The organism is Pseudoalteromonas sp., assembly GCF_018402495.1.
Taxonomy (GTDB): Bacteria; Pseudomonadota; Gammaproteobacteria; order Enterobacterales; family Alteromonadaceae; genus Pseudoalteromonas.
Genome location: NZ_JAGYIU010000003.1, coordinates 230,685 through 346,027 on the forward strand (window position 1 = coordinate 230,685; position 115,343 = coordinate 346,027).

Below are 115,343 nucleotides of genomic sequence, written 5' to 3' on the forward strand. Positions count from 1 at the left end.
CATCAGCTACGTCTTGGCTGATAATTAAGGTGTGCTTTGCCTGATTGTAATGAGCATGTTTAGTAAATGTAGCTCTAAAATCGCTAACCCCTTGATTACAAATAGCAAGGGTGTCTGAGCTTTGCTCATTGATATGTTCAAGCTCGCCAATAGTAATAGGGCAGACCTGTGACTCGCGAATACTACGAATATTTCCGAGCTTTGCTTCTACTGTGGGGCCTGCATCGAATAAATCAACGTAGCCTCGGTGTTCAAACCCTTCTTTTTCAAGCAACTTAAGTGCGGGTTTGGTTTTATCGTGGACATGGCCAATCACCGCCTGTGCTTTTTTACTCAGTAAATTGACATAGATAGGGTATTTAGGCATGAGTTCGCTAATAAACACTTTATCGCCTAACCCCACTAAATGGTCGGCTTGTGGAAATTCAATGCTAAAAAAATGTTCCTGCAACCATTGCCAAAATGGCGAGTGCCCTTGTTCATCGCTCACCCCACGCATTTCAGCAATGACGGTGTCGGCAAAACGCTCGCTGTGCTGTGCCATAAATAAAAAGCGTGAACGTGATAAAAATCGTCCTGTTAGGCCTTTTCGGCTATTTTCGCGTAAAAATAAAGTACATATTTCTGAGCAGCCAGTGTAGTCATTACACATACTCAAAATATCAACGGTATTGTATACGTTTAAAGTGGGTGAATGATGAACGGTTTTACCTAGGTGATAATGATATAAAGGCACAGATAAACCAACGGCCGCTTCTATAGCGGTAGTACCAATCACTTTACCGGTTTCACTGTCTTCTAAAACAAACAGATAGCTTTCGTCGATGGGCTTATCTACGTTTTTAGTAAAACTGTTTTGCGCACGATCAATTTTTTCTTTTAGTTGCCCATCATCGACAGGTAAAGAAGTAAAGCCATGGCCAGATTCAACCGCAATTTCTTTAAGTGCTGCAAAATCATTGACAGTAATAGGGCGTAATACTTGCATTAACTACTTGCTCCAATAACATAGAAAGTCCTGAGGTAGCTATTTAGCTATCACAAGACTTTGCTATGTTTTACTTAGTGATTAACCGTTTACTACATCGCTTACAGCTTTTTCAAAGCGCCCTAAGCCTTCCTTAATATCCTCAAATGGGATCACTAATGAAGGAGTAAAACGAATAACGTCCATACCGGCTACTAAGTTCATTAGGCCGTTATTTGCACTTGCTACTAAAAAATCACGCGCGCGGCCTTCAAATTTTTCATTTAATACTGCACCAATCAGTAAGCCTTTACCTCGGACTTCGCTAAATACGTGGTATTTGTCATTAATTGCATTTAAACCATCACGGAACATTTGTTCACGCTCTTTTACGCCATCTAACACAGCGGGAGTATTAACGGTATCAAATGCTGCTTCTGCAACAGCGCATGCGAGTGGGTTACCACCGTAGGTTGAACCATGCGTGCCAACTTTTAGATGTGCTGCAATTTCAGTGGTGGTGATCATCGCGCCAATTGGAAAACCACCACCTAATGCTTTTGCGGTAGTTAAAATATCAGGAATGACGTCTAAACCTTCGTATGCGTATAAGTGACCTGTGCGGCCAACGCCGGTTTGTACTTCATCAAAAATAAGCAGTGCATTGTGTTTAGTACACAGCTGGCGCACTTTTTGTACAAATTCATTAGTTGGTGGAATAATGCCGCCTTCACCTTGTAATGGCTCCATCATTACCGCACAGGTATCATCACCAATTAAGGCTTCAAAAGCGGCAATATCATTGTAGTCACAATGAACAATATCAGCAGGTTTTGGACCAAAACCGTCAGAATAAGCAGCTTGGCCACCCACTGTTACAGTGAAAAATGTACGACCATGAAAACCTTTATTGAAAGCAATAATTTTAGTTTTTTCAGCACCAAATTTATCCAGTGCAAAGCGACGTGCTAATTTTAATGCTGCTTCGTTTGCTTCAGCCCCCGAGTTTGCAAAGTAAACTTTTTCAGCAAACGTGGCATCAACCATTTTTTTAGCTAGACGAAGAGCTGGCTCATTAGTCATTACATTTGCTAAGTGCCAAATTTTCTCGCCTTGCTCCTTAAGTGCACCTACTAATGCAGGATGGCAATGCCCTAAACAATTAACCGCAATACCACCGGCAAAATCGATAAATTCGTTATTGTTCTGATCCCACACACGTGAGCCTTCACCGCGAACAGGAACAACAGCTGAAGGGTTGTAATTAGGGACCATTACGTCGTTAAATAAATCTCTGGTTACTTGCATTTTTACACCTAAATTATTCACATAAAAAATACGTTGCTGAAAAAATAACGATAAGGTCAGGATGATTCAGCAATACACTGTGTTTTACTTATTAAAAATGTCATTATCAAAGGTTATGAATGAAATTTGCAGTGCTATTTTGTTAAAAATGATTAGAATAATAGTCAAATTAACGAATTTAATTAGCATTATGATAACTCCCCAAGATGAAAAACTACTGTCAGTATTAAAAACGAACGCCCGCGCTAGCATTTCTGACCTAGCAAGGCATTTGAGTTTATCTCGTTCAACGGTGCAAAGCCGAATGCTAAAATTAGAGCAAAGTGGGATCATTAAGGGTTATAGCGTTGACTTTGGAGATGACTTTTTAAATAGCTTGGTCTCTGCACATGTTTCTATAAAGGTTAAACAAAAGCTAACCACTAAAACCAACGTGGAGTTAAAGCAAATAGATGCGATTTCTCAGTTGTATGCAATTAGTGGTGAGTTTGATTTAATTGCCATTGTTGAGGCTCAAAATCTTGAGCAGTTGAGCCATTTACTGGACGATATAGGTAATTTAGATGGGGTAGAGCGCACTCGTTCATCGGTTATTTTAGAAACCAAATTTAAGCGTTAAAATAAATATATTTGTTATAACCGAGCCAAACACGGTTTTTACACTAAAAAATTTGTTGTAGATCTTTATTAATCTGATGAACTCTGGTTAAGAGATTTACTGACATATTGGATCATAGTAATACCAATTGTACTAAATTAGTAAGCTATTATAGCGACAAGGAAATAAGTCGATAATAAGATAAAGTTATGATATGTAATTGTTCTAAAAGAATAATTTAACGCAGGTGGTGAGTTATTTAATACGCTAGAGTGATCATGTTTTTAATAAAACTGGTATAGTTAGTAGAGTCTGTTGACCTTTGCGGATTACATTTTGTTTAAACTAGGGGCGGTTTAATCGCCCCAAGAGGTCTGTAATCGAGTGGGCTCGATAACTGCTCCTGCGTTATTCTACTGGCTTACATCCCTGTAAGAATAAATAAAAACCGAGCAAAGCGTGTGCATCCTGCTCACGCCCCTTACCACCATACATAGTGGCAACAAAGAGTAAATCGCCCCTAGGTTTATTTAAAGTGATTATAGCTGAGCATGGCTTCGCTGTTGCTTGACTTGGTCGAGCTTTATAAAATATATATTACCGCCAATGCCCTTAAATTCCTCATCAGAAAAGGCTATAGTATTGTCATCATAAAACGTGATTGCTTCCTTTTGAGTCACAATGCCCAAGTCAATTCTAGATACATCACCAGAGAAAAACTGATCGCCTTTAAAGTTTTCAAACAGCCAAATACTGGTTGAATCTAATAACGCGAGTTTTTTTCTGTCTGGACTAAGCGCAGAAGATGTGATCCAGCACAGTTTTTCCATGGTGGTGCACGTTTTGAATGAATCTATTAGTCCGGCTAGTCCGGCATCAAAATTCGCTGCGTGATCACCTACCTTATACACATTAGTAATTTCATCGAATGGCTCGGTGCGATTTTTAGTAAACAAATATAAATGTCGACCCAATGCGACAAACGCCTCTAAATCTTAATTACGTTGATCGGGCTATATTGGGCTGCCGTCTAAATCAGGCTAGGTGAATTTTATTATTTCAGCTTCTGTTATATTAGTTTTGATATCTATGGGGTTTTCTATTTTGTAAATTGTTAACCATTTACGTTCATTTTTATTATTTCCAAAGTCGCCTAAAAAAAATGACCAAACTTATTTTGAGTCATGTCTTCCCAGTCTATTTTTTTGCATTAGTTTCAAGCGCCTCTTTTGCAATTGAATCATCTTTGTTGAGCCTGAAGAGCATAGGTTTGTCGCCACTGTCGTTAGTGGCCCAAAGCCGTTTATGTTTATCAAGCTCAATGCCTGAAATTTCTTTTGATTTTGAGTCTACAGAGACAACCTTTTTACTATATAGTGTATAAATTGAACTGCCCATAACAGCCCATAATAATGCTAAAGACAATCACAGAAGTAATAAGAATGCTTTTTTAACATGGTATTTAAGTGTTCATCGGGTTTTTCTTGAGGTGATAATTATTATTGCTGATGATGTTGTTAAGCTAAAGGTTTTATAGCAATAAAAATTAAGAAGTCTGTGTATTAGCTGTTATGGTGTAGTTGGTTTAAAAATTGCTAAGTTAAATAGCTGACTTAAAAACCAGTTTTAACGGTTTAATATTGCACCAATGCAGTGCGATAAAATAAATTATGCACTGTAATAATGCGTAAATAAAACTTTGATTAACTGTAAACCTGTTTTTATGTGAATGAATGGATTCCACATCGCCTCTTTAAGCTGTTTGGCCTGTGGCAAAAATGAATAACCCTTATGGTTTAGTTGGAGCCTATTATGTTGAATAAACGCTTTTTTAAAACAAAAAATGAAGCAGAAGTAACCTTTGAATTTTCTCACCCAGATGCAGATGATGTCTGTTTACTTGGAGAATTTAATGATTGGCAACCGGTGCCAATGAAGCACAACAAAAAGCTTGGCGTATTTAAATGCAAGCAACGTCTTCCCGTTGATAAAGAGTTTCATTTTCGCTATTTAATAAATGGTAAACAGTGGGATAACGATCATCAGGCTGATGGGTATATTGCTAATAATTTTGGTACAGAAAATAGTATAGTAAATACACAACGCATTAATTAAGGTCGCTGAATGGACGCACTATCGCAATTGTTTTATTTGCATGGTATTGGTTACGAATACACTAAGTATACGGGTGAACACGTTATATTTAGCGAAGACACCCGTAAATCTGCTTTGCACTGCTGTGGCGTTGACACACGTGATACGGCGCAAATAACCCAGTTAAATTATCAATTGGATGCGGCTACATGGTTAACACTCGCACCTGCTGTTAGCATAATAGATCAGGCTAGTAATGTGCTAAAGGTGCGTGTTAATGAAGCTGATACGCATCATAAAATTACATTAACTGTGGCAGCATTAAATATAAAGCTGCAATTTGAACACATTGCTCAGTATGCAGCATTAGGTGAGTACTTTGTAAATGGGTGTCGTTATATAGAAATAGCGCTACCACTGACGCATTTACCAACCGGCTATTATGATGCGTTATTAACGATGGGTGAGCAATCTGCTAAAACACAAATTTGGTCGACTCCCGAACAAGCCTATCAAATTGCCAATAAAAAACGTATTGGTTTGTCAATTCAGTTATATACATTAAAAAATAAAGCTGGGCTTGGAATTGGCGATTTTAGCGATTTACTTGAGCTGGCAACATTATGTGCACAGCAAAATATGGATTATATTTTACTTAATCCACTGCATCTACTGTTTGCAGATAACCCAGAGTGCGCCAGTCCTTACAACCCAAATAATCGTGCTTTACTCAATCCGCTGTATATAGCTATTAACTTATCGCCAGATAGTACTAACAACCCAGATTTAACAAACTTTTTATCTACTCTGACCTTGAGTGAACATACTGACCAAGATGTAACGTTTATTGATTATAAAACGGTTACTGAGGGTAAATATGCTGCTTTTAAGCTGCTTTTTGCGCATTTTCAACAACAGGGCAGTCAAGCACGACACAACGAATTTACTGCATTTTGTAAACAGTACAGTGATGTACTTGCTATGTTAGAAACCACAGAGCCCACATTTGAATATTACCTCCAGTGGCAAGCACACAGCCAACTTGCGCAATGCCAACAGTATTGTATTGAGCAAGGGATGGCGATTGGTTTAATCAATGATTTAGCGGTGGGCTGTGCTAATGAGGGCACTGAATTTAAATATCAGCAGGGATTATTTAGTCAAGATGCGACCCTTGGCGCACCACCAGATCCTTGGGCACCTAACGGCCAAAATTGGGGGCTGCCAGCAATAAACCCGCAGCGCCTTGCTGACAATAACTATCAGTTTTATCGTTCACTCATACGCGCCAATATGGATGCAGTAGGCGGGTTACGAATCGACCATGTAATGGCGATTAGGCGTTTGTGGTGGTGTTTCATAAACAATAATACCCAAGATGGCTGTTATGTGTACTACCCATTTGAGCATTTATTAGCAATTTTAAAAATTGAATCTCATCTTAATCAGGCCATAGTAATAGGCGAAGATTTAGGGGTTGTACCACCGGAGGTAAAAGAGGCACTGGTTGATAGTGGCATTTTCTCAAACAGCTTATTTTATTTTGAAAAACAACATAATGATGAATTTGTAAATAGCGATGACCTTAGCGATCAATGCCTGCTGATGATAGCCAATCATGATGTACCGCCATTTGTGGGCTGGTGGCAGCATAGCGATTTAAAAATTAAACAGCAGTATGGGCTGATTGATACTGATGAGTATCAGCAGTTAGTTCAGCAGCGAGAGCAAGAGCAACACCGGTTATTACGCTTTTTAAATCCACAAAACACTTCCTTTTCACTTAACACGGATGCTTTTGATGTTTATAGCGCTTTGGCTGTATGTTTAGCTAAATCTCCGTCTCGTTTATTTGCATTACAGCTTGATGATTTAGACAAGCAACACTACCCAGTCAATATTCCTGGCACCGATAAAGAGTATCCTAATTGGCGACGGACACTCACACATGCGTGCGACGATATTTTTAAAGATAATGCTTCTCTTTTGGCGGCAATACATTCAATAAGGAATGCGTAAATGGGCAGTACTAAAAATAGGGTATCAACGCAATTAGTTGATTATGACGCACAGGTAAACGCATTAACTGCAGGGCGATTTAAAGACCCGTTTAGTTTTTTAGGCGCGCACAACACCCAAAGTGGCACTGAAATACGCGTGTATTTGCCAGCGGCATTACGCGTCGAACTGTTAATTGATGGTCAAGTTATCAGCGCGTTACGCTATAAACACAGTGATTTATTTATCGCTGAGTTATCAAGCATGCCTCGCAGTGTTTACCAATGCCAGGTTAGTTATGAAAATAGCGATGTTACATTTTATGATGAATACAGCTTCAGCAGTACATTGGATGAACAGGCAATGTACTTGTTTAACGAAGGTAGCCTTGAGCATGCTTATACTCACCTAGGTGCGCAATTTACTACACAACAAGGGGTAGATGGTGTTCGTTTTTGTGTGTGGGCCCCTAATGCCGCCAGTGTATCGGTTATTGGTGAGTTTAATTTTTGGCAAGCGAATCGCCATTTTATGCGATTTCATCCGGCAAGTGGGGTATGGGAATTATTTATCCCGGCCTTAAGTGCAGACATGTGCTATAAATTTGCTATTACTACGCTCAGTGGTGAGGTTTTAGATAAAGCCGATCCTTTTGCATTTAAAATGCAGCAAGCACCGGGCACTGCCAGTATATTACAGTACAAACCAGCGCCTATTTTGCTAAGTGAACAAGCGATTATAAATCGCCAAAAGCGCAATCATATTGATGCGGCTATCAGTATTTATGAAGTGCACTTAGGCTCTTGGCAACGCGGTGAGCATAACCGTTACTTAAGCTACACTGAGCTTGCAGACAAACTTGTAAGTTACGTTAGTGAAATGGGGTTTACACATTTACAACTTATGCCTGTTAGTGAATACCCGTTTGATGGCTCTTGGGGTTATCAACCCGTTGGGTTGTTTGCACCTACGAGCCGCTTTGGTGATTACAATAGTTTTAAATACTTAGTTGAACAATGCCATAAAGCTAACATAGGCATATTACTTGATTGGGTGCCTGGGCACTTTCCTAGCGATCCGCATGGCTTACATTGCTTTGATGGCACCCACTTATACGAACACGCTGATATGCGTCAAGGTTTTCATCCTGATTGGAACACCTATATTTATAACTACGACCGCCCTGAAGTAAAAAGCTTTTTAATTTCTAATGCGATGTATTGGCTTAGCCAATTTGGCATAGATGGACTGCGTGTGGATGCGGTGGCGTCAATGCTTTACCTTGATTACAGTCGTAAAGAAGGACAGTGGGTAGCTAATTGTTATGGCGGTCGAGAAAACTTAGGGGCAATAGAGTGCCTAAAACAAGTGAACTTACGCAGTTATAAAAATAATCCCGGCATTATGATGGTGGCTGAGGAGTCAACGGCTTGGCCTGGGGTCACGCAAAGTGTTGAACACAATGGCTTAGGTTTTGGCTATAAATGGAATATGGGCTGGATGAATGACAGCTTAGATTATATGCAGCAAGATCCGTTATTTAGAAAATATCACCATCATAAAATGACATTTTCTATGGTGTATGCATTTAGTGAAAATTACATTTTACCGCTCAGTCATGATGAAGTGGTGCATGGCAAGGGATCACTACTAAACAAAATGCCCGGTGACGATTGGCAGCAGTTTGCAAACTTGCGTGCTTATTATGCGTTTATGTGGGCACATCCAGGCAAAAAATTACTGTTTATGGGAGCCGAAATAGCACAGCATAAAGAGTGGGATCATGATCATTCATTGGACTGGCACTTACTTGAGCATCAAAGCCATCAAGGGATTCAGCATACGGTTAAACGCCTTAATCAAGTGTATCAAGCGCATCCATCTTTATATGAGCTCGATAGCTGTGCAACGGGCTTTTCATGGATAGATAATAATAACAGCCAGCAGAGTATGTTTAGTTTTATTCGTTATGCTAAAAATGCTGACCACTTTATGGTTATTGTCGCTAACTTTACACCAACGGCTTATCAACACTACACCTTAGGTGTGCCAGCGAAGGGCACATATAAAGTGGTATTAAATACCGATGAGGTCTGCTTTTTTGGTTCAGGTTATCGTGTCACAGAGGATAAAAACCAGCTTATCCATTCAGTCGTTCAGCCAAGTCATGGGTTTGCTCACAGTATTACAGTTAATATTGGCGGCTTAACTACACTTTACTTAGAAAAGGTGAATGATGAGTAATTGCTTTGAGGTTACTCAGGGGGCGCCTTTGCCACTGGGTTCGAGTGTACAAAATCAAGGGGTTAATTTTGCCTTGTATGCCCCTAATGCAAGCCAAGCTTTTGTATGCTTATTTGATAAAAGCGGCCACACAGAAATATTAAAAATAGCCATGAATATTAATGAAGGCGGCGTATGGAGCATTCATATAGCCCCATTAAGCACAGGCGCATTGTATGGCTTTAGGGTTGATGGCGAATATATCCCAGAAAAAGGCATGTTATTTAATGAGCATAAATTACTGATTGATCCGTATGCAAAAGACTTGTTTAACGAATTTACTTGGAGCGAACGTCATTACGGGCAAATGCCCATTGGCACTAAAAGCGTGGTTAATAATGCGATAGATATGCCTAAATCAAAAGTGACTGCGCCGGTTGCTTATTCAAATAATAAGCCAAAGCATAGTTGGGCCAATACCGTTATTTATGAGTGCCATGTTAAAGGTGCTACCTGTCGCCATCCTGATATCCCTAAAGCGCTACAAGGGACATTTTTAGGTTTGAGTCATCCCAGTTTTATTGAGCATTTAAAAAGTTTAGGGGTAACGGCTATTGAGCTTTTGCCTGTGCATGCTTTTATAAGCGAACAGTTTTTAACCGCTAAAGGACTGCAAAATTATTGGGGCTATAATAGTCTTAATTTTTTTACTCCTCATAAAGACTATTTGGTTAATGACGATATAAACGAATTTAAACAAATGGTGAGCGAGTTACATCGCGCCAATATTGAAGTTATTTTGGATGTGGTATACAACCATACCGCGGAAGGGGGCAGTGATGGGCCTATTTTATCTCTGCGAGGGCTCGACAACCTAACATATTATCGCACCATTGAGGGGCAACCCCATGTTTATATTAATGATACAGGGTGTGGCAATACGTTAAATATCGATCACCCTAAAACCTTACAATTGGTACTCGACAGCTTACGTTACTGGGTTGAAGTTATGGGCGTTGATGGCTTTCGATTTGATTTAGCCACCATTTTAGCGCGTTCAAATACGGGCTTTAGTGCGTCTCACACCTTTTTACAAGCAATTGCCCAAGATCCTGTGTTAAATAAAGTTAAACTGATCAGTGAGCCGTGGGATATAGGCCCTGGTGGTTATCAGCTTGGTGCATTTCCTTCACCTTGGCGAGAGTGGAACGATCAATATCGTGATGTGATTAAACGCTTTTGGCAAAGTGAAAAAGGCATTATTAGTGATGTCGCAAAGCGTTTACATGGCTCGTTTGATATTTTTGAACACAGTAACCGAGGCCCGCTAAATAGCATTAACTTTATTACCAGCCATGATGGGTTTACGTTAGCCGACTTAGTCAGTTATGAGCAAAAACATAACCAGGCCAATGGTGAAAACAACCAAGATGGCCATAGCGCTAATTATTCGTTTAACTGCGGGGTTGAGGGATTTACCAGCGACCCAGAAGTAATGAGTTTGCGCTTACAACAACAAAAAAACTTTCTACTCACCTTATTACTCTCCAAAGGCGTGCCAATGATAGCCGCTGGCAGTGAGATGGCGCACTCGCAAGGCGGTAATAATAACGCTTATTGTCAAAATAATCGCACCAGCTGGCTTGCCTGGAAAGACTCACAACTGAATCATTCATTGATTCAGTTTATTGATGATGCGCTAAAAATCAGGCGTGGTCACAGTGCATTTAAACACAGTGTGTTTTTGGATGATATTGATGAGCGCTTCACCGTTAAGTGGTTTACCGAGCAAGGTAAAAAAATGGATGAAACACATTGGCATGAAGATACACGGCAGTTTTTAATGTATAGCTTACTTGATAAGCAAAATAAGCATGCGTTATTAATTATTCTTAATGCTAGTAAACAGCCTGTGGTCTGCCAATTACCACAATCGCCCATTATCGCGCCATGGACGTTAGTGTTATCAAGTGTAAATAACGCATCATCTGTTATTCAAGAAGATGCAACCGTGAATATTTCAGCACAAAGTAGTTGGGTTTTTAGTGCCAATTTAGAAGGCGATGATTATGACTAAGCAAGACGAGCAAGTTTGTGTAGTAAAAGGCTGGCAAGCAGGCCCAGTGATAGACGAAAGTACTTTAAGTGATGATTTAACACGACACTTTTATTACACCTTAGGGCGTGATGTGGTGGGCGAGTCACAGCTGTATTTGTATCATGCATTAGCACTGACGATCAGAGACCGATTAGTGGCACGCTGCAGGGAAACCAATCAACAAATAAAACAACAAAAACGCCGTAAAACAGCCTATTTATCGCTAGAGTTTTTAATGGGCAGAGCGCTGGGTAATGCAGTCTTAAATCTAGATTTAGAATCACAAGTTACAAAGGCACTGCAAGCTTACTGTACTGAGCTTGAAAGTGTGGAACAAGCTGAGCATGATGCCGGTTTAGGCAATGGCGGCTTAGGGCGACTAGCGGCTTGTTTTTTAGATAGCTGTGCCAGTTTAGCGCTGCCAGTGGTCGGTTACGGTATTCGTTATGAATACGGTATGTTTAATCAGTCAATAAAAGAGGGTAATCAGGTTGAGCAACCAGATAACTGGTTACGAGAAGGTCATCCTTGGGAATTAAGCGCACCGGAGCAAGCTAAACGAGTTAAGTTTTCTGGTTATGTACAAAGCTACACCGATAAATTTGGCCGTGAGCATCGCCAATGGATCAGTTCTCAAGATGTATTAGCAGTGCCTTATGATGTACCTATTCCGGGCTATAAAAATAATATTGTTAATACCCTTAGACTTTGGAAGTCTGAAGCAACGGACGAATTTAATTTAACAGAATTTAATGCCGGAAGTTATTCAGAAGCAGTAGCACAAAAAAATCTTGCTGAGCAAATAACCATGGTGTTGTACCCTAACGACAGCAGTGAAAATGGTAAAGAGTTGAGATTACGTCAACAATACTTTTTATCATCGGCAAGTATTCAAGATGTGCTTACACAATGGGTTGAACAATACGGTAATGATTTCACTGAATTTGCTCAGCATCATGTGTTTCAGCTTAACGATACCCACCCAAGTATTGCGGTTGCAGAGCTGATGCGAATTTTAGTTGATGACCATGAACTCGATTGGGAGCAGGCGTGGAGCATTACGACCAAAACTATGGCTTATACAAATCATACCTTACTGCCAGAGGCATTAGAGAAGTGGTCGGTATCGTTATTTGCAAAGTTATTACCGCGTATTTTAGAGATTATTTATGAAATTAATGCTCGCTTTTTAGCCGAGGTGGCTATGCACTGGCCAGGAGATGTTCAAAAACAGCGCGACTTATCATTAATTGAAGAAGGGGGCGAGCCGCAAATACGTATGGCCTTTTTAGCCATTGTCGGCAGCTATTCTGTTAATGGTGTGGCAGCGCTACACACGCAGTTATTAACCGCGGGTTTGTTTAAAGATTTTTACGCGCTATGGCCTGATAAATTTAACAACAAAACCAATGGTGTTACTCCACGGCGCTGGCTTGCATACTGCAATCCGAGTTTAAGCCAGATCATTAGCGAAAAAATAGGCAAAGACTGGATAGGTGATTTTGCACAAATTAGCCAATTACGTCGTTACTACGATGACCCGCAGTTTCATATAATGTGGCAGCAAGCAAAACAGCAAAACAAACAACGCTTAGTTGATTTAGTAAAACAAAGATGTGGCGTAGAGTTTGATATCAATATGCTATTTGATGTGCAGGTAAAACGTATTCACGAATATAAGCGCCAGTTACTTAACATTTTACACGTTATTCATTTATATGACCGCATACGCCGTGGCGACACACAAGCCATGGTGCCTCGTTGTGTTTTATTAGGCGGTAAAGCGGCTCCGGGTTATGTGATGGCGAAAAAAATTATTAAGCTCATTAATAATGTTGCACAAGTGATCAATAAAGACCCGCAGGTATCTGCTTTTTTAAGAGTCGCGTTTTTACCTAATTATAATGTCACCGCCATGGAAACCATTTGTCCTGCAACGGACTTATCGGAGCAAGTATCAACCGCGGGCAAAGAGGCCTCAGGTACTGGCAACATGAAGTTTATGATGAATGGTGCGCTAACAATAGGCACCCTAGATGGCGCTAATATTGAAATACGTGACGCTGTTGGGGCTGAGAACTTCTTCTTATTTGGCGCACAAGCCGAGCATATTGACGACATAAAAACGCATTATAACCCCAGTGAAATAATTGCGAATAACCCTGATTTGAATAGTGTGATGCACTTACTCGAAAGTGGCCATTTCAATCTATTTGAACCTGGCTTATTTGACGATGTGATTAATGGCATTAAAAGTAACAACGATCCTTGGTTAACCGCCCATGACTTTGCCAGCTATATAGCTGCGCAACGTGATGTTGATAAAGCCTATGCAGATCAAACATACTGGACTCAAATGAGTATTTTAAATACTGCCGCCAGTGGCTCATTTTCTAGTGACAGAACAATTAGTCAATATTGTGATGATATATGGCATTTAACTCCACTAGATACCACACACCAAACAGTAAAAACAAACACTGACACTAACAGCTGACACTAAACGAAGAGATTAATATGCCCAGTTATGCAAATCGTTATATAAGTAATTTAACCAGAGAAACCTACGCTTTAATATTAGCCGGAGGGCGTGGATCTCGTTTACATGAACTAACCGACTGGCGTGCTAAACCCGCCGTTTATTTTGGTGGTAAACATCGTATTATTGATTTTCCACTATCAAATTGCATTAACTCAGGTGTCAGACGTGTCGGAATTGCAACGCAATATAAATCACACTCACTGATTCGCCATGTAAATCGGGCGTGGGGGCATTTTAAAAAAGAATTAGGTGAGTCAGTTGAAATATTACCTGCGTCACAGCGCCATGGTGATGAATGGTATTGCGGCACTGCCGATGCGGTATTTCAAAATATGGATATTATTCGCCATGAGTTACCCAAATATGTGATGATTTTATCTGGCGACCATGTGTATCGTATGGATTATGGCGGACTGTTGGCAAAGCATTTAGAAAATGGCGCCGACATGACGGTATGCTGTTTAGAAGTGCCGGTTGAAGAAGCTGCGGGTACCTTTGGTGTGATGACGGTTGATGAAGAAAGTCGTGTACGTCGATTTGATGAAAAACCTGCCGAGCCCAGCTCAGTGCCTGGTAAACCAGGCACCTGTTTAGCATCAATGGGAAATTATGTATTTAATACTGAGTTTTTATTTGAGCAGCTACAAAAAGATGCGGAAACAGAGGGCTCAGGGCGTGATTTTGGCCATGATATAATTCCTGCCATTATTGAAGAGCATAATGTGTTTGCCTACCCGTTTAGAGATCCCGCACAAGTAGGACAACCCTATTGGCGCGATGTGGGAACTCTAGATTCGTTTTGGGAAGCAAATATGGAACTGGTTATGCCGGAGCCTCAACTGGATTTGTACGATCCTACTTGGCCAATATGGACTTACCAAGAGCAGCTTCCTCCCGCCAAATTTATTTTTGATGATGATGATCGCCGAGGGATGGCGGTTGACTCAACGGTGTCGGGTGGGTGTATTGTTTCCGGCTCTTTAGTGAGAAAATCATTATTATTTTCTAATGTACATATTCGTTCATATTGTACCATTGAGGAGTCGGTCATTTTACCTGGTGCTATTGTTAATCGAGGGTGTAAAATTAAGCGAGCAATTATTGATAGAAGCTGTGAGATCCCACCTGGGTTAGAAATTGGTTTTGATCGTAATACCGATGAAGCCAATGGATTTCGGGTATCAAAAAAAGGGATTGTATTGGTCACCCGCGATATGCTGATGAAGTTAGACAATAAGTCACATCGTTAATAAATAATAATTAAAAGAGCAAGGCGAAAGCCTTGCAGCAAACTATAAGAGTAAATTAATGCATGTATTAATGGTTGCTGCAGAGAATGATGCGTTACCTAATGCCAAAGTTGGTGGTGTTGCTGATGTTATTCGTGATGTACCAAAGGTGTTAGTGGCTCAGAGGCTGACGGTAGATGTGGTTATTCCTGATTATGGTTTTGAACTAGGTGAGCGCTGTTTTATTGGTGAAGTGAGTGTGGCATTTAAGTCAGAGACCCACGTTTTATCTTTGTTTGAAATTCCACAGAATCAAAAAGGGGTGAGGCAAATAGTCATAAGTCATCCTCTTTTTAGTCAATCATTGAGTGTGTATTGTAACGACAACGATAATAGACCATTTGCTACCGATGCAACCAAGTTTGCACTGTTTAATGCCGCTATTTGTGAAGCCCTGATACAGGGCGTATTAACACAACCCAACACTTTACATTTGCATGATTGGCACAGTGCCTGCGTGGCAGTGTTACTTAAATTTAATCCTCGTTATGGCAAGCTTGCTAAGCTGCGCTTGGTATATACGGTGCACAATTTAGCTTTGCAGGGAATTCGTCCTTTTAAAGGGGATGATTCAAGCTTAGAAGCATGGTTTCCCTCGTTAAGTTACGATGGGCAATTATTATGTGATCCTCGTTATCCCCACTGTTTTAACCCTATGCGCAGTGCGATTAATTTGGCTGACAAAGTACATGTGGTTTCACCGAGTTATAGCCAAGAAGTGCAAATAGCAAGTAATAACGCCCACGGATTCTTTGGTGGCGAAGGACTTGAGCGTGATTTACAACAAGCGGCTAAGCAAGGTAAATTGATTGGGATACTCAATGGCTGTGAGTACGCGATTCAAAACGAACATGAAGCAACCTATAGTCAGCTATTAGAACGAATAGAATCGACTTTGTTTGGCTGGATGGCAAAAAGCGCGCAATTAGACAGCAGCCACTACATTGCTCATCAACGTGTTTTACAATTTATGGCGTGCGATAAGCAAGGCCCTTTAGTGACAAGCGTTGGGCGCCTTACTGAACAAAAAGTATTGTTACTTTGCCAGCAACAAAGCAAAGACCTGACTATTGATTCAGTGTGTCAGATCATTAATCAATTTAATGGTCGTTTAATTGTGCTGGGCTCAGGCGATAGTAAACTTGAACACCTTTTTACCAGTGCCATGGCACGGAATAACAACTTTTTGTTTTTAAAAGGCTATGGGCAAGGTGTTGGCGATTTAATGTATCAATTCGGTGACTTATTTTTAATGCCGAGTTCTTTTGAGCCATGTGGAATAAGTCAAATGCTTGCAATGCGCGCAGGTCAGCCGTGTTTAGTGCATGGAATTGGAGGCTTAAAAGACACGGTTAAACATCAAGAAAACGGATTTAGTTTTAACGCTCAAACTTTAACAGAACAAAGCGATGCGTTATTAAACTGCTTAAAAAATGCATTGATGCTTAGGCAAAGCAAGCCAGAGCAATGGCAGAGTATACGCTCTTGTGCAAAACAAACGCGATTTAGCTGGTTAAATGTGGTGCAGCAATACATAACACAACTGTATACATAGAGTTACAAAAAGTTACAAAAAATTATTGAAGTTCAGTGACATCCGTTCCTATTTACGCTTTAATTACTTAGTCTGGTATAAATAACATTAAGTAGGTAAGGTGTCTGTATTTGTAGCAAGGCAAGCAATCCTTAATCGTAATCAAAATGTAGTCGCTTATGAACTACTGTTTCGCGATAGTCCTGAGAACTGCTTTCCTGGTGTGTCTGATGGTCAAGCAACGGCAAGGCTTATCATGGAAAACCAGCTGAACCTAGGTACTCGTCACATTACCTCGGGGAAAAAAGCGCTGATCAACATTGGTCCTGAGTCGTTAAAGCTTGATTTGTGTGATTTTTTACCTTGTAAGGATGTAGTTATTGAGTTACTTGAAACCATAGAGCCTAGCGATGATACTTATGAGTTATGTCGCAAGTTATTCCATAACAACTATAAATTAGCTCTTGATGATTTTGTTTATAAACCGCAATGGGAACGTTTTTTAAAACTGGTTAATTTAATTAAGTTTGATATTCGTCTTACGCCTCTTGCCGACATTCCACCTGTCGTAAATAAACTTAAAAAGTATAAAAATATTAAGTTGTTAGCTGAAAAAATAGAAACCGATGAAGAATATAAATTGGCCCATAAAATGGGGTTTGATTATTTTCAAGGTTATTACTTTGCTCGCCCGGTAATGATAGAGCAAAAAGATATTCATTATAACTATGGGCTAGTAATATCTATTTACGTAGAGGTCATGAAGGCAGACCCTGATGTTAAAGTGATTACGGGGTTGTTTGAGCTTGATGCGGCACTGGCTTATAAGTTACTTCGTTTATTAAATAGCGGTATATTTCCGCTGCAAAGCCAGATATCTTCATTAAAACAAGCGCTGGTCTATTTAGGTCAGGCGCGTTTAAAAAAGTTTGTTAGTCTAATCGTCACAGCGCATACCGTTCGTAATAAGCCCATAGAGCTCATGCAGATGTGCGTTATTCGTGCACGGTTTTGTGAACTAATAGCCGCTAAAGTTGCTAAGCAGATTCAAGGCGAAGCATTTTTAACGGGGCTTTTTTCACTGCTCGATGCTATTTTGGACAAGCCAATGGACTTGCTGGTTGATAAACTTCCATTTCCGGACGATATAAAAGCGGCGTTAACTGGTGAAAAAAATAACTTATATTATATCCTTGAAACAGTAAAAGCCTATGAAACAGGAAGTTGGTGGGCGCTTGAGAAAGCAGTATTACTGATAAATTTAGACAGCGCTTTTTTACCAAAACTGTATAAACAAGCAGTACAATGGGCGGATAGTTATAAAGACAATATTTAAGGGAATAGCTTTTGCGCAATTATAATATGGACTTTATTAGGGGTATAGCAGTGCTTGGCCTCGTATTTATTAACTGTTTTTCATTTGCTATTTTTGAGCTCAATTACACCCCACTCACAACACCCCCGCCTAGCGATCAGTTTCTAAACTTACTAAGCCTTATATTTGTTGAAGGACGGTTTCGCACTTTATTCACTTTACTGTTTGGTGCGGGTCTTTATATTCAGTATCAACAATACCAATATATTGAGCCACTAAAAAAACGATTACATTGGCTTATTGTGTTTGGCTTAATACATGGGTTTTTACTGTGGGCGGGCGACATCTTGTTTTTATATGGGGTGTCAGCATTACTGGTATTACGTTATTTAAGTTACACGAATGAAGAGCTTAAAAACAAAGCAGCGTTTTATATTTTTATCTATTTAATTGCGACAGCAATGTTTATGTTGGGGCTCAATGGGGAGCCACTTAACAGAGATTCCCCTGAATTTTTTGAGATATATAATACTTACTACCAAAGCATTAGCGCTCATTTTAGCCAAAACATAGCAATGAGCGCTTATATGTTAATGGCAGTGCCTACTTTATTATTGTGGGCAAGTGCTGGTTTTATGCTTATTGGTATTGTTGTATACAAATACGGGGTGTTTAGTAAAGGGGTTACCAGAGCAGCGCTTATTAAGCTTGTTGTGTTAAGTGTATTTCTGACGAGTATACGGTTAATCTTAGAGCCATATAACCAAGGTATTGGTTATGCCTTACAAGAGCCGGTGAATGAGCTCGCAGCTTTATGTGTTGCACTGCTTTATATTCATTTAATGGTTAAATTATGTAATAACAGTGCCCATATAGGTCTGTTAATTCAACAAGTCGGGCGGTTGGCTTTTACTTTATATATAAGCCAAACTATTATGCAGTTACTGTTATTTAAAGTGCTTTTCCCTCAGTGGGCGCTTAATTTTAATCGACTTGATTATTGGCTGCTCGCCATTAGCTTAGTGATTGTACAACTTATATTTACAGCTGTTTATTGTCGGTATTTTAAGCAAGGTCCGCTTGAATACCTATGGCGTAAATTAGCGAAAATTAACCGCGAAAAAATAGCTTGAGTAGTTTAAACTATGCGCCTTTATATTTAAGAAGAATTACCGATGACAGACTTAAAGCGTTTAAATAAATTTATTAGTGAAACCGGGTTCTGCTCTCGCCGCGAAGCCGATAAATATATTGAGCAAGGTCGTGTCACTGTCAACGGTGAGTTACCAGAAATGGGCGTAAAAGTTGCGCAATCAGATGTGGTGCTAGTAGATGGTAAACCATTAAAAGCGCCACCTAAGCGCGTATACATTGCTTATAACAAACCTGTGGGTATTACTTGCACCACAGAGCGTAAAATTCAAAGTAATATTGTTAAAGCCGTTAATTACCCTGAACGTATATTTCCGATTGGTCGTTTAGACAGACCCTCAGAAGGGCTGATTTTTTTAACCAATGAAGGCGATATTGTTAATAAAATTTTACGTGCTGGCAATAACCACGAAAAAGAATATGTGGTTACCGTAGATAAACCACTTAATCGTCAGTTTGTAAATAAAATGGCTAATGGTATTCCAATTTTAGATACAGTGACTAAAAAGTGTAAAGTCACTCAGACCGGTGCGCAGCAATTTAGCATTATTTTAACCCAAGGTTTAAACCGTCAAATTCGCCGTATGTGTGAGTATTTAGGCTACGAAGTGGTTACATTAAAACGTGTACGTATTATGAACGTAACCCTTAAAGGGTTGAAATTAGGGCAGTGGCGGCATTTAAGTGACGCAGAAATGGCGGTCATTAACGACTCAATTGCTGATTCTGGTAAAACGCAAGAGCATTCCTTGTATGACGATAATGCGCAGAGCAACAACACAGAACAAACCAAAAGCAACAACACTACATCTGCGCATAAGCGTGATTTTCAAGGTGAAAATCCACGTCACTCACATGGTCACGACCAACAAAAGCAGGTTAAAAAAAGTAGCCGCAATACCCCTTATCAAAAACGCTCTACTACTTATGTGGGTAAATCAAATACTCACAAAGCAAATACTGCCACAGGAAACAAAACCCGCAGCAGTGGCACGTTAAGCTTAAAAAAGTAATTAAGCTTGTGTAACAAAGCAAATAAAAACGCAGCCTTAGCTGCGTTTTTTGTTAGCCTACTGTTTAGGGTAATCAATCCTAAATACCACAGTGTATAAAACCGGCACCACAATTAGCGTAAGTATAGTAGCAAACCCTAAGCCAAACATAATGGTGACCGCCATCGACTGAAAAAATACGTCGAATAATAACGGGATCATGCCAAGTATTGTCGTGATAGCCGCCATGGCTACAGGGCGCACACGGCTTACGCCTGAGTCAAACACTGCTTGATATGGCGATTTACCTTCACTGAGCTCTAAGTTTATTTGATCCACCAGTACAATGCCATTTTTGATTAACATGCCGCTTAAACTTAATAAGCCCAGTAGCGCCATAAAGCTAAACGGCGCATTCATCACTAATAAGCCTGCACTTACACCAATAATAGCCAGCGGTACAGTTGCCCAAATAACCAAAGGCTTTTTCACTGAGTTAAACAAAAGTACGGTTACCACAAACATAGCTAAATAACCCAGTGGTAGTGAGCCAAAAATCGCCTTTTGTGCTTTACTTGATGATTCAAACTCTCCACCCCACTGTAACTCGTATCCTCTTGGTAATTCGATCGCTTCTATTTCAGCACGTACACGGGAAAATAATTTAGCTGGTGTTTCGTCGCCTATTACATCGTGATCAGCCATAACAGTAAGAGTTCGTTTTCTATCACGGCGCATTATTAAGCTGTCTTCCCATTCAATAACAAACTCATCTACCACTTGTGTTACTGGCACAAATACAGATAAAACGGGGCTAAATATTTGTAAGTCATTTAAACTTTCAACATTTAAGCGTTCTTCTGCAGGTGAGCGAGCAATAATAGGTAGTAGCTGTGTACCTTCTTTGTATACTCCCACTTTTTTACCTGACAGACTCGTTAATAGTAACTGATCAACATCTGACTTAGTTATCCCTAAGCGACGTCCTTTGCGTTCGTTAAATTGAGGGCGTATTAACTTTGCACGTTCACGCCAATCGTCTTTAATATTAAACGCACCGGCATCTTGGGCTAAAATATCTTTTGCTCGTTTGGCAAGTTGCCTCAAAATAACAGGATCTGCGCCAGAAAAACGCGCTTCGATTTTTGCATCGGTGGAAGGACCCACTTCCATTCTTTTTACTTTTAACTGTGCATCTAGCACGTTATTAAGTTCATAGTTGCGCACATTTTTGATCACGGTGGTAACGGCTTCTCGGTTTTTAACGCGAATTATGAGTTGTCCATAGGCCGCATATGACTTCTCTGGGGCATAAGTGAGCATAAACCGTGGTGCACCTTGGCCTACAGTGGTCGTTACCTCTTCAACGAGGGGATCTTTTTGTAAAAACGCTTCTAGCTTTGCAATTCCTTCTAGTGTGCTATGGATATCACTGCCTTGGGTATTCCAATAGTCGACATAAAACATAGGAGTACTTGAAGCTGGGAAAAATGACTGTTTTATAAATTTAAACCCATATACAGCGCTTACAAGCATCACTAGCATAACGAGTAATGTGGTTTTTCGAAAGTGCATACAGGTATGTAATAGCTTTTTATAAACGGTAAAAACAATACCTTGATAGGGGTCATCATCATCACTTTGCTGTTGTCCTTGCGTTTGTTTAAACATTAAATCAGCAAAAAAAGGTGTTAATGTTATTGCCGTTAACCAGCTAAGTAATAAAGAAATTAACAGTACCCAAAATAAACTACCGGCGAATTCACCTGTTGCATCAGCACTGAGGCCTACAGGTGCAAATGCCGTGATTGCAATAATCGTTGCGCCAAGTAGAGGCCATTTAGTTTGATTAACAATATTATTTGCCGCTTTTAATTTACTTTGCCCTCGCTTTAAATTAATTAAAATGCCTTCGGTTACGACTATAGCATTATCAACTAACATCCCCAGCGCTATTATTAGTGCCCCTAACGAGACGCGTTGCAAATCTATGGCAAAGAGCTTCATAAAAATAAAGGTACCAAGAACAGTTAATAATAAAATAATACCAATTAAAATACCGCTCTTAAGACCCATAAAGAGTAATAATACGACTATAACAATTGCTATAGCCTGCGCTAAACTAACAATAAAACCATCAACAGATTTATCTACCTCGGCTGGTTGGTTATACACGGTGTTAATTTTTATACCGTGGGGACGCTGATACTCTAAAGCAGCTAGGTGCGACTGTAAATTATGTCCAATGTCAACGACGTTCACTCCACCGCTAAATGAGATACCTAATAATAAAGCTTGTTGCTGATTATATCGTACGACATGTGTAGGCGTTTGCGCATATTCACGGTAAACACTAGCTACATCACCTAAGTAAATGAGTTCACTTGCACCGGGTTTTGAAATAAGTAAGTTTTCAAGTTCGCTTACATTATTAAATTCACCGGTAGGGTGTAAGCGAATTGACTCATCGCCAACACGAATTTTTCCGGCGTTTGACACTGTATTTTGTGCGCGTAGGAGTTGATAAATATGATCCGCAGGTATGCCTAATTGAGCTAGTTTACGTGTTGAAATTTCAACCATTACTTGTGCTTGTTGCTCTCCTGCAACAGTAACCTTACTCACTCCATCGACTAATACTAACTCACGTTTAAGAAAATCGACGTAGTCTTTAAGCTCATCATATGAGTAGCCATCACCTGTAACAGCATACATGACGCCATAAACATCAGCAAAATCATCGATAATATTACTAGGATAGACGCCTGAAGGTAGAGACGCTGTTTTATCGTTTATTTTACGGCGTAATTCATCCCAAATTTGTTGTAAGTCATGTTTACGGTAGCGGCTTTTCATTTCTACGGTTATTTGTGATTTACCGGCAGACGATATACTTGTGACATAATCAACATAGGGTAATTGCTGAATGGCATTTTCAAGTGGGTAGGTTACTTCTTCTTCAACTTGTTGTGGCGATGCACCAGGATACATAGTGATCACCATGGCCTTTTTTAGTGTAAACTCAGGGTCTTCGAGCTGCCCAAGCCCTAAATAAGCAATAATCCCTCCGACTAAAAGAAGTGTAGCGCACATCCAACTAACAACTTTTCGTTTGATCGCAAATTCCGCAAAACTCATATTACAAGCCTCGCTCTTTTTGCCATGGACGAACTTCCATTGCTTGCTCTAGAGTATGTACACCTGCGGCAACTATTGTGTCACCATGATTTAGTCCATTTAATATTTCAATCGTATCTTGATGAAGGCGACCTACAGTAACTGCTTGCTTTGATACGGTTGAGCTTTGTTTGTCATAAAGCCAAACATAGCTGTTATTATTAATGTTATTTGTTGGCTCGGAAAATACAGCTTTAACAGGTACTAAAACAAAAGGAGAGTGTGAATCTGTTATTTGACTGATATCAATATCAACACGAGCTGTCATGCCTGCGAGTAAATTAAAATCAGTGGGTATAGGTAATGAAAAAACAACTTTATAACTGAGCGTTGCTGGATCGGCTTGAGTATCAAACTCCTTAATTGTCAGAGTATATGATTTACTATCGTATCCATCAAATATCACTGTTGGCTGATAGTCTGTATCTTTATTTATGCGAGCAATCAGCCTTTCAGGAACATTGATAACAACATCCATAAAGTCACGTGTTTCTAAACGCAAAACGTTTTGTTTGGCTTGAATGCTTTCAAAGTTTTTTACAAATACTTTAGCCACGGTGCCAGTAAATGGGGCGCGAAGCTCGCTATATTCTAAATTAGTTTTTGCAATTTTAAACGCTGATTCGGCCACTTGTTCATTGGCAACGGCTTGATCAAGCTCGGATTGACTGGTGATGTTTTTGTCGAATAGTTTTTTAATGCGTTTAAGTTGTGACTTAGCCAGTTCATAACGTGCTTTACGCTCGTTATATTGTAATTGAAAATCTTCTGGGTCTAATTTAGCTAACAGCTGTCCTTTTTTAACTTCCTCGCCAGCTAATACCGGAAACTCAACCAACTCACCATTAACTCTAAAAGCAAGGTAAGAGCCTTGGTTTGCAACGACCTCAGCGGGGAAACTACGTATGTTTGTTTGCGAGTCGTGTCCAATATTAAATAACTTAACAGGACGGATAGGTTCTTTTTTAACAATTTTTTCGGGCTCCGAGCAACCTATTAAACTAAGTAATGTCGCAGATAGTAAGCATAAGCGAAACAGTGACATGATATCTCCATGATAAAAAAGCTAAATTAGTCAATGCAGCATACGCTGCAAACATATAAAATAAAAATCATTAAATTTTAGAAACTCAATAAGTTTTCCTTATGATGTATTGGACTGGCTATGAAACTTAATCAATTACAAATTTTAGACGCTATCGTGCAAAGTGCTAGCCTAAGCGGAGCAGCATTAAAGTTACATAAAACGCAGCCAGCATTAACTCTGGCGATTAAAAACTTAGAGACGAAATTAGGTTTTGATCTGCTTGACCGTTCTAAATATCGATTACAACTTACTGAAAAAGGGCGTATTTTCCACCGTGAAGCGAAACAGCTTTTAAACGCGAACGAGCAGCTTACACAGCTTGCAACTGAGCTGGCATTAGGTAATGAAGCACAATTTAGAATTTGTTATGAACAAATTTGTCATGTGCAAAGTTACAACGAGATTATAAGTAATACTTTTAAGCATTTTGCTAGTACGGAGTTTCGTTTAACCAGTGGTAAACGCTTTATGTCTTTGGAGCAAGTTAATAACGGTCAAGCAGAGCTTGGTATAGGCCCTTGGTTTGATTTGTTTCATGCCACCGGCGATTTAGAAAGCTTACCGATAGGCAAGCTTGATATAGGTATTGTGGGCGCTAAAGAGTTTTTACCGCAGCAGCTTACCTATGATGAGCTACAGCATTATCCTTGTTTAGCGATGTTTGAAAGTGGCTTGAGTATAGACAGCGATAGGCTTTCTTATTCTAAAGGAGCTGCAGTGATGAAAATAGATGATATAGCTACTTTGAAGTCGTTTTTACTCTCAGGGGCAGGATGGGCAATGATGAGCTTGGGCCATTGTAAAAAAGAAATTGCTGCAGGTTCATTACAACAAATAATAGTAACTGATAGAGAGCATCAATTTAGTGCACAAATTCGTGCTTTTCGTCAACATGCTATGCACCATGGTCCTGTTGCCCGTAAAATTTGGCAGCAATTCAAATTACTCAGTCAGGAGTATTCAAACAATAATGGACGTTAATAAAGAAACGATTATGTATACTATTATTGCTAGCATACCTATGGGATGTGTTGCCAGTTATGGCCAAGTCGCAGCGCTTGCAGGCTATCCCAATAATGCATGACTCGTTGGTCGATTATTAAAAGAAATGCCAAAAGATTCGACCATCCTTTGGCATCGAGTGGTCAATAGCCAAGGTAAGATATCGTTTCCGGAAGGAAGTGATAAATATCAAGAACATCGACAAAAGCTGTTATTAGAATGTGTCAGTTTTAAGAAAAATAAAATGAATATTCGCGAGTATAGGTGGGAGTGATATGACCACTCTCGGCAGATAAGTACCCGTGTAGGTCGGATAAGCGAAGCGCCATTCGAAAAAGTAAAATACCTTGCCAATAATTCTCAGCATTTTATGTTGTCGAGCGGCTAGAGAGTGCCAGAAGCTGACGTTTCAAAGCATGAACATGAAACTCAGTTGGGTGGCGCCTTCGGCTTAACCAATCTACCGCTTGACGTAGGTCGGGATAAAGCGCGCAGCGCCGCTATCCGACACAAACGATGAATTGAACTAGAAATAACCCAACTTACCGCGTTGTTATTCGACTCAGCGAGAGCCGAGGGTCAGAGAGCCGAGGGTCAAATCTTGACTTCAGACATCATAACTTTTGACTGACCGGTTATCGCTCAAACCAGACCATTCTAAATGGCTTAACCAGCCTTATAAACATAATTACTGATCGAAATGTAATGACATATACACCCGCCTATAACAAAAAGATGCCAAATTGCATGGCTATACTGAGTGCTTTTGGCGCTGTAAAACAATGTACCCACGCTATAAAAAAAACCGCCAGTAAGCAGCCAGTAAAGTGCGTTGATAGGTAAGTTTGAGTAAAGTGGGTATATAATTGCCAGTGCAAACCACCCCATCAATAAATAGGTAGCGAGTGATACTTTTTTATTACCATTTTTAACAAGCAGTTTATAAGCAACGCCAGCTAAAGCCACTGTCCAAATAAATACCAAGGTAGCCCAGGACCAAACTCCAGACAAAGAGAGTAATAAAAAAGGGGTATATGTGCCAGCAATAAGCATATAAATAGCACAGTGGTCACACTTTTTGTAAAACGCTCTTAATTTAGGGCGAACACTGGCGTGATAAAGTGTAGAGAACAAAAATAAAATAAATAAGCTGCTGCCATAAACGACTGTGCTGGCGTAACCTTTCACAGTGTTAGCTTGTTTAAATAAATCCCAAATTACAAACGTAGCAAATAAAATACCTAAAGCATGGCTAACAACATTTAATAGCTCTTCTTTTTTTGAATAGGGCGCTTCAACAGACATAACAGATCTTACCACTTATAATTTGGTGATTAGTGTACAAGTGTGCGCTGAAATTATCAATTGAGAATTGATTGAATGACGCTGTCAGATTATGGATTAAGGTATGTTATAAAATACACTACTATTTGGTTATATTTTTTAAGTTATTAGTTAAATTAACTAATCCATATTTTTAAATCTTAACCTTTTTATTCTATATTGTTATAAAACAATGGCTTATTTATTTGCTTCTTTATGGCACAGCCCTTGATTGTATCTAGGTGTATTAACCAATAAACAAACAAGGAATAACATTGTGAAAACTTCAATTAACATGACACTGGCTAGTTTACTTTTATTAGGTTCATCTCAAGTACATGCAACAGAGGTCGATTTAGATATTACAGATATGTTGACTAAAACGGTGACGACTTATGTATCACAAGCAACCCATGAACTTGAACAGTCAGTAAAAGAAGCCGTTTCTTTTGATGCCCAAGCTATTTTAGATGGTTTACTACAAACCAACCCAGTTGTTGATAATAGTGGCATTGATGAAAAGCAACTTGTAGTGAAAACACAACAAAAGCAATAAAAATAGGGAATAAGTGATGAACAGCGAGTTCGAATTGTTAGCCCTGATGTTGGCGCCAGTGGCAAGTGTACTGAGTGTATATTACATCGCTTACATGATAAAAAATGTGGTAACTAGGTTTAATTAGCGAATGCACTTACACGGTAAAACAATCGATGTAACTAAAGCTGATCGACTACAATAGAGCGCACGTAAATAAAGGCAGAGTGTTTGAAAAAAGTAGACTTTATGAAACGTGCGATTTTCCCATTACCGATTTTTATATTACCTGAAGGCTATACGCGATTACGTATATTTGAGCCTCGTTATTTGACGATGGTTAAAAACGCATTAAAAACAAACAGTGGTTTTGTACTTTGCACCTTTGAACACGACACACCATTCAATATAAGCGCCCAAGGGTGTTTAATGGATATTATTGATTTTGATCAAGACGAAAGTGGTATGCTGTTGATTGATGTTTTTGCATCAAAGAGTGTGCGACTAGATAACGTGTACCAAGACGAACAGGAGTTACGCCATGGTGAGGTCTCTGCGTGCAATACACCTTATTGGTACAACAGCAGTAATCATGACATTGGTGAACATCAACTACTTCAAGTGGCACTAGAAGAAGTCTTTTCTTGTAACCCAGAGCTGCAGTCTCTTTATAAACATACCCAGTTTAATCAACTTACTTGGGTTGTTGCCAGATGGCTTGAGCTTCTCCCTATTTCTATCGAGAAAAAACAACAACTTGCATTTGAAACTAATTTTGATAACTTGCTGAATTTCCTCCATACTGTGATTAATAACGAATTTGCCTAAAATAATTTTGATCCGCTTATAATCTTAGCTCGTAATGTTACCTACAAAAGCTATAACGGGACATTTTACTATGGTAAGTCAACAACAGACATTACGTTGTGAACCTAACACAGGTAAGTATACTGCCATGCCAGAAACGCCAAGTACGGAACTCAGGGAAGCATTAGTTAATGTAGCCCAATCTCGCGATAAAAAATCTTTCGCGTACTTGTTTGAATATTTTGCACCAAAGATCAAACGCTTTGGCATTAAGCAGTTTGGTGTAGAAGCCCAAGCAATGGAGTTGGTGCAAGAAACGCTCACTTCAGTGTGGCGAAAAGCGCATTTGTACAACAGTGACAAAGGCGCAGCGACTACGTGGGTTTATACGGTAATGCGTAATGCGTCTTTTGATATGCTTCGAAAAATGAAAAGCAACAAAGAAGAAAATATCAGCGAAGACATCTGGCCGTTATTGAATGAATCAGAAGATACACATCACGAATACAGTGACCACCTTGAAGATAAACAAATTAAGCGCTATCTAGATAAACTGCCACAAGCACAAAGAGAAGTGGTACGCGGTGTTTACTTTCAAGATATGTCGCAAGAGCAGCTTGCTCAACAATTAAACATTCCAGTAGGCACGGTAAAATCACGATTACGTTTAGCCTTGCAGAAATTACGTAATGAAATGGGAGATCAGCATGATTAAACATCACCCGAGTGAATCACTACTGACACAATACTGTGCAGCAACACTTCCCGCGTCACTAAGTTTAGCCGTATCTATTCATGTAGATATGTGCCCAATATGCCAAGCTAAGGTTGAAAAACTCGAGGCAAGTAATGCAAAAGCAGTGTTTAGTGACAACATGAATGTTAACAACGATGAGCAAAGCGACGATATAGCGGACTCAGGGTTGCTTGAATTAATCACCTCAGACGATTCGATTGATGAAGTTTATGCCGTTGAACCTGTTACTATTGAAGTGAATGACTATAATTACAGCTTACCAAGAGCATTAACACGTATTTCTCATAGCAAATTTACACAAGTGGGTAAGCTTGCTCGTTCACGCATAGCGCTTGACGACGGGCATTTGCGCTCGAGTTTATTGCATATAGACGCAGGTGGCGAAATCCCTGAGCATACGCATACAGGTTTTGAAGTAACGCTACTTCTTGATGGTGAATTTACAGACGAAGAAGGCAGTTATGTACCGGGTGACTTTATTTGGCAAGATGGCCGTCATCAACATACTCCTTTAACAAAAGAGGGATGTTTGTGCTTTACTGTTGTTAGTAGTGCGCTACATTTCAATAAAGGACTTAGCAAGTTGCTCAATCCAATTGGTGGCTTGATTTATTAAGAGAATCTATGCAAACAGATACAATAAAAATAGGTATTAGCGCCTGCTTAGCAGGCGAAAAGGTAAGATTTGACAGCGGCCATAAAAAATCTAACTTTTGTATGGAAGAGCTGGCAAAACATGTTGAATACAAAATATATTGTCCTGAGGTCGCGGTTGGCTTACCTATACCGCGCCCGACAATTCGCCAAGTAAGAACGGCTGATACTATCAAAGTATGTCGTCCAGATGGTACAGGTGATGTTGGCCCTCAGCTAACAGAATACGGTAAAAAAATAGCCACAGAGCAAGCTGGTCATTTAAGCGGATTTGTTTTTTGTGCCAAAAGTCCAAGTTGTGGCATGGAGCGCGTTAAAATTTACAATGAAGCAGGAACCGGTAACACCTCTGAAGGGATTGGTTTTTTTGCTGAACAAATCATGAAACACAATCCATTATTGCCCTGTGAAGAAAACGGTCGCTTGAACGATGTTCATTTACGCGAAAACTTTGTCATGCGTGTTTATACATTACATAACTGGCAGCAGTTGGTAAAAGAACCCATTACAGTGCATCGATTAACCCAGTTTCACGCGCAATATAAATACTTGTTGATGGCCCATAACTATCAAGCTTACCGTGACTTAGGCCACTTGCTTGGTACTTTTTTAGGTGACGACGTTAATGCGTTAGCCGACGAATATATACTCGGATTAATGACGGCTTTAAAACGTCCAGCGTCAAGAAAAAACAACTCAAACACCTTAATGCACTTGCAAGGTTATTTCAAAAAAGATTTATCTAAAATTGAAAAACAAGAAATGCGCGAAGCTATTGATGAATATCGTCAAGGGTTGGTACCGCTTTATGTACCACTAACATTGCTTAAACATCATTTAAAGGTTCATCCTAATGAGTATTTAAGTAAGCAGATATACTTTAACCCTTATCCCAATGAACTCAAGCTACGTTATGGTTTGTAATGAAAACATTATTTTGGTTTAGGCGCGATTTGCGCCTTTTTTCTAATGAAGCGCTTATCGAGGCGTTAAATAATGGTGCTAAACACGCCATTTTTTTTGTGTGTGAAAAACAGTGGGCAGAGCATCACACAGCTCCAATACAAATTGACTTACTAAAACGCAGAGTCAGTTATATTCGTAATAAATTAGCTGAGTATGGTGTTAATTTACACGTGATAGAGGCTCCTTATTTCACAGACTGCCAAACTAAACTTCTCGATTTTTGTCAGCAGCATGATATTAAACATATTATAGCTAATAAAGAGTATGAGCTTAATGAATTTAATCGTGATAAAACGATTCAAGCGCAATGCGATCAACAGCAAATAACATTTACTTTATACGAAGGTGACATCATTGCACCTGTTGGCAGTGTACGCACACAAAACAATGAAATGTATAAAGTGTTTACGCCCTTTAAGCGGGCGTGGTTAAAACAGTATCAAGATACTCACTTTAGCTTGGCGCCGTGGCCATTATCTTCAAACCCTATTGATATTGAATCGTGTGAATTACTCAGCAGTGATGACAGTTCAAAAAAATGGCCGGTTGATGACGACACTTTAGCGAATGTGGTCGATAATTTTATCCATGATAAATTAGCAAGTTATGATGATGTTCGCGATATACCCAGTGTAAAAGGAACATCGGGTTTAAGCCCATATTTAGCATTAGGGGTTGTCAGCAGTAAGCAGTTAATGGTCAACATACAACAGCAGTATCCAGATATTTTGACTACCTCAAAAAGTAAAACTTTTACGTGGGTGAACGAGCTGATTTGGCGTGAATTTTATAAACACCTCATTGCTGAATATCCTAAATTATCGCGCGGTGCTAATTTTAACGAAAAGTACGATAGTGTTGTTTGGCGTGATAATGATGCTGAGTTTAAGCTTTGGTGCGAAGGCCGCACAGGCTATCCACTTGTTGATGCTGCCATGCAGCAGCTATTACAAACTGGGTGGATGCACAATCGTTTGCGAATGGTAGTAGCAAGTTTCTTAACTAAACATCTTTTAATTGACTGGCGTAAGGGCGAGCAGTTTTTTATGCAGCATCTTATTGATGGTGATTTAGCCTCTAATAATGGCGGCTGGCAATGGGCGGCAAGTACAGGCTGTGATGCACAGCCTTATTTTAGAGTGTTTAACCCTATTACTCAAAGTGAACGCTTTGATCCAAGTGGTCAATTTATTCGTAAATATCTGCCTGAATTAGAAAAAGTGCCAGACAAACACATTCATTTTCCTCATACCTATTTAGCAGCAACGGGGCAAAGTGAACACTGTTACTGGCCGGCAATTGTTGATCATAAAGCAGCACGAGCTAGGGCTTTAGATGCATTTAAGGTGTGATATGGATAACCAATTATCAGTCGATAAATTTGTAGAAATATATCAAAAGCTTGATAAAAATAACCTTGAGTTATTAACCGAAATTTATGCACAAAATATACAATTTATAGATCCGCTGCACGAAATTAATGGTCTAGAAGATTTAAGGCGTTATTTTTGTGGTTTATACAGTAATGTTAAGGATTGTCGATTTGACATAACCGATTCATTTACCAACGATAATAACGCATTTGTGTATTGGACAATGTATTACTCTCACCCAAAACTGAATGCCGGTAAAACCATCACAGTGCAAGGGCACAGCAAGTTGGTATTTGAAGGCGACAAGATTGTAAAACATCGAGATTATTTTAATGCTGGTGAGCTGTTATACAAGCATATCCCATTACTAGGTAATATCATTAATTTTATTGATAAAAGGGCTGGTTAACTATGATTACCCTTATTACAGGTGCAACGTCGGGTATTGGTGAGCAACTTGCTATAAAGTATGCCGAGCAGGGTGATACAGTCATTGCTTGTGGGCGTAATACTCAAAAACTTGCTGAACTTGGTAAACATAACAACATAGAAACCTGCCAATTTGACGCCACTAATTTACAAGATATAAAAGCAGCAACGTTAGGGTACACTCAATTTGACCGCGTAATTCTCAATGCTGGTAACTGTGAATACATTGACGATGCGCGGCATTTTGATAGCGCGCTATTTGAGCGCGTTATTAACGTTAATTTATTATCAATGGGTTACTGTTTAGAAGCACTGTTACCAAAAATAAGCCCCGGTGGGCAATTGGTAATGGTTAGTTCAAGTGTTACTTACTTACCATTGCCACGTTCAGAGGCTTATGGTGCGTCTAAGGCCGGTGTAAGTTATTTAGCAAAAAGCCTTGCGGTAGATTTGAGTGATGTTGATGTGACATTAGTACACCCAGGGTTTGTAAAAACGCCTTTGACTGACAAAAATGATTTTCCCATGCCAATGGCTGTCACTGCTGAAAAAGCGGCTAATTACATAATAAAAGGCGTTGCTAAAAGCCGCAAAGAAGTTCATTTTCCTTATCGTTTCACACTTATATTAAAAGCACTGCGAGTATTACCACTTCCGCTTTGGCTTAAAATTGCAAAAGGATTAACCCGTTGAAAAAAATAGCAATAATTGGGACTGGTGTTTCAGGTTTAACTTGCGGACACTTATTGCATAAGCATTACGATGTCACACTTTTTGAAAAAAACGACTACATTGGTGGTCACACAGCAACTGTTGATGTACAGCATAGTGGTATTAATTATGCTGTAGACACAGGTTTTATTGTATTTAATGATAGAACGTACCCTTATTTTGAAAAACTGCTTGAGCGTATTGGCATAAAGCGCAAACCAACGCAAATGAGTTTTAGTGTGCATAACGAAGCCACAGGTTTCGAGTATAATGGACATACATTTACGAGTTTATTTGCTCAGCGTCGAAATATAGTTAGGCCTAAATTTTGGCGCCTATTGTATGACATAGTACGCTTTAATAAATTATGTAAAGCTTTGCACGCAAAAGGTCACTACACAGAGCAATCACTAGGTCAATTATTACAACAACATCGTTTTAATGATTTCTTTAAATACCACTACATTTTACCCATGGGTGCTGCCATTTGGTCTACTAGCATTAAAGAAATGGAAAATGTAGGGGTTGAGTTTTTTGTAAAGTTTTTCTTTAACCATGGTTTATTAGACATCACAAATAGGCCGCAGTGGTATGTGATCCCAGGTGGATCACGTGAGTATATCAATCCCCTTATTGCGGGTTTTGCAGATAAAATTAAGCTAAATAGTCAGATTAAATCTGTAGAAAGAACAAATGATGGCGTTACTATCACTTTTAACAACAGTGAACAATCTCACTTTGACAAAGTTATTTTTGCGTGCCATTCCGACCAAGCTCTAGCGCTTCTTGGTGATCCTTGTGAGCAAGAAACTAAAGTATTGGGAGCGATCCCTTACACTGAAAACTCCGTGGTATTACATACCGATATATCGCTATTGCCAGATAGAAAAGCGGCATGGGCAAGTTGGAATTATTTGCTCAATAATAATACCGATAAAGCGGCGGTGGTTACGTATCAAATGAATATACTGCAAGGGATCAAATCAGATACACAGTTCTGCGTTACCTTGAACCACTTAGAGGGTATTAATCAGAGTAAAATTTTACGTGAATTTACTTACCATCATCCTGTTTTCAACCAATCGTCAATTGCCGCGCAACAGTTAAAGCATACTATTGACGGGCAAAACAACACTTACTTTTGCGGAGCGTATTGGTACAACGGCTTTCATGAAGATGGTGTGCGCAGCGCCGTTGATGTTGCAAAGCAACTTGGAGTAGAGTTTGACTAACGCAGTATATTTAGGCGATGTAAAGCATCGCCGCTTTGCTGTTAAACATCATGCATTTAATTATCCGCTTTACATGATGTGGGTTGACTTAAACAATATCCAAGGTCTCAATGGTGTACATAAGCAACTAGGTACGTCAGGTCTTAAGGCATTAAAGTTTAAGCAGTCAGATTATTTGCAAGGTTCACCAAATAGCCAAAATCAAACCTTGTTGGAACGTGCTCATGTGCAATTAGCTGCGCTAGGTATTGAGGAAAAGTTTAGTCATGTTTATATGCTAGGACAGTTGCGCTGCTTGGGGGTTTACTTTAGCCCGGTTAATTTTTACTTTTTTGGTCACCAAGACAATCAATTTAGTTATATGATTGCTGAGGTGAGTAATACCCCATGGAATGAGCGACATTATTACTTAGTGCCGCTACAAAAAAAAGTGAACTTTAAGAAAGTATTTTCCGTATCACCATTTATGAATTTGGATATGGACTATCATTGGACTGTACGACAAAAGCAAGACAATATACTGATACGCATAGAAAATAAGCGGGATGACGAATTACTTTTTGACGCATCACTAAGGTTACAGCGTCAACCATTGAACTCGGTTCAAATGGGTAAACTATTGAGACGTTTTCCAGCCATGACGTGGTCTATTTTCAAGGGCATTTACTATCAGGCATTTATATTGTTTGTTAAAAAAGTTCCATTTTTAGGACACGCCGGTAGATCGTAAAATTTTATTAATTTATGTTGTTTAACAAGTAATAACAATAATATAGGTAAGTGTATGGAAAAGGTATCGAGCTTACGCGTTCAAGAGCGCACTAGCTGGTTTACTAACGTGTATAAAAAGTTAGTATTTAAAGCGTTCTCGTCTATTGAAATTGGTCAAATAACACTGGTGGATAACAACCAGCAGTCTGTATTTGGCGACACGTCTTCAGCGCTAAAAGTAACGGTAACCGTTAACGACAGTGCTATGTATAAAGCATTCGCGCTCGCTGGTAGCATAGGTGCGGGTGAGTCTTATATTTTAGGTCAGTGGCAATGTGACAATTTAACGCGCTTAATAGAAATTTTTGCGATTAATCAAGATCAATTAGATGCATTTGAAAAGAAATTCGCTTTTTTTAGTAACATTGCTCATCGTATAAACCACATTAAAAATAAAAATTCTCACTCGGGTTCGAAGAAGAATATTGTTGCACACTACGACTTAGGCAATGATTTATACGAGTCTTTTTTAAGTGAAGAAATGCTTTATTCTAGCGCGGTATACCCAAGTAAAGATGCTACCCTTGAACAGGCACAACAATACAAACTACAGCGTATTTGTGAGCAAGTTGAGTTACAAAAAGGTGATACAGTTATCGAAATCGGCACTGGGTGGGGCGCATTTGCTATTTATGCAGCTACACATTATGACTGTCATGTTACCACCACCACAATCTCTGATGAACAGCACGATTATGTATCCAATAAAATAAAAGAGCTTGGGCTTGAAAACAAAATAACTTTGCTTAAACAAGATTACCGTTTATTAACTGGTAAATACGATAAGCTAGTATCAATTGAAATGATAGAAGCGGTAGGTCATGAGTACTTACCTAGTTTTTTCACTCAGTGCGGTCAGCTACTAAAAGATGACGGTGCTATGCTTATTCAAGCCATCACAATTAGCGATCAACGTTATCAGCATTACCTTAAAAACTCAGACTTTATACAGCAGTATATTTTCCCTGGTGGGTGTTTGCCTTCGCTTAATGAGATGAGTGAACAGATAAAAAACAATACAGACATGAATATCCACACTGTTAATGACATTGGCGCTCATTATGCACGCACACTTGCCGATTGGCGCGAGCGATTTATTGCAAGCTGGCCAAATTTAGACAGTAATAAATTTGATGATCGCTTTTATCGTTTGTGGTTATTTTATCTTGCTTATTGTGAGGGCGCATTTAGAACTCGCGCTACAAGTACTGTGCACTTAATGGCACGCAAACCCCGTTTTACGAGTAGTAATGATGAGATTGCACTCGCTTATTAATTTTGTACTGTTTCAAGTAGTGTGGTTTTTATGCCTACTGCTTGAACAGCACTCACTTGTCTATTCAACTGTAATCATTGCATTAATGTTTTATTTGTCAGCGCAAAAAAAACAAGATGCTTTATTGCTTCTTAAATGCTTACCGCTCGCGTTACTGTGTGAGTTTATTGCTGTTAAAGTAGGCCTTATTGAATTTAAAGTAGACCCATTCCCGTTTTGGTTGGTGTTTTTATGGGCTGCTTTATTGTTATGTATTAACACGTCAATGTCATTCTTAACCACCCTCAAACCTTGGCAAGTATTTATTGTTTGCTTGGCGTTTGCTCCTGGCAGTTATTGGGCAGGTTCACGATTTGAAGTTTTAGATTTAGGGTTGCCACTATGGCAATTTTGGCCGTTGTACGGTGCTTTATGGGCTGCAACGTTTACTCTTATTTTATTTATAAACGATAAAATTGGCGCGTTTATTAAACAATAAAACGATTTGGTTGTTGGAGCAAATTATGAAAACACTTTTAAAATTAGTCATTATTTACACTCTATTTGGTCATATTGTTCATGCAGATACCCAGTTTAACAAAGTGGGTGAGGCACGCATGGAATACCTTTTTTGGGACGTTTATGATGCTACACTTTTTACACCAACGGGTTCTTATAGTCCAAAGCAAACCCAAGTAAAATTCACTTTGACCTATCTACGGGATTTTGATGCCAAAGATATTGTTAAAGCTACTAATGAGCAATGGCAGCATTTAGGTAAATCACAGTTACCAAAGCGCTATGCTGATAAATTATTAGCAATATGGCCCGATATTAAAAAAGGGGAATCGTTAACCTTATTGACTGATCAGCAAGGGCACAGTGTTTTTTTTCATAATGATAATGAAATAGGTCGTATTGAGGATGCTACTTTTGCTGATGATTTTTTAGCTATTTGGTTAAGTGAAAATACCTCAGAACCATCAATTAGAAATCAACTATTAGGGATTTAAAATGATTAATTTAAAACGTGCCAAAGTAATAATGGTATTGCTAGTCAGTTTTTTTATTGTAAGCTGCTCAGCGCCGAGTGTAGAGCATTACAAAGGCTCAGAACCCAATTTTGATTTTAAACGCTTTTTTAGCGGTGATCTTAAAGCTTATGGTGTTGTACAAGACTTTAAGGGAGAGTTGACCCGCAAGCTTGTTGTTGATCTTAGTGCTACGTGGGATGGTAACCAAGGCGTTATAGAAGAAGATTTTGTTTATGATGATGGCGAAACACAAAAACGTATTTGGAAAATAACTTTAAACGACGATAATACATTAACGGGTACAGCTTCTGATGTATTAGGAACGGCTACAGGTAAAAGTAAAGGTAGTGTTTTTCATTGGAAATACAATGTTGAAATACCTTATGATGGCAATACCTTTGAAGTTCACTTTGATGATTGGATGTATCTAGTAACGGATACGCGCTTAATAAATCGCACCTCTATTGTTAAGTTTGGCGTGGAAGTAGGGGAAGTAACTTTGGTAATAGAAAAAATATAGCGATGCAGGGACGTGCAATATTGCACGAATAGCATGCTTAAATTAAGCTTTTGTTAACCCAACTCACTGTATTTTACAGATAATTATTATAATCTTACTATTTTTTTAGTATTTTAAGTAAAAAGTGTAATTTGCTGTTGCTAACTCTTTAAAAATGCATAAAGATAGGATTTGCGAAGGCAAAATAATAACGAATAGGAATCTAATAATGAACAAAGCACAACTAGTTGAAAAAATCTCTACTGACGCAGAAATCTCTAAAGCGGCTGCTGCTCGTGCACTTGATGCATTCACAGGTGCTGTAACTTCTTCATTAAAAGAAGGCAACTCTGTTGCATTAGTTGGTTTTGGTACTTTTTCAGTTAAAGAACGTGCTGCTCGCACGGGTCGTAACCCACAAACGGGTGCAGAAATCCAAATTTCAGCAGCGACTATTCCAAGCTTTAAGCCAGGTAAAGGACTAAAGGATCAAGTAAACCTATAAGGTTTAGGTTTATAAAAATAATAAAAGGGCTATTAAGCCCTTTTTTTTTGCCGTAAATTTAACGCTTATCTAGCTTTGAGTGCTTTATCTCCTCGACCAATGCCAACAGCGCCAGAGCGTACCACTTCTATAATGTCGGTTTCATGGCGTAAGGTATCTAAAAATGATTCTATTTTGTCGGTGCTACTTACCAATTGTAGGCTGTAACTTTGACGACCCATATCTAAAATAGCGCCTTGAAATACATCAACAACACGCGTTACAGCGGCTCGAGTTACTTCATCTTTAGCGAATACTTTTACCAATAGAAGCTCGCGCTCTATGTGGTTCATGTCAGTTAAATCAATTACCTTGAGTACATCAACCAGCTTGTTTACTTGCTTTGTTATTTGTTCAACAATTCTGTCATCGCCTTTAGTGGTTACCGTAATGCGAGAAAGTGATTCATCGTCTGTGGTACCCACTGTTAAGCTATCAATATTGTAGGCTCGTTGAGAAAATAGTCCAACTATACGTGATAACGCACCGGGCTCATTTTCTAATAATATAGATAATATACGACGCATTATGCCTTCACTCCTTTTCTTAACCACATCTCATCTATGCCGCCGAGCTTAATTTGCATCGGGTAAACATGTTCTTTTTCATCGACTAAAATATCTAAAAACACTAATCTATCGGTTATTGACATCGCTTTGTCTATAGCAGGTTGTAGCTCATCAAGGGTGTTTACTCTGATACCCACATGGCCATAGCTTTCAACTAACTTTACAAAATCGGGAAGTGATTCCATGTAAGATGAAGAATGTCTGCCACCATAAATCATATCTTGCCACTGCCTAACCATACCGAGTGAGCGGTTATTTAACGAGATCACTTTTACTGCTAAGTTGTATTGTAAACAGGTAGAAAGTTCTTGAATATTCATTTGAATTGAGCCATCACCCGTTACACATAAAGACTCTTTGTCAGGAAAGGCAAGTTTAACGCCCATCGCCGCTGGCAAACCAAAGCCCATGGTGCCTAACCCGCCTGAGTTGATCCACTGTCGAGGATGTTTAAATGGGTAATATTGGGCTGCAAACATCTGGTGTTGACCCACATCTGAACTGACATAGGCATCACCATTAGTTGCTTCATAAATTGCTTCTATGACGGCTTGAGGCTTAATTTTATCGCCATCAGTATTGTAGTTTAAGCACTTTTGTTCGCGCCAACTGATCACCTGTCGCCACCAGTCTTCTTGTGCACTACGATCAATTTTAATCGGGCTTTTATCTATAGCAGTTTGTAACTGTTCAAGTACCGTGGCTAAACAGCCAACAACCGGAATATGTGCTTTAATGGTTTTGGAAATTGAAGTCGGATCGACATCTACATGCACGATAGTGGCATTAGGGCAAAACTTTTGTACGTTATTGGTAACCCGATCATCAAATCGTGCACCAAGGGCTAAAATAACATCGGCATTAGCCATGGCTTTATTTGCTTCTAATGTACCATGCATGCCTAGCATACCGATAAAATTGGGGTGAATGCCTGAAATACCGCCTAGTCCCATTAAGGTGTTGGTAATAGGGGCATTGAGTGATTCGACTAAATGAGTGAGTTGCTCAGATGTATTTGAAAGCACAATACCGCCACCAGAATAAATCACTAGCTTTTTTGCTTCTAAAATAGCAGTAACGGCTTTACGAATTTGTTTAGAGTGCCCTTTAGTGTTTGGGCTGTAAGTTCTAAGCTCGGTTGCTGGCGGAAAGTTATATGCAAATGTTAGCGCTGGGTTAAGCATATCTTTAGGAAGTTCAACGACAACTGGTCCTGGGCGACCTGAGCTGGCAATATAAAAGGCTTTGGCAAGTATATTAGGAATTTCAATAGCGCTGCGACAGTTAAAGCTATGTTTTACGATAGGTCGAGAGCAGCCAACAATATCGGTTTCTTGAAATGCATCATCACCAATAAGGTTTGTTGGTACTTGGCCTGATAATACCACCATTGGAATTGAGTCCATATAGGCTGTCGCTATACCGGTCACGCAGTTAGTTGCACCAGGTCCAGAGGTGGCAAGGACCACACCCACTTCACCAGTTGCTCTTGCGTAACCATCGGCCATATGTGTCGCTGCCTGTTCGTGGCGCACTAAAATATGTTCTATATCGTCTTGCTGAAAGAGTGCATCATATAGGTCTAATACTGAGCCACCGGGGTAACCGAATATATACTTAACGTTTAACTCTTTTAATGACTTAACGACTAGTTCAGAGCCATTATATTGTTGTTTACTCATCCTCATTCCTCTGTTGACTACTTTATGCAAAAAAAAACCCCCGCGTAGTGCGAGGGTTTTAAAAAGCATGTTTCACCTTTTAATACATCCCCGCTAGGCTTATCACTAAGACCAGTACGAGTAAGACTAAAAGACGAAATTGTGTGTTCATGATGTTTTGCTCTTTAAAATAAAATGCTGTTTAAATTACAATGTTTGTATATGGTTATTTTTAAGGCTTTTGCGCGCTCATGTCAACCCAAAACTAAAGTTTTTGGATTAAAAATTCATTTTTATATATTTTTCAATCTTAAATTCTAATTGTTATGAAATATTCTCACTTTAAAAGCAGAAATTATGCATTTTTAATTTTAAGGAGTAGGGGGCTTAAATACACATTAATTACATTAAAGTGCTAAAAGGGGTTTTGAGTAGGCATAAAAAAAGCCAACAGATGTTGGCTTTATAATTCAATTATACTTGTTACAGACGGTCGATTACTGACTGAGTGAAGTCAGTTGTACCATGACTGCCGCCTAAATCGCGAGTAGTACGGTCGCCTGATTTAATTACATCAGCCACTGCGCTACGAATGCGCTCTGCCGTATCGCCCATATTTAAATGCTCTAGCATTTGAATAGACGCTAAAATAACTGACGTTGGGTTTGCTAGGTTTTTGCCAGCAATATCAGGTGCACTACCGTGAACAGCTTCAAAAATAGCCGCATCTTCACCAATGTTAGCACCAGGCGCCATGCCTAAACCACCAACTAAACCAGCACATAAATCAGATAAAATATCGCCGAATAGGTTAGTCGTTACAATTACGTCAAACTCTTCCGGTGTCATTACTAGTTTCATACAGGTTGCATCAACAATCATTTCAGTTGATTCAATCTCTGGGTAACGTTCAGCCACTTCACGAGCTACTTTTAAGAACAAACCCGATGTTGATTTTAAGATGTTCGCTTTATGAACTGCTGTTACTTTTTTACGACCTTCACGTACAGCAAGTTCGTATGCAAAAGTAACGATCTTTTCAGCACCTTCACGGGTGATCACAGACATTGCTTCAGCTTCGTTACCATCTGCACTCACTACTTGCCCTGCACCTGAGTACATACCTTGGGTATTTTCACGAACAGTAATGATATCAATATCATCGTAACGTGCTTTAGTACCTGTAAACGATTTAACTGGACGGACATTTGCGTATAAGCCGAACTGCTTACGAAGTGTTACATTAATTGATGTAAAGCCTTCGCCTACAGGGGTCGTTAATGGCCCTTTTAAGGTGATTTTATTTTTAGCAATCGTGTCAATCGTTTCTTGTGGGAGCAATTCACCTGTTTTTTCAAGTGCAGCGAGGCCAGCGTCAACAAATTCATAATCAAAATCGCATCCTGCGGCTTTTAGTATTTCAAGTGCTGAGTCGATAATGCTAGGGCCAATGCCGTCGCCTTTGATCACTGTTATGGTTTGTTTGGCCATGAACTTTTCCTTTAAAGAGTTGGATACACACATAAATAAAAAATACTCATAGAGTTTAGACTACTTACATGACAGGGGTGCTAAATTTAAGCCGGCATTTATACCAATTTATTGAACATTTTGCCAGTTTATACTGCAAATACAGGGTATAAGTTTGATGTATAGTGATAATAAGGCAGCTAAATACTATTGTGTAGCCCTAATTGTTGCAAGGATTGATTAAAATCTCCCTCGCTCTGCCAGCCATAATGAAAAAGTTGTTGATTTAAAGTTTGCTGTTGCCATGCTGTTAATGGTTGATTGGGTTTAAGCGCACATTGAGCAATTACTTTTAATGCGACCCATAATTTACTGGCATTATCGAGTTGCTTTTTTGGTAATGTTTCAGCATTTAATAAAGCGATAGTCCACGGATCGTCAGTAAGTAATTCGCCAAGCTCATTAGATAGATGGAGAGTGTCAATCTTCTTTATACCAAAAAAAGCGCAAAATGGCGTATCTAAGGGCTGGTTAAGTGTTTGATCAATTATAATTTTTCTTGAAATATCAGCACTGTAATTCGTTAATAGATGATATAAATATGCATATAAGCTTAAGCTAATGCGCTCACTTTGCAGGTTCTTATCATGGTTTACTAGTAACTCTAAAATGTTGACTAAACACTTCATGCGAGTACATAAAAAAGCATGCAAAGGATGTGCAATACTATTAACTAATTGCTCGAGAACCACGCCTTGAATGATTGCAGGCGCCTTATCGTAACCGACCATAGACAAGCTATGCCTTAAATCTTTTGCGCTTAGCTGCTCTTTATTGTAGTGTTTTACTGCGTGGCACACCGACTTTATAATATTAGGATAAGGAGTAAGTAAAGTATTTAACGCCTTGTAACTGTACTCGTGTTGAGTTTTTATTTGCTTTACTAATTCGTACAATGATGATTGAGTATAGTTACCTTCATGCACACTATGTAAGTATTGACTGTCCCAAACTTTAAGAGTTAAGCGATCATCATGACAATGCCATGCTTTGGCGTTATCTTTTAATGATGCTTTAATTCGGTACCACGCTATTTTAGTATGAGAATGATTAACAATGATATGTCGCCCAGCTGTATCTGTGGCTAGATAAATCATGGCTTGATCGGCATATTCAACTTGGCTACCAGGTATGTACTCGCCAACATGTGTTACTAGTGCCTTTAAAAGCGCCTGCGCAAACGCGTTGGGAGTTCTAAGGTAAAGATCTCCCACGGCTTTATAAAAATTAATATGTTGCTGTTTGGTATTACAGGTCACATTTATGGCTAAAATATTCGCTAAAGCAACCAATACACTGGCTCCGTCATAAAGCATAACTTTAGGTGTATTTAAAAGTGCTTGTTTGTATTTACTGAGTTTAGCCAAGATATGGGCAATTTGCTCTGCTGGTTGCTGCGCAGTCAATATCACTTTTGCAGCAAGTTTATGGCGTAATTGCCACATTTTAGTATCAGTAGTAGTAAATGCTTGTTGCTGGGCTAATTTATTAAGTTGATTAGCAACACAAAGGTGTTCTACTAATGAAGCGCTAATATAAAGCTCAGTTAAGTGTTTATCGTAAGATTGGCTGGTACTCAAGGCGCAGGTTAAAATACACTGGTTAACTACTAAGTTTGTTGCGTAACTATAGTGTGGTTTATATAGGGTTACCTGCGCTTGTAACGCCGCTGGATTTTGTTCGTATAGCTTTGCGTACTGCCCTGCAAGTTTACAAACAAGTGGATATAAAGTATGTCTCTGGCCTTTATTACTATGGGATGTCAAAAGCTGCTGAGTGCTCTCTAATAGCTTTTTTAGTTTTCCCGATAGTGTTGTTTGCATTAAATTGCGCCATCAATTTGTTTAAGGTACTCATCATATGCATTTAGCCCCCACATTATAAGTTGGCCATTTTTAAATAATAACCCTGTGCACTCATCCATTGTGGTAATGCCATCAGAGGTTCTATGTTGGGTACGATAAAATACAACCTGCCATACGTGTTCACCATCTCGCTTTGCATAGGTTAAATCAGGGCTGCCTAAATATTCGAGTACATCATTAAGTGTAAATGCATCTTCTAAGCGTAGCTTTTCGATATAGCGTTTATTAAATGCTTCTCTGTCTTGCCAAATCATTGCTTGCGGATCGTCTTTATAAAACATAATAACCGACGTGGCTATTAACGCATATAGACCTAACCCTAAAATTAAATACCTAAAAAATTTTTTGAACATTGCCTACCCAGACCAGAAAAACTGCCAATAGTATACGTATTGCAATTGTACAGTGCCATTAACTTGCGACTAATTAAGTCTTAACTGCTTTAAACTAAAGCCTAAATGAATATCTGTACGTAAACTTACCAATTGCTTAGAAATAACAAACATGTCTATATCATCGGCGAGTTTTTTTTGTAACCGCGGACTTAATGATTCATCGTCTAATGCATCTTCTAGCGTATTGTATTGATTAACTAATTGTTGTGCCGATTTAATACCAATTCCCTTAACACCAGGTATATCATTAGTTTTATCTCCCGCTAGCGCCCAAAAATCAATGAGTTTGTGCTGCTCTACCGCAAAGCGCTCTTTAATGTGCTGGCGTGTGAGGTGTTGTTTTTTAAAGTAATCGTATATTTCAATATGTGCACTTAAATGCGGTAAAAAACCTTTATCGGTAGATACAATAGTGTTATTTATCTGGTTGCTGGCTGCTTTATGGGCTAATGTCGCGATAATATCATCAGCTTCATCGTTCGTGGGTTCAAATACTACAATACCGGTGCTTTCAATAGCAGACTTAAAATGGGGTAAGGCTTCTTTTAATATTTGAGGCATAGGTGCACGCGAATGTTTGTAGTTTTTGTAAAAATGGTAACGCCAGCTTTTATCACCATCAAATACTGCAATTGCATGGGTTGCATTGGTCGTGGCTAAGAGCTTTTTGCAAGCATGTGCAACCCGTGTACAGCATGCTTTTAACATGTGTTCATCACTGTGATGGGATTGATTAGCATCAACAGCATAAATGCGCCTAATTAAGTTAAGCGCATCAATGAGAAGTAAATGAGGATTCAATTCTAAACTCACACTTTTATTGTATAGCAAGGGATATACTTACTGCCTGGAAGCTTCATTCTACCTTGTTCTACAAACGCTTGTAAAAGTGTGTCCATTGCTGTCATTAAACTAGGCTCACCACTGAGCACGTAAGGACCGTTTTGTTTAATTGCATTTAGACCTTCTTCTTTTACATTTCCTGCAACTATGCCTGAAAACGCGCGGCGTAAATTAGCTGCTAATTGTTGCTTAGGTTGATCAAGATGCAAATCCAGTGATGCCATGGCCTGATGAGATGGATAAAAGGGTTGTTGAAAGTCGCTGTCAATTTTTAATGTCCAGTTAAAGTAATACGCATCGCCTTGGCTTTTGCGATATTCGCGGACACTATTCATTGCTGATTTTAGCTTTTGACTTACTAATTGTGGGTTATCAATGATCACTTCAAATTTATTCAGTGCTTCATTCCCTAACGTCATTTGAATAAACTCACACAATTCTTCGAAGTAGGCTTTACTTTGTTTAGGACCTGTAAGAATAACAGGTAAACATTGTTTTTCATTTTCAGGGTGTAGCAAAATACCAAGTAAATATAATAATTCTTCTGCTGTGCCTGCGCCACCTGGGAAAATAATAATAGCATGCGCTGTACGCACAAACGCTTCAAGGCGCTTTTCGATATCGGGTAAAATAACTAGCTCATTAACAATAGGATTAGGTGGCTCTGCAGCAATGATGCTAGGCTCGGTTAAACCTAAATAACGATTGTTAGTAATACGTTGTTTTGCATGTCCAATAGTGGCGCCTTTCATTGGGCCTTTCATGGCACCTGGGCCGCAACCGGTACAAATATTTAAGCCTCGTAAGCCAAGCTCATACCCTACCTGCTTGGTATATTTATATTCTATTTCATTAATAGAGTGGCCACCCCAGCATACAATCATGTTGGGTTCGCTATTTACTTTAAGTGCATCGGCATTTCTAAGCATATCAAAAACCATGTGGGTAATGGCTTTAGTTTCTTTGAGGTTTTTTTCATACTTTTGACAAATAAACAAAATATCGCGAATAACTGAAAATATATGCTCATGAATACCCGTGACTATGTGGCCGTCAACGAAGGCTGTTTGAGGTGGATTTTCTAACTCAATTTTTATACCGCGCTCACGGCTTACCAAACGAATATCAAAATCTTTATATTTTTCATATATATCGTTACTCACATCTGTATGGCTGCCCACATTAAGTACAGCTAATACACAGTTCCTAAATAACTTGTAACGCTCGCTGGTTGAAGATTGCTCAAGTAGGTCTACTTCTAACTGAGATAATAAATCTAATACTCCCGTTGGGTTTAACTGTATTAGCATTGGCATTCTCCTTAAAACTTTTTGGGTAAATTTACTGCATAATTATGCCAAATACACAACTAACATTATTTATTAATACACAGACGATCCCGGCCTGAGTTTTTAGCGTCATATAAAGCTTCATCTGCTCTATCGAAAGCTTTTAGCGCTGTATCACCCTCCTTAAATTGAGTTGCGCCTAACGAAACAGTAATTTCAATTTGCTTGTCTTTAAATTTAAATGGAATCTTTTTAATCGACAGTCTTAACCTGTTGAGGTGTTCGCTCGCATTATCAACAGATGTATGCGGCATAAGTAACACAAACTCTTCGCCACCATAGCGAGCAATAAAGTCTGATTGCCTAATTGATTTTTGCAGTGCTTTGGCAATAACTTGTAATGTAATATCGCCTGCAGTGTGGCCAAATCGATCGTTAATCGATTTAAAATGGTCAACATCAACTACCACCAGGGTGATCTCAGAGGGGTGTTCATTAAATAAGTTTATTTCGTAGTTGTAACGTTCATCAAATGCAGCACGATTAGGTAGTTTTGTAAGGCTATCGAGTAAACTTTTCATTCTCTGTTCATTTAAGCGTTTTTTGTAATTACTAACTTTGCTTTCTAGGCTGTTAATTCTTTCATTTATTTGCGAAAAGTTAGCAATGAGAATTTGGCGATCTTTTTGTTCAAGTTGCTCTTTTTCTAAAATATCAGCACTCAATGACCGTAACTCGTTATCAACAAGCTGTTTTAACTCCGTGATTGAGGTGGCATTTTTTGTTTGTGTATTTAAGCTTTCTAGCTTTTCACCAATTCGCTGATTAATTAAATCAAACTCTACATTCATCGATTCAGAGTGTTCACTGGTCGATACTAATGAACGGTGCAGCTCTTCAAGTGTTTGGTTTAAAGAGGTTAAAAAACTTTGCGCTGACTCACGTTCAACTTGAATGCTCTCTACAATCAATGAAATAACATCTATTGCAGCATCAAGAAGCTGATCAACAGCTTCGTTTTTTGCTATGCGTTTTTTTATTAAGTATAGGGCGTCGTTCGCTTTTTCTTCAAGTATGAGCTCACTCACTAAGTTAAATAGCTTTTCAGTGAGCGTATTTAAATTGGGTGGCTCAAAGGTATTGGTGCTTTTGGCAACTAACGCTTGGTGATAAAAAGTGATCAGTTGGTTTAATATAGGAATAAACCCATGCACTGACTGTATATCTTGTAGTTCATTATCAAGTAAATAGCGCAACGTTCTGCGAGTTTCGTCTGGTAAACCTTTCGTTTGTTGTAGTTGTTTACCCGCATTTTGCACGCTGGATAAAAGATCACGTTGGTGTGTGAGTTGAATGGCTTCTTGATTTTTTAGCAGGGCTAAAATATCGTCCACCAAAGGAGAAAAGTATTCAAACTCCATTCCTTTGTTTAAAGCACTTCGGAACTTAGCCAAGCGGTTATCAAGCTCAATATCAAGCCCTTTACAGCATAATGACAATTTAGCTGCAAAGTTAGAAAGGGTGTCAACTTGATGTTTTCGCGCGCTTTCAATTACTCTTCTACTTTCGATTGCTTGCTTTAGTTTTTTTTCCACCGTATTGGAGCTCCCAGACACCTACACATCATTATCTTACTGCTTGTATTGTTTTAGTTTACAACAAAAACATATTAATAGTAGGGATGAGAGAAAAAACTTAATGTTTTTAATAACAAAATGCGAACGAAATAGGCCATATACCCTAGCACCCTCAAAATATGGGGGTCACTGGAATTAAAAAGCGACTTAAGACACGCATGAATTGGCAGCCTGTTTAAAATCAATAACACAGTCTAAATCGCTTTTAATTCACTTTTGAATAAGGTCTTGTTAATCTTGCTACAACAATATGTTATGAAAATGAGCCTTTATGAAAAAGCGACTTTTATTATCAATTTTAGCTGCCTGTTCAGCACCGGTATTTGCCGATGTTAATTATGCTTTAAACATTTCTCAGCCAGAGCATCATTTGGGTGATGTAAATGTAGAATTTCCTAAAACAGCGCAGTCTTATCTAGATGTAAAACTTCCTGCATGGCGCACTGGCCGATACGAAATTTTAAACCTTGCTAATGGGGTGCGTTACTTTAAAGCCAGCGATAATAAGGGGAATGCTTTAAAGTGGGAAAAAATTGAACACAGTACATGGCGCGTTCATTTAAACGAGCCAACCCAAGTAAACATAGATTATCAAGTATATGCTAATGAGCCAGGTAAACGCGCCCGCCATATTGACGACAGCCATGCCTTTGTTAATGCATCAGGCTTTTTTATGTTTAGCGAATCATTTCGCCAAGAGCCAGTAACGGTTGAATTAAATGTACCCAAAGGGTGGCGCTCTGTATCAGGAATGGAAAACTATAAAAATAAACATAGCTTTAAAGCCAGTGACTACGATGTGCTCGTAGACTCGCCAATAGAAACGGGCATTAATCAACATTATAGCTTTGTCGTTGATGGACGAAACTATGAGTTAGTCATTTGGGGGCAGGGTAACTACGATGTTGACCTTATGCTCAAAGATCTTAAAACGTTAGTTAGTACGGGTAATTTAATATGGGATAGTTACCCATATAAGCGTTATGTGTTTATAGTTCATGCAACGTCTGGTGCAAGTGGTGCAACAGAGCATATAAATTCCACTATTATTCAACGCCCACGTAATCGCTTTGGCTCTCGTGAAGATTATTTAGCGTTTATTAGCACCGCAGCGCATGAATTTATCCATACGTGGAATGTAAAAGCCTACCGGCCAAAAGGGCTTACACCCTATGATTACACAAATATCAATTATTCAAAACTACTGTGGATGGCTGAAGGTTCTACCAGCTATTTTGAAGATTATTTATTAGTGCGTTCGGGTATTCAAACCACGGATGAATTTTTTAACATATTAAGCAAAACTATTAATCGCCACTTGAGCATGACAGGGCGTGAAGTGCAAAGTGCCAGCGAAACCAGTTTCGATAAATGGATTAATCAAGGCGACGACCACGCGCGTAACTACTCTACTAGTATTTATCTTGAAGGAGCACTCATATCTATGGCATTAGATATTGATTTGCTCGAAAAAAGCCAAGGCAAAATAAGCTACAGAGATGTACATAGTGAACTGTATAAACAGCATAAATTACCAAAAGGCTTTACTGAGCAGGATGTGTTAGCTATTTTAAAACAACTAACAGGGCGTGATTACAGCGCGTGGTGGCAGGCAAATGTTAGCTCACCAGCTAACCTTGATTTTGATGCACTGCTATCAAAAGTAGGCTTAAGCTTTGAATTACCAGAAAAAGCCAAGGCCACACCAAGCTTAGATGCATTTACTAAAAATACAGGTGAGTTACTTACGCTTACCCATGTACGCCGCGATGGTGCGGCATGGAAAGGCGGCTTAACCACCGACGATAAACTCGTCGCTATTAATAAAAAGCATGTAGGTAAAGACTTAACAGCCAGCCTAGAAACCTTTAAAGCAAGGGGCAAGGTGACGGTTGAATTTATTCGCCGTGATACATTAATGTCGACAGAGCTTGTATTGTCTGAAGGTTTCGATAAACCAAAAAAAGTGGTTGCGAATAAAAATGCCACTGATGAGCAAAAGGCACTATTTAAAGCATGGATGGGTGTAGCGCATCCAAACGATGTGAAAAAAGACGACTAACATCGTTTTGTACTTTGTTTAAAAAGGAGTTTAGGGTCACAAACCCTGGGCTCCTTTTTTGTTTATTGGGCGCTATATTGTAACAATTTATCTCAGTGCAGTTGACCTGACTCATACTTAATGAGTAATCTGCTGATTCAATAATAAAAGGGATTCTTTAATGCGTTTAAAACCTCTTGCAGCCATATTTACGCTCGCAATTTCTTCTCATACACTCGCCGATGAAGGCATGTGGCAACCTCATCAACTGCCAGAGCTAGAATCAATTTTAAAAGCCAAAGGGCTTGAAATTAGTGTTGATTCAATTTCAAAATTAACCGAATTTCCAATGAATGCGGTTATTAGCTTAGGCGGCTGTACAGCGTCGTTTGTATCGCCTAAAGGCTTAGTTGTGAGCAACCATCACTGTATTTATGGTTCGGTGCAATATAATTCAACGCCTGAAAATAACATTTTAGAAAATGGATTTTTAGCAAAAACACCGGCTGAAGACTTACCAGCCGCGCCAGGTTCACGCATGTACGTAACTGAAACTGTTACCAATGTGACCGACAAAGTCATCAGCGGCACTAACGAGCTAAGCGCAAAAGCACGTTACGATGCGCTAGAGAAAAACCAAAAAGCCCTTGTGGCTGAGTGTGAAGCTGATGAAAGCTACCGCTGTAATGTGTATTCGTTTCATGGTGGTTTAGAGTTTTATTTAATAAAATCACTCGAAATCAAAGATGTACGTTTAGCCTATGCACCTGCCATGGGCGTAGGTAAATATGGTGGCGATATCGATAACTGGATGTGGCCGCGCCATACGGGTGATTTTGGTTTTTACCGCGCGTACGTTGGTAAAGACGGCAAACCGGCTCAGTACAGCGAAGACAACGTACCATATGTGCCAGAGTCTTACTTAAGTATAAGTGCTAAAGGTGTGCAAGAGGGCGATTTTGTTATGGTAACTGGCTACCCAGGGCGTACAAATCGTTACCGAATTGCCGCTGAGGTCGATTTTGTATTTAACGACAGTTACCCTAAAGCGCGACTGCACAATACTAAATACGTGTCATTGATTGAAGAAAACTCAGAAGATGGCAGCAAAGCGCGTATTGCTTACGAAAGCACCATAGCAGGTTACAACAACTACATTAAAAACTATGGTTCAATGATTGAAAGCTTTAAAAAAGGCACTATGTTTGAGCGTAAAAAACAGTTTGAACAAGAGCTTACAAGCTGGATAAACAGCGATAGTGAGCGTAAACAGCGCTACGGTAACGTACTTAATGAGTTATCTGCACTCGTTGCACAGTCGCAAGAGCACAGTGAACGCGACCGTATGGTTGGCTATGTTCACCGTTCACAAATGATCAGCACAGCACGTAGTTTATATCGTTTAGCTTATGAAAAGCAAAAGCCTAATAGCGAGCGCGAATCGGGTTACCAAGAGCGTGATTTACCGCGTATTAAATCGGGTTTAGAGCGTATGACTCGTCGTTTTGACGCAAACGTAGATAAAGCCATTTTGCTGCATTTTTTAGAGCAATATGCAGCATTGCCCAAAGCAGAGCGCTTTAGCGAAATTGATAAGGCTTTTGCTTTAGAAAATGGGTTTGATAAAGCTAAACAACGCGCATTACTTGATGAAATGTACGCAAACTCACGACTTGATAATGAAATTGTTCGTCATTCATTATTTGAGCAAACGTTTAGCCAATTAAACCAAAGCCAAGACCCATTCATGCAATATGCAAAAGCTATATTCACAGTGATGAAGGCACAGGAAGATAAATCAAAAGCGCTTGCGGGTAAACTACAAGCCGCTCGCCCAGAGTTAATGAGTGCGATTATTGCCTTTAATAAAGCGCAAAACAAACCGGTTTACGCCGATGCAAACAGCACATTACGTGTAACTTACGGCACGGTAGGCGGGTATTCTCCGCAAGATGGTTTAGTGGCCACGCCGTTTACCTCACTTGAAGGGTTACTGGCTAAAAACACCGATGTTGACCCATTTAATGCGCCTAAAAAGCTGCAAGAGCAAATTAAAGCCAAGCTTTATGGTGATTACACAGGTGGCATGAATACCGTACCGGTTAACTTTTTATCAAACGTAGATACAACTGGCGGTAACTCAGGTTCACCAACACTTAATGGTAAAGCTGAGCTGGTGGGTTTACTGTTCGACGGTGTGTACGAAAGCATTATTGGTGATTGGGATTACAACCCAGAGCTAAATCGCTCAATCCATGTAGATTCACGTTATATGCTGTGGGTTATGGATAAAGTAGACAACGCACAAAACTTATTAGACGAAATGAAAATCGTAAAATAAGAAGCAGTTGAAATAACAAAAAGGCGCTTACCTTAACCGGAAGCGCCTTTTTTTGTTGAAACATTTTCGGCGATTAATTTAACTTAGGTTACGGGCTACGAGGTTCGGGCTGCGGGGTGAGCTAATATTTGACTTTTCACTGGCGCGTTTAAGACTGTGTGATGGTTTTGGTTTCTCATTTTCTGCTCATTCACTTCTCTTTTTTAAATAAGCTCTTTTGTGATTTATGTACAAAGAGGGCGAGAAGGCGCTTGTAATGGTCTAATGAAATTGGAGAGGTTTATAGCGTAAAATAAGCTAAACCGAAAAGGTATCAACATGACCAGAAAATCAAAAGTTACACTCAGTGCACAGCAAAAACTTGAATATGCCAAATTAATGGTAGAAGAAGGCTATACCAATAAGCAAATTGAAGAAATCTCTGGCGCAGGAAAGTCAGCAGTATCACGTTGGAAGCAACAATATTTATCTGAGCTAGATGGTAAAAGCCCGGAGAATGTTCAAGCACTCACACCTGAGCAGCAACGTATCCAGTCGCTAGAGAAGCAGCTACAGCGGGCTTTAAGGGATAATGAAATATTAAAAAAAGCCACCGCTTTCTTCATTCGCGACAATCAAAACTTAAAGTAATAAAAGAATTGAAGAAAGCAAACGTAGATTACACTATCACTGAATTGTGTCGTATTTTAGAGGTCAGTATGAGTAGTTATTACTATGAGCCTGTCAAACCTGATGAGCAAGAGCAGGTGCTTTTAGATGTAATTGAATCGATAGTTGAGGACTCTGGTAATACGTATGGCAGGCGTAGAATGCACGCTGAACTGAATGCGCGTGACCACACAATAGGGGTATATAAAACGGCCGCACTGATGAAGAAGCTGAATATACAAGCCATTGTGCCGAAGAAAAAACATTATTACCCCAATTCAGGTGATGAGCATCACTATGCACAAAACCTTTTAAAACGACAATTCAACCCCGATACACATAACACACATTGGGTCGGTGATATTACTTACATAAGGAACCAGCAAGGATGGAGTTATTTGGCTTGCGTATTAGATTTATCAACGAAGGAAATAGTAGGTTATGCTTTATCAAAAAGCCCTAATGCTGAACTGGCTAAAACAGCATTAAATAATGCAATTAAGCGCCAACAGCCGGTTCTTAGTCAACTGATGTTTCATTCAGATCAAGGCTGTCAGTATTCAGCGGCCTCGTTTAGAGAGCGGTTATCACAACTGACTATAACGCAAAGTATGAGTCGCCGAGGTAATTGTTGGGATAATGCTGTTATGGAACGTTTTTTTAGAAGTTTAAAAACAGAGCGTTTAAATGGTCTTTCATTTATAAATCATAATTCAGTGATAAGTGAAGTAGATAATTACATTCAGTTTTATAATTACAAACGTAGGCATTCAGCGCTTGATTATATGACACCGCATCAGAAATATAATGAATTAAAAAATGCCGCTTAGAATCTCTCCTAAATTAGTTGACCATTACAGCTGCGCTTTTAGAATAAGAAAAAACAAAGCTATTTGATGGTTTTGGTTTCTCATTTGCTCCTCATTCACTTCTCTTTGTTAAATAAGGTCTTTTAGTGATTTATTTACAAAGAGGGCGAAGAGACGCTGCGCTTTTAGAGGAAGAGATAAAACAAGGCTGTTTTTAGCTAGTCACTATCATATAGTACAACGTTATCTTTGCTGAGTATGTAAGGTGACGATTTATAGTAAACAAAGAACCAGCCTAATATGGCTAATATTACGCCTAAACCATATTTGCTAAAAACTGGAATATACATTATCAATGTAAACACGACTGCCGAATACAATAAAAATATAGCCCAAAATAATTTTGAGCTGATAAGTTTCAATCTCGTCCTGCAACTGGCACATTTAAAGTAAAACGGAAATGCAGATAAAGAAAAGCTGAAAACATCTATTTTATGTTCACAGTTAGGGCATAGTATCATAAGCTTCCTTATATATTTAACGTATTACTAATGTGCTGTTGCAGCGTAGGCAGTACCATGCAGGCCACGTTGTTTGTCGCCGGAACGAAATTAAGTAACTTGTTAAATTGTATTTGGTTTCAACCTAATATCAGCACAGACTTCGGGTAAAATCTGTTCTGTGAGTCCTGTAGGAAGGCGCTCCAATTTGGGAAATGCCAATTGCCGCTGCAAAGGTTCTTCAGCAGCAGTGATTTTTTCAATCCAAGGCGTAAAAAATGAGACTCTGGAATACACTTCCATTACACCGTACTTCCCTATATCCCCACCTTCAACTCTAGAGCTAATACCAAGTAAGTAATGCGTCCCGTCAATAGTGGAATATGCCGGGCCGCCACTATCGCCTCCACCTGAAACCCCCTCTAATGGCAAAGCTGCATCATCTCTATCAAATTTAAATTTTAATAGTGGCCCTTGTGCTTGTTCGATTTTATTTTGAGCTTTTCGTAAAACTCCGCCATTTTCATAGTTATCGACTATTTGTCCGGTTAGCCCATTTCCAGTACCACCGACACCAATAAACCAAGTTATTTTTGCCAGCTCCTGCGTTGATTCATAAAGATTCGCCGGTTTTACATCGTTTATTGGATTTATTAATTTTATTAAAGCTATGTCGTGACTTTTACCGGGTTGATAATCTTTATGAACAAAAACGCTTTCAACTTTGTGGTAGCCATTATTTAAGCGGATGTAACTGCCAGAACTTATGCAGAACGTTGCATGAGCAGCAGTAACAATCCAATCAGGCTTAATTAATGTGCCATGAGCCCCATCTACATAAAGTGTTGCTAATGGTGCAAAATCTGTAGAGTCAGCAAGATATTTTTTGCCATCAACATCGTGACGAACAACAATTGCTGAAGCCGATAAGCTTGAAATTACTAATGAAATGAACAGTATTATACGCATGATTTCCCTATGCAATTTAACGCAAAGCTTTGGGGCGGCTGGAGCGCAGCGTAAGCCGTACCAGCGGCGCTAGCGGCGACAACAGCGCCTTGTTAGCCTTATTATTTAGAATATTCAATCAACTCTTCTACATACAAATAATCATCTTGTAACTGAGTTAGTTTGATAAACATTTTCAACTCTGGGGCATAAACATGAATATCTTCAGTATTTGCACTGTAACCACGGGTATTTGTAATTTTGCCTTTGTACTGAATGGTATAAGCCATAAAGGTTCCAGCCTCTACAGTTTCAGCTTTAAAAGAGAGCACTTGTGCATCTTGAATGGTGGAGCCTTTTGTACCGTCTTCGCTTTCCCAGTGCTCTTCTAATGTCCATTTTTTGCCAACCTGCAAAGGCCAATTGTAACGAGACTTTTTGCTATCAACTGGTTTAACAATATCTGTTAATGGCAATGTACCTGGTGCAGTAACCATAAATAGCTCGCCGTTTTGGCTTATTATTTTTTTTGTATCTATCCCATCAGCACGTATCTCCCCTGATGATGTTACACCTTTATATTTCCAGACCCATTTTTCCCCCTCTGTATAGTCAGCTAGTTTAGGTTGTTGTGCTACATCCAATCCCATAGCAGGGCTACAAAGACTAAGTAGTATCAAAGGAAAAAAAACTAAAAATTGACTTCGCATTACATAATTTCCTTTTAAAAAGACGTTTATCCAAGTGTTTTTATCGTGATACCCTTCGAACTTTAGCAGTTCTCACTGAGGCTAACGAGCCTTTAGAATTACTCGTTTTTAATTGATTTTTATTCATCTATTAACCATAGTCGAGTTCCTATTTTGATTCAATAGACAACTGACTGTAACGAAAATATAAACAGAGGATCTGCTGTTGCTTTAGTCGACGTTTTAGAAGGCATGACAGGTGTTTAAGTGGCTCATTTGGTGAGGTAGTAGCTTACCTTTATTAATACATCGTGTTTTGCAGCTTTTCCATATTATGAACTAAGTAATACAGTTGCCGCACAATGAAGTAGAGGCATTCACTGTCGTTTGGCCACTAAGGTCATTTTTTATGCCTTTATAGGCTGTAATATTGCGCTTTTTATCTTCAGAAATGAGGTTCAAAACAATCAAGCGCATGCCATTTTTTCAAGAAAAAACTGTCGTCGTGCAAGTGGGCTGTTCATTTTGATCTTAATTTTAATTAGCCACACGGTGGATTTAGAATACCGGCAGCCCCCCAGGATAAAAATGTGCTACTAGTTGTAGTGGCGTTTTTTATAAGTGATAGAACGCACCAAAGTACGCAGTTTAATGAAATTGGGTGTTAGCGAACGACTCGCCATAGCTTGTGGTATCACCAGTAAAGGCCTTTGTAGATGCTCAAAAACAAAAGGAATTAACATTGCGCTAGGCAATAACTACTTAGCTTTACAAGGTTTAGTGTCATTGAGATATATTTGGATCAATATTCATTACGGGAGATGAACCACCCATTGCACTTCCTGTTTATAAAAAGCGCATGATGGGTGGTGTGGGGGCTGGAGGTTAGAGACCTACGACTACCCGATTATGTGCGTACTAACGATGATCGCTGCTTAATTGCAACAAATCCCACTTATTTCCATAAAGATCCTGAAATACTACAACCGTTCCATACTCTTCAATTCGTGGCGATTCGTTGAAAACAATATCGTTCGCTTTCATCAACTCATAATCTCGCCAAAAGTCCTTCGTTTGTAGAAATAGGAAAACTCTACCGCCAGTTTGGTTACCGATAAACTGAGTTTGTTCATCTTTACTCGCTTGAGCTAACAGTAAATTTATCCCATTCGAATTGGGTGGTGAAACTTGAACCCATCGCTTACCGCCACCTAAATCGGTATCTTCAACTAGCGTAAACTGAAGCTTTTTAGTATAGAAATCAATGGCATCATCGTAGTTTTCGACCACAAGGGCGATATTGCCAATTTGCTGTTGGACGACTTTAGGCATAATTGCTTTCCAATAGTTTAAACACCTGATTCTATACTACTTTTGAATGTTTTCCGAAAGCACATAACATTTTAGTATTTATGCAACACGCAGTTTGTGCTGCATAATCGCTTGTTGGACTGAGGCGTTACCTGCTCGGTGTGTCAGAGTTGGTGTTGTTTATGCTATTGGCTTTTATATAAAAGAAGGGCTTTTTATGGCGTAAGCTAATTAATCAGCTTACCTATTATAATTTAGCTATCCCTGCGCTACTCAGCGTTTATTGCATATTCTCCCCAGCTTTGATCACCCAATGGCATTAACTTTGATCGCTTATTCTCATTAAGCTTTGATCACGAAAATTACTCGATAATGATCACTTTTGTGCTCTTAATAATTTTGCCGATCAAAGCTTAATGCCACTCGTCACCGAGTTCACGTTTTATCATTTTTGTAGGTATGTTAAACCGTTATCTAAATCATTTGATGAGGATAACAATAATGTCAACAAGACCTATATCTATGAGTAAATTACATGCTATTTTACGGCTGAAATATTCAGCAAAATTATCCCATCGAAAGATTGCCAGAAGCTTAAATATTTCACCTGGCACTGTGGCTAATTACGTTAAAAAGGCCAATGAGTTAGGCTTAAACCAATGGCCGTTACCTGAAGATAAACAACACGGTACGTTTCTTAATACAAAAATCAGGGACTTCTCACCCCGTCAAAAAAGATACCCAACACCTGACTGGCTCACCATCAATAAGGATTTAAAGCAGCACAAACATTTGACGTTGCAGTTAGTATTCGATGAATTGCGTGAGAAAGTCGGTGAGCCATATTACAGTTATAGCCACTTTTGCCGAGCCTATCGGGAATGGGTGGGCAAACAACGATTGTCGATACGTCAGCATCATAAAGGCGGTGAAAAATTGTTTGTGGATTATTGTGGCCCCACGCTGACCATCACGTGCCCTACAACACAGGAGACACGCACTGCTCAAGTGTTTGTTGCCGTGCTCGGCGCATCAAATTATACCTATGCTGAGGCAACGTATAGCCAGCAACTTGAAGATTGGGTGATGAGTCATGCCCGTTGCTTTACGTTTTTAGGCGGTGTGCCTGAGCTTGTTATTCCCGACAACTTAAAAAGCGCCGTTAGTAAACCCTGTCGCTACGAGCCTGATTTAAATCCGACGTACCACCAGTTAGCCGAGTACTTTAACGTGGCTGTCATTCCGGCTAGACCTTATAAACCCAAAGATAAATCGAAGGCTGAAGTCGGTGTACAAATTGTTGAGCGTTGGATCATGGCACGCTTGCGTAACCAAACCTTCTACAGCTTAGCGCACCTAAATCAAGAAATAGCAAAGCTACTTGATGTAATGAACAATAAGGTGATGAAGCAATATCAACAGTCACGTAAACAGCTCTTTGATATAGTGGATAAAAGCGCATTAAAGCCATTGCCTGAAAAGCCCTATCACTATACACAAATCAAAACGGTGCGAGTACACATTGATTATCATGTTGAAATAGAGAAACATTATTACAGTGTGCCGTATCAGTGGGTTAAGAAACAATTACGCGCACACATAACCAATCAGCTAGTACAGCTTTATCATGACGATACCTTAATCGCACAGCATCCGCGTTCACATCGTTTAGGTGGGCATACAACACAGTCTCATCATATGCCTCTGGCGCATCAAAAACAGCATGAGCAGTCACCGATAAATTTACGCTCATGGGCATTAAGTATCGGGGAGTATACCCATCAAGTTATTGAGTTACAGCTTAGTGGACGGCGTCACCCCGAGCACGCTTATCGCGCCTGTTTAGGGGTGTTAAGTTTAGCTAAAATCTATTCAAAAGAGCGGCTTGAGCAGGCCTGTTATCGCGCAATCGTGATGAATACGGCAACACTCAAATCAATTAAGCAGATGCTGAAAAAAGGATTAGATCAACAACCGTTACCCACACAGCAAACAGAGCCAGAAAAGCCAGTTACACATAGCAACATACGTGGCACAGATTATTACCATTAAGGAAACGAATCATGATAGACACCATTAACCAACAACTTCAACTACTTAAGTTATCGGGTATAAAGCAGGCACTCAAGCAGCAGCTTGAACAGCCTAACTTATATCAAGAACAAAGCTTTATAGAGCGCGTTAGTTTATTGCTAACACATGAAATTGACACGCGTGAGCAAAGAAAAATTGACCGGCTCGTGCGACAGGCTAAATTCCGCTTACCGGCTCAGTTAAATCAACTGATTTACTCGCCGACACGCAATATAGAAAAAGCACAGATACGCAACTTAAGCCAAAATAGCTGGCTGAACTTACATCAAAATATCTTAATCACTGGCGCAACAGGCTGTGGCAAAACATACCTCGCATGTGCTTTAGGGCATGAGCACTGCCTAAAAGGAAAAAGTGTTTACTATGTTCGATTAAAAGAACTACTTGAAAGCCTGTTTCTAGCACAAGCAGATGGTAGTTACCGAAAATTACTAGCGAAGTTAATAAAGTATGATCTACTGATCTTAGACGATTGGGGGCTTGAACCACTGAGTGCACAGCAACGAGGTGACTTACTCGAATTAATCGATTCACGGTATGGGTATAAATCACACATAATAATAAGTCAGCTCCCGCAGGAAAACTGGCATGAGATGATAGGAGAATCAACCCATGCTGACGCCATTTTAGATAGGCTAATTCATGGTTCGATTAAGTTGAACTTAAAAGGAGAATCGATACGAAAACAGTTAAATAAATTGACTGATGATGATCAGTTAAGCTAATTTAAAAACGGCTCTACAAAATGATAAATCAGGTGATCAAAGCTGATGAGAATCGGTGATCAAAGTCATGAGAATACGCATTTATTATGTGCCTATTAAACCTAATGTTTAACCGTTAAACAAGGACCTTTTTCTCACGCACAGCCGCTATTAGCCTGAGCAGTTAAACAGGTTAACCCATTATTTAATATGTAAAAATAGGGGTTCTAGCTTGTTTGCGTTATTTTAAATAGCTAACAACTTCGTGCTGTTACCGTTTTTAATTTAAATCTATTTCCTTCAACATTCTTTAGTATATTTCATGTGCATTTTGTAACCATTAAATGCTACGTTAGATGCAACTATATTGAAGGAATAAATTATGAAACTTGAGTCTTTAGCGTTGCACCATGGTTATGAATCTGAAGCCACCACTAAATCGGCGGCGGTGCCGATTTATAACACCTCTTCGTACACTTTTGATAATACACAGCATGGTGCTGATTTATTTGATTTAAAAGTCCCGGGAAATATTTATACCCGCATTATGAACCCAACCAATGCGGTGCTTGAACAGCGTATTGCAGCGATGGAAGGGGGCATTGGTGCACTGGCAGTGGCCTCGGGTATGGCGGCGATTACTTATGCAATTCAATGTTTATGTGAAGTGGGCACTAATATTGTAAGTACCAGCCAAGTGTATGGCGGCACTTATAACTTATTTGCCCATAGCCTGCCGCGCCAAGGTATTGAAGCACGAATGATTAAAGCCGATGATTTTGACGGTTTTGAAAACGCCATTGACGAAAATACCCGTGCGGTTTTTTGTGAGTCGATTGGTAACCCTGCTGGGAATATTGTTGATATTGCTCGCCTTGCGAAAATTGCCCACAGCAAAGGGGTGCCTTTAATTGTAGATAACACCGTAGCTACACCGTATTTATGTCGCCCATTTGAGTTGGGTGCCGATATTGTGGTGCATTCGCTCACTAAATACATTAACGGTCATGGAACCGCGATTGGCGGCATGATTGTTGATTCGGGCAAGTTTGACTGGAAAGCCAATGCCACCCGTTTTGCGATGATGAATGAGCCTGATCCGTCGTACCATAATGTAGTGTATACCGATGCGTTTGCTGAGGCGGCGTTTATTGGGCGTTGCCGCGTTGTACCACTTAGAAATACTGGTGCGGCACTTGCGCCTAAAAACGCCTCTGATATTTTAATTGGCCTTGAAACGTTAGGGCTAAGAATGGAGCGCCACTGCGAAAACGCGCAAAAAATTGCTGAATATTTAGAGAGTCACCCTAAGGTGCTTTGGGTTAATTACGCGGGACTAAAATCAAGCCCGTATAACGAAATGAGCCAAAAAATTACCAATGGTAAGGCGTCAGGTATTTTAAGTTTTGGTATTGCCGGTGGCCTTGAAGCCGGTACGCGGTTTATTGATGCCCTAAACATGATTTTACGTTTGGTAAATATCGGCGATGCTAAATCGCTGGCGTGTCATCCAGCATCTACCACGCACCGCCAATTAAATGATGAAGAACTGGCCAATGCGGGCGTTAGCCGCGATTTAATTCGTTTATCGGTGGGTATTGAAAACATTGACGACATTATTGCCGATATAAGCCAAGCGCTTGATAAGGCCTAAATTGTACAGTAAATACCTCAAACTTTTTTGAGGTATTTATTTTTGTAATCAAAAAGGAGTGCAGATACATGAAATTTTAAATTTTTCTCGGTTCGGTTAGAAAAAGTACCCCACCTAAGCCTGCGCGTTTAGGGGAGAGAGTAGCAAAAGCATGTGAGCGTTGTTTGCTTGAGCACTACTCTGAACACGAAATAGAGCTTATTGATCCGCTCGATTACGATTTAGACCCTGTGTTTAAACCGCACTTTGCCTATACGCAGGCTGAGGTACCTAAACAACTTGATGATTTAGCAGCAAAAATTAAAGCCAGCGATGGCTTTGTTATGGTGAGCCCTGAATATAATCATTCGATGAGCCCAGCACTCGCTAATTTGCTTAACCATTTTGGAAGCTCGTTATTTGGCTATAAACCCAGCGCAATTGTTACCTATTCTGCAGGGCAGTGGGGCGGCGTGCGCGCTGCTGTTGGCATGCGCAGTTTTTTAAGTGAACTGGGTTGTTTGCCGGTATCAGCAATGATACATGTACCAAAAGCACAGGATGTGTTTATTGAAAGTGGTGACGCAAATAATGCGGCAGAGCAAACATCATGGGATAGCTATTTTTCGCGCACCTTTAATCAATTAATTTGGTGGGCAGAAGGTGCAAGCAAACAACGTGAAGCGTTAGACCCTAAGCAATTAAGCAAAGACTTTAAACGCGACCCATCACAACGTGATGCGCCTTAATGGTTATAAATTTAAGCTAGTCTTTTTTTGCGTCTTCACGAGGGGAGGCCAATATAGCTTGCTTTTGCTCATCGGTTAAAATAATCCAGTCGAATATTTCGTCACTTGTGCGCCCGCACCCAGTACAGTAGCCATTCATTCTATAACATTCACCGATACAGTCTGTTTTTAAATGAGTGGATTGTTTACTGGGTGTTTGGCGCATACATTCTCTCGTAATTATTTAGTGGCGACGGGCTTTCCTACTTCTAACGAGGTAGACCAGGTTTTAATTTTTGATAAGGTTTTGCTGGTATAAACAGAAATAACCGGCGATTTATCATCAAGTACAAAGGTGGTGCGCAGAGAGGTTTCCGACTCTTTTTGTGTTTCTAACCAGTTGCTATTTTTTGTTAAACATTGGCGAGTGAGCTCAACGGCTTGTTTATGCATGGCAACGGCTTGTTGCTGGTCTTTGTAGTTTTCTTGACAGCGATAGGTCACGGTTTGATTGTTAAAGCTGGTTACTTGGCAGTTATCGCCAAATACGTTGTACTTTGCGCTCCACACATCTAAATAAGGTGTTTTTACTTTGGTGTCTTTTAACGCTTCAAAGCGATTGTCATAGGCGGCAATTAGCCCATCCATTTTTTCACAGGGCGTTAAGCTGTCTAATTTGGCTTTTTGCTCAGTGGTTAAACTGCTACAGCCAGATAAAATTAGGCCAGTTAATACCAGCGATATATAAGTTTTCATAATGCGCTATCCTTTTGTAATAGCTATTCCTTGGACGTTAACTAAAGAATACCTAAGGGAGAGAATAAATGCTATTGAGAGGCTGAATTAAAAAAGAAAAATTATGGCTTTTTATAACGATGTGCGCCACAAAATGGCGCACACAGTAATCGTTGTATTTACTTATGACGACCTTGTAGGCAAGCAACTGCATCGGTGAGCTCTAAACCTTGGCGCTGTAATAACACAATTAAGTGATACAACAAGTCGGCCGATTCATTAGTAAGCTCATTGTTGTCGTGTTTCATTGCCGCAAGCGCCACTTCAACGCCTTCTTCACCTACTTTTTGGCAGCTGCGGCTTAAGTCTTCAGCAAATAAAGATGCGGTGTAGCTTTTAGCTGGATCGTCATTTTTACGTGCAACAATCACATCTTCAAGTTGGGTTAAAAAGCTTAAGCTTGGTTTTGCAGCATTGCCAAAACAGCTTTGCGTGCCTAAATGGCATGTTGGCCCTTCTGGGTTTGCCAATACTAAAATTGAATCGTAGTCGCAATCTGTATGCACAGAGACCACGTTTAAGTAGTTTTCTGATGACTCGCCTTTGGTCCATAAACGCGATTTAGAACGCGAATAAAAAGTCACCTTATTACTTTCAAGCGTGACAGCAAGTGCTTCGCTATTCATAAACCCTTGCATTAAAATAACGCCAGAGCGTGCATCTTGAACAATGGCAGGGATCATCTCGCTTTTTGCGAAATCAACTTGAGTTAGGTTTTCTTGCGTTACTAGCATAATCTGGCTGCCACTTGGTTATCTATTAAAAATTGTTTTAGTTCGCCAATGTTAATCACGTTTTTATGAAAAACGCTGGCCGCGAGTGCACCATCTACTTTGCTTTGTTTAAATACATCAACAAAATCTTGCATTGTGCCTGCGCCCCCTGAGGCGATTAAAGGAATGTCGCATAGCTCGCGTATTTTGCTTAGTTGCTCGTTGTCGTAACCATTACGAACGCCATCTTGGTTCATACAGTTTAAAACAATTTCGCCAGCACCTAAGTCTTGCACGCGTTGAACCCACTCTTGAGTTTTATAACGAGTACGGCTTGAGGCATTAGGATCGCCTGTAAGCTGATACACTAAGTATTCACCGGTTGTTTCATCGTAAAAGCTATCAATACCGACAACCACACACTGCTTGCCAAACTCATCGTGTAACTCTTTTATAAGCTCAGGACGGGCAATGGCAGGGCTATTAATACTGATTTTGTCAGCGCCGCGTTCAAGTACGCGCGCTGCATCGGCTACCGATTTAATGCCACCCGCTACACAAAATGGAATGTCGATATGGCGGGCAATATTTTCTACCCAATTTACATCGAGTAATCGTTTTTCAACGCTTGCACTGATCTCGTAAAATACCAGTTCGTCGGCACCGGCTTCACTGTACGCTTTAGCAAGTGTTAAAACATCGCCGACTACCTCATGGCCCTTAAATTTAACGCCTTTAACGACTTGGCCGTCTTTTACGTCTAAACAAGGAATTATGCGTTTTGATAACATGCGCTTACCTCGTTTTTAAAATTCTGGATTGTAATATGGTTATTATTACGTTTGTTATTGGTATAACTCATTAGAAAACACATAGACTGCACTTGATATGTTATATTTTTAATAAAAATGAATAGTTAATTTAATGAATGAATCTAAATGCATTACTATGCAATGAATTCTTGGCTCCACTATATAATAAAACTTGCGCTATGTTAATGGTAAAAGCTAGAACTAAAAGTGATAATTCATTCCGGAAAAACGCGCAATCTTGAAACCGTATACTAAATTCATAAAACACTAAAAATTAGCGTGTTTCTTTAGAAAACCGATAGCAGTTTCGACCGGAATTTTTAGCCTCGTAAAGTGCTTGAAAAGTCTGTAATGTTGGCTGGAATTTTTTATAAATTGCATAGTCGCGATTTAATAATTGGCCATGACTTTTTACTAAGCATGGCCAATTTTTCGTTAGTTTTAATTAGTTGTTTGTTCGCCTTGTTTAACGTTCATAAATATCGCGTAGAGCACGGGGATCACAATTAAAGTCAATAGGGTGGCAAACAGTAACCCAAACACCAGTACCACTGACATCGATTGGAAAAACGCATCAAAGTATAGTGGTATTACCCCTAGTACGGTGGTGAGTGTGCCCATCATTACTGGTCTTACCCGACTATTTGCCGAATCGATAATGGCATTATAAGCAGGTTTTCCTTGGCGAATTTCCATATCCATCTGATCCACTAATACAATGGCATTTTTAATCAATAAACCAGAGAGCGACAGTAATCCTAATATACCCATAAACTCTAATGGGATTTGTGTAGTAACCAGCCCAAAAACAACACCAATTAAGGCTAATGGCACAACAAGCCAAATAATAATAGGTTGTTTTAATGCGTTAAATAACACAATAACAATGAGTACCATGGCTAAAAAACCCAGTGGAATAGTTGAGGCCAGCATTTCGTTAGACTCTTTCGATTGACCATATTCGCCATCCCATTCTAGGCGGTAGCCTTGTGGTAGTTCAATGGCTTCTATTTTAGGTTTTACTCTATTAAATAACTCAGAAGCAAGCTCACCTGGCAGTGGATCGGCTTGGGCTTTTATGGTCCATTCACGGTCTTCACGTTTTAATATGCCGTCGCGCCATACGGTTTTAAAGCCATTGGTGACTTGAGCAAGAGGCAGTGTTTCACCAGTGATATTGCTTTGCACTTGAATGTTACCAATGTCGTTTATGTCTACGCGTTCTTTTTGTGGCGCTCTGACGATAATAGGAATGAGCTCTTCGCCTTCACGATACTGCCCAACCACTTGCCCTGAAAAGTTTTGTTGCAGTGCTTCGGCAACGGCTTTACGCGTTACACCTGCGCGCTGTGCATTAATGGCAGAGTACTGTGGCTCAATCACACTAATGCGTTGTCGCCAAGTGTCTTTAATTGACAGCGCACCGCCATCTTCAATTAATACGGCTTTTGCTTTTGCTGCCAGCTCTCTTAGTACACTCGGATCGGGGCCTTTAAATGTGGCTTCTATTTTAGAGCCACCACCGGGGCCCATTACAAAGCGCCATACTTTGCCTTGCGCATCCACAAAGTTATTATCAATGTAGTTTTGTACTGTAGGTAAGAGTTGATCTAGTTTTTTATAGTCATCGACTTTAGCTAAAATTTGCCCATAAGAACTATTGGGTGATTCGCTGCCATAAATAAGCATGTAACGTAATCCACCACCGCCAATAAGCGTTTGTATGCCCTCAACGCCGTTTTGTTGTTTTACAAACGCTTCAAGTTTGAGCATGTCTTTTTTGGTTTTTTCAATATCGGTACCTTGCGGTAACCAAAAATCAACCACCATTTGCGGCGTGGTGGAAGCTGGGAAAAATCCTGATTTTACAAATTGAAAACCCCACATAGACACACTAAACATGGCAACCACAACAGTAACCGTTAACCAGCGATGATGAAGCGCCGACACCACAACCGATTGATACAACGCCATGAGTTTATTAGGTTTTGCTGAACCAGAGGTATCGGTATCTTGTTCTTTAAATAAGCAATAACAAAATAGAGGTGTTAGCGTAATGGCAAATAACCAGCTGTATAACAAAGAGATTAAAATAACCCAAAATAAATGACCGGTAAATTCAGCGGTATCACCCGGTGCGAGGCCAATAGGTGCAAAGGCAACAATGCCGACTAATGTGCCGCCAAGTAGTGGCCATTTAGTTTGTTTTACAACTTCACTGGCAATGTCTAACTTTTTACGCCCTTGTTGTGTGCCTACCAAAATTCCTTCTGTCACCACAATCGCATTATCAACCATCATACCGAGGGCAATAATAAGCGCACCTAAGGAAATACGGTGCATGGGTATACCGCTAAAATCCATGGTAGCAAGGGTTGCAAAAATAGTTAGCAGTAACACGGCACCAATAATAACCCCAGAGCGCAACCCCATAAATAGCAGCAACGTGACCATGACAATCACCAGCGCCACTAATACATTAACCACAAAGTTATCGACGGAGTCTTGTACCACTTTTCCTTGATGGTAAAACTCATGCACGCTGATGCCAAGCGGTCTGAGGTTTTCAGTTTGCTTTACTTTATCATCAACGCGATCAAACACTTTTACCACATTAGCGCCTAATACACTGGCAACCCCCAGTGATATGGCAGGCTTAGAGTTGTAGCGTACTAACTTGGTTGCTGGGCTTTGAAAACCGCGGTATACATTGGCAATATCTTTTAGGTAAATTGTTTTACCTTTAGCGCTGGCACTTACCAGTAGGTTTTTAATGGTATCAACGGAGTTTAATTCGCCGGTGGGATCAATAAAAATACGTTGATCGCCAATTTGGGTATTACCTGCACTCAATACGGCGTTTTGTTCATCCAAAATACCGTAAATGTTATTGATAGATACGCCTAAAGAGGCTAACTCTTCTCGGGCAATTTCTACAAATATCCCCTCTTGTTGTACGCCCGTCATGGCAACTTTCGCTACACCGTCTACTTGTAAAATGTCACTTTGTAGCGTTTTAGCATAGGCATGCAGTTCATCGGGGGAGTACCCTTCGGCAGTAATTAAATAACTCAAGCCATATACATCGCCAAAATCGTCATAAACTTGTGGTGTGCCAGTACCAGGGGGAAGTGTTGGGCGAGTATCGTTAATTTTGTTTCTGAGTTTAGTCCAAATAACTTGTAGCTCAGATTTGGTTGGCGAAAATTCTGATTTAATTTCTACTTTAATTTCAGATAAGCCCGTTGATGAGGTCGACGATATAGTATCGACTTCTTGTAACTCTTGAATGGAACGCTCAAGCGGCTCGGTCACTTCTTTAGCAACCTCAAGCGGGCTCGCGCCTGAATAAGAAACAAATACTTGCGCGGTGCGAATTATAAATTCGGGGTCTTCAAACCGAGCCATGTTTTTGTATGACGAAAAACCAAAGCCAAGCGTTAAAATGATGAGTATAGTGCTAATTAATTTATTATTTATTGTCCACTTTGCTAAATCCATTACTGCGCTCCTATGCTTTAGTCCAAGGACGTACTTTCATACCCTCAGTCACATAGTTTGCACCAGCACCTACAATCACATCACCAGCTTTTAAGCCTTCAGTAATAATCAGTTGTTCGCCAATACCTTGTTCAATAGTGACGAGTGTTTTTGAGACTTGCATTGTTTGAGTATCAACTGACCATACGAAATGCTGGCCGTTTTGTTCAAAAATAGCAAAGGTAGGGACAGCCAGTCGTGTTGCGTTTGAACTTGTTTGACGCTCTATTTTTAGGCTGGCATTCATGCCAGGTAATATATTAAGGTTATTGGGTACAGCAAACGAAAAGCGTACTTCATAGGTTTGACTGGCAGAATCAGCTTCTAAATTCGCACGTCTAAATGTCGCAGCAATAGGGGGAGTCGATACATCTTGTAAAATTACTGAGGCTACATTATTTTGCTTAGAATCTACCGTGGCCACAATAGACGCGGGAATATTTACAACCGCTTCCATTTCACCTTTACCAAATAGGGTAACTACATGTTGCCCAGCACTGATGTTTTCAAGCTGCTTTACTGGAACTTCTGCAACAATGGCATCGTAAGGCGCTATGATTTTACTGTCAGATAATGCCTTTTGCGCTGAGTCATACTGTGATTCGGCCACTTCTTTTTTAGATTTTAGTTGCTCACTATCTCGCTGTGAAATAACACCGTCTTTTGCAAGCTTTAAACCACGTTGATAATCATTGTTGGCGGTTTCAAACTGTACTTTGCTTGATTTAACTTCATTAACAAAGTTTCGTTGCTCTAATGCAGCTATTACGTCTCCTTTTTTTACGTTTTGCGCGGCAATAACGTTGAGCTTTTCTAGTTTACCACTGACCTGAAAGGCTAGTTTTGAGCTGTTTATTGTATCTATCGTGGCAGGGTAGGTGAGTGTTTTTGATTGAGATCCATCATCAATGGTTATTAACTTAACAGGACGAGGCTTGTTTTGTTTTTGAGTGCTGACTTCGCTATCTGAACAACCGGCTAACAAAAACAGTAGCGCAATACTAATAAAATTAAATTTAGTAAAACATGGTTTATTGATCATCTTGCTTACCTTAAATAAAAAGTGCGGTGTTAATCGTTGGCATTTTTGTGTGGTTCAAAATTATAAAATGCGTAAATGTGTTTATTTTCGAATTTACCTGTAATGCTGTTTATTAAGCTATAACTACTTACTGCTTGAAAAAGCAGCAGATAACTAGTGAGTAATAAATAATATTTTAATTTCAACAGTTTATTATTGCTGTACGGTTTTGTTTTAATTTGTGTGATTTTGTAGAACGTAATAAATCAGCACCCTAATGCTTGCTTTGTATCAACATTAGTATAATTAACAATCGGTTTTTTTAAAGCGCAGCTCATAAAGATTATATTTTTGGAATTTAAAATACTTAAAGTGCGGTTTATTAATTGAATTGAAATATTAATTGCTTGGGGTCGGTCTTGTGAGTGTCGTGTCGGTATAACTAAATAAAAGCTATCCGATCTAAAGCATATCTCAGTAATGGTTAGCCATTAATTTAAAGACGTAATTAAAACTATGAAAAATTCCAAACATAATCATCATGAAAATAATCATACGAGGTCTAATCCTACCATGAGTAAAAAAATCACCTTAATTGCAATAATCACTTTATTTGCACTGACGATTTTATATTTTACCGGCGCTTTTAACAGCGATGCGGTTACTGCGCAGCGTTTTGTTAATTTACAACAAGGTGAGCAAGCCCATGCGGGTTTTCGTCGTGCTCACGCTAAAGGTATTTGTTTAGCAGGGTCGTTTGAGTCTACCGGTGAGCTTGCTAAATATTCGCAAGCTAAGGTATTTGATTTAGGCGCCACCCCTTTTATTGGCCGTTTCTCTATTGCGGGCAATAATCCAACCGCACCTGATTTAAAAGCACCGGTGCGTAGTTTAGCGTTTTCTATAACTACCGATGATAACCAAGAATGGCGCGTAGCAATGAACACGCCTCCAGTTATGGCTGTAGCGACGCCAGATGCGTTCTTTAAACAGTTACAAGCGCTATCCCCTGATCCGGTAACTAAAAAACGCAGTCCTGAAAAAATTAAAGCCTTTTTTGCCGCACACCCTGAAAGTGCCGTATTTAATAACTGGAAAGCAAGTTATAAACCAACCAGCAGTTTTGCCACTGAGCAATACCACAGTATTAATGCCTTTTATTTGGTTGATGAAAATAATGAAAAGCACGCCGTACGTTGGATAGCTAAACCACAATTAAGTGATGAAAACATTCAACCACTTAATAATGATTCAGCCGATGCATTGCAGCTACAACTTAAAGATCAAGTTGCTCAAGCCCCCGTTAAATTCGACATGCTGTTTAGCTTTGCAACCGCTGAAGATGATGAAAACAACCCAACTGTTTTATGGCCACAATCACGCAAAACAATTAACGCAGGCACATTAGTTATCTCAAGCCTTCAGGCGCAAGAAGGAGGCGTGTGTGCTGATATGAACTTTGATCCCTTGGTACTTCCTACAGGGATAGAGCCAAGCGCCGATCCTATATTACGTGCCCGTGGCGCGGCTTATGCTGAGTCATTTCGTCGTCGTGCTAAAGAAGTACTTTTAAATAATTAATAACAGGAAATATCGAATGAAAACAATTAATAAATACTCAGCGTCGAGTATGCTTATTCACTGGGCGATGGCGTTAATCATACTTTCTATGTTATTTCTTGGTTTGTCGATGGTACAAAGTTTAGCGGTTTGGCAAATAGAGGCCATTGCGCTGCATAAGTCATTTGGTATTTTAGCGTTGGTGTTAGTTGCTATTAGATTAATCAATAAAGTCGTTACCACCAGTCCTGCATTACCACCGAGTGTGCCTAAGGCTCAAGCATTAGCCGCGCATTTAACCCAAGTTGGTTTATATGCATCTATGATTTTAATGCCGATTTCTGGTTGGTTAATGCAAAGCGCTGATGGCCGTCATGTGAGCTTTTTTGGTTTATTTACTTTGCCTAGCTTAGTTAGTAAAGATATTGAAACGTATGCTTTTTTCCGTGAAGCACATGGTTTAATTGCTTATGCATTTTTGTTGTTTATTTTTATGCATGTAAGCGCTGCGCTTTATCATGGTTTAATAAAGCAAGATGGCGTATTAGGCTCTATGTTACCTGGTAAGCATAAATAAACTGATAGTTTTATACAAAAAAGGCACAGATGCGCTCGCACCTGTGCCTTTTTTAGATCTATATTTTTAGCTTAATTTAAGCGCGTCTTCTACGCTAAAGGCACCATCTAATAAAGACTTACCTAAAATTACGCCGCCCACACCAAGTTCATTTAGCTTTTTAATATCATCTAACGAACTTACCCCACCCGACGCTTGTACTTTAATATCTGCATTATGATTAATTAAATCTTCATAAAGCGCAAAAGAGGGGCCGGTCATGGTGCCGTCCTTACTGATGTCCGTGCATAAAAAATCAATAATGCCCAGCTCTACATAAAAATCAATAAGTTCAAATAGCCCAAACTCAGATTCATTTAACCAACCATGGGTTGCTGGTGCCCAGCCGGACTCTGTTTTATTCACATCAAGGGCAATCACAAAGTGCTCAGCGCCAAATTGCTCAATCCACGCTTTAACCTGTTCACGCTTTTCAACTGCCATTGAACCAATAACCACTTGGTTTGCACCGGCCTTTAGCCAATCGCTCACATCTTGCTCTGAACGAATACCCCCACCCACTTGATAGGGCACATCCAGTGCTTTTGTGGCTGCTTGAATATGTTGCCACTGCTTTTTACTTGGATCGCGTGCTCCTTCTAAATCAACTAGGTGCAGTTTACCCGCGCCGCTGTCAGCGTATTCTTTTAGGCGAGCGCCAAGTTCAAAGGGGTAAAACTGTGCGGTATCATATTTACCTTGATACAAACGTACAATTTGATTTTGTAATACGTCTAATGCTGGAATAATCACTGTGTATCTCTTTTATTATTTATTAACAGTCGCTTATAACTGCCAATCTAGAAAGTTTTGTAATAAACGGGTGCCTACTTTAGCACTTCGCTCTGGGTGAAATTGCATACCGGCATAATTATCTTTAGCGACAATGGCTGAAAAAGTTTGCCCGTATTCACTACTGACTAAAGTGGCATCGTTAACGGTGTGCGCAAAGCTGTGCACATAATAAACCTGATCGTCTTTATGTAGCCCTTTGGTTAGTGGGTGCGCTTGTTGGATAGATAAATTATTCCACCCCATATGCGGTGACGTTAAACTACCTACATCCAGTGCTTTTACTTGGCCTGGTATTTTACCTAAGCATTGCACGTTACCTTCTTCGGTGCTTTCGCACAGCAGTTGCATCCCCAAGCAAATTCCCATTAGCGGGCGCTGATATTCGTTAATCGCTTGCTGCCAACCATTATCGACTAGGCGCTTCATAGCCACAGATGCATGGCCAACACCAGGCAAAATAGCGCGCTCATAGCCTGCTAATTGTTCTGGCGAGGTAATAACGGTAGGGGTTTTACCTAAACGCTCAAATGCAAAGCGTACCGAGTTGATATTGGCACAACCGGTATTAATTATCGCTATCATAAACACCCCTTAGAGCTGGCTGTTTGTTGACTAGTATCTTGTGCAATTGCCATACGCAGAGCACGAGAAAATGCTTTAAATAAGCCCTCTACTTGGTGATGACAGTTACCGTCACTTACCGACAAAATAAGGCTAATTGCAGCGTTATCACTTAAGCTTTTGAAAAAATGCTCTACCATTTGTACGTCTAAATCACCGGCTTTTTCGCGGCTAAAGTTTGCGTTTAACACAAACGAAGCACGTCCAGATAAGTCAATTTGCGCTTCGGCTTTACATTCATCCATAGGCAATGCAAAACCATAACGCGCAATTTGAGATTTTGTGCCAAGTGCTTGTTTAAGAGCAACCCCTAAGGCAATACCAATGTCTTCAACAAGGTGATGCTCGTCTATGTGTAAATCGCCTTTGGCTTTAATGTTTAAGCCAATGTTTGCGTGGGTGCGTATTTGATCCAGCATGTGATCAAAAAAGCCAAGGCCGGTGTCTATGCTACCGTTTTTAGTTTGATCAAGATTAACCGCTACATCAATTTGTGTTTCTTTGGTATTGCGTGTAACACGGCCTTCACGGTTTGCCGTTGTAAGCTTAGTAACAATAGCAGGCCAGCTACCATCGTATAAAATACCTTCACAACATAAGTTTTGCGCAAGACCAATATCTGTTTGGCGGTCGCCAATTACAAAAGAGCGCGCTAAATCTACGTTGCCAGAGCGCATAAGCTCGGTCAGTAAGCCTGTTTTTGGCTTACGGCAATCGCAGTTTTGTTCATCAAAGTGTGGGCAAATGAGTACATCTTCAAAGTTAATCCCTTGGCTGTTGAGTATGTCCATCATTTTGTCTTGGGCTATGTCAAAATCCGCAGTAGGGAAACTGTCAGTGCCTAAACCATCTTGATTAGATACCATAACTAGGCGATAACCAGCGGCTTGTAGTTGTAATAATGCCGGAATAACACCAGGTAAAAAAGCCAACTTTTCAAGGCTATCTACCTGTTTGTCGGTGATTGGCTCTTCAATAATGGTGCCGTCACGGTCTATAAATAAATAGGGATTACTCATGATACTTCCTGTTGTGATAGGGCTGTTGGGGTGGTTAAACCATCGAGCCAAATTTTTACTTGTTCTAATTCTTGTTCGCTACCAATTGAAATGCGTAGCCAGTCGTCTTCACCGTATAAGGTAAATGCTCGCATGACTAAGCCTTGTTCAAGGGCAACTTTAAAGCTGTTTTTATCGGCCAATTTTAAGGTAACAAAGTTGCCTTCACCAGTGAGAATTTTTAATACAGCAGGGGAGGCGTTTAACCACTCTATTAGCTTTAATTTTAAGCTGTTTAAAATGCTCACCTGGCGGCGCATAGAGGTAATGGCATCAGGGGCAATGGCTTGCGCTGCAATACTCGCTACCACGCTCGATACCGGATACGGTGCAATGACTTTACGAATGGGCGCAAGTACACTGGCTTGAGCGAGGGTAAACCCGGTTCGCAGGCCTGCCAACGCAAACGCTTTTGACAGTGTACGTAGCACTACAATATTACTAAACTCGTTTATAAGTTGTGTTGCACTTTGCTCTGGGCAAAACTCTATATAGGCTTCATCAACAATCACCAATGCTTTACCTGCAAGCGCAGTGGCAATGGCTTTTACTTTATCTAGCGGCGTTAAACTACCTGTTGGGTTATTTGGATTACAAATAAACACCAGTTTTGAGCTACCGACCGCAGTGACAATATCATCAACATTGGCTGTTAATAATAACTCTTGAGTAAGCGCGTTAATAGCCACATTGTGCGTATCAGCAGTGACTTTATACATACCGTAGGTAGGCAAAAACAGCGCAATACTATCTTTAGCTGGCTGGCAATACGTGCGTACTAAAAGCTCAATGCCTTCGTCTGCACCTCGCGTCATAAGGACATTGTCGCTTTTAAGCTCGGTGTAAGCTGCATAGCGATCAATAACCAATTGTGGCTGAGGGTCGGGGTAGCGATTTAAATCTTCAATACTCAGCTCAAGGTTTTTAGCATATGGGCTTTCGTTGGCATTGAGCCACGTTGTGCCTGTTAACTTTTCACTTTTAGCCGAGCTGTAAGCAGCAAGCGCTTTAATATTATCAGGTAATAAGCTGGTTGCTTGGGCGCTCTCATTGCTCATTGTTTATTGCCTCTAAACGAATTGAAACCGCATTAGCGTGGGCATCAAGGCCTTCTGCGTCTGCCAGTGGTAAAATAGCTTTTGAAAGCTCTGTTAAGCCACTTTTACTAATAGTTTGTACTGTGTATGTGCGGAAAAAATCAAGCAAGTTTAAGCTTGAGTATGTCGCGCTATAACCGTAAGTAGGTAATACGTGGTTAGTACCCGATGCATAATCGCCAGCCGATTCTGGAGTGTAGTCGCCAACAAATACTGAACCTGCATTTTTAACCGAATCAAGGTACGGGCTTGCATCTGCCAGCTGTAAAATTAAGTGCTCTGGCCCATATTGCGCTGATACATCAAATGCTTGCGCTATTGAATCCACTAAAATAAGTGACGAATTGGCCAACGCTTGTTCAGCGGTGTCTTTTCGGCTTAAGTTAGCTAATTGACGAGTAAGCGCGTCTTGTGTTTGTTTAATAATAGTTTCGCTGTTACACAATAAAATAACTTGCGAGTCGGCGCCATGCTCTGCTTGTGAGAGTAAATCGGCCGCAATAAACTCTGGATTTGCTCGTTCATCTGCTATCACTAATACTTCAGATGGACCTGCTGGCATATCAATCGCCATTCCTGGAATTGTTTGTGCAACTAACTGCTTTGCCATAGTCACAAAGCTATTACCTGGGCCAAAAATTTTATTCACTTTAGGTACTGATTCTGTGCCGTAGGCCATTGCAGCAATCGCGCCTGCACCACCGCTTTCAATAATAGTGGTGATACCACATAATTTAGCAGCATATAAAATAGCCGGATTTATTGCTTTATCGCCTTGTACGGGGGTAGTGAGTACCACGGTTTTTGCACCGCTTAACTGCGCCAATACGCCTTGCATTATAACTGACGATGGCAATGGCGCACTGCCCCCAGGGACATAAATACCGACCGCTTCGATGGCTTGATATTTCAGTTCACATTCAACGCCCGGTTGAGTCGATAACTTAATATCTTTAGGCAGTTGCGCTTGGTGAAAACATTTTACATTTGCATAAGCGGTGTCAATTGCATACTTAAGCTCAGGGCTTAGCATTTTCTCAGCGGCATTAATTTCATCAAGTGGAACACGTAAACGCGGCTCAGCTCGGTTATCAAACTCTTTTGCTAACGCCAGTAATGCAGCATCGCCTTGTGCATTTACTTTTGCCAAAATAGTTTGGCAAATACTTTCTACTTTTTCACTCGCTGATACAGCAGGGCGCATCAGCGCCGCTGCTTGAACCTGTGATGATTCTTCATTCCAACGAAGCATGGCTGTTACTCCATCATTTTTTCAATTGGCATAACTAAAATAGAATTCGCGCCGAGTGCTTTAAGTTGCTCCATGGTTTCCCAAAATAACGTTTCGCTGCTTACCATGTGCAATGCTACATATTCGTCAGATCCTGCTAGTGCAAGTAATGTAGGTTGACCAGAACCAGGCAGGATTTCACAAATTTCATCCAGCTTGTCTTTTGGTGCGTGTAGCATGATGTATTTGCTTTCTTTGGCTTGCTTAACACCACGCAAACGCGGCATCAATTTATTGATAAGCGCGAGTTTGTCAGCATCTTGCAATTGAGTGTTTTGAATCAAACAGGCGTTTGACTCTAAAATCGTATCACCCTGCATCAAGCCATTGGCTTCAAGGGTTGCACCTGTTGATACCAAATCACAAATGGCATCAGCAAGACCAGCACGAGGCGCCACTTCAACAGAGCCTGTGAGCATAACAGTGCTGGCGTTGATACCTTCGCGTTTTAAATATTGGCTTAAAATTTCAGGGTAGGTGGTTGCAATACGTTTGCCTTCAAACCAGCTTTTGTCTTGCTTACCTAGTTCTTGTGGCCATGCAAGTGCAAGACGACAGTAACCAAAATCTAATTTTGATAATTTAGTTACTTCGCTTGGAACGCCTTGGCGCTCTCTTTCTGCTTGTACTTCAACTAACACGTTTTCGCCAACAATACCTAAGTCACATACACCGTCCATAACTAAACCTGGGATATCGTCATCGCGTACACGTAAAACGTCAATTGGCATGTTGGTTGAGTGTGCTATAAGGCGCTGCTCGCGAAGGTTGAGTTTTACACCCAGTTGCTTAAGCAGATCTTGACAATCTTTAGATAGGCGGCCGCCTTTTTGGATGGCGATACGAAGACGATTACTATTATTCATTACTCATTTTCCTTTAATTTAAAAACTAAAAACCCCGAGGGAAACCTCAGGGCGAAAATGAATCTTGGTATGTTGATTCGCCAGAGGTTTCCTTTTAGGAACAACCTCTCAGCGAAAGACCTGACAGGTTATTCCGATGAATGATGGTGGTGATGTACTACTGTCAGAGTGTTGCGCATTTTTTATCCTGTTTAGCGAATCGTTAGTATGTTAACGTTTAGCTGCTGTTTGTTTAATAAATTTCGTATTTATAAAAACACATAAACCGTGAGTATGGCAAGAAAAATTTTACTAAATTAAAGAATATCTTATAACTGCCGATAATTTTATAAGTATTGCTTTATTTATCAACCGCTTTATAGTGGTTAAATATCGCTCAATTTAATGGAGGCACGTATGGATATAATGATCCCCTATTTAGGGCCAATTACACGTTTGGCGCTAGAATCAAAAAGCGCTTTTCATATCGCCGGTGTTCAGCAAAGTGCCAGAGCCAAAAAAGTCGAACTAGAAGAACGTAAAAAAAGAGAGATAGAAAAACAACATAAGCTGTCGTTTGACGAAAATAAATCGCGCAATAAAACCGCTGATGAAGATGATGGTAAGCCTCATTTAGATACATGGGCTTAGTATAAACGATAGGCAATGCCGTTGTTGCCTCAAGTTTAAATTCCCCTTAATGAAAGCAAATTTGTTTAAACACCGCAAATAATGGTGCATGGCTATGAACTGTGGGTTTTTAAAGCTATTCCCTACCCATTTAAAATAGATTACCCCCATTTAAAGCTCAATAGGTAAAGTATTTACCTTTGCAACTACATGCTCATTGAGCAGTCGATTAGTGATTAACAATAAAGCGTGTGATTTTAAAATCTAATACTTCCTTTGGGTTTTTCATGTAAATATATGTATACGAAGTGTTGTTTTTTGTCTTCGTTAGTTAAAACAGTGATTTTTAAACCACTGTAAAATAATAGATTAATTTTTAAGTTAATACTTTTATTGTAAATAAAATGTTTAATTTTCGTTATCTCGTTTTATGCCCTATGCTGACACTTAATCGGGTACAAGGTGTACCAATTAATACAAATATACTAACTTTAACGGAGCGTAAACGTGAATTTATCTAAAATCACAATAGCAACTTTTGCTGCTTTAACTTTGGTTCAAGCAACAAGTGCAGTAGCTGCGAATAAGAAATACCTAAATCAACAACCGACCATTAACAGTATGCTGCAATCAAACTCTGCTTCATTGTTATCAGTAAGTCCAAATCAATTGATTGGGTTGAGTGTAGGGAATGAATTAGTTGTATTAAAAGAGTTTACTAGCAATAACGGTGAAGTAACCCGCCGCTACCAACAAACGTATCAAGGCATTCCTGTTATTGGTGATACAGTCAGCCTTACTTTTAACAATGGAATACTTAAAAAAGCCCACGGTGCCGCGGTTTATAACATTGAGGAAGATTTATCCAATGTATCAGCAAAGCTGACAAAAAAAGAGGCCATTTTAAAAGGGTCTAAAACGGGTGTAGCTGCAAAGTCAGCAGGCTTAAAAAAACATAATGAGCAATCCAGGCTCGCCATTTGGGTTGACGATCAAAATACGGCGCATTTAGTTTATGAAGTGTCTTATGTTACTTATGGAAAGTCACCATCAAGGCCGTATCAAATAATTGATGCTAATACAGGCGAGGTCTTGCTTAGTTACGATAACCTGCAACATGCTAATGCAACGGGCCCTGGCGGTAATCTAAAAACGGGCAAGTATATTTATGGAACTGATTTTGACAGTTTAGATGTGAGTCAATCAGGTAATACTTGTAGCATGAATAACGCAAATGTTCGCACTATTAATTTAAACGGGTCAACGAGTGGTGCTTCAGTGCATTCATTTACGTGCCCTGAAAATACGTTCAAAGAAATTAATGGCGCCTATTCACCGCTAAATGATGCACATTTTTTTGGTAACGTAATTTTTAACATGTATAACGATTGGTTAGGTACTGCACCTTTGAGTTTTCAGTTAGAGATGCGAGTTCACTACTCAAATAATTATGAAAATGCATTTTGGGACGGCAAAGCCATGACCTTTGGTGATGGACTAAATACGTTTTACCCGTTGGTGAGTTTAGATGTATCTGCACATGAAGTCAGCCATGGCTTTACTGAGCAAAATTCAGGGTTAATTTACAATGGTAAACCAGGCGGATTAAACGAAGCATTTTCGGATATGGCCGGAGAAGCTGCTGAATTTTATATGAAAGGCAGCAATGATTGGTTAGTTGGAAAGGATATTTTTAAAGGTAACGGCGCACTACGTTACATGAATAATCCGACCCAAGATGGCCGTTCAATAGATAATCAAAGTGACTATTATTCAGGTATGAACGTGCATTATAGTTCAGGTGTTTATAACAAGGCATTTTATAATTTAGCAACCACGCCTGGTTGGGATACGCAAAAAGCCTTTATTGTAATGGCACGTGCTAACCAACTATATTGGAGTGCAGGTGTAGGGTGGGATTTAGCCGGTAACGGTGTGATGGATGCTGCCTGTGATTTAAATTATGATCCAAATGATGTAAAAGCGGCTTTGGCTGCCGTTGGGGTTAATTCAAATCTTAGTTCAGGAAGTGAGTGTGCTACAACTCAACCACCGACTGACGATGAAGCGTTAACCAATGGGGTAACCCGTACGGGCATTAGCGGCGCTGAAAAAGAGCAACTATTCTTTACTTTAGATGTTCCTGCAGGCGCGACAAATCTTCAGTTTAATACTACAGGTGGCTCAGGTGATGCAGACTTATACGTTAAATTTGCAAGCAGACCGACTTTAAATACCTATGACTGTAACAGCACAACATCTACCAGTACAGAAAGCTGCAATATACGTAATGCGCAAGCGGGAACTTACTATGTAATGGTTGAGGCATGGAGTGCTATAGCAGGCGTATCGCTAACGGGGAGTTACTCTGGTGGGAGTGGTGGTGTGACCCCAATTAATAGAACTGAGTCTAATATTAATGTGACTACTAATAACTGGAGTCGCTTTACTCAAGATTTATCAGAAGGGTATAGCACTTTAAATATTAGTATTGCTGGTGGCCGTGGTGATGCTGATCTTTATGTAAACTTTGGCTCGCCTTCAAGTACGTCTTCATATTTATGTAGACCTTACAAAAATGGTAACAATGAAGTATGTACATTTGATAACCCGCAAGCAGGTACTTGGTACATTGATCTTAGAGGTTACAGCTTAGCAAGTGGTGTAACACTCACTGTTAATGCTAATTAACCCTATTGATATTTTGGATTGAAATTTGTTCACCTTAGTGGCTGCTTAATTGCCCCAAGCGATTTGCAACCACGTGAGCTAACTAAAAGCCGAGTAAAGTGTGTGCTATGCTGATGCTCGTCACCATCATTTGTAATAGGCAACCAATAATGAGTTGTTCTTAAATATATAAAAGTGGGGTTTTGCCTAATGCCAGCCAGCATAATGGCTTGCATTAGGCTCAAGCCCCTTTAATGGTCACATTCTCACTTTATTTGGCTTGCCCTTCATCAATAGCTTACGTAGAATCCCGCTATTATTTTTCTTAAAGTGATCGGTATTATCAAACAGCTGTTTAGTGCGACTGGGCCTTTGGCTTTATCAATAGATGGATACTCACCACGCCAACCTCAAATTGATATGGCTGTGGCTGTTGAGGATGCTTTAAAAACAAGCTCCCAGCTTGTTGTTGAGGCAGGTACAGGTACAGGTAAAACATTTGCTTATTTAGCGCCTGCTCTTAAATCTAAGGGCAAAACAATAATTTCAACTGGCTCTAAAGCACTGCAAGAGCAGTTATATCACCGTGATTTACCGGTGTTAGTAAAAGCCTTAGGTGCGGCTAAAAAAACGGCGTTGTTAAAAGGGCGTGCAAATTATTTATGTACGTACCGACTCACCCAACATGTTGCACACGTACCAACAGACGATCCAGATGTAATGCATCAGCTAGCAATGGTTGCTAAATTTGCCAGTGAAACTCATACCGGTGATTTAGCCGACTGTATTGGTATTGAAGAAGATGCCAAAGTATTACCTTATGTGAGCTCCACGGCAGATAATTGCTTGGGTAAAGAGTGTCCTGATTTTCAAGAATGTTATATTCGAAAGGCGCGTTTAAAAGCCGGTGATGCTGACGTGGTAGTTATTAACCATCACTTGTTTTTTGCCGATATGGCGGTTAAAGAGTCAGGCTTTGCAGAGCTAATGCCCAACGCAGATGCCTATATATTTGATGAGGCACACCAGTTAAGTGAAATTGCCAGCGACTATTTTGGTGAAACCATGAGCACTAAAAAGCTGGTAGATTTAATCAACGATTTACGTGCTATTTATCGCGCTGAAATTCCCGATATGCTGCAATTAGGTAAAAGTTTAAATAAACTTGAAACCAGTGTCGCCGATTTAAGATTACAGTTTGGTGTGGAAGGTAGTCGCGGGGATTGGCGTGAAAAACTCAGTAATAAGCTTATTTGTTCTGCCTTGCACCGCGTTATAAGTGATTTAGAGTTTGTTTATCAGGTTTTAAAACACTGCCTTGAGCGTAGCGATAAAATTGAGCACCCATTTGAACGAGTCCTGGCATTTAAAGGCCAATTAGAGCGCGTATTTGATACTGCCCAAACTGGCTTTAGTTACTGGTACGAAACTACACGGCGCTACCTAACTATAAATATAACACCACTGAACGTATCGGCTAAATTCGCTTTAATGATGAAAGAATCTGGCGCAGGGTTTGTATTTACCTCGGCTACCTTGTCGGTTGATAACGAACTCACTCACTTTAATGCCAGCCTCGGGTTAAAGCCAAAGCAAAGTATGATGGTAGATAGCCCATTTGATTATGAAAATCAGGCGCTATTATGTTTGCCGCGTTATTTGCCTCAATCGCATGAAGATAATATGCCGCACGCGATTGTAAAGTTAACTCTAGAGCTTATAAAATCAGCAAAAGGACGTTGCTTTGTGTTATTTACTAGTTACCGAATGATGCATTTAGTGGCAGAGGGCTTAACTACACAAATAGACTATCCAGTCTATATGCAAGGGCAAATGTCTAAACGCATTATATTAGAAAAATTTACCCGTCATGGTAATGCCGTGTTACTCGGTACAGCGTCCTTTTGGGAAGGGGTTGATGTAAGAGGCAGTACTTTAAGTTGTGTTATTATTGACAAGCTGCCGTTTGCTGCACCGGATGATCCGTTACTGCAAGCAAGAATGCAAGATTGTCAAATGCAAGGGATGGACCCTTTTGCACACATTCAGCTACCACAAGCAGTGATTGCCCTAAAGCAAGGGGTAGGTCGTTTAATAAGAGATAACAAAGACAAAGGCGTGTTAGTAATTTGCGATAATCGTTTAGTAACACGCCAATATGGGCAAGTATTTTTGAAGAGTTTACCGCCAATGCGCCGCACTCGCAGCTTAGAAGATGCTAATACATTTTTAAAACAGATTAATTGAGTATATACATGATCAAAACTAACATTCTCGCGCTAGATGCCTCTACAGAAGCTTTATCAGTGGTTTTACATTATCAGGGAAAAACATTTCATCATTTTGAAGAGTGTCCGCAGCAGCATAGCCAAAAAATCCTGCCACTGATTGATGAACTACTCAATAAAGCACAGTGTAAATTAAAAGATTTAGATGTTATTGGCTTTGGTCAAGGTCCTGGCAGCTTTACAGGGGTACGTATTAGTGTAGCGATTGCACAAGGCTTGGCGTATTCAACAAATTTACCTTTAGTAGGTGTTTCTACCTTAGCCGTTATGGCGCAACAAGCGTTTGAACAATTTGGTGATAAGGTAGTGTATTCAAGTATTGACGCCCGTATGGGGGAAATATACTTTGCCCAATATCAAGTGAGTAGTAACTTGATGACACTGCAAGGTGAAGAACGTGTATTTAAACCTGAGCTATTAGATTCTTCATTAATAGAAATAAATAAAGCGGCAACAGGCGTTGGAACAGGGTTTAAAAGCTACCCTGATGCATTAGCTGCATTTAATAATGTTACAGTACACCCAGAAATAACACTGCCCGATGCGCAATATATGCTGGCCTTAGTCGATGCGCAGTACCTTGCAGGCAATGGCGTAAAAGCTAGCGATGCACAGCCAAAATATGTGCGAGACACGGTAACATGGAAAAAATTACCTGGTCGTGAATAATACCAATCCAGTTGTTTGCAAATTAGGCGATTTTAAATCATAATTTAGTTACGTTTTTGGTTGGAGAAGCGCAATGTCGCTACCTATTAGCTCTGGTTTTTTTACAGGTGATATTCCTGCTAAGGTGCGTTCTAGTTCGGTCGTTTCGGCTCAGCCTGATCGAGTATTAGAGCAAGCTAAAACACAAAAAACCAATACCGATTATGTTAAGAGTAGCCCTGAGGGACTTGAACTTGCAAAAGAGTTTGCAAAAGCAAATAGCAAAGAGACTCAATACAGCCAAACTATTTACGATCAACCTAGTGCGCAAGTCAGTAAGGCGATTTCTACTTACACTGAGTTTGCTAATTTAGAACGTAGAGCTGAGGTTCAAAGTTTAATTGGTGTTGATATATACGCTTAGCTAATACCAATCCTCAAAATAGATCACTTAAATAAGCGAATTGGTAAAAATGAAAATCAGCAAATAAAAAGCCCGAATAATTATTCGGGCTTTTTATTTTTCTGATTTTTATTATTGCTCTAAATAACTAATCAGCTTTTTAGCGATATCAGTGTTATTTTGTGAACCAATAAACTCTTTGCTGTTTTTACCATAAGCAAATACTTGCACATCTGACGCGGTATGTCCGCTAGTAGTCCAACCAGTAAAACTTAAGTCATTAATAATACTTTTAACTGCTAAGTTCAGAGCTTTTTCACCCATGGCTTTTGCTTGCTTGAGTTTAATTTCGTTCTCAGTTGAAAACTCAATATTGGTGTTAGCCTGCCAGACGCTTTTAAGGTTATTTGACTTCATCAATAAGTTGGTTAATGTACCCGCTGTGGCCTTAATACCTTTGATAACGTCCGTATTCCATTTGTATTGGCCATGAGCACCAATAGTGAGACCTCCTGTAGAGTGATCGGCTGTCACAACTAAAATTGTGTCTGGGTTATTATCTACATACGCTTTTGCTGTTTCGATTGATTTTGCAAAGTCATCCATTTCTGCCATTGCGCACGCAATATCATTTGCATGGCCACACCAGTCTATTTGGCTGCCTTCAATCATCACAAAAAAACCTTTATCATTTTGCCCATCAAGCAAATCAAACGCTTTAGAGGTTAGCTGCTTTAATCTCGTTGGGTTTTCATCTAGCGCAAAAGGTAATCCTTTAGGCGCGTATAAACCAATGGCAGGGATTTGTGTGATTTGACCTAGATTTTTAATATCGTCGCCGTATTGATAACCTGCTTTTTTAAATTCGTCGACTAAGTTTCTGTCATCACGAATAAAATATTGCGTACCACCGCCTAACATTAAATCGACCGGTAATTTACCCGCAATTTTGTTGTCAATGTAGTCATTAGCAATGTCATCATAATTTCTTCTTGATTCATTATGCGCGGCAAAGCTTGCTGGAGTTGCATGGTTTATTTGTGAAGTAGCTACTAACGCTGTTGTCTTGCCTTGCTCTTTTGCAATTTCAAGCATAGTTTTAACGGGCTTTTTATCTGCATCTACAGCAATAGCGCCATTATAACTTTTATGGCCGCTGCTTAGAGCGGTTGCACTTGCAGCACTGTCAGTTACATAAGTATGATCGTCAGGATAAGTGTGCGCCATACCTTTTAACATAGTATCAAATACGGTGGTTTCTATTTCTTTTGTAGCAGGGTCATCTTTATAGTATCGATAAGCGGTTGTGAAAGCGGGACCCATGCCATCACCAATCATAAAAATAACATTTTTAGGCGCTGATTGAGCAAATGCTCCTGTTGTTGTACATAAAAGCGCTAATAAGCCGAACTGTTTTTTCATTGTGTGTACCCTTTAAGTGTACTTATTTTAATAGCGACTATTATTGTATACTGATAGCGAGATAAATAAATGAATATGTTTATGAAATTTAAAAATTAAAGTGTGTTCGTTTAGCTCAGTTGTATTATTTGTGTATTATCTCTTGTATGTTATGGCCACAACAAACTAAAAGAGTAGAGGTTTGCTTTGCAACCATTTTCTGTAAAAGCAAATGGCCTAGATATACACGGCATAAAATGTGGTGAAGGTAAAGACGTTGTCATTGCTTTACATGGCTGGTTAGACAATTGTGCTAGCTTTGTACCTATGCTTAGTGATGCGAACCCTTCGCAAACATGGTACTGCATTGATTTTGCAGGCCATGGTTTATCGTCTTGGCGTAGTTCGCAAGCTCATTACTACTTTATTGATTATGTGGATGATGTGTATGCATTAATCACAGCGCTTAAATTAAAAAAAGTACACTTGGTTGGGCACTCAATGGGCGCTATGGTTGCGGGATTATTTGCAAGTTGCTTTAGTGAGTACGTCAAGTCTGTTTCTTTTATTGAGGGGATAGGTTGCGTTACTACTAATAGCAATGAAGTCACTGCACAGCTAAGAAATGCGATACTCAATCGAGCAAGACTTACGAATAAAAATCCACGGATATATTCATCCAAACAACAAATATACCAAGCGCGCGCAAAAACAACGGATTTAAATGATGCACACATTGCTTTGTTAATGGACAGAAACATAATACCAAGCCACGGTGGTTTTGAGTTAACCACAGACCCTAAGCTTAAAAATCATTCAGGTTTTCGCTTTGATGAAGCGCAATGTATTGGTGCAATAAAAGAATTAATTGCACCATGCCAATTAATATTAGGTGATAAAGGTTATGCATTTGTAAAACAAAACTTAGATAAGTATAGTAAATATTACAATCACTTGAGTATTATAGAAGTACCAGGCGGACATCATTGCCATATGCAAAGTAGTGGGCTATGTTTTAAGCACATTCACGCATTTATGCTGCAATATAGTGCATGTTAATTGTATATTACCGATAAATGTGGGATTATCTCTGGATTAGAGTATTTGCTCAATTGTGAAAGTGCCTTACTTAGATTAAGGTTAATAAAAATATAATTATAAACAGGGGCTAAGAGTGGAAAAAATCTGGCTTAAGCGCTACCCAGAAGGTATGCCTGAAACAATCGATCCTGAGCATTACAACTCGTTACTCGAAGTGTTTGAAAAAAGTTTTAATGATTACAAAGATTTACCTGCATTTACTAATATGGGTAAAACACTGTCATATAACGAAATTGATGCGGCAACAAAGCGTGTTGCCGCCTATATTCAAAACGATTTAGGGTTAAAAAAGGGCGATAAAGTCGCCGTTATGATGCCGAATCTGTTACAAACCCCCATTGCTATTTTAGGTATTTTACGCGCTGGTTGTGTTGTGGTTAATGTTAATCCACTTTATACCGTTCGTGAGTTAGAGCATCAATTAAAAGACTCTGAAACCTCAGCAATATTTATACTTGCTAACTTTGCCGATACACTTGAAAAAGCCTTGCCAAACACTGACGTTAAACACATAGTGCTTACTCAGGTGGGTGACATGATGGGTGGTCTTAAAAAGCATTTAGTAAACTTTGTGGTTAAGCATTTCAAAAAAATGGTGCCTAGCTTCACTTTACCAAATACCATTAATTTTTGTGATTTATTCAAAGCAGATCCAAATAGTTATAAGCGTCCAGAGGTAAATTTAAGTGATTTAGCCTTTTTACAGTACACTGGCGGAACAACCGGTGTATCGAAAGGGGCTATGTTGAGCCATGGCAATATGGTTGGCAACCTTGAACAAGTATCAGGCTGCTTAGACAAAGTGCTCGATCGTGGCAGTGAAGTGGTGATCACCGCATTACCGCTATACCATATATTTGCACTGACGGCTAACTGCCTAGCCTTTATGAAATATGGTGGTTTAAATGTTTTAATTACTAACCCGCGTGATATGCCCGGGTTTGTAAAAGAGCTTAGTCAGCATAAGTTCACCGCCATTACGGGTGTTAATACGTTATTTAATGGTTTACTAAACACCCCTGGTTTTTCTGAGCTTGATTTTAGTCACCTTAAAATGTCATTAGGTGGTGGTATGGCGGTACAACGTCCGGTTGCAGAAAAATGGCAAAAAGTTACAAACAGTAAGTTAATGGAAGGCTATGGTTTAACAGAATGTTCGCCATTAGTTACTATTAGCCCCTATGATTTAGAAGCTTATAATGGCTCTATTGGTTTACCTGCGCCAAGTACAGATATTAAATTAATGCTTGATAACGGTGAAGAAGCGGCTAAAGGTGAGCCAGGTGAATTGTGGGTTAAAGGTCCGCAAGTTATGTTAGGTTACTATAACCGCCCAGATGCTACTGCAGAATGTTTAAAAGATGGCTGGTTTGCAACGGGTGATATAGCCACTTATGATGACGAAGGCTTTTTCTACATTGTTGACCGTAAAAAAGACATGATTATTGTTTCAGGTTTTAATGTATTTCCAAATGAAATTGAAGAAGTGGTTGCTATGCACGACGGCGTGCTTGAAGTTGCAGCGATTGGTGTGCCACATGAAGTAAGTGGTGAACAAGTTAAAGTTTTTGTTGTGAAAAAAGACCCATCTTTAACTGAAAAAGATATAATAAAACATTGTCGTGATAATTTAACTAATTATAAGGTTCCTAAACTCGTTGAGTTTAAGGATGAATTACCCAAAACGAACGTGGGTAAAATTCTCAGAAGAGCCTTAAAAGATTAGCAACTATAAAAAAGCCGACACAAGTCGGCTTTTTTATTGCAGGAGACTCAGTGCACTACCAATTGATCCAAACCCAAAATCAGCTTAATACGTTTGTAGAGCAAATAAAAAATAAACCCATTCTGGCTATTGATACCGAGTTTATGCGCCGCCGTACTTTGTATCCTGAAGTTGCACTTATTCAAGTTTATGATGGCGAACACTTAGCACTTATTGATCCGCTTGCAGAGCTTTCTTTGTTTGATTTTTGGCAAATATTAAAAGATCCGAAAGTGTTAAAAGTTCTCCATTCACCTTCAGAAGATATTGAAGTTTTTCAAAAGTACGCAGGATTTGTTCCTTATCCATTGTTTGATACTCAATTTGCATTACAGGTTTTAGGCGAGGGCAACTGCATGGGCTTTGCACTAATGGTTAAAACGTTACTGAATATCGAGATTGATAAAAGTGAATCACGTACTAACTGGTTACAACGTCCTCTGACCCAAAAACAACTTGAATACGCTGCAGCTGATACATTTCACTTGCTGCCATGCTTTGAGTTGATCATAGATAGCATTAAAGCCGCTGATTTATTTGATATTGTGATCAATGAAAGTGAATTAGTTGCCAATAAGCGTGCTTTTCAAACACCTGATGAGCTACTTTATAAAGAGATCAAAAACGCATGGCAGCTCAAGCCGCATGAATTAGCGGTACTCAAAGAGTTAGCAGTGTGGCGAAGAAATAAAGCGATTCGTAAAAATTTAGCGCTTAATTTTGTTCTTAAAGAGCATAACATGACTGAAATAGCTAAACGTGGCCCTTCAAGTTTAAATGCATTGAGACAAATTCCCGGTGTAGAGCCCATTGAAGTTAATCGTTCAGGGGTCGAGATTTTAAAGTGTGTCGAGCAGGCCAAAGCCATTCCACCTGAGCAGCACCCGCAAGTATTAAAGCGATTAATTGATTTTCCTACTTATAAAAAAGCTGCGAAAGAAATCAAACAAAAAATTACTAAAGTCGCAAAAGAGCACAACATACCGGAAGATGTAATGGCCTCTAAAAAGCAAATAAATCAGCTAATTAGTTGGAATTGGAAGCTAACCGATGCACAAAAAGCTAACCACATAAAGCCAGATTTACTCAGTTCATGGCGCTATGACTATATTAAAGATGCGCTTAAAGAGTGGGATAATTAGACACTCTGTGTTTTACACCTAAATAAAAAGGGCGCTTAAATAGCGCCCTATTTATTATGGTTTTTTTTCTTCGTCAGGTAATGTGACATTGAGCTCGAGTACGGCTAAATCGTCTTCGTTTTGATCAAACTGAACTTGAACTGCATCGGCACCGACATTTACGTACTTACGGATCACATCCAAAATATCTTGCTTTAATTGCGGCAAGTAATCAGGTGTACCTCGCTGAGAACGCTCGTGCGCGACTATGATCTGCAATCGCTCTTTTGCTAATGACGCACTGTTTTTCTTTTCTGAGCGGAAGTAGTCAAGTAAAGACACATTAACCTCCAAATATCCGTTTGAATAAACCTTTTTTCTCCACATCTAAAAATCTAAATTCAACCGTTTCGCCTAATAAACGACTGATCGCATCAGCATAAGCTTGGCCTGCGTCTGATTCGCCATCAAGGATAACGGGTTGTCCAGAGTTTGATGCACTTAGTACTGCTTGAGATTCAGGAATGACACCTAGTAAGTCAATAGCTAAAATGTCCTGGATATCTTCAACAGATAGCATTTCACCTTTTGATACACGATCTGGATTATAGCGTGTTATTAGCAAATGCTCCTTAATGTTTTCTAAACCTTCTTCGGCACGTTTAGATTTACTGTGTAAAATTCCCAGGATTCTATCAGAGTCGCGTACTGAAGATACTTCAGGATTGGTCGTTACAATGGCTTCATCAGCAAAGTACATGGCCATCATAGCGCCAGCTTCAATACCAGCAGGCGAGTCACACACAATGTAGTCAAAATCTTCTTTTAACTCGTTTAAAACACGCTCTACACCATCGCGAGTAAGCGCGTCTTTATCGCGAGTTTGTGACGCCGGAAGAATAAATAGCTTTTCTACTCGTTTATCTTTTATAAGTGCTTGGTTAAGGTTGGCCTCACCATTGATCACATTAACAAAGTCATATACTACGCGACGTTCACAACCCATAATCAGGTCTAAATTACGTAAGCCGATGTCAAAATCGATGATAACCGTTTTATAGCCTTTTAGTGCTAAGCCTGTACCAATTGCTGCGCTTGATGTTGTTTTACCAACACCCCCTTTACCCGAGGTAACGACAATTATTTTTGCCATGAGATTTATCCTTTAACCAAAGCTGAAATTTCTAAAGATTCATTTTTTTGTTGTATTTGAACTGCGTTACCCCAGTGCTCACCTTGCAGTGAATCACTGATCCAGTAATTACCGTTGATTGAAACGAGTTCTGCTTCTAATTTATTACAAAATATATATGCGTTATCGAGCCCTTTCGCACCGGCAATTGCGCGACCACGGAGCGTGCCGTAAATATGTACATTACCATCAGCAATTACTTCTGCGCCATGGCTTACTGCGCCTAACACCACCAAGTCGCGATCTTTGGCATAAACTTGCTGCCCTGAGCGCACCGCACCATTAATGATTTGTGCGGGTAAATACACGGCTTTTTCAATAACAGAGGTGTTTGACTCAACTCTGGCAGGTTCGCTCTTAACGTCTTGTGAGTAGTTTAAAACAGATAACCCCGCTGCTTTTGCTTGTTTATGCTGTTCATCTGAACCATTACACACACCCACAGCATTAAAGCTCATGCGTTCTATGAGTGACTTTAAATGAACAAAATCGAGCGCATTATTTTTTACTTCAATTAAATTAACAACAATGGGGGCACCCTCAAAAAACTTTGGGGCTTGGGCTATTTTTACATACAGTTGTTCAGCTAAAAGGTTAATATCAGTACTGTAAAGATGTAAGACTGATAATGTAAACAGGTTGCCTTTTAGCTCAAAAATTTGGTCCGACATAGATGCTCTACTGGATTCTCTGGTTAGCATGTATTTTTGTATAAACCTAGGCTGAACAAGGCTTTTATTACAGTTTCCACACTAATTTTTATAACTTATTATTACTACCATGTTATAGTGTGTAGCACTGTTAAGCAAGATTTTATAGGGCCATAATGCTAACTGCGGTATATAAAAGTAAGAAAAAAGCAGATACTTTCTTATTTATCGAAAAAAGAGACGATTTTAGTAAAGTTCCGGAACCTTTAATGGCCATGTTTGGTCAACCACAGTACGTGATGATCATTAATTTAGCTAAGCGGACTCAATTAGGCGTAGCGGATTTAGACACTTTAAAACAGTCGCTTAGCGACCAAGGCTATTATTTACAACTACCGCCACCAGAGGAAAACTTGCTAAGTCAATTAAGAAAACAAAATGGAGCAGATAGTGATTAAAAAATTAGCGGCTGTATTATGCGGTATGTGTTTAAGCTCATCGGTGATGGCAAAAACCCAAGCTGAGTTTCAACAATATCTTACTAATTTAAAACAAGAAGCAATAGCTAAAGGCTACGACACTCAGTTAATTGAGCAAGCATTTGCAACTGCGTCTTACAAAGAAAAAGTGATTTCAGCCGACAAAAACCAGCCAGAAGTAAAAGAAACACTGGAAACGTATTTACCAAAACGCGTACCGCAATGGAAAATTGACCGTGCCCGTAAATTATATAAAGAAAACCAAGAAGTCTTAGAAAAAGTAGCAAAAGATTATGGTGTTCAAGCACGTTTTATTGTGGCTATTTGGGGATTAGAAAGTAACTTTGGTGCTATTCAGGGCGGCCATAACGTTATTTCATCACTGGTAACCTTAGCGTTTGATGGACGCCGTGAAGCGCTATATAAACGCCAACTGTGGGCGGCTCTGGACATTCTAGAATCTGGTCATATCTCGCTTGATAAATTTAAAGGCTCTTGGGCAGGGGCTATGGGGCAAACCCAATTTATGCCAACTTCATTTAATGCCTATGCCGTCGATTACAACAATGACGGCCGCAAAGATATTTGGACGACCAAAGAGGATGCGTTTGCTTCAATTGCTAATTACTTAAAACAAGAGGGCTGGAATGACAATTTAACTTGGGGTCGACAAGTTAAACTCCCTGCCGATTTTGATAAGCAGTACATTTTACAGCGCGGTACTAAAACACGTAAGCAATGGCTTGAATACTGGAATAAATCAGAGCGCTCTTTAGCTGACTGGCAAGCTTTAGGTGTTCGTCGTGCTGATGGCAGTGATTTACCCGATGTAGCCATTAAAGCTGCGTTGGTTATGCCTGACGATATGAATGGTCGAATGTATTTAGCCTATGACAACTACAAAGTATTTATGCATTGGAACCGCTCTTACTATTTTGCAACGAGTGTGGGTTATTTGTCTGATCGTATTGCTTATCCTAAGCCTTAAATAACAATAAAGCCGCAATAGCGGCTTTTTTTATGATTTACTTTTTCGCTGATAAACTTTTAGTAACTCGATAGCCATAAAGCTTGGTAAAAAACAGGCAAAAATGTAAGGCCACCACTGTGCTGGAAATGCGGCAGTTCTAAATAATGCATTTGCCTCAGGTATCACTGTTGGCAGTAAACGGATTATTATACTTATGGCTATACCCGCTAATAACCACGGGTTACTCAACGGATTGAAACTAAATGCGGAGCGCTCTAATGACCGCGCAGATACCACATAGCCAATATGGGCTAACAAAATTCCCCAAAAGGCAGCCGTTTGTGCTTGTGTTAATAACATAGCATCAACAAGTTGACCATCAACAACCGCAGGGGCTCCAAAGTAGTAATAAACTGCAAATCCAGGTAAAGAAATAGCAAGTCCCAATACGATGAGTCGCTGCATAAAGCGTGTGTTTATTATTCCCTCATTGGCTGATCTTGGTTTAGCATTGAGTAATCCTTGTTCTTTGCGTTCCATCATAAGCGGCATAGTTAGCAGTACTGAATCTAATAAGTTAATCCATAATATTTGTACGGGTTCAAGTACAAAGCGTATACCAAATACTGGTATGTGTGTTGCTAAAATAACTGCGCCTATAATTAGCATTGCTTGTGCTGCATTGGTTGGTAGCGTGTACAAAATAGCTTTTTGCAAATTATTCCAACTGTGTCTGCCTTCTTCGACAGCGGCAACAATGGTGGCAAAATTATCATCTTGTAAAATCATATCGGCCGCTTCTCTGGCTACCTCTGTCCCACTTTTACCCATAGCTATACCAATGTCTGCTGCTTTAAGTGCAGGCGCATCATTTACGCCATCACCAGTCATAGCCACAACATGGTTATTAGCTTGTAATGCGTGTGCTATTGCTTTTTTATGTTCAGGGGCAACGCGAGCAAACACCGAAACCTCTTCAACAAGGCGTTTTAGTTGCTCTTCATTAAGCGTATTTAATTGCGCTCCAGTAATGGCTTTGCTTGCATCAATTCCTAAACGCTTAGCAACGGCAATTGCTGTTTCTGGATGATCGCCGGTGATCATAATAGTGCGTATTCCTGCATTTTTACATTTTTCAATTGCATCAATGGCAGCACTGCGTGGTGGGTCAATCATTCCTTGTAACCCAACAAACGTCATTTGTGTTAAGTCGTTATGCTCAAGGCTAGCTTGATCACTTGGGACATCTTTTATAGCAAAAGCTAAGGAGCGTAAAGCATTACTTGAGAGTGTCGCGACGTGTTTTTTAACGCTGTTTTGACAAAATTTAGTTGGTTGGTTATTGGCATCAATGGCTTGGTTGCACATTGATAAAATTACTTCAGGAGCACCTTTTACTAAAATTTTACGTCCTTCGTTGGTATCCACTAAAACAGCCATGTATTTGGTGCTTGAGTCAAAGGGGAGTTCTTGTAGCCGTTTTTCATCCTGCTTTTTGATTCCTGCTTTAAAACCTGCCTGAATAATTGCCACCTCAGTAGGCTCACCAGTGGTATTACCGTTAAGAATATGTGCATTGTTACAAAAATAACCGGTTTTAAGCAGAGTAAGTAGTGCTGGGTGTTGCTCTACATTTACAGGATGATTATTTAAGCTGAATTCACCCTGTAAGGGATCTGCCTGTGTATGGACTTTAAAGAGCTGCTCAGCGGCATAAATATCAGTCACTGTCATACGGTTTTCGGTTAATGTACCTGTTTTATCAGAACATATTACGGTTGTTGCGCCTAAGGTTTCAGCGGCAGGTAAATGACGAACTAACGCATTACGTTTAGCCATTAACACCCCAGATAGCGCTAATATTGAAGTAACTAACGCGGGCAACATTTCAGGAATTGAAGCAACTACAAGTGATACCGCACCAAGAAAACCATAACTAATGCTAAAGCCTAAATAAAGTGTATAAAAAAAGTTAAGTGTACCTATAATTAACACCGCTATAATTAAGCTTTTTACAAACGCACTTAACTTTTGCTGTAATGGAGTACGTTTGATGCTGGCGGTCTTAACTAGATTTGCGATGTGGCCAAATACTGTATTGTTACCTGTAGCAACCACTACAGCGGTAGCCGTACCCTGCGTGACAAACGTCCCCGAAAACCCAGTATTGCGTTGATCACCTGGCACTAAATTTTTTCCACTGATTGCATCAGTTATTTTTTCTACGGGTATAGATTCACCCGTTAATGACGATTCATCAACAAATAGATTACTAACGCGGATAAATCTAACATCAGCAGGAATTTTATCGCCCGCTTGCAGTAAAATAATATCCCCTGGGACTAGCTCTCGAGCTGCTATACGATAATGCTCATTTGAACGAATAACCCTACAGTATTCGACTAACATGTTACGTAAAGCATCAAGTGCGCCTTCGGCTTTACCTTCTTGAGTAAAACCAAGTAGGGCATTTAGCAACACTACCGCGATTATCACTAAAGTATCAGCAAGCATGTTTTCACCTAGAAGGGTTAACACCGTGGTAATGCTTGCAGTAATGAGTAAAATAATCACCATGGGGTCATAAAACTGGGCTAACAACCTTCGCCAAGCTGGGGTTTTTCTAAAAACAATTTCGTTACTGCCTAGTTGTTGCAAGCGTTGTTTGGCTTGTTCAGATGTTAAACCTGCAGGTTGCGTTTGTAGGTTTTCTAGAACATCGGATACATTGTGCGAATGGTTAACTGATTGCATTAAAAAATCCTTTATATTTAAGTGGTTATAAGTTTAGATTAAATACACCACTTGACTCATATCAAACTCCAGCGCTTATATAAACCGCAGATGCGTTTTGTGTCTAATAGCATGATTAATATATTACACTAACACTAACACACTGTACCGACTAACCTACCGAGTTAATCTTACTGTGTTGTGTCAATTAGCCTAAAACTAATTATATAATTTGGATAAAATTAAACGGGTTATAGCTACCCTCAGTGCCTGCCATTGATAGCGCGTAAAATAGATGCTACTGATTTACACAAGCTGATGTAACTGCAGCATTTGTAACGGCAAACGACATAGGCGGGTGCATGTATTTAGTGAATGCAAATTACACGGTATTAAAGCATTAGGACTAGTCTTACAACTTTGCCACCAGCGTAGGCTATTGAGCGTTTGTTGCTGTAGAGAGTGTATTTTGTAAGCTGGTTATAAAAAATATCAATGCTAATACCAATTTTATTAAAAACATGATCATTCTAGCGTATTAAATAATCCGCTACCTGCTTTAATAATTATTTACACAGAACAACTACGTATCATAATTTTCGCCTTGGTATCGACTTATTTCTATGTCGCTATAATAGATCACTAATTTAATGTAATTGTTATAAAAGATCGTTAAGTGAATTATTCACCAAGAGACCACCAGGCGCTGCCCTTTAGAGAAAGCAGATAGAGCCATTTAATAAGTTACAAGTAATTCTATTTTATGATTTATGATTTATGATAAAGAGTATTTTTTTACAGGTTTTATTTTAATGAAATTAATATTTCAATAGCTTCTTCTAGTGTAGAGCCTACTGTACATTTGTTAAATTCTAAATACTTTGGCGTTACTCTTCTGATTGCATCTTTCAGGCTGTTTTCTGTCAGAAAAATATCAAAGTACGGTAGTGCAGCTGTAGCATGGTGGATATCAAAATAGTGATTTATCTTGATTTTTGAGTTCTGTTCAATTAGCCAAGTTGTTAATAAAGTCGAATAAGTGTTTAGTGTCGGCAAAACATTACCTAGCTTATTTTTATATTTTAAGTTATTCAAGGCAATAAGTGCTGTTTCAATATCTTTTTTTTTATAGGAAGATCCAAAAGCCTCAGTGAAAGCATTTACCACTAAGCCCCTTTCAAGTCCTGAATAAAACTCAAATGATTGATTTTTTAGTGTGTTTTTAAATCTATCACTTCTTTTTGCATTCAGCACACCAGTTGGATCTGGAAAGTTACCATTGTCTTCACTTTTTTCTAGAATAATATTAAGAAAGATTCGGTCTACTGACTCAAATTCAAAAACAACTCGCTGAACTTCTTCGTCAAAGGGGTCATTGTTCTTAGTTCGTATTACAAACTTTCCAAAGCTATATGGTATAGATGTCCAAACATGTTGGTTATTTACTTTTGAATTAAAATTTAGTTTTTTATCTGCTACATCTTTTATAAATGAAATTACTTCTTCAAAGATACGTTCTTTATAAGTTCTAATTGAAATATTCTCTGAGAGTTGAAGAATTAGGTTAAAACTTTCTTCTAAGGTTCTTCTATCTCTTTGTTTTACAAATTCATTTAATACATATTGAGAAATTGGAAATATAACTTTCTTAGATTTATTAAGCTCCATGATGATTTTATATATTTTGAGCTTTTTTGGACATGTATTTTTCCCTAGTTGAACATCCCTTAGTATCAACCAATATTTCGTATCAAGATAAACTTTAATTTTACCTTTTATTTTAAAATGTCTACTTATGCACTTTTCCCGATATGAATTCATATTATTTATCAAAGATTAATCTTACAATTATTTAATTAGTCTATATCTTAATATTGTTAGAACCTAGAACCTAGAACCTAGAACCTAGAACCTAGAACCTAGAACCTAGAACCTAGAACCTAGAACCTAGAACCTAGAACCTAGAACCTCAGTCGCGATGTAAAATAGCTGCTACATTTTCTTCAATATTTTATCTTTGAGGTCAATGACTTTACCAATGCCTGAGCCTAGCTTCATTAATTTGTTGAGTTGCTCTGGTGTTAAGCGTTGCAGTTCTGACGACCACTTAGTCACTGTTTCCAGTAAGTTATGAATTTCGCCCATTTGTTTTTGTGCATAAATTTCATCATCGTTACTAGCTTCATCTAATAAGTTATCCCTGAGTAAGCTCAGCGTAGGTTCTACTTCACGTTTTTTTCGCTCTTCAAACACGCGGTTAGCCATATCCCAAATATCACCGGCAGGTGCGTAGTATTCTTTTCTATCCCCTGGGATATGCATTACCTTGATAAGTTGCCAAGATTGTAATTCTTTAATTCCCATACTCACGTTACCGCGTGAAATACTCAGCGCATCTGCGATTTGGTTTGCCGTCATTGGATCTTTGGTAATAATAAGTAACCCGCACATTTGGCCGATTGTGCGATTAAATCCCCAGCGGCTGCCCATCTCGCCACAATGCATTACAAAGGCAAAGTTTTTTTCTGATAATGTCATTGTTACAAGTTTCAAAAATAAATGAAATCTATGCTAGCACGCTGGTTAAGTATGGCAAGCGTTTAGCTTGGATAAAAAACCACGTTTTACGACTAATGATTGATATAGATTAATATTTAAGCATCTATAGTGGGTTATGTTGCGGGTATGCAACATGACATTGTTGTTTAACGCCTTTGTTAAATAGCATAATTTTTTATAAACGATGGAATGACTATGAAAGCAGCAATTAATACAGAATATAAAGGCAAGTTAGAAATCACCGATTTACCAATCCCAGATGTTGGCCCTAACGATGTATTGGTAAAAATAGCAGCGTGTGGTGTGTGCCACACCGATTTACATGCCTGTCATGGTGATTGGCCGGTAAAACCAAAAATGCCATTAGTCCCAGGTCACGAAGGCGTGGGCGTAATAGAAAAACTAGGCAGTAATATTAAACATTTAGAAGTGGGTGACCGAGTAGGTGTACCTTGGTTGTACAGCGCTTGTGGCCATTGTGAGTTTTGTTTAGATGGACGCGAAACCTTGTGTTTATCGCAACATAATACCGGTTACTCAATTGACGGTGGTTACGCTGAATATTGTTTAGCACATGGTGATTACATCATCAAAATACCGGAAGGATTAGGCTTTGCTGAAGCAGCCCCTTTATTTTGTGCGGGTGTTACAACGTATAAAGCGCTAAAAGTATCCGATGCAAAGCCAGGTCAATGGGTCGCTATTGTGGGTGTTGGCGGTTTAGGGCACTTAGCGGTGCAATACGCAAAAGCAATGGGCTTTAATGTTATTGCTGTAGATACAGGCAAAGAAAAAATGGCTTTAGCTAAAGAGTTAGGCGCTGATATTACGCTTGATTTTAAAGAAGTGGTGCCAAGTGAGGCTATTTTTGAGCAAGTAGGTGGCGCGCATGCTGTTGTTTGTACCGCTGTATCAAAACCAGGGTTTGAACAAGCGTATAAAAGTGTTCGCCGTGGTGGTAAATGTGTATTAGTTGGCTTACCGCCAGAAGATATGCCATTGCCAATTTTTGATACTGTGCTCAATGGTGTTTCAGTAGTAGGTTCTATTGTAGGTACGCGTAAAGACTTACAAGAATGCCTTGAATTTGCCGCACAAGGTAAAGTAAAAGCCATCATTGAAGAGAAAAAACTCGAAGATATTAATGAAATTTTCGATGACATGCTCAAAGGCGAAATTAACGGCCGTATAGTTGTTACAATCTAACTATACCAAAATATAGTGCGCACAAAACAACCAAGCTTGTGCGCATTATATGCTATAGCGTATAACTAAAGCTTAACTTTGCATTTCTTTCCTCACCTGGCATACCGCCTAAAAACATGGCTTTAGAATAGTATTTTTTATTAAACAGGTTATTAATGTTTACTTGCATTTGCCAGTTGTCTGCTTTATAGCTAACTGCAGCATCATACACGGTATAAGCAGGGACGTAGCCGTTATCAATACCGAACGAACTTGAGTTAGTACTGCGCTTATCAACAAACGTTAAGCCTGCGCTTAAATCTACTGCGTGAGGTAATTCAAATAACGCCGCAGAGTAAGTTACCCATGAGCTAGCAGTTACATAAGGCACGCCTTTTTGGCGAGTATCAAAGCTTGTGCTGTTTGGGTTGGTCTTATCGCGAGCATCTTGATAAACACCGTTGATGTTAACTTTCCATTGATCGTTCAAATACGCATTTAAGTCAATTTCTACGCCTTTGGTTTGTTCTTCACCATCAAAGAAACTTTCCACTACGTTTGGTGCAGACACGCCTGCTTCATAAAGTGGGTTGGCATATTCTAAATTAGTACGTGCACTTTCAAATACTACAATTGAAGCCAGTAATTGGTCATCAAACGCTTTAAAACGAAATCCTAAATCGTTACTAACAGATTCTGAGTCTTCTCTATCGGCTTCATTACCAGCAACAGAGCCAAGTACACTGTAGGCAGTACGACCTTTTGAGTGATTTAAAAATAAAGCCATGTCAGCGCTTAATTGATAAGTAGCCCCTAAATTGTACGTTAAACCGCTATCTGAGGTGTTTGCCTCTGGCGTTGGGTTTGCGCGGCTTTGACTATAACGTGGGTCAACACCAAAATGCTCGTAACTTTGTTTTATACGATTATGAGCAATCCCAATACGGGTGGTGATTTTATCGTTAATGTAGGCAACATGCTGAAGGCCTAAACCCCATGCCTGTACTTTTTTATTATAATCGCTGGTTTTAAGCGGATCGTAATCATTAAATTCACCCGTAGGCCAATTTGGCTGACGCATATCAAAAATATACGGCAGTGCGCCTTGGTAAATAACTTCACCGGCTTTGTTTTTAATGACCTTATCGGCATCGTAAATAGAATATTGTTTAAAACGAATATCACGATCTTCATAGTTGGCGTTAACCAGTAATTCGTTTTCTATGTTACCGAGCATAAAGTCATAACGTAAATCTAAAAAGTATTGCCATGATTTTTCATCCGCTTCTACTTGGCGGTACTCTTGGCGTCTGGCTGCAAAAGGGTATAACACGTCATCAACAACTAGCGGTGCGCGTGGATCTTGGTTGATCACGCCGTTACGTTTCCAGTAAACGTAGTTGTAAGCACCTGTTTGGCGGGCAAAACTTGAGGTGTAATTACGGTACTGTAGTTGTTGATTAACAAATAAATCATCACTAATGTAATAATTATGGGCTAATTTAAAACGCAGTTCTTCACCTTCGTTATCCTTTGCCATCGGTGATATTATGCCATTGGTGCCAAAGTTAAATGGTGTTAAACCATCATTGCTTGCCAAAGAGTTAGCTAGTTCATTTCGTTGTGCTTCACTCAATTGCAAGCCACTTGCTGTAGGGTCATTCACTAAATCGGCGCCTGATACTTCACCTGCAGTTAAACCGTTAACCGATTCACTGTTAAAAATACGAATAGGGTGGCCGATAGAATCCACAGCAATGGCGTCCTTGATATAGGCTCCCGATAACACAAACGCATGTTGATCATTTAGTACATATTTTAAAGACGAATAAATTTCATCACGTTGTTCTTTTAAATCACGAAAGCCATCGCTAGAGGCGGTTTTTGCCATGACTCGATAAGCTAAGTCGTCTGTTATTGCATTGGTGCTATCGAGTGCCAGTGAATAACTATCCCACTGACCAATATCCATTTCTAAGGTATGTTGTTCGTTAAACTGTGGCTTTTTTTCAATCAGGTTAATCACACCACCAGCACTGCCCATGCCGTATAAACCAGTTGCTGGGCCTTTTAATACTTCAATTGATTCAACATTGGTTAAAGAACGAGTAGGATTAAATGTATTGCCTAATCCTGCACCACCGTACATGCCATCATAGGTATAATTAGCACCTAAACCACGAATTACTAAATTATCACCAATGCCATAGTTGTTACCGGCTTGCGTTAAACCACTTACATTACGGATCACATCTTGTAAACTATCAATACCTTGCGATGCAATTAGCGCTTTATCAACAATGACCACGGGTGCAGGGGTTTCCATTAGTGACATATCAGATTTAGTGGCCAAACCTGAGCTCATTACCACTCGGTTTTGTTGCTCGTAAACACTAATACGTTCAATATCGGAATTAACTTGTGACTCGTTTGCCAATGCCAAGTGCGCGTTTAAGCACGCGAGTGTGAGTAGTGAGTATTGAAATCTTTTCATAGAGTGATAACCATTCGCATTTGTTAATTTGCGAGAATGATAATGGTTATCATTTTAAAATAAAATAAAAAGTTCAAACTTTTTTACTTTAATGAGGGTGTTTGCTTAATAGTTATACAATGTGATTTAAAAACAATCACATTTAAAAATATTAACGGGGTATTGCAGTCCCTAGTTGGCTTTACCAAGAGAGAATTAAAAAAAAGTGTTGATGATTAAATGGGCAGTTTAGCTACATTAGCTAAAAAATTGTTAAGGTTGAGCTGAGCTCAACCTTATAAAGATGTATAGGGTTTACTGCTTGTAAACGACACCGGCTTTCATTACAAAAGGAATACGCTCTAGTGTAGAAATATTTTTAAGTGGGTTAGCACTCACCGCTATAATATCAGCAGCAAAACCGGTTTTAATTTGCCCCAGTTGTGAATCTGCCTTTAATAATTTAGCACTATTAATGGTCGCGGCTTGAATAGCTTGTAATTCACTCATACCAAATTCAACCATTCGCGAGAACTGTTTCGCATTATCACCATGCGGATAAATAGCCGCATCTGTACCAAATACCATGTTAACCCCAGCTTCAACGGCGCGTTTAAAGCTGTCTCTTTGCTTTTTAGAAACAAGGCGTTCTTTATTTAGGTTCTCTTCATCTACCCCATTTTGCTCACCAAAGCTCAGTGTATACTCGGTATTATAAATATCCATAGAGAGCCAAGTACCGTGCTTTATAGCAAGCTCAATCGCTTCATCGTCTAAAAAGCTAGCATGCTCTACGCTGTCTACACCGGCTTTAATGGCTGTTTTAATGCCGTTAGTGCCGTGTGCGTGAGCCGCAACAGGTAATTCTCGCATGTGCGCTTCATCCACAATGGCTTTCATTTCTTCAAATGCGTATTGTTGTATGCCCACCTTTGTGCCTTTAGAAAATACCCCACCAGTTGCACATAATTTAATTGCATTAGCGCCATATTTAATATTTTCACGTACTTTAATTCGAACAGCCCATGGGCCATCAGCAACCCCTGAGGCGGTATATTTCATTTCTGGAGGCAAACGATTATTGTCACAATGTCCGCCAGTAATCCCCAAAGAAGGGCCTGCAGCCCAGATGCGAGGGCCAATAATATCACCTGCATTAATGCCGTCGCGAACCGCAATAACACTAAAGCCTTCTGCACCTAGGTTACGCACTGTGGTAAAGCCGGCTTCTAATGTTTTTTTAGCAAAGTAACTGGCTTTAATAGCCATACGCGGTACTGATTGGCCTAAACGTTCACTGCGCGAAACGGTTGGATCGCTGGTTAAATGCACATGCATATCCATCAACCCCGGCATTAAGGTGAGTTCAGGTAGGTTAATCAGTTCATCATTACTGGTAAGCGATGGCTTTTTATTAAATTGAATTTGGCTTATTACACCCTCGTCAATCGCGATTAACGGATTAGCTTTTAGCTCTCCAGTTTTTACATCAAGCAAAGCTTTGGCCGATATATAGGTGGTTGCCAGTGTACTTGCGCTGGTTAAGCTCAGTAATGCGATTGATGTAGTTAGTAAATGTTTTTTTATTTTGATCATTTTTATTATTTAATTATTTAAATTTACCTGAATGTAGCAACCATTAGCTATTGAGTAAATTATTTAGCGACGAATCCCACTCACCGTAATTGCTTTATTTAAGCCATTTTAAACCGCATAATTGGCGGGTAAAAACTAACAAGGATCTTTATGAAAGTTATTAAAATAGCACTGGTTGCCAGTAGCGTTATGTTTGCCTTAAGTGGTTGTATGAGCACCAGCTCACAATTAAACACAAATCAGCCAGTCGCGCCTGTAATAAGCGAATTATCAGCCGAGCAGCAATTAGATGTGCTCGTTGCACAGTACTACGATGAGTCATTAACCTTTAATCCCTTAAGCGCCACTTATAACGGTCGCCATGAATTCGATGATCAATTCTTGCCGGTGATATCGCAGGCTAATCGTGATAAAAAAACTGCTTTTTATAAAAAATATCAACAACGTTTAACGCTAATCGATGAATCACAATTAACAGGGCAGGCACTACTTAACTTTGAAGTATTATCGCGAGATTTAGCCCTGAAGCTTGAGGGCATGCAATATAAAGATTATTTGTTACCGATTAACCAAATGTCGGGAGCACATAATACCTTTGCTGGATTTGGTTCAGGGCAAAGTGCACAGCCCTTTAATACTGTTGCCGACTATGAGCAATTTATTAAACGTGCTGATGGTTTTGTGAAATGGTTAGCCAGTGTTGAACAATCAATGGCGCAAGGTGTTAAACAAGGCGTGGTATTGCCTATGCCATTGGCTAAAAAATTATTGCCTCAGTTTAACGTGCACGTAGTAACTAACGCAGAAGATTCATTATTTTATTCACCAATAAAGGCCATGCCCGACTCATTTTCTAATGCACAAAAACAGCAACTCACTGAGCAGTATAAAACGCTTATTTTAGATAAATTAGTGCCTGCTTATCAGCGTATGAGTGAGTTTTTACTCAACGATTATATTCCTCATGCTCGTGATTCTGTTGGTTATGCTGATTTACCTAATGGTAAAGCGTGGTACGAATATCAAATCAAGAAAAACACCACGTTGAGTTTATCAGCAGATGAAATTCATGACATTGGCTTACGTGAAGTGGCTCGAATTTTAAGTGAAATGAAAACGGTTAAAAATACCGTGGGATTTAAAGGCGATTTAGCATCGTTTTTTGAGCACTTACGTGACTCTGACGAGTTTTATTATAAAACAGCCGATGAGTTAATTGCCGCCTATGAAAATATTAAACTAAAAATAGATGCGCGTTTACCGCGATTGTTTAATATTGAGCCTAAAGCCCCTTACATTGTTAAAGCAGTAGAAGCGTATCGTGCGCAATCGGCAGCAGGGGCATCTTATGCTGGGCCTGCACCAGATGGTTCTCGTCCGGGTATCTTTTACATTAATGCTTACAACTTAAAAGCGCAGCCTAAGTTTTTACTTGAAACGCTGTCTATTCATGAAGCAGCACCTGGTCATCACTTTCAAATTGCACTGCAACAAGAAGTAGAAAGCCTGCCTGATTTTCGTAAATTTGGCGGCTACACGGTGTTTGCTGAGGGCTGGGCATTATACGCAGAGAGTCTTGGCAAAGAGCTTGGCTTATTTACCGACCCGTATATGTGGTATGGGCGTCTTAACGATGAGCAGCTAAGAGCTATGCGTTTAGTGCTTGATACAGGCTTTCATGCCAAAGGGTGGACACGTCAACAAGGCATTGACTACATGTTAGCTAACTCTTCAATGGCAAAAAGCGATGTAATTGCTGAAGTGGAACGTTATATTGCATGGCCTGGGCAAGCATTATCGTACAAATTGGGTGAGTTTAAAATTAAAGAGCTTAGAGATTACGCCCACCAGCAGTTAGGCGAGCAATTTGATATTAAAGCCTTTCATACGCAAATATTAATAGATGGCGCATTGCCTATGCCTATCTTAGAGCAAAAAATTAAACGTTGGGTTAAATCTCAGCAGTAACATAATCGCGCAAAGTCATTATTTGAACAGGGATTGGCTTTGCGCGCTTTGCTGCAATACGTTAGAATGCGCGCTCTTAAAAGGCGCGAGAACACCATGTTTGATCAACAATTAGCAAAAACCCAATTTTGGCTTAGCAAAAGTCTCAATGAAATGAACCAGCAAGAATGGGAAGCCATTTGTGACGGATGTGGTAAGTGTTGTTTAAACACCTTTATTGACAGCGAAGATGAAGATGACTTTACCGCCACCGATCAGCTAAGAGCAGGTGAGCAACTGATATTTACCAATATTGTTTGCCAATACCTTGATAACACAACCTGTGGTTGTAGTGAATACGAAAACCGCCAAACCTTAGTGCCTTCTTGCGTTAAGCTTACCAAAAAAAACCTCAAAGACATTTTCTTTATGCCCCAAAGCTGCAGCTATCGGCGTTTACAAGAAGGGCGTGGTTTAGCAACGTGGCATCCGTTACTTAATAACGGCGATAAAACTAAAATGCACGAGCTAAACATTTCAGTCAAAGATAAAACCGTAAAAGATTGTGATGTAAAACTAGAAGATTTTGATCTTTATATAGCCGAGTGGCCGACCAAGGATTGCAATTAATGAGTAAATTACAAGCAAGTATTGGTTTAATTAATCCTAAAAGCCCAACCAACGTGGGGGGCGTATTACGCGCCGCAGGTTGTTATGACGCAAAGCAGGTTTTTTTTACTGGCAACCGTTATTTAAACGCACAAAAATTTCATACCGATACTAAAAATGTAGTGCAACGTATTCCATTAACCGCTACCGATAATTTAGCGTCATGTAAGCCTGAAGGTGCTAAAGTGGTGGTGATAGAGCTAATAGAAGGGGCAACTCCCTTGCCTGAGTTTACCCACCCTGAGAACGCCTTTTATGTATTTGGTCCAGAGGATGGCTCTGTGCCAAAAGAGGTTTTAAAATGGTGCGATGAAGTGGTGTATATCCCCACCATAGGGTGTATGAATTTAGCGGCAACCTGTAATGTTGTCCTCTATGACCGACTCGCCAAGTTGGGTGGTATTCAAAGTAGCGATGAAACCATTATCACTTCACGCGATACTAATAATAAAATGAAATGGCAAAAACAACCTTAAACATATTTGTTGTTTAAGGTTCATCCCTTCCTAAATGTAAATGAACACATAATCTGTCGATGTCAGTTATTTAACTAATTTTAATAAAGTTAAACAGCGTTTGTTGTAATTTAAAAACACCATTTATCACCTGCCAAGACGTTACATATCTCAGTATTTATTATTATTTTTGTTCTTTAATTTCATTGAAGCCATATTTGCTAAGACATTCAGTTAAAAATTTGTTAAAAATATGACGGTAATAATGATTAACACTTAAGGTACTTATGCTCAGCTCACTAAAATTCACCTCCAAAATCACCATTGCTGCATCACTCGTGTTAGTTCTAGTGCTAGGTGTTTTCACCATAAATAATTATTTTTCAATGCGGCATCAAACTCAAGAGCAGTTATCGCTGATACTAGAACAAAACTCTGAGTCTGTTTCTAAAAACATTGCAAGCTGGCTTAATAATAAATTAGCGATTGTGATTTCTATTGCAAAAACATACCAAGATGACGATGCCAAGTCTTTAACGCTTTCGCAATTAAATACAGCTGAGCTTGCGGGGGATTTTAAAAATACCTACATAGGTAAATCATCGGGTACGTTTATTTTAAATGATCAAAGTGTTGTGCTCCCCAGCGATTTTGATGCGACAAGTCGCCCTTGGTATAAATTAGTAGAAAATAAAACAACAACGGCTTTTACAACGCCTTATATTGATGTGACGACCAACGAACTGACAATTTCAGCCGTTGCCCCTATTAATAGTAATGGTCAATTTAAAGGGGTAGCGGGGGCAGATATTGATATGCAAACCATCGCTGAAATTATTGGAGATATTGATTTTTTAGGACTCGGTTATGGTTTCTTACTTGATAATAAAGGGCAAATATTAAGTCACCCTGATAGTAAATTAAATTCAAAAACAGTCGCTGACTTAATGGGTAAAAATACACCGTTAGAAGGAGAATTTACAGAGTATCAAGTAGCCGATGAAACCTCGTTGGTATCCTTTACTAAAATTCGTGGTATTGAAAACGTTGATTGGTATCTAGGTGTAGTAGTTAATAAAGATAAAGCGTATTCAAGCGTTTCTTCGTTTGGTCAAAAGGCAATTGTATTTTTAATTATTGGTATTTTAGTGATTGTTGCATCACTGGAATTTTTACTGCGCTATTTGATGCGCCCTATGTATCGTCTCAATGATGCCATTAGAGATATAGCGCAGGGAGAGGGCGATTTAACCTGTCGGTTAAGCGTTGAAAACGATGACGAATTTGGTCAATTGAGCAATTCGTTTAATATTTTTATAGAAAAAATCCAAAATTCAATAATTCAGGTTAAATCTTCAACGCAGTTACTCGAAACGGCAGTCGCTAAATTGGTCACGCAAACAGACTCAACATTAACTATGTATGATGACCAAAGTGAGCGCACCAATAGTGTGGCGTCGGCAATCAACCAGTTTTCAGCCACCTCAACAGAAATTTCAACCAGCGCCAGTAATGCCTCGACGCTTGCTAAAGATGCAGATCAATACTGTGCTAAAAACCAGCAAACTCTCATAAATAATGTGTCAAGTATTCATCAACTATCACAAAATATAGAGCAAGCGCAAGAAACCATAAATAGTTTAGATTCGCATACCGCTAATATAGGTAATGTACTGGCAGTAATAAAAGGGGTGAGTGAGCAAACCAATTTGCTGGCTTTAAATGCGGCGATAGAGGCAGCACGTGCTGGCGAGGCGGGAAGAGGGTTTGCGGTTGTTGCTGATGAAGTAAGGCAACTAGCACAGCGTACTCAGCAATCAACGCAAGAAATAGAAAACACCGTCATTGAATTGCAAAAAGGCTCAAGCTCAGCCGTTGAACTGATGAAAACCAGTTTAGAAGAAAGTGAAAAAAGTGTTCAGCAAGCGGATGCGGTTGGCGATGTAATGAAACAAATAATCAGTGCGATAAAGCAAATAACCGATGCCAATCATAGTGTGGCCAATGCCACGGATGAGCAAAATCAGGTGGTTAAGTCATTGCACGCTGATATTCACGTTATTAGTGATTTATCGACACAAGGTCAGTCAAATCTAAATCTTACTTTAGAAGAATGCACTAAGCTCAAGCATCAATTTAGTGACTTAGAGCGTATGGTTAAAAAATTCAAAGTATGAAGAGTAAAGCAAAAGTAAATAAGCATAATTGGCGCAACTTAATTAACATAGACAGTGTTTATAGTTTTGATAAACAACGCCAAATGTTTTCATTATTCACTATGATAGCGATTTCATTGGTGTTAATTACTTATTTAGTCATTGCCAACCATCAAGTGTATGCGCCCATGTTAACTGCGGCGTTAATTTTGGTGAACCTTACTATTGTCGGGTGTATTATTTATTTTATAAAAACCAGAGAGATTGATGCAATCGCTCTTATTACATCAGTGATTGTATTTGTGATGTGTTTAGCTTTGGTATACACCGGGGGAAAACAAAACACCGCTTTGTATTGGTTAATGTTTTACCCTGTTGTTGTGTTTGCCATACTCGGCGTAAAATTGGGGGGTTGGTTAAGTAGTGCGATGTTATTGAGCTCTGTTGTTTTGCTCTATGGTCCTGATGTAGGGCAGGTTGTGTATGGTGAGGTAGAAAAGACCCGTTTTGTTGCTGCGTTTTCATTAGTGTTGGTTTTTTCTTTTATCGGTGAGTATTTTCGTCACCGCAGTCACCTTGCCATTGCAGATATTACTTTAGAACAAAAGCAACATGCATACACGGATCAACTCACAGGTGCACCTAATCGACGTTTTATTACGTCGCATTTTTTAAATCTTGCCGCCTCAAGACCCGCACATTATTTACCGCTGTCTATTTTACTTATTGATTTAGATAAATTTAAGTCATTAAATGACACCTATGGCCATGATTTTGGCGATACGGTATTAATAGAGTTTACTAAATTATTAGAGTCGCAATTTCCTGCAACTGCGCTCAAAGCACGTTATGGTGGTGAAGAATTTGTGGTTATTTTACCGCAGTTGACCACCATAGAAGCGAGCATTTTAGCTAATCGTTTCAGGGAATGTGTACAACAACATGTGTTGTTAACCGATAAACAGCAACATGTGTCGTTAACATGCAGTATTGGTATTGCACAGGCTAATCATGTTGATGATTACAACCAAGCTTTAAAACAAGCGGATGATTATTTATATCAAGCTAAAGCTCAAGGACGAAATAAAGTGATATGTGCACACGCCCAGCATACGGATTAATTTTTTATATTAATCCGCAAAGGTCAACAGGCCCTAGTTTAAACCAGTTGTTTGAATATAATACCAATTTTATTAACTAGCGTATTAAATAACTCGCTTCCTGCGTTAAAAATTATTTATATAGAACAACTATGTATCATAATTTTCGCCATGTTATCGCGTTATTTCCTTGTCGATATAATTGCTCACTAATTTAATGCAATTGGTATAATTAAGTGACTAATACACAGCTGTTTTCATTAAAGCGCAAACACTAAAAGTCTATTTTATTACCGCTGTCATAAAAAAGACTTTTTAGCGCAACACGCTTGTCATTTTTAATCTATACACTTTCGCTCATTGAATATAAGTCGCTTTAAAATGTTTTTAAAACATATAAAAGTGCTTAACAAACACTAGCAAATCCGCTAATTAACGAGCAAAGGTGCATACGATGAAAGGCGTTAAACCATTAATTTTAGCTGGTATTGTAGCCGCAAGTGCAGCAGTCCATGCAAATGAATTAAACACAGTAATTGATAAAAGCAGTGAAATTAATAAATCAGCTGCGCAATCACAAACAAAAATAGACAAGATTGCAGATTCAATGCAAGGGCGTTTACAGCAATTTAAAACCTTAAACAAAGAAATTGACGGTTTAGCCGTTTATAACGCCCAGTTAACTAAGCAATTAAATAACCAAATAGAAGAAATGCAATCACTTAATCTTTCAATGGATCAAGTGTCTGTTATTGAGCGTCAAATCACGCCTTTAATGCTTCGTATGATCACCGGCCTAGAGCAGTTTGTTTCTCTAGATGTACCATTTTTAAAAGAAGAACGTTCAAAACGTCTTTCTTCTTTAAAAGAAATGATGGACCGCGCTGATATTAATTCAAGTGAAAAATTTCGCCGTGTGTTAGAAGCCTACCAAGTTGAAGTTGACTACGGTCGCACTATCGAAGCTTATACTGACCTTTTAGATGTCGATGGAAAAGAACGTGAGGTGGACTTTTTACGCATTGGTCGTCTAGAGCTTATTTACTTAACCCGAGATGGTAAAAAAGCCGGTAGTTGGAATGCAGACAGTCAATCATTCGTTGCTTTACCTGATTCAACTATTAGCCAAATAAATAAAGGTTTACGCATTGCTCGTAAACAACTTGCCCCCGATATGTTAACGCTACCAGTTCACGCTGCAGAATAAGAGGTTAAAAAATGAAATTGCTTACTAAAATGACAAAAATGGCTCTTTTTACTGCAGGCTTAAGTATTACTGGTGCAAGTGTTGCAGCCGAGCCAATGAATTTAGATTCGTTACTTAAAACCCTAGAAGCGGGCAAAGCAGTTCAAAGCGAGCAAAACAAACAACGCGAACAAGCGTTTATTTCGCGTGAAAATGAACAAGTACAAATGCTTAAGAACACGCAAGCTAAACGTAATCAAATGTTAAATGAGTCAGAGCGCTTAGAAACTCAGTTTGAAGAAAACGAGATTAAATTAGCCAATTTAACTGACACGTTATCAAAGCGTATGGGATCGCTTAAAGAGTTATTTGGTGTATTACAGCAGGTAGCAGGCGATTCGAGTAATAAGTTTGCTACCTCAGTGGTGTCGGCACAAATACCTGGGCGTAGTACCTTTATGGATGAACTGGCACAAAAAATGGGTTCAACATCAAAACTTGCTTCTATTGATGATATAGAAAAAGTGTGGTTTGAGCTTCAACGCGAAATGACCGAACAAGGTAAAGTTAGCCGCTTTACTACTGACGTAATTGTTGACGGTGGTAATAAAGTACAAAAAGAAGTAGTTCGTGTGGGCGCGTTTAATTTGATTAGTGACGGTCAATACTTAGAGTATACACCTGCTACAAATACAATTAGCCAATTGACTCGCCAACCAAGTAGTCGTTTCACAGCGACGGCAGCTGATTTACAACAAGCAAACTCGGGTGTTGTCCCATTTGCACTTGACCCAACTGGGGGCTCAATTTTGGGTTTATTAGTGCAAGCACCTGATACCAGCGAGCAAGTTCATCAAGGTGGTGCGGTAGGTTACGTTATTTTAGGTGTTGGTTTGCTAGCCTTGCTTATTGCTCTAGAACGTTTTGTATCCCTGATGCTTGTAGGCGGTAAAATTCGTCGTCAACTTAAAGACAACGTTGCACGTGATGACAACCCGCTTGGTCGAGTTATGCAAGTGAAAGATCAATATCCAGATGTTGCCTACGACACTTTAGAACTTAAATTAAGTGAAGCTATTTTACGTGAAATGCCAAAAATCACACGTAATTTAACTTTAATTAAAATCATCTCTGTGGTTGCACCTTTACTCGGTTTATTAGGTACAGTAACCGGTATGATCAATACATTCCAAGCTATCACCTTATTTGGTACTGGCGACCCTAAACTAATGGCTGGTGGTATTTCACAAGCATTGGTCACCACTGTATTAGGCTTAGTTGTTGCTATTCCTACTGTGTTTATTTACACCATACTTAACACGCGTTCAAAAGGTCTGCTGCTTATTTTACAAGAGCAAAGCGCAGGTATTATTGCCGAGCGAAGCGAGAAAGGAGCTTAAACCATGGTGCTATTGATTGACTCAATCAATGCTATCCGTGATTTTCTCGACACAGGTGGCCAAGTACTCTTGGTCATCGGGGTGTTAATTTTCGCGATGTGGTTATTGATACTCGAGCGATTTATTTACTTTTTTAATGGTTATCGAGCTTATAAAAACACGGTAAAAAAACAGTGGGCACAACGTAGTGAACGTAATAGTTGGCACGCAGAGCAGATCCGCCAAGCGCAAGTGTCACGAGTCAGTATGCGCCTTAATGCAAATTTACCCTTGATAAACGTTATGGTTGCTTTGTGTCCTTTATTGGGATTGCTTGGCACGGTAACAGGTATGATTGAGGTATTTGATGTAATGGCAATTACAGGTACTGGCAGTGCGCGCTCTATGGCATCGGGTGTGTCAAAGGCAACAATTCCGACAATGGCTGGCATGGTCGGGGCGTTATCGGGTGTATTCGCCTCAACGTATCTACAGCGTAAAGCCAAGCGTGAAGTTGAATTACTGCAAGACACTATGGTGTTAGACCACTAAAAAATTATTGAAAAGCGGTGTATAAAAACACCGCTTATTCTAGGAGAGACAAAAATGAGAGCCCCATTAGGTAATTTATTCCAAGAAGATGAAGCAGAAGAAATAAACATGACACCTATGCTAGATGTTGTATTTATCATGTTGATTTTCTTCATTGTTACAGCATCGTTTGTGAAAGAAGCAGGTATTGATGTAAACCGCCCTGAAGCGGCAACCGCGGTTAAAAAAGAGCGTGCGAATATCTTGGTTGCTATTTCTGATAAAGGTGAGATTTGGATTAATAAACGTCAAATTGATGTACGTGCTGTACAAGCTAACATTGAGCGCTTAAAGGCGGAAAATCCACAAGGCAGTGTTGTTATTCAAGCGGATAAAAAAGCCACCACAGAAACGTTAATTAAAGTAATGGATGCATCGCGTGCAGCGGGTGTATTTGATGTTTCTATCGCGGCGCAAGAAGGATAAAAAGTGATGCGTTATTTATTAGCACTAGTCATAGCCGGTGTGGTGACCTTTATGCTCTTTTTAGGCATGCAGGCATTAATTAGCGGTGGTGAGGGCGCTATGAGTGAGCCTGCCAAAGGCAACGTGCTTGATTTTGTACGCTTAAAGAAAGAGGAAACTGTACAAAAGAAAGAACGTAAACCACAAAAGCCGCCAACACCAAAAGAACCGCCGCCACCTATGGAATCACCACAAATGCAAAACAGTGATAATAATGCGGCTAGTAACAATTTTGATTTTGCCGCAAATGTCGATGCAGATGTGAATCTTGCCGGCGGATTAGCACTTGAAACCAGTGATGGTGAATATTTACCAATTGTAAAAGTGGCCCCTGTTTATCCTCGTCGTGCGCTCTCTCGAGGTATTGAAGGGTATGTGATTGTAGAGTTTACAGTGACAAAACAAGGCACAGTAAAAGACCCGCGTGTTATAACTGCTGAGCCAGAATCATTGTTTGACAGAGCCGCTATGGATGCCGCACTTAAATTTAAATATAAACCGCGGGTCGTTAATGGTGAAGCCGTTGAAGTGGCGGGTGTGCAAAATAAAATTTCTTTCCAAATTAATGGTTAATCAATCTTATATGGCCTAGCGGCTGCTAAAGAGTGAAAGTGAGGCAATTATGAAACTACAACTTACAGCAAAACTTTTAAAAGTAAGCTTAGTATGTACTGCAGCAATAACAACCAGTATTGTTGCGCCCAGTGCGTTGAATATTTTACCAGGCGTTGATACAGCCAGTGTATATGCAGCTCAAGAGCAAAAAACTAAGCGCGTTCCGGCATTACGTGAAAAGGTTTACAGCCAATTAGCAAGAGCGCAAAAGCTGGCCGATGACGGAGATGTAAAAGGTGGCTTAGAGGCGTTAGATAGTATCAAAGCACGTTCATCGAGCATGAACTCTTATGAGGTAGCAATGATGCATAACTTTTATGGGTTTATTTACTACAATGAAAATGACTTAATAAAAGCGATCGCCTCATTTGAAAAAGTGATAGCTGAAGAAGCAATCCCTGAATCACTGCGCTTAAGCACCACCTTTAGCTTAGCGCAACTTGCTATGGCGAATAGTGACTATAAAAAGGTGATTGCATTTTTAGATCAATGGGATGCCATTAATACCAAACCTAAAACCGACGCTTATTATTTACTAAGAGCGCAAACCTATTATCAGTTAAAAGACTATAAGCAAGGGCTGAGCTATATTACCCAAGCAATTAACTTAAGTGATAGTGAAGGTAAAGTACCTAAAGAGAACTGGCTAGTATTGCAACGTGCTATGTATTACTCACTTAATCAAACCGATAACGTAGTTACTGTTCTTGAGCGTATGGTAAAACTGTACAATAAACCTGAATATTGGGTGCAGTTGGCCGGAATGTATGGAGAAACAGGCCAAGAAAAACAACAGCTCAGTATTTTAGAGGCGGCATACCAACAAGGCTTTTTAACCTCAAAATCAGATCTAAGGCAGCTTGCTCAGGTGTATTTATATAACCAATTAGCTTATAAAGCAGCCGATGTTATGAGTAAAGCACTAGCGCAAGGCATTGTTGAAAAAGAAGCTAAAAATTACGCTTTTATTGCTGAGGCGTTAATACAAGCAAAAGAAGAGGCAAAATCGATAGATTACTTTGCTAAAGCCGCAGAGCGTTCAGAGCATGGTAAATACGACCAACGTTTAGCTGAAGTATATGTTAATACCGAACAATATGAAGAAGCTGCTGATGCAGCTCGCAAAGCGTTAGACAAAGGAGGTCTTGATTTTGAATCAAATGCGTTTGTTGCACTGGGAATGGCGCAGTACAACTTGCAAAATTTTGACGCCTCTATCCTTGCATTTGAACAAGCCGAAAAGCACAAAAAGTCGCAACGTTTAGCACAGCAATGGATCAAATACGTAAAACGTGAAAAAGTGCATGCACAAACCCTAAAAACAGCACTTCTATAATTAGTATAGTGCGTCAATTAAGTATTAATTAACGTACTAAAAACCAGTTCATAATTGCACTAAGCAAACCGTATTAAAGGTAACTTTAATACGGTTTTTTTATTATTTTAAAAAGCAACGCATTGATTTTTAGATAATTGATATTGTCATGTTATGTTTATGAAAGTGTAACTAGATTGTCATAACACTCCCGTATTGTATTCGTATTCGATAACTCAAGTGACCTTAATGCATGAGTATCGTGCTTTAACGTGACTTAAGTTTTTACTTAATGCGCTAACACAATAATTAAATACTATTACGGAGTGAACAATG

96 protein-coding genes and 2 pseudogenes (2 of these 98 cut by a window edge) are annotated in these 115,343 nt (G+C 39.5%); 60 read left to right on the plus strand and 38 right to left on the minus strand.

Annotated features, from left to right (window positions below; translation table 11 throughout):
- Nucleotides 1–988: the 5' portion of an arginine N-succinyltransferase gene (astA, locus tag KG708_RS10905; protein ID WP_213609723.1), read on the minus strand. It extends 47 nt beyond the left edge of the window; only the first 988 of its 1,035 coding nucleotides appear in the window; the start codon lies at nt 986–988; the stop codon falls past the left edge of the window.
- Between the two features lie 81 nt (nt 989–1,069).
- The gene (locus KG708_RS10910) at nt 1,070–2,275 is read right to left on the minus strand and encodes an aspartate aminotransferase family protein (protein WP_213609725.1); all 1,206 of its coding nucleotides are present in this window, start codon (nt 2,273–2,275) and stop codon (nt 1,070–1,072) included.
- Nucleotides 2,276–2,465: 190 nt separating this feature from the next.
- Between KG708_RS10910 and KG708_RS10915 the strand changes: the two genes are divergently transcribed.
- Entirely contained in the window at nt 2,466–2,894 is a 429-nt protein-coding gene (locus KG708_RS10915; RefSeq protein ID WP_213609727.1) for an Lrp/AsnC family transcriptional regulator, read from the plus strand.
- A 518-nt stretch (nt 2,895–3,412) separates the two neighbouring features.
- Here KG708_RS10915 and KG708_RS10920 read toward each other — a convergent pair.
- Nucleotides 3,413–4,271, minus strand: a pseudogene (locus KG708_RS10920) (hypothetical protein).
- Nucleotides 4,272–4,685: 414 nt separating this feature from the next.
- Here KG708_RS10920 and KG708_RS10925 point away from each other — a divergent pair.
- From KG708_RS10925 to rluF, 10 genes are all read left to right on the plus strand, one after another.
- Entirely contained in the window at nt 4,686–4,988 is a 303-nt protein-coding gene (locus KG708_RS10925) for an isoamylase early set domain-containing protein (RefSeq protein WP_013463235.1), read from the plus strand.
- A gap of 9 nt (nt 4,989–4,997) precedes the next feature.
- On the plus strand, nt 4,998–6,986 hold the full coding sequence (gene malQ / locus KG708_RS10930; protein ID WP_213609729.1) for a 4-alpha-glucanotransferase: 1,989 nt from the start codon (nt 4,998–5,000) through the stop codon (nt 6,984–6,986).
- Entirely contained in the window at nt 6,987–9,209 is a 2,223-nt protein-coding gene (gene glgB / locus KG708_RS10935) for a 1,4-alpha-glucan branching protein GlgB (RefSeq protein ID WP_213609731.1), read from the plus strand.
- Complete coding sequence (gene glgX, locus KG708_RS10940; protein WP_213609733.1) at nt 9,202–11,265, plus strand: glycogen debranching protein GlgX; 2,064 nt, start codon at nt 9,202–9,204, stop codon at nt 11,263–11,265. The genes glgB and glgX overlap by 8 nt, the downstream gene beginning before the upstream one ends.
- A complete protein-coding gene (locus KG708_RS10945; RefSeq protein ID WP_213609735.1) occupies nt 11,258–13,783 on the plus strand; it encodes a glycogen/starch/alpha-glucan phosphorylase in 2,526 nt (841 codons plus the stop codon). The genes glgX and KG708_RS10945 overlap by 8 nt, the downstream gene beginning before the upstream one ends.
- A gap of 20 nt (nt 13,784–13,803) precedes the next feature.
- A complete protein-coding gene (gene glgC / locus KG708_RS10950; RefSeq protein ID WP_213609737.1) occupies nt 13,804–15,078 on the plus strand; it encodes a glucose-1-phosphate adenylyltransferase in 1,275 nt (424 codons plus the stop codon).
- Between the two features lie 58 nt (nt 15,079–15,136).
- Nucleotides 15,137–16,672 carry a glycogen/starch synthase gene (locus KG708_RS10955; protein ID WP_213609739.1) on the plus strand — a complete coding sequence of 512 codons (1,536 nt, stop codon included), beginning with the start codon at nt 15,137–15,139 and terminating at the stop codon, nt 16,670–16,672.
- 100 nt (nt 16,673–16,772) lie between these two features.
- Nucleotides 16,773–17,987: an HDOD domain-containing protein gene (locus KG708_RS10960; RefSeq protein ID WP_213609741.1), complete on the plus strand. Its 1,215-nt coding sequence runs from the start codon at nt 16,773–16,775 to the stop codon at nt 17,985–17,987.
- A 26-nt stretch (nt 17,988–18,013) separates the two neighbouring features.
- Nucleotides 18,014–19,099, plus strand: a complete 1,086-nt coding sequence (locus KG708_RS10965) for a DUF418 domain-containing protein (protein ID WP_213610210.1) — start codon at nt 18,014–18,016, stop codon at nt 19,097–19,099.
- Between the two features lie 42 nt (nt 19,100–19,141).
- Nucleotides 19,142–20,131 (plus strand): 23S rRNA pseudouridine(2604) synthase RluF, encoded by a 990-nt coding sequence (gene rluF, locus KG708_RS10970; RefSeq protein ID WP_213609743.1) that lies wholly within the window; start codon nt 19,142–19,144, stop codon nt 20,129–20,131.
- Between the two features lie 57 nt (nt 20,132–20,188).
- On the opposite strand, the gene KG708_RS10975 is transcribed toward rluF, so the two are convergent.
- Nucleotides 20,189–23,248, minus strand: a complete 3,060-nt coding sequence (locus KG708_RS10975; RefSeq protein ID WP_213609745.1) for an efflux RND transporter permease subunit — start codon at nt 23,246–23,248, stop codon at nt 20,189–20,191.
- Between the two features lies 1 nt (nt 23,249).
- Nucleotides 23,250–24,332, minus strand: coding sequence for an efflux RND transporter periplasmic adaptor subunit (locus KG708_RS10980; RefSeq protein ID WP_213609747.1), 1,083 nt, complete (start codon nt 24,330–24,332; stop codon nt 23,250–23,252).
- 120 nt (nt 24,333–24,452) lie between these two features.
- Between KG708_RS10980 and KG708_RS10985 the strand changes: the two genes are divergently transcribed.
- Both KG708_RS10985 and KG708_RS10990 read left to right on the plus strand, forming a co-directional pair.
- Nucleotides 24,453–25,355: a LysR family transcriptional regulator gene (locus KG708_RS10985; protein ID WP_213609749.1), complete on the plus strand. Its 903-nt coding sequence runs from the start codon at nt 24,453–24,455 to the stop codon at nt 25,353–25,355.
- Nucleotides 25,345–25,650, plus strand: a pseudogene (locus tag KG708_RS10990) (MGMT family protein). Before KG708_RS10985 ends, KG708_RS10990 begins: the two are co-directional and overlap by 11 nt.
- 392 nt (nt 25,651–26,042) lie before the next feature.
- On the opposite strand, the gene KG708_RS10995 reads toward KG708_RS10990, so the two are convergent.
- Nucleotides 26,043–26,681 (minus strand): hemolysin III family protein, encoded by a 639-nt coding sequence (locus KG708_RS10995; protein ID WP_213609751.1) that lies wholly within the window; start codon nt 26,679–26,681, stop codon nt 26,043–26,045.
- Nucleotides 26,682–26,976: 295 nt separating this feature from the next.
- On the opposite strand from KG708_RS10995, the gene KG708_RS11000 reads away from it, so the two are divergent.
- The 15 genes from KG708_RS11000 to KG708_RS11070 all read left to right on the plus strand — a co-directional run bounded on the left by KG708_RS11000 (nt 26,977) and on the right by KG708_RS11070 (nt 38,227).
- Entirely contained in the window at nt 26,977–27,255 is a 279-nt protein-coding gene (locus KG708_RS11000; RefSeq protein ID WP_013463251.1) for a hypothetical protein, read from the plus strand.
- A 228-nt stretch (nt 27,256–27,483) separates the two neighbouring features.
- Nucleotides 27,484–28,062, plus strand: a complete 579-nt coding sequence (locus KG708_RS11005) for an LON peptidase substrate-binding domain-containing protein (RefSeq protein ID WP_213609753.1) — start codon at nt 27,484–27,486, stop codon at nt 28,060–28,062.
- A gap of 70 nt (nt 28,063–28,132) precedes the next feature.
- Entirely contained in the window at nt 28,133–28,756 is a 624-nt protein-coding gene (locus KG708_RS11010) for a sigma-70 family RNA polymerase sigma factor (RefSeq protein ID WP_013463253.1), read from the plus strand.
- Nucleotides 28,749–29,414, plus strand: coding sequence for a ChrR family anti-sigma-E factor (locus KG708_RS11015; RefSeq protein ID WP_213609755.1), 666 nt, complete (start codon nt 28,749–28,751; stop codon nt 29,412–29,414). Before KG708_RS11010 ends, KG708_RS11015 begins: the two co-directional genes overlap by 8 nt.
- Before the next feature lie 8 nt (nt 29,415–29,422).
- A complete protein-coding gene (locus tag KG708_RS11020; protein ID WP_213609757.1) occupies nt 29,423–30,376 on the plus strand; it encodes a DUF523 and DUF1722 domain-containing protein in 954 nt (317 codons plus the stop codon).
- Nucleotides 30,376–31,770: a deoxyribodipyrimidine photo-lyase gene (gene phrB, locus KG708_RS11025; protein ID WP_213609759.1), complete on the plus strand. Its 1,395-nt coding sequence runs from the start codon at nt 30,376–30,378 to the stop codon at nt 31,768–31,770. Before KG708_RS11020 ends, phrB begins: the two co-directional genes overlap by 1 nt.
- A 1-nt stretch (nt 31,771) precedes the next feature.
- The gene (locus KG708_RS11030; RefSeq protein ID WP_213609761.1) at nt 31,772–32,200 is read left to right on the plus strand and encodes a nuclear transport factor 2 family protein; all 429 of its coding nucleotides are present in this window, start codon (nt 31,772–31,774) and stop codon (nt 32,198–32,200) included.
- Between the two features lie 2 nt (nt 32,201–32,202).
- On the plus strand, nt 32,203–32,913 hold the full coding sequence (locus tag KG708_RS11035; RefSeq protein ID WP_213609763.1) for an SDR family NAD(P)-dependent oxidoreductase: 711 nt from the start codon (nt 32,203–32,205) through the stop codon (nt 32,911–32,913).
- The gene (locus tag KG708_RS11040; RefSeq protein WP_213609765.1) at nt 32,910–34,163 is read left to right on the plus strand and encodes an FAD-dependent oxidoreductase; all 1,254 of its coding nucleotides are present in this window, start codon (nt 32,910–32,912) and stop codon (nt 34,161–34,163) included. The genes KG708_RS11035 and KG708_RS11040 overlap by 4 nt, the downstream gene beginning before the upstream one ends.
- On the plus strand, nt 34,156–34,893 hold the full coding sequence (locus tag KG708_RS11045; protein WP_213609767.1) for a DUF1365 domain-containing protein: 738 nt from the start codon (nt 34,156–34,158) through the stop codon (nt 34,891–34,893). Before KG708_RS11040 ends, KG708_RS11045 begins: the two co-directional genes overlap by 8 nt.
- 54 nt (nt 34,894–34,947) lie before the next feature.
- On the plus strand, nt 34,948–36,210 hold the full coding sequence (locus KG708_RS11050) for a cyclopropane-fatty-acyl-phospholipid synthase family protein (RefSeq protein WP_213609769.1): 1,263 nt from the start codon (nt 34,948–34,950) through the stop codon (nt 36,208–36,210).
- The gene (locus tag KG708_RS11055; protein WP_213610212.1) at nt 36,188–36,688 is read left to right on the plus strand and encodes a DUF2878 domain-containing protein; all 501 of its coding nucleotides are present in this window, start codon (nt 36,188–36,190) and stop codon (nt 36,686–36,688) included. The genes KG708_RS11050 and KG708_RS11055 overlap by 23 nt, the downstream gene beginning before the upstream one ends.
- Before the next feature lie 25 nt (nt 36,689–36,713).
- Nucleotides 36,714–37,202: a chalcone isomerase family protein gene (locus tag KG708_RS11060; RefSeq protein ID WP_213609772.1), complete on the plus strand. Its 489-nt coding sequence runs from the start codon at nt 36,714–36,716 to the stop codon at nt 37,200–37,202.
- A 1-nt stretch (nt 37,203) separates the two neighbouring features.
- Entirely contained in the window at nt 37,204–37,743 is a 540-nt protein-coding gene (locus tag KG708_RS11065) for a DUF3833 domain-containing protein (protein ID WP_213609774.1), read from the plus strand.
- 208 nt (nt 37,744–37,951) lie between these two features.
- Nucleotides 37,952–38,227, plus strand: a complete 276-nt coding sequence (locus KG708_RS11070) for an HU family DNA-binding protein (protein ID WP_213609776.1) — start codon at nt 37,952–37,954, stop codon at nt 38,225–38,227.
- Between the two features lie 65 nt (nt 38,228–38,292).
- Here KG708_RS11070 and ilvN read toward each other — a convergent pair whose 3' ends face one another.
- The 8 genes from ilvN to KG708_RS11110 all read right to left on the minus strand — a co-directional run bounded on the left by ilvN (nt 38,293) and on the right by KG708_RS11110 (nt 48,013).
- Nucleotides 38,293–38,793 carry an acetolactate synthase small subunit gene (gene ilvN / locus KG708_RS11075; protein ID WP_213609778.1) on the minus strand — a complete coding sequence of 167 codons (501 nt, stop codon included), beginning with the start codon at nt 38,791–38,793 and terminating at the stop codon, nt 38,293–38,295.
- Entirely contained in the window at nt 38,793–40,517 is a 1,725-nt protein-coding gene (locus KG708_RS11080) for an acetolactate synthase 3 large subunit (RefSeq protein WP_213609780.1), read from the minus strand. Before KG708_RS11080 ends, ilvN begins: the two co-directional genes overlap by 1 nt.
- Nucleotides 40,518–40,979: 462 nt before the next feature.
- Nucleotides 40,980–41,987: an isocitrate dehydrogenase gene (locus tag KG708_RS11085; protein WP_213609782.1), complete on the minus strand. Its 1,008-nt coding sequence runs from the start codon at nt 41,985–41,987 to the stop codon at nt 40,980–40,982.
- Nucleotides 41,988–42,166: 179 nt separating this feature from the next.
- A complete protein-coding gene (locus KG708_RS11090) occupies nt 42,167–43,849 on the minus strand; it encodes a hypothetical protein (RefSeq protein ID WP_213609784.1) in 1,683 nt (560 codons plus the stop codon).
- Complete coding sequence (locus KG708_RS11095) at nt 43,849–44,244, minus strand: DUF3192 domain-containing protein (protein ID WP_213609786.1); 396 nt, start codon at nt 44,242–44,244, stop codon at nt 43,849–43,851. The genes KG708_RS11090 and KG708_RS11095 overlap by 1 nt, the downstream gene beginning before the upstream one ends.
- A 69-nt stretch (nt 44,245–44,313) precedes the next feature.
- Complete coding sequence (gene xni, locus KG708_RS11100) at nt 44,314–45,087, minus strand: flap endonuclease Xni (protein WP_213609788.1); 774 nt, start codon at nt 45,085–45,087, stop codon at nt 44,314–44,316.
- A gap of 8 nt (nt 45,088–45,095) precedes the next feature.
- Nucleotides 45,096–46,439, minus strand: coding sequence for a nucleotide 5'-monophosphate nucleosidase PpnN (gene ppnN, locus KG708_RS11105; protein ID WP_213609790.1), 1,344 nt, complete (start codon nt 46,437–46,439; stop codon nt 45,096–45,098).
- A gap of 65 nt (nt 46,440–46,504) precedes the next feature.
- On the minus strand, nt 46,505–48,013 hold the full coding sequence (locus KG708_RS11110; protein ID WP_213609792.1) for a diguanylate cyclase: 1,509 nt from the start codon (nt 48,011–48,013) through the stop codon (nt 46,505–46,507).
- 313 nt (nt 48,014–48,326) lie between these two features.
- Here KG708_RS11110 and KG708_RS11115 point away from each other — a divergent pair, with 313 nt between their 5' ends.
- The 3 genes from KG708_RS11115 (at nt 48,327) to KG708_RS11125 (ending at nt 53,915) form a co-directional block, all read left to right on the plus strand.
- On the plus strand, nt 48,327–50,117 hold the full coding sequence (locus KG708_RS11115) for a M61 family peptidase (protein WP_213609793.1): 1,791 nt from the start codon (nt 48,327–48,329) through the stop codon (nt 50,115–50,117).
- 160 nt (nt 50,118–50,277) lie between these two features.
- Nucleotides 50,278–52,437 carry a S46 family peptidase gene (locus KG708_RS11120; RefSeq protein ID WP_213609795.1) on the plus strand — a complete coding sequence of 720 codons (2,160 nt, stop codon included), beginning with the start codon at nt 50,278–50,280 and terminating at the stop codon, nt 52,435–52,437.
- Nucleotides 52,438–52,755: 318 nt separating this feature from the next.
- Nucleotides 52,756–53,915, plus strand: a protein-coding gene (locus KG708_RS11125; protein WP_213607733.1) for an IS3 family transposase whose coding sequence is annotated in 2 segments (ribosomal slippage) — nt 52,756–53,029 and nt 53,029–53,915 — 1,161 coding nt in all. Because the reading frame shifts where the segments join, the coding sequence is not laid out codon by codon here.
- Between the two features lie 602 nt (nt 53,916–54,517).
- On the opposite strand, the gene KG708_RS11130 is transcribed toward KG708_RS11125, so the two are convergent.
- From KG708_RS11130 to KG708_RS11140, 3 genes are all read right to left on the minus strand, one after another.
- Nucleotides 54,518–55,363 (minus strand): trypsin-like serine protease, encoded by an 846-nt coding sequence (locus KG708_RS11130; RefSeq protein WP_213609797.1) that lies wholly within the window; start codon nt 55,361–55,363, stop codon nt 54,518–54,520.
- 101 nt (nt 55,364–55,464) lie between these two features.
- The gene (locus KG708_RS11135) at nt 55,465–56,052 is read right to left on the minus strand and encodes a hypothetical protein (protein ID WP_213609800.1); all 588 of its coding nucleotides are present in this window, start codon (nt 56,050–56,052) and stop codon (nt 55,465–55,467) included.
- A gap of 897 nt (nt 56,053–56,949) precedes the next feature.
- Nucleotides 56,950–57,363: a VOC family protein gene (locus tag KG708_RS11140; RefSeq protein ID WP_213609802.1), complete on the minus strand. Its 414-nt coding sequence runs from the start codon at nt 57,361–57,363 to the stop codon at nt 56,950–56,952.
- Between the two features lie 480 nt (nt 57,364–57,843).
- Here KG708_RS11140 and istA point away from each other — a divergent pair, with 480 nt between their 5' ends.
- From istA to KG708_RS11160, 4 genes are all read left to right on the plus strand, one after another.
- Nucleotides 57,844–59,394 carry an IS21 family transposase gene (gene istA / locus KG708_RS11145; protein WP_213608538.1) on the plus strand — a complete coding sequence of 517 codons (1,551 nt, stop codon included), beginning with the start codon at nt 57,844–57,846 and terminating at the stop codon, nt 59,392–59,394.
- Between the two features lie 11 nt (nt 59,395–59,405).
- Nucleotides 59,406–60,161, plus strand: coding sequence for an IS21-like element helper ATPase IstB (gene istB / locus KG708_RS11150; RefSeq protein ID WP_213608539.1), 756 nt, complete (start codon nt 59,406–59,408; stop codon nt 60,159–60,161).
- A gap of 361 nt (nt 60,162–60,522) precedes the next feature.
- Complete coding sequence (locus KG708_RS11155; protein WP_213609804.1) at nt 60,523–61,794, plus strand: aminotransferase class I/II-fold pyridoxal phosphate-dependent enzyme; 1,272 nt, start codon at nt 60,523–60,525, stop codon at nt 61,792–61,794.
- An 80-nt stretch (nt 61,795–61,874) separates the two neighbouring features.
- Entirely contained in the window at nt 61,875–62,522 is a 648-nt protein-coding gene (locus tag KG708_RS11160; protein WP_366513610.1) for an NAD(P)H-dependent oxidoreductase, read from the plus strand.
- A 16-nt stretch (nt 62,523–62,538) separates the two neighbouring features.
- Here the strand turns inward: KG708_RS11160 and KG708_RS11165 are convergent, their stop codons facing one another.
- From KG708_RS11165 to KG708_RS11190, 6 genes are all read right to left on the minus strand, one after another.
- Nucleotides 62,539–62,727 carry a DUF1289 domain-containing protein gene (locus KG708_RS11165; protein WP_075170194.1) on the minus strand — a complete coding sequence of 63 codons (189 nt, stop codon included), beginning with the start codon at nt 62,725–62,727 and terminating at the stop codon, nt 62,539–62,541.
- Between the two features lie 14 nt (nt 62,728–62,741).
- The gene (locus KG708_RS11170; protein WP_213609806.1) at nt 62,742–63,257 is read right to left on the minus strand and encodes a hypothetical protein; all 516 of its coding nucleotides are present in this window, start codon (nt 63,255–63,257) and stop codon (nt 62,742–62,744) included.
- A gap of 158 nt (nt 63,258–63,415) precedes the next feature.
- The gene (gene hisIE, locus KG708_RS11175) at nt 63,416–64,030 is read right to left on the minus strand and encodes a bifunctional phosphoribosyl-AMP cyclohydrolase/phosphoribosyl-ATP diphosphatase HisIE (RefSeq protein ID WP_213609808.1); all 615 of its coding nucleotides are present in this window, start codon (nt 64,028–64,030) and stop codon (nt 63,416–63,418) included.
- Nucleotides 64,024–64,800 carry an imidazole glycerol phosphate synthase subunit HisF gene (gene hisF / locus KG708_RS11180; protein ID WP_033103129.1) on the minus strand — a complete coding sequence of 259 codons (777 nt, stop codon included), beginning with the start codon at nt 64,798–64,800 and terminating at the stop codon, nt 64,024–64,026. The genes hisIE and hisF overlap by 7 nt, the downstream gene beginning before the upstream one ends.
- A gap of 462 nt (nt 64,801–65,262) precedes the next feature.
- On the minus strand, nt 65,263–68,322 hold the full coding sequence (locus KG708_RS11185) for an efflux RND transporter permease subunit (protein ID WP_213609810.1): 3,060 nt from the start codon (nt 68,320–68,322) through the stop codon (nt 65,263–65,265).
- Between the two features lie 10 nt (nt 68,323–68,332).
- Nucleotides 68,333–69,403: an efflux RND transporter periplasmic adaptor subunit gene (locus KG708_RS11190; protein ID WP_213609811.1), complete on the minus strand. Its 1,071-nt coding sequence runs from the start codon at nt 69,401–69,403 to the stop codon at nt 68,333–68,335.
- Nucleotides 69,404–69,955: 552 nt separating this feature from the next.
- Here KG708_RS11190 and KG708_RS11195 point away from each other — a divergent pair.
- Together KG708_RS11195 and KG708_RS11200 are read left to right on the plus strand one after the other, a co-directional pair.
- Complete coding sequence (locus KG708_RS11195; protein ID WP_213609813.1) at nt 69,956–70,963, plus strand: catalase family peroxidase; 1,008 nt, start codon at nt 69,956–69,958, stop codon at nt 70,961–70,963.
- Between the two features lie 16 nt (nt 70,964–70,979).
- Nucleotides 70,980–71,519: a cytochrome b gene (locus KG708_RS11200; protein WP_213609815.1), complete on the plus strand. Its 540-nt coding sequence runs from the start codon at nt 70,980–70,982 to the stop codon at nt 71,517–71,519.
- A gap of 66 nt (nt 71,520–71,585) precedes the next feature.
- On the opposite strand, the gene KG708_RS11205 is transcribed toward KG708_RS11200, so the two are convergent.
- From KG708_RS11205 to hisG, 6 genes are read right to left on the minus strand one after another with little or no spacing between them, the layout of a single operon-like run.
- Nucleotides 71,586–72,311: a 1-(5-phosphoribosyl)-5-[(5-phosphoribosylamino)methylideneamino] imidazole-4-carboxamide isomerase gene (locus KG708_RS11205; RefSeq protein WP_028834570.1), complete on the minus strand. Its 726-nt coding sequence runs from the start codon at nt 72,309–72,311 to the stop codon at nt 71,586–71,588.
- A gap of 33 nt (nt 72,312–72,344) precedes the next feature.
- Nucleotides 72,345–72,935: an imidazole glycerol phosphate synthase subunit HisH gene (gene hisH, locus KG708_RS11210; protein ID WP_013463293.1), complete on the minus strand. Its 591-nt coding sequence runs from the start codon at nt 72,933–72,935 to the stop codon at nt 72,345–72,347.
- On the minus strand, nt 72,932–73,993 hold the full coding sequence (hisB, locus tag KG708_RS11215; RefSeq protein WP_013463294.1) for a bifunctional histidinol-phosphatase/imidazoleglycerol-phosphate dehydratase HisB: 1,062 nt from the start codon (nt 73,991–73,993) through the stop codon (nt 72,932–72,934). Before hisB ends, hisH begins: the two co-directional genes overlap by 4 nt.
- Nucleotides 73,990–75,090 carry a histidinol-phosphate transaminase gene (hisC, locus tag KG708_RS11220; protein WP_213609817.1) on the minus strand — a complete coding sequence of 367 codons (1,101 nt, stop codon included), beginning with the start codon at nt 75,088–75,090 and terminating at the stop codon, nt 73,990–73,992. The genes hisB and hisC overlap by 4 nt, the downstream gene beginning before the upstream one ends.
- Complete coding sequence (hisD, locus tag KG708_RS11225; protein ID WP_213609819.1) at nt 75,080–76,381, minus strand: histidinol dehydrogenase; 1,302 nt, start codon at nt 76,379–76,381, stop codon at nt 75,080–75,082. Before hisD ends, hisC begins: the two co-directional genes overlap by 11 nt.
- A 5-nt stretch (nt 76,382–76,386) precedes the next feature.
- Nucleotides 76,387–77,286, minus strand: coding sequence for an ATP phosphoribosyltransferase (gene hisG, locus KG708_RS11230; RefSeq protein ID WP_013463297.1), 900 nt, complete (start codon nt 77,284–77,286; stop codon nt 76,387–76,389).
- A gap of 396 nt (nt 77,287–77,682) precedes the next feature.
- On the opposite strand from hisG, the gene KG708_RS11235 reads away from it, so the two are divergent.
- From KG708_RS11235 to KG708_RS11255, 5 genes are all read left to right on the plus strand, one after another.
- Nucleotides 77,683–77,916 carry a hypothetical protein gene (locus tag KG708_RS11235; protein ID WP_213609821.1) on the plus strand — a complete coding sequence of 78 codons (234 nt, stop codon included), beginning with the start codon at nt 77,683–77,685 and terminating at the stop codon, nt 77,914–77,916.
- Nucleotides 77,917–78,402: 486 nt separating this feature from the next.
- Nucleotides 78,403–80,586 carry a pre-peptidase C-terminal domain-containing protein gene (locus KG708_RS11240; protein ID WP_213609823.1) on the plus strand — a complete coding sequence of 728 codons (2,184 nt, stop codon included), beginning with the start codon at nt 78,403–78,405 and terminating at the stop codon, nt 80,584–80,586.
- Between the two features lie 309 nt (nt 80,587–80,895).
- Nucleotides 80,896–82,812 carry an ATP-dependent DNA helicase gene (locus KG708_RS11245; RefSeq protein WP_213609825.1) on the plus strand — a complete coding sequence of 639 codons (1,917 nt, stop codon included), beginning with the start codon at nt 80,896–80,898 and terminating at the stop codon, nt 82,810–82,812.
- Nucleotides 82,813–82,820: 8 nt separating this feature from the next.
- Complete coding sequence (gene tsaB / locus KG708_RS11250) at nt 82,821–83,522, plus strand: tRNA (adenosine(37)-N6)-threonylcarbamoyltransferase complex dimerization subunit type 1 TsaB (protein ID WP_213609827.1); 702 nt, start codon at nt 82,821–82,823, stop codon at nt 83,520–83,522.
- A gap of 73 nt (nt 83,523–83,595) precedes the next feature.
- Entirely contained in the window at nt 83,596–83,925 is a 330-nt protein-coding gene (locus KG708_RS11255) for a hypothetical protein (protein WP_213609829.1), read from the plus strand.
- 111 nt (nt 83,926–84,036) lie between these two features.
- Here the strand turns inward: KG708_RS11255 and KG708_RS11260 are convergent, their stop codons facing one another.
- A complete protein-coding gene (locus tag KG708_RS11260) occupies nt 84,037–85,326 on the minus strand; it encodes an alkaline phosphatase (RefSeq protein WP_213609831.1) in 1,290 nt (429 codons plus the stop codon).
- Between the two features lie 186 nt (nt 85,327–85,512).
- Here KG708_RS11260 and KG708_RS11265 point away from each other — a divergent pair, with 186 nt between their 5' ends.
- The 3 genes from KG708_RS11265 to rnd all read left to right on the plus strand — a co-directional run bounded on the left by KG708_RS11265 (nt 85,513) and on the right by rnd (nt 89,313).
- The gene (locus tag KG708_RS11265; protein ID WP_213609833.1) at nt 85,513–86,364 is read left to right on the plus strand and encodes an alpha/beta hydrolase; all 852 of its coding nucleotides are present in this window, start codon (nt 85,513–85,515) and stop codon (nt 86,362–86,364) included.
- A gap of 115 nt (nt 86,365–86,479) precedes the next feature.
- Nucleotides 86,480–88,132 (plus strand): long-chain-fatty-acid--CoA ligase FadD, encoded by a 1,653-nt coding sequence (gene fadD / locus KG708_RS11270; protein ID WP_213609835.1) that lies wholly within the window; start codon nt 86,480–86,482, stop codon nt 88,130–88,132.
- Between the two features lie 50 nt (nt 88,133–88,182).
- Nucleotides 88,183–89,313, plus strand: coding sequence for a ribonuclease D (gene rnd, locus KG708_RS11275; RefSeq protein WP_213609837.1), 1,131 nt, complete (start codon nt 88,183–88,185; stop codon nt 89,311–89,313).
- 54 nt (nt 89,314–89,367) lie between these two features.
- Here rnd and minE read toward each other — a convergent pair whose 3' ends face one another.
- The 3 genes from minE to minC are packed head-to-tail and all read right to left on the minus strand — an operon-like array spanning nt 89,368 to nt 91,155.
- The gene (minE, locus tag KG708_RS11280; RefSeq protein WP_213609839.1) at nt 89,368–89,634 is read right to left on the minus strand and encodes a cell division topological specificity factor MinE; all 267 of its coding nucleotides are present in this window, start codon (nt 89,632–89,634) and stop codon (nt 89,368–89,370) included.
- 1 nt (nt 89,635) lies between these two features.
- The gene (gene minD / locus KG708_RS11285) at nt 89,636–90,445 is read right to left on the minus strand and encodes a septum site-determining protein MinD (protein WP_213609841.1); all 810 of its coding nucleotides are present in this window, start codon (nt 90,443–90,445) and stop codon (nt 89,636–89,638) included.
- A 5-nt stretch (nt 90,446–90,450) separates the two neighbouring features.
- Nucleotides 90,451–91,155, minus strand: coding sequence for a septum site-determining protein MinC (minC, locus tag KG708_RS11290; protein ID WP_213609843.1), 705 nt, complete (start codon nt 91,153–91,155; stop codon nt 90,451–90,453).
- Between the two features lie 155 nt (nt 91,156–91,310).
- Between minC and KG708_RS11295 the strand changes: the two genes are divergently transcribed.
- Both KG708_RS11295 and KG708_RS11300 read left to right on the plus strand, forming a co-directional pair.
- A complete protein-coding gene (locus tag KG708_RS11295) occupies nt 91,311–91,592 on the plus strand; it encodes a YcgL domain-containing protein (protein ID WP_213609845.1) in 282 nt (93 codons plus the stop codon).
- Nucleotides 91,585–92,601 (plus strand): lytic murein transglycosylase, encoded by a 1,017-nt coding sequence (locus KG708_RS11300; protein ID WP_213609847.1) that lies wholly within the window; start codon nt 91,585–91,587, stop codon nt 92,599–92,601. Before KG708_RS11295 ends, KG708_RS11300 begins: the two co-directional genes overlap by 8 nt.
- A 30-nt stretch (nt 92,602–92,631) precedes the next feature.
- On the opposite strand, the gene KG708_RS11305 is transcribed toward KG708_RS11300, so the two are convergent.
- The 3 genes from KG708_RS11305 to KG708_RS11315 all read right to left on the minus strand — a co-directional run bounded on the left by KG708_RS11305 (nt 92,632) and on the right by KG708_RS11315 (nt 97,854).
- Nucleotides 92,632–95,337: an HAD-IC family P-type ATPase gene (locus KG708_RS11305; protein ID WP_213609849.1), complete on the minus strand. Its 2,706-nt coding sequence runs from the start codon at nt 95,335–95,337 to the stop codon at nt 92,632–92,634.
- 783 nt (nt 95,338–96,120) lie between these two features.
- Complete coding sequence (locus tag KG708_RS11310; protein ID WP_213609851.1) at nt 96,121–97,137, minus strand: hypothetical protein; 1,017 nt, start codon at nt 97,135–97,137, stop codon at nt 96,121–96,123.
- Nucleotides 97,138–97,308: 171 nt separating this feature from the next.
- On the minus strand, nt 97,309–97,854 hold the full coding sequence (locus tag KG708_RS11315) for an HTH domain-containing protein (RefSeq protein WP_213609853.1): 546 nt from the start codon (nt 97,852–97,854) through the stop codon (nt 97,309–97,311).
- Nucleotides 97,855–98,070: 216 nt separating this feature from the next.
- Between KG708_RS11315 and adhP the strand changes: the two genes are divergently transcribed.
- Nucleotides 98,071–99,081 (plus strand): alcohol dehydrogenase AdhP, encoded by a 1,011-nt coding sequence (gene adhP, locus KG708_RS11320; RefSeq protein ID WP_213609855.1) that lies wholly within the window; start codon nt 98,071–98,073, stop codon nt 99,079–99,081.
- Nucleotides 99,082–99,133: 52 nt separating this feature from the next.
- On the opposite strand, the gene KG708_RS11325 is transcribed toward adhP, so the two are convergent.
- Entirely contained in the window at nt 99,134–101,554 is a 2,421-nt protein-coding gene (locus tag KG708_RS11325; RefSeq protein ID WP_213609857.1) for a TonB-dependent receptor plug domain-containing protein, read from the minus strand.
- 294 nt (nt 101,555–101,848) lie between these two features.
- Nucleotides 101,849–103,120, minus strand: coding sequence for an amidohydrolase family protein (locus KG708_RS11330; RefSeq protein ID WP_213610214.1), 1,272 nt, complete (start codon nt 103,118–103,120; stop codon nt 101,849–101,851).
- Nucleotides 103,121–103,279: 159 nt separating this feature from the next.
- Here KG708_RS11330 and KG708_RS11335 point away from each other — a divergent pair, with 159 nt between their 5' ends.
- The 12 genes from KG708_RS11335 to KG708_RS11390 form a co-directional block, all read left to right on the plus strand.
- Nucleotides 103,280–105,097, plus strand: a complete 1,818-nt coding sequence (locus tag KG708_RS11335) for a DUF885 family protein (RefSeq protein ID WP_213609859.1) — start codon at nt 103,280–103,282, stop codon at nt 105,095–105,097.
- Between the two features lie 96 nt (nt 105,098–105,193).
- Nucleotides 105,194–105,706, plus strand: a complete 513-nt coding sequence (locus KG708_RS11340; RefSeq protein ID WP_213609861.1) for a YcgN family cysteine cluster protein — start codon at nt 105,194–105,196, stop codon at nt 105,704–105,706.
- Nucleotides 105,706–106,221, plus strand: a complete 516-nt coding sequence (locus KG708_RS11345; protein ID WP_213609863.1) for an RNA methyltransferase — start codon at nt 105,706–105,708, stop codon at nt 106,219–106,221. Before KG708_RS11340 ends, KG708_RS11345 begins: the two co-directional genes overlap by 1 nt.
- 266 nt (nt 106,222–106,487) lie before the next feature.
- Nucleotides 106,488–108,377: a methyl-accepting chemotaxis protein gene (locus KG708_RS11350; RefSeq protein ID WP_213609865.1), complete on the plus strand. Its 1,890-nt coding sequence runs from the start codon at nt 106,488–106,490 to the stop codon at nt 108,375–108,377.
- Nucleotides 108,374–109,477: a diguanylate cyclase gene (locus KG708_RS11355; protein WP_213609867.1), complete on the plus strand. Its 1,104-nt coding sequence runs from the start codon at nt 108,374–108,376 to the stop codon at nt 109,475–109,477. Before KG708_RS11350 ends, KG708_RS11355 begins: the two co-directional genes overlap by 4 nt.
- Before the next feature lie 433 nt (nt 109,478–109,910).
- Nucleotides 109,911–110,663, plus strand: a complete 753-nt coding sequence (locus KG708_RS11360) for a DUF3450 domain-containing protein (protein WP_213609869.1) — start codon at nt 109,911–109,913, stop codon at nt 110,661–110,663.
- An 11-nt stretch (nt 110,664–110,674) separates the two neighbouring features.
- A complete protein-coding gene (locus tag KG708_RS11365; protein ID WP_213609871.1) occupies nt 110,675–112,042 on the plus strand; it encodes a MotA/TolQ/ExbB proton channel family protein in 1,368 nt (455 codons plus the stop codon).
- 3 nt (nt 112,043–112,045) lie between these two features.
- Nucleotides 112,046–112,573, plus strand: a complete 528-nt coding sequence (locus tag KG708_RS11370) for a MotA/TolQ/ExbB proton channel family protein (RefSeq protein ID WP_213609873.1) — start codon at nt 112,046–112,048, stop codon at nt 112,571–112,573.
- A gap of 54 nt (nt 112,574–112,627) precedes the next feature.
- A complete protein-coding gene (locus tag KG708_RS11375) occupies nt 112,628–113,038 on the plus strand; it encodes a biopolymer transporter ExbD (protein ID WP_213609875.1) in 411 nt (136 codons plus the stop codon).
- A gap of 6 nt (nt 113,039–113,044) precedes the next feature.
- Nucleotides 113,045–113,650, plus strand: coding sequence for an energy transducer TonB (locus KG708_RS11380; protein ID WP_213609877.1), 606 nt, complete (start codon nt 113,045–113,047; stop codon nt 113,648–113,650).
- A gap of 49 nt (nt 113,651–113,699) precedes the next feature.
- On the plus strand, nt 113,700–115,028 hold the full coding sequence (locus KG708_RS11385) for a hypothetical protein (protein ID WP_213609879.1): 1,329 nt from the start codon (nt 113,700–113,702) through the stop codon (nt 115,026–115,028).
- Nucleotides 115,029–115,340: 312 nt separating this feature from the next.
- A protein-coding gene (locus KG708_RS11390) for a hypothetical protein (RefSeq protein WP_213609881.1) crosses the window boundary here: on the plus strand, nt 115,341–115,343 show its 5' portion. Its footprint extends 1,614 nt past the window's final position; only the first 3 of its 1,617 coding nucleotides appear in the window; the start codon lies at nt 115,341–115,343; its stop codon lies beyond the right edge, outside the window.

Excerpts from the sequence above, each read along its gene's own strand:
- KG708_RS10910 (WP_213609725.1), bottom strand. The coding sequence starts at position 2,275 with ATGCAAGTAACCAGAGATTTATTTAACGACGTAATGGTCCCTAATTAC.
- KG708_RS10915 (WP_213609727.1), top strand. The coding sequence starts at position 2,466 with ATGATAACTCCCCAAGATGAAAAACTACTGTCAGTATTAAAAACGAAC.
- KG708_RS10925 (WP_013463235.1), top strand. The coding sequence starts at position 4,686 with ATGTTGAATAAACGCTTTTTTAAAACAAAAAATGAAGCAGAAGTAACC.
- malQ (WP_213609729.1), top strand. The coding sequence starts at position 4,998 with ATGGACGCACTATCGCAATTGTTTTATTTGCATGGTATTGGTTACGAA.
- glgB (WP_213609731.1), top strand. The coding sequence starts at position 6,987 with ATGGGCAGTACTAAAAATAGGGTATCAACGCAATTAGTTGATTATGAC.
- glgX (WP_213609733.1), top strand. The coding sequence starts at position 9,202 with ATGAGTAATTGCTTTGAGGTTACTCAGGGGGCGCCTTTGCCACTGGGT.
- KG708_RS10945 (WP_213609735.1), top strand. The coding sequence starts at position 11,258 with ATGACTAAGCAAGACGAGCAAGTTTGTGTAGTAAAAGGCTGGCAAGCA.
- glgC (WP_213609737.1), top strand. The coding sequence starts at position 13,804 with ATGCCCAGTTATGCAAATCGTTATATAAGTAATTTAACCAGAGAAACC.
- KG708_RS10955 (WP_213609739.1), top strand. The coding sequence starts at position 15,137 with ATGCATGTATTAATGGTTGCTGCAGAGAATGATGCGTTACCTAATGCC.
- KG708_RS10965 (WP_213610210.1), top strand. The coding sequence starts at position 18,014 with ATGGACTTTATTAGGGGTATAGCAGTGCTTGGCCTCGTATTTATTAAC.
- rluF (WP_213609743.1), top strand. The coding sequence starts at position 19,142 with ATGACAGACTTAAAGCGTTTAAATAAATTTATTAGTGAAACCGGGTTC.
- KG708_RS10975 (WP_213609745.1), bottom strand. The coding sequence starts at position 23,248 with ATGAGTTTTGCGGAATTTGCGATCAAACGAAAAGTTGTTAGTTGGATG.
- KG708_RS10980 (WP_213609747.1), bottom strand. The coding sequence starts at position 24,332 with ATGTCACTGTTTCGCTTATGCTTACTATCTGCGACATTACTTAGTTTA.
- KG708_RS10985 (WP_213609749.1), top strand. The coding sequence starts at position 24,453 with ATGAAACTTAATCAATTACAAATTTTAGACGCTATCGTGCAAAGTGCT.
- KG708_RS10995 (WP_213609751.1), bottom strand. The coding sequence starts at position 26,681 with ATGTCTGTTGAAGCGCCCTATTCAAAAAAAGAAGAGCTATTAAATGTT.
- KG708_RS11005 (WP_213609753.1), top strand. The coding sequence starts at position 27,484 with ATGAAACGTGCGATTTTCCCATTACCGATTTTTATATTACCTGAAGGC.
- KG708_RS11010 (WP_013463253.1), top strand. The coding sequence starts at position 28,133 with ATGGTAAGTCAACAACAGACATTACGTTGTGAACCTAACACAGGTAAG.
- KG708_RS11015 (WP_213609755.1), top strand. The coding sequence starts at position 28,749 with ATGATTAAACATCACCCGAGTGAATCACTACTGACACAATACTGTGCA.
- KG708_RS11020 (WP_213609757.1), top strand. The coding sequence starts at position 29,423 with ATGCAAACAGATACAATAAAAATAGGTATTAGCGCCTGCTTAGCAGGC.
- phrB (WP_213609759.1), top strand. The coding sequence starts at position 30,376 with ATGAAAACATTATTTTGGTTTAGGCGCGATTTGCGCCTTTTTTCTAAT.
- KG708_RS11030 (WP_213609761.1), top strand. The coding sequence starts at position 31,772 with ATGGATAACCAATTATCAGTCGATAAATTTGTAGAAATATATCAAAAG.
- KG708_RS11035 (WP_213609763.1), top strand. The coding sequence starts at position 32,203 with ATGATTACCCTTATTACAGGTGCAACGTCGGGTATTGGTGAGCAACTT.
- KG708_RS11050 (WP_213609769.1), top strand. The coding sequence starts at position 34,948 with ATGGAAAAGGTATCGAGCTTACGCGTTCAAGAGCGCACTAGCTGGTTT.
- KG708_RS11055 (WP_213610212.1), top strand. The coding sequence starts at position 36,188 with ATGAGATTGCACTCGCTTATTAATTTTGTACTGTTTCAAGTAGTGTGG.
- KG708_RS11060 (WP_213609772.1), top strand. The coding sequence starts at position 36,714 with ATGAAAACACTTTTAAAATTAGTCATTATTTACACTCTATTTGGTCAT.
- KG708_RS11065 (WP_213609774.1), top strand. The coding sequence starts at position 37,204 with ATGATTAATTTAAAACGTGCCAAAGTAATAATGGTATTGCTAGTCAGT.
- KG708_RS11070 (WP_213609776.1), top strand. The coding sequence starts at position 37,952 with ATGAACAAAGCACAACTAGTTGAAAAAATCTCTACTGACGCAGAAATC.
- ilvN (WP_213609778.1), bottom strand. The coding sequence starts at position 38,793 with ATGCGTCGTATATTATCTATATTATTAGAAAATGAGCCCGGTGCGTTA.
- KG708_RS11080 (WP_213609780.1), bottom strand. The coding sequence starts at position 40,517 with ATGAGTAAACAACAATATAATGGCTCTGAACTAGTCGTTAAGTCATTA.
- KG708_RS11085 (WP_213609782.1), bottom strand. The coding sequence starts at position 41,987 with ATGGCCAAACAAACCATAACAGTGATCAAAGGCGACGGCATTGGCCCT.
- KG708_RS11090 (WP_213609784.1), bottom strand. The coding sequence starts at position 43,849 with ATGCAAACAACACTATCGGGAAAACTAAAAAAGCTATTAGAGAGCACT.
- KG708_RS11095 (WP_213609786.1), bottom strand. The coding sequence starts at position 44,244 with ATGTTCAAAAAATTTTTTAGGTATTTAATTTTAGGGTTAGGTCTATAT.
- ppnN (WP_213609790.1), bottom strand. The coding sequence starts at position 46,439 with ATGCTAATACAGTTAAACCCAACGGGAGTATTAGATTTATTATCTCAG.
- KG708_RS11115 (WP_213609793.1), top strand. The coding sequence starts at position 48,327 with ATGAAAAAGCGACTTTTATTATCAATTTTAGCTGCCTGTTCAGCACCG.
- KG708_RS11120 (WP_213609795.1), top strand. The coding sequence starts at position 50,278 with ATGCGTTTAAAACCTCTTGCAGCCATATTTACGCTCGCAATTTCTTCT.
- KG708_RS11130 (WP_213609797.1), bottom strand. The coding sequence starts at position 55,363 with ATGCGTATAATACTGTTCATTTCATTAGTAATTTCAAGCTTATCGGCT.
- KG708_RS11135 (WP_213609800.1), bottom strand. The coding sequence starts at position 56,052 with ATGCGAAGTCAATTTTTAGTTTTTTTTCCTTTGATACTACTTAGTCTT.
- KG708_RS11140 (WP_213609802.1), bottom strand. The coding sequence starts at position 57,363 with ATGCCTAAAGTCGTCCAACAGCAAATTGGCAATATCGCCCTTGTGGTC.
- istA (WP_213608538.1), top strand. The coding sequence starts at position 57,844 with ATGTCAACAAGACCTATATCTATGAGTAAATTACATGCTATTTTACGG.
- istB (WP_213608539.1), top strand. The coding sequence starts at position 59,406 with ATGATAGACACCATTAACCAACAACTTCAACTACTTAAGTTATCGGGT.
- KG708_RS11155 (WP_213609804.1), top strand. The coding sequence starts at position 60,523 with ATGAAACTTGAGTCTTTAGCGTTGCACCATGGTTATGAATCTGAAGCC.
- KG708_RS11165 (WP_075170194.1), bottom strand. The coding sequence starts at position 62,727 with ATGCGCCAAACACCCAGTAAACAATCCACTCATTTAAAAACAGACTGT.
- KG708_RS11170 (WP_213609806.1), bottom strand. The coding sequence starts at position 63,257 with ATGAAAACTTATATATCGCTGGTATTAACTGGCCTAATTTTATCTGGC.
- hisIE (WP_213609808.1), bottom strand. The coding sequence starts at position 64,030 with ATGCTAGTAACGCAAGAAAACCTAACTCAAGTTGATTTCGCAAAAAGC.
- hisF (WP_033103129.1), bottom strand. The coding sequence starts at position 64,800 with ATGTTATCAAAACGCATAATTCCTTGTTTAGACGTAAAAGACGGCCAA.
- KG708_RS11185 (WP_213609810.1), bottom strand. The coding sequence starts at position 68,322 with ATGGATTTAGCAAAGTGGACAATAAATAATAAATTAATTAGCACTATA.
- KG708_RS11190 (WP_213609811.1), bottom strand. The coding sequence starts at position 69,403 with ATGATCAATAAACCATGTTTTACTAAATTTAATTTTATTAGTATTGCG.
- KG708_RS11195 (WP_213609813.1), top strand. The coding sequence starts at position 69,956 with ATGAGTAAAAAAATCACCTTAATTGCAATAATCACTTTATTTGCACTG.
- KG708_RS11200 (WP_213609815.1), top strand. The coding sequence starts at position 70,980 with ATGAAAACAATTAATAAATACTCAGCGTCGAGTATGCTTATTCACTGG.
- hisH (WP_013463293.1), bottom strand. The coding sequence starts at position 72,935 with ATGATAGCGATAATTAATACCGGTTGTGCCAATATCAACTCGGTACGC.
- hisB (WP_013463294.1), bottom strand. The coding sequence starts at position 73,993 with ATGAGTAATCCCTATTTATTTATAGACCGTGACGGCACCATTATTGAA.
- hisC (WP_213609817.1), bottom strand. The coding sequence starts at position 75,090 with ATGAGCAATGAGAGCGCCCAAGCAACCAGCTTATTACCTGATAATATT.
- hisD (WP_213609819.1), bottom strand. The coding sequence starts at position 76,381 with ATGCTTCGTTGGAATGAAGAATCATCACAGGTTCAAGCAGCGGCGCTG.
- hisG (WP_013463297.1), bottom strand. The coding sequence starts at position 77,286 with ATGAATAATAGTAATCGTCTTCGTATCGCCATCCAAAAAGGCGGCCGC.
- KG708_RS11235 (WP_213609821.1), top strand. The coding sequence starts at position 77,683 with ATGGATATAATGATCCCCTATTTAGGGCCAATTACACGTTTGGCGCTA.
- tsaB (WP_213609827.1), top strand. The coding sequence starts at position 82,821 with ATGATCAAAACTAACATTCTCGCGCTAGATGCCTCTACAGAAGCTTTA.
- KG708_RS11255 (WP_213609829.1), top strand. The coding sequence starts at position 83,596 with ATGTCGCTACCTATTAGCTCTGGTTTTTTTACAGGTGATATTCCTGCT.
- KG708_RS11260 (WP_213609831.1), bottom strand. The coding sequence starts at position 85,326 with ATGAAAAAACAGTTCGGCTTATTAGCGCTTTTATGTACAACAACAGGA.
- minD (WP_213609841.1), bottom strand. The coding sequence starts at position 90,445 with ATGGCAAAAATAATTGTCGTTACCTCGGGTAAAGGGGGTGTTGGTAAA.
- minC (WP_213609843.1), bottom strand. The coding sequence starts at position 91,155 with ATGTCGGACCAAATTTTTGAGCTAAAAGGCAACCTGTTTACATTATCA.
- KG708_RS11295 (WP_213609845.1), top strand. The coding sequence starts at position 91,311 with ATGCTAACTGCGGTATATAAAAGTAAGAAAAAAGCAGATACTTTCTTA.
- KG708_RS11305 (WP_213609849.1), bottom strand. The coding sequence starts at position 95,337 with ATGCAATCAGTTAACCATTCGCACAATGTATCCGATGTTCTAGAAAAC.
- KG708_RS11310 (WP_213609851.1), bottom strand. The coding sequence starts at position 97,137 with ATGAATTCATATCGGGAAAAGTGCATAAGTAGACATTTTAAAATAAAA.
- KG708_RS11315 (WP_213609853.1), bottom strand. The coding sequence starts at position 97,854 with ATGACATTATCAGAAAAAAACTTTGCCTTTGTAATGCATTGTGGCGAG.
- adhP (WP_213609855.1), top strand. The coding sequence starts at position 98,071 with ATGAAAGCAGCAATTAATACAGAATATAAAGGCAAGTTAGAAATCACC.
- KG708_RS11325 (WP_213609857.1), bottom strand. The coding sequence starts at position 101,554 with ATGAAAAGATTTCAATACTCACTACTCACACTCGCGTGCTTAAACGCG.
- KG708_RS11335 (WP_213609859.1), top strand. The coding sequence starts at position 103,280 with ATGAAAGTTATTAAAATAGCACTGGTTGCCAGTAGCGTTATGTTTGCC.
- KG708_RS11340 (WP_213609861.1), top strand. The coding sequence starts at position 105,194 with ATGTTTGATCAACAATTAGCAAAAACCCAATTTTGGCTTAGCAAAAGT.
- KG708_RS11345 (WP_213609863.1), top strand. The coding sequence starts at position 105,706 with ATGAGTAAATTACAAGCAAGTATTGGTTTAATTAATCCTAAAAGCCCA.
- KG708_RS11350 (WP_213609865.1), top strand. The coding sequence starts at position 106,488 with ATGCTCAGCTCACTAAAATTCACCTCCAAAATCACCATTGCTGCATCA.
- KG708_RS11355 (WP_213609867.1), top strand. The coding sequence starts at position 108,374 with ATGAAGAGTAAAGCAAAAGTAAATAAGCATAATTGGCGCAACTTAATT.
- KG708_RS11360 (WP_213609869.1), top strand. The coding sequence starts at position 109,911 with ATGAAAGGCGTTAAACCATTAATTTTAGCTGGTATTGTAGCCGCAAGT.
- KG708_RS11365 (WP_213609871.1), top strand. The coding sequence starts at position 110,675 with ATGAAATTGCTTACTAAAATGACAAAAATGGCTCTTTTTACTGCAGGC.
- KG708_RS11370 (WP_213609873.1), top strand. The coding sequence starts at position 112,046 with ATGGTGCTATTGATTGACTCAATCAATGCTATCCGTGATTTTCTCGAC.
- KG708_RS11375 (WP_213609875.1), top strand. The coding sequence starts at position 112,628 with ATGAGAGCCCCATTAGGTAATTTATTCCAAGAAGATGAAGCAGAAGAA.
- KG708_RS11380 (WP_213609877.1), top strand. The coding sequence starts at position 113,045 with ATGCGTTATTTATTAGCACTAGTCATAGCCGGTGTGGTGACCTTTATG.
- KG708_RS11385 (WP_213609879.1), top strand. The coding sequence starts at position 113,700 with ATGAAACTACAACTTACAGCAAAACTTTTAAAAGTAAGCTTAGTATGT.